The sequence below is a fragment of the Thermococcus onnurineus NA1 genome (assembly GCF_000018365.1).
Classification (GTDB): Archaea; Methanobacteriota_B; Thermococci; order Thermococcales; family Thermococcaceae; genus Thermococcus; species Thermococcus onnurineus.
Window position 1 is genome coordinate 54,984 of the sequence record NC_011529.1, and the last position, 108,589, is coordinate 163,572.

131 protein-coding genes, 10 tRNA genes and 1 pseudogene (2 of these 142 only partly in view) are annotated in these 108,589 nt (G+C 51.5%); 108 read left to right on the top strand and 34 right to left on the bottom strand.

What is annotated here, in order from left to right; all coding sequences use genetic code 11:
• Together TON_RS00300 and TON_RS00305 are read right to left on the bottom strand one after the other, a co-directional pair.
• Nucleotides 1–609 carry the 5' portion of a hypothetical protein gene (locus tag TON_RS00300; RefSeq protein ID WP_012571017.1) on the bottom strand. It extends 153 nt beyond the left edge of the window, so the window shows 609 of its 762 coding nt (coding positions 1–609); it begins with the start codon at nucleotides 607–609; the stop codon falls past the left edge of the window.
• 30 nt (nucleotides 610–639) lie between these two features.
• Nucleotides 640–1,794 (bottom strand): pyridoxal-phosphate-dependent aminotransferase family protein, encoded by a 1,155-nt coding sequence (locus TON_RS00305; RefSeq protein WP_012571018.1) that lies wholly within the window; start codon nucleotides 1,792–1,794, stop codon nucleotides 640–642.
• Between the two features lie 164 nt (nucleotides 1,795–1,958).
• Between TON_RS00305 and TON_RS00310 the strand changes: the two genes are divergently transcribed.
• The 58 genes from TON_RS00310 (at nucleotide 1,959) to TON_RS00590 (ending at nucleotide 34,343) form a co-directional block, all read left to right on the top strand.
• A complete protein-coding gene (locus tag TON_RS00310) occupies nucleotides 1,959–3,125 on the top strand; it encodes an MFS transporter (RefSeq protein WP_012571019.1) in 1,167 nt (388 codons plus the stop codon).
• A gap of 88 nt (nucleotides 3,126–3,213) precedes the next feature.
• Nucleotides 3,214–3,762 carry a 50S ribosomal protein L16 gene (locus tag TON_RS00315; protein WP_012571020.1) on the top strand — a complete coding sequence of 183 codons (549 nt, stop codon included), beginning with the start codon at nucleotides 3,214–3,216 and terminating at the stop codon, nucleotides 3,760–3,762.
• A 217-nt stretch (nucleotides 3,763–3,979) separates the two neighbouring features.
• Nucleotides 3,980–5,122, top strand: a complete 1,143-nt coding sequence (locus tag TON_RS00320) for an RNA ligase (protein ID WP_012571021.1) — start codon at nucleotides 3,980–3,982, stop codon at nucleotides 5,120–5,122.
• Nucleotides 5,123–5,566: 444 nt separating this feature from the next.
• Nucleotides 5,567–6,337 (top strand): putative RNA uridine N3 methyltransferase, encoded by a 771-nt coding sequence (locus tag TON_RS00325; protein WP_048055009.1) that lies wholly within the window; start codon nucleotides 5,567–5,569, stop codon nucleotides 6,335–6,337.
• 1 nt (nucleotide 6,338) lies between these two features.
• A complete protein-coding gene (locus TON_RS00330; protein ID WP_012571023.1) occupies nucleotides 6,339–7,382 on the top strand; it encodes a 50S ribosomal protein L3 in 1,044 nt (347 codons plus the stop codon).
• Between the two features lie 10 nt (nucleotides 7,383–7,392).
• Nucleotides 7,393–8,160: a 50S ribosomal protein L4 gene (rpl4p, locus tag TON_RS00335; protein ID WP_012571024.1), complete on the top strand. Its 768-nt coding sequence runs from the start codon at nucleotides 7,393–7,395 to the stop codon at nucleotides 8,158–8,160.
• Between the two features lie 6 nt (nucleotides 8,161–8,166).
• Complete coding sequence (locus tag TON_RS00340) at nucleotides 8,167–8,427, top strand: 50S ribosomal protein L23 (RefSeq protein ID WP_012571025.1); 261 nt, start codon at nucleotides 8,167–8,169, stop codon at nucleotides 8,425–8,427.
• Between the two features lie 13 nt (nucleotides 8,428–8,440).
• On the top strand, nucleotides 8,441–9,160 hold the full coding sequence (locus TON_RS00345) for a 50S ribosomal protein L2 (protein ID WP_012571026.1): 720 nt from the start codon (nucleotides 8,441–8,443) through the stop codon (nucleotides 9,158–9,160).
• A gap of 2 nt (nucleotides 9,161–9,162) precedes the next feature.
• The gene (locus tag TON_RS00350; protein ID WP_012571027.1) at nucleotides 9,163–9,564 is read left to right on the top strand and encodes a 30S ribosomal protein S19; all 402 of its coding nucleotides are present in this window, start codon (nucleotides 9,163–9,165) and stop codon (nucleotides 9,562–9,564) included.
• 10 nt (nucleotides 9,565–9,574) lie between these two features.
• Nucleotides 9,575–10,045 (top strand): 50S ribosomal protein L22, encoded by a 471-nt coding sequence (gene rplV, locus TON_RS00355; protein ID WP_012571028.1) that lies wholly within the window; start codon nucleotides 9,575–9,577, stop codon nucleotides 10,043–10,045.
• 5 nt (nucleotides 10,046–10,050) lie between these two features.
• Nucleotides 10,051–10,677 (top strand): 30S ribosomal protein S3, encoded by a 627-nt coding sequence (gene rpsC / locus TON_RS00360; protein ID WP_012571029.1) that lies wholly within the window; start codon nucleotides 10,051–10,053, stop codon nucleotides 10,675–10,677.
• A complete protein-coding gene (gene rpmC, locus TON_RS00365; RefSeq protein WP_012571030.1) occupies nucleotides 10,674–10,874 on the top strand; it encodes a 50S ribosomal protein L29 in 201 nt (66 codons plus the stop codon). Before rpsC ends, rpmC begins: the two co-directional genes overlap by 4 nt.
• A 36-nt stretch (nucleotides 10,875–10,910) precedes the next feature.
• Complete coding sequence (gene yciH, locus TON_RS00370; RefSeq protein WP_206203365.1) at nucleotides 10,911–11,177, top strand: stress response translation initiation inhibitor YciH; 267 nt, start codon at nucleotides 10,911–10,913, stop codon at nucleotides 11,175–11,177.
• A complete protein-coding gene (locus TON_RS00375) occupies nucleotides 11,063–11,440 on the top strand; it encodes a ribonuclease P protein component 1 (RefSeq protein WP_012571032.1) in 378 nt (125 codons plus the stop codon). The genes yciH and TON_RS00375 overlap by 115 nt, the downstream gene beginning before the upstream one ends.
• The gene (locus TON_RS00380; protein WP_012571033.1) at nucleotides 11,437–11,772 is read left to right on the top strand and encodes a 30S ribosomal protein S17; all 336 of its coding nucleotides are present in this window, start codon (nucleotides 11,437–11,439) and stop codon (nucleotides 11,770–11,772) included. The genes TON_RS00375 and TON_RS00380 overlap by 4 nt, the downstream gene beginning before the upstream one ends.
• Nucleotides 11,773–11,777: 5 nt before the next feature.
• Nucleotides 11,778–12,203, top strand: coding sequence for a 50S ribosomal protein L14 (locus tag TON_RS00385; RefSeq protein WP_012571034.1), 426 nt, complete (start codon nucleotides 11,778–11,780; stop codon nucleotides 12,201–12,203).
• Nucleotides 12,204–12,213: 10 nt separating this feature from the next.
• Complete coding sequence (gene rplX, locus TON_RS00390) at nucleotides 12,214–12,579, top strand: 50S ribosomal protein L24 (protein WP_012571035.1); 366 nt, start codon at nucleotides 12,214–12,216, stop codon at nucleotides 12,577–12,579.
• Nucleotides 12,579–13,310 carry a 30S ribosomal protein S4e gene (locus TON_RS00395; protein ID WP_012571036.1) on the top strand — a complete coding sequence of 244 codons (732 nt, stop codon included), beginning with the start codon at nucleotides 12,579–12,581 and terminating at the stop codon, nucleotides 13,308–13,310. The genes rplX and TON_RS00395 overlap by 1 nt, the downstream gene beginning before the upstream one ends.
• An 11-nt stretch (nucleotides 13,311–13,321) precedes the next feature.
• Nucleotides 13,322–13,873 (top strand): 50S ribosomal protein L5, encoded by a 552-nt coding sequence (locus tag TON_RS00400; RefSeq protein ID WP_012571037.1) that lies wholly within the window; start codon nucleotides 13,322–13,324, stop codon nucleotides 13,871–13,873.
• Nucleotide 13,874: 1 nt separating this feature from the next.
• Nucleotides 13,875–14,045 (top strand): 30S ribosomal protein S14, encoded by a 171-nt coding sequence (locus tag TON_RS00405; RefSeq protein WP_012571038.1) that lies wholly within the window; start codon nucleotides 13,875–13,877, stop codon nucleotides 14,043–14,045.
• Between the two features lie 11 nt (nucleotides 14,046–14,056).
• Nucleotides 14,057–14,449 carry a 30S ribosomal protein S8 gene (locus tag TON_RS00410; RefSeq protein ID WP_012571039.1) on the top strand — a complete coding sequence of 131 codons (393 nt, stop codon included), beginning with the start codon at nucleotides 14,057–14,059 and terminating at the stop codon, nucleotides 14,447–14,449.
• Between the two features lie 10 nt (nucleotides 14,450–14,459).
• A complete protein-coding gene (locus TON_RS00415) occupies nucleotides 14,460–15,014 on the top strand; it encodes a 50S ribosomal protein L6 (RefSeq protein WP_012571040.1) in 555 nt (184 codons plus the stop codon).
• A 10-nt stretch (nucleotides 15,015–15,024) separates the two neighbouring features.
• Nucleotides 15,025–15,405, top strand: coding sequence for a 50S ribosomal protein L32e (locus TON_RS00420; protein WP_012571041.1), 381 nt, complete (start codon nucleotides 15,025–15,027; stop codon nucleotides 15,403–15,405).
• Between the two features lie 10 nt (nucleotides 15,406–15,415).
• Nucleotides 15,416–15,862, top strand: a complete 447-nt coding sequence (locus TON_RS00425) for a 50S ribosomal protein L19e (RefSeq protein WP_012571042.1) — start codon at nucleotides 15,416–15,418, stop codon at nucleotides 15,860–15,862.
• Nucleotides 15,863–15,872: 10 nt separating this feature from the next.
• Complete coding sequence (locus TON_RS00430) at nucleotides 15,873–16,478, top strand: 50S ribosomal protein L18 (protein ID WP_012571043.1); 606 nt, start codon at nucleotides 15,873–15,875, stop codon at nucleotides 16,476–16,478.
• Entirely contained in the window at nucleotides 16,475–17,182 is a 708-nt protein-coding gene (rpsE, locus tag TON_RS00435) for a 30S ribosomal protein S5 (RefSeq protein WP_012571044.1), read from the top strand. Before TON_RS00430 ends, rpsE begins: the two co-directional genes overlap by 4 nt.
• Nucleotides 17,183–17,193: 11 nt before the next feature.
• Nucleotides 17,194–17,661 carry a 50S ribosomal protein L30 gene (locus TON_RS00440; protein ID WP_012571045.1) on the top strand — a complete coding sequence of 156 codons (468 nt, stop codon included), beginning with the start codon at nucleotides 17,194–17,196 and terminating at the stop codon, nucleotides 17,659–17,661.
• Between the two features lie 11 nt (nucleotides 17,662–17,672).
• Entirely contained in the window at nucleotides 17,673–18,119 is a 447-nt protein-coding gene (locus TON_RS00445; RefSeq protein ID WP_012571046.1) for an uL15 family ribosomal protein, read from the top strand.
• A 35-nt stretch (nucleotides 18,120–18,154) separates the two neighbouring features.
• The gene (secY, locus tag TON_RS00450; RefSeq protein WP_012571047.1) at nucleotides 18,155–19,600 is read left to right on the top strand and encodes a preprotein translocase subunit SecY; all 1,446 of its coding nucleotides are present in this window, start codon (nucleotides 18,155–18,157) and stop codon (nucleotides 19,598–19,600) included.
• 75 nt (nucleotides 19,601–19,675) lie between these two features.
• The gene (locus TON_RS00455) at nucleotides 19,676–20,266 is read left to right on the top strand and encodes an adenylate kinase (RefSeq protein WP_012571048.1); all 591 of its coding nucleotides are present in this window, start codon (nucleotides 19,676–19,678) and stop codon (nucleotides 20,264–20,266) included.
• Complete coding sequence (locus TON_RS00460) at nucleotides 20,259–20,786, top strand: DUF106 domain-containing protein (RefSeq protein ID WP_012571049.1); 528 nt, start codon at nucleotides 20,259–20,261, stop codon at nucleotides 20,784–20,786. The genes TON_RS00455 and TON_RS00460 overlap by 8 nt, the downstream gene beginning before the upstream one ends.
• 42 nt (nucleotides 20,787–20,828) lie before the next feature.
• Nucleotides 20,829–21,101: a 50S ribosomal protein L34e gene (locus TON_RS00465; protein ID WP_012571050.1), complete on the top strand. Its 273-nt coding sequence runs from the start codon at nucleotides 20,829–20,831 to the stop codon at nucleotides 21,099–21,101.
• Nucleotides 21,102–21,110: 9 nt separating this feature from the next.
• Nucleotides 21,111–21,704: a (d)CMP kinase gene (gene cmk / locus TON_RS00470; protein ID WP_012571051.1), complete on the top strand. Its 594-nt coding sequence runs from the start codon at nucleotides 21,111–21,113 to the stop codon at nucleotides 21,702–21,704.
• Complete coding sequence (locus TON_RS00475; protein WP_012571052.1) at nucleotides 21,705–21,956, top strand: 50S ribosomal protein L14e; 252 nt, start codon at nucleotides 21,705–21,707, stop codon at nucleotides 21,954–21,956. It abuts the gene before it with no gap.
• Between the two features lie 80 nt (nucleotides 21,957–22,036).
• Complete coding sequence (locus TON_RS00480) at nucleotides 22,037–22,744, top strand: SDR family NAD(P)-dependent oxidoreductase (RefSeq protein WP_012571053.1); 708 nt, start codon at nucleotides 22,037–22,039, stop codon at nucleotides 22,742–22,744.
• Nucleotides 22,745–22,804: 60 nt separating this feature from the next.
• A complete protein-coding gene (locus TON_RS00485) occupies nucleotides 22,805–23,809 on the top strand; it encodes an RNA-guided pseudouridylation complex pseudouridine synthase subunit Cbf5 (RefSeq protein WP_012571054.1) in 1,005 nt (334 codons plus the stop codon).
• A gap of 245 nt (nucleotides 23,810–24,054) precedes the next feature.
• Nucleotides 24,055–24,885: a hypothetical protein gene (locus TON_RS00490; RefSeq protein ID WP_012571055.1), complete on the top strand. Its 831-nt coding sequence runs from the start codon at nucleotides 24,055–24,057 to the stop codon at nucleotides 24,883–24,885.
• Entirely contained in the window at nucleotides 24,882–25,856 is a 975-nt protein-coding gene (locus tag TON_RS00495) for a hypothetical protein (protein ID WP_012571056.1), read from the top strand. Before TON_RS00490 ends, TON_RS00495 begins: the two co-directional genes overlap by 4 nt.
• Nucleotides 25,857–26,397: 541 nt before the next feature.
• On the top strand, nucleotides 26,398–26,700 hold the full coding sequence (locus tag TON_RS00500; protein WP_012571057.1) for a hypothetical protein: 303 nt from the start codon (nucleotides 26,398–26,400) through the stop codon (nucleotides 26,698–26,700).
• A gap of 215 nt (nucleotides 26,701–26,915) precedes the next feature.
• Nucleotides 26,916–27,218: a hypothetical protein gene (locus tag TON_RS00505; protein ID WP_012571058.1), complete on the top strand. Its 303-nt coding sequence runs from the start codon at nucleotides 26,916–26,918 to the stop codon at nucleotides 27,216–27,218.
• 4 nt (nucleotides 27,219–27,222) lie between these two features.
• The gene (locus TON_RS00510) at nucleotides 27,223–27,423 is read left to right on the top strand and encodes a hypothetical protein (RefSeq protein ID WP_048055010.1); all 201 of its coding nucleotides are present in this window, start codon (nucleotides 27,223–27,225) and stop codon (nucleotides 27,421–27,423) included.
• 115 nt (nucleotides 27,424–27,538) lie between these two features.
• A complete protein-coding gene (locus TON_RS10225; protein ID WP_083757813.1) occupies nucleotides 27,539–28,126 on the top strand; it encodes a class I SAM-dependent methyltransferase in 588 nt (195 codons plus the stop codon).
• Nucleotides 28,112–28,198: transfer RNA gene (locus TON_RS00515), tRNA-Ser, on the top strand. The genes TON_RS10225 and TON_RS00515 overlap by 15 nt, the downstream gene beginning before the upstream one ends.
• Before the next feature lie 39 nt (nucleotides 28,199–28,237).
• Nucleotides 28,238–28,687, top strand: coding sequence for a 30S ribosomal protein S13 (locus TON_RS00520; protein ID WP_012571060.1), 450 nt, complete (start codon nucleotides 28,238–28,240; stop codon nucleotides 28,685–28,687).
• A gap of 10 nt (nucleotides 28,688–28,697) precedes the next feature.
• Nucleotides 28,698–29,240 (top strand): 30S ribosomal protein S4, encoded by a 543-nt coding sequence (locus TON_RS00525; RefSeq protein ID WP_012571061.1) that lies wholly within the window; start codon nucleotides 28,698–28,700, stop codon nucleotides 29,238–29,240.
• The gene (locus TON_RS00530) at nucleotides 29,237–29,656 is read left to right on the top strand and encodes a 30S ribosomal protein S11 (RefSeq protein ID WP_012571062.1); all 420 of its coding nucleotides are present in this window, start codon (nucleotides 29,237–29,239) and stop codon (nucleotides 29,654–29,656) included. Before TON_RS00525 ends, TON_RS00530 begins: the two co-directional genes overlap by 4 nt.
• Before the next feature lie 28 nt (nucleotides 29,657–29,684).
• The gene (locus tag TON_RS00535; protein WP_012571063.1) at nucleotides 29,685–30,467 is read left to right on the top strand and encodes a DNA-directed RNA polymerase subunit D; all 783 of its coding nucleotides are present in this window, start codon (nucleotides 29,685–29,687) and stop codon (nucleotides 30,465–30,467) included.
• A gap of 1 nt (nucleotide 30,468) precedes the next feature.
• Nucleotides 30,469–30,556, top strand: a tRNA-Leu gene (locus tag TON_RS00540).
• A 53-nt stretch (nucleotides 30,557–30,609) separates the two neighbouring features.
• Nucleotides 30,610–30,972 (top strand): 50S ribosomal protein L18e, encoded by a 363-nt coding sequence (locus TON_RS00545; protein WP_012571064.1) that lies wholly within the window; start codon nucleotides 30,610–30,612, stop codon nucleotides 30,970–30,972.
• A gap of 6 nt (nucleotides 30,973–30,978) precedes the next feature.
• Nucleotides 30,979–31,407, top strand: coding sequence for a 50S ribosomal protein L13 (gene rplM, locus TON_RS00550; RefSeq protein WP_012571065.1), 429 nt, complete (start codon nucleotides 30,979–30,981; stop codon nucleotides 31,405–31,407).
• Nucleotides 31,408–31,418: 11 nt separating this feature from the next.
• Nucleotides 31,419–31,826, top strand: coding sequence for a 30S ribosomal protein S9 (locus tag TON_RS00555; protein ID WP_012571066.1), 408 nt, complete (start codon nucleotides 31,419–31,421; stop codon nucleotides 31,824–31,826).
• A 33-nt stretch (nucleotides 31,827–31,859) separates the two neighbouring features.
• The gene (locus TON_RS00560; RefSeq protein WP_012571067.1) at nucleotides 31,860–32,057 is read left to right on the top strand and encodes a DNA-directed RNA polymerase subunit N; all 198 of its coding nucleotides are present in this window, start codon (nucleotides 31,860–31,862) and stop codon (nucleotides 32,055–32,057) included.
• A gap of 16 nt (nucleotides 32,058–32,073) precedes the next feature.
• Nucleotides 32,074–32,151 (top strand) — tRNA-Pro (locus TON_RS00565).
• 21 nt (nucleotides 32,152–32,172) lie between these two features.
• A complete protein-coding gene (locus tag TON_RS00570; protein ID WP_012571068.1) occupies nucleotides 32,173–32,346 on the top strand; it encodes a DNA-directed RNA polymerase subunit K in 174 nt (57 codons plus the stop codon).
• 6 nt (nucleotides 32,347–32,352) lie between these two features.
• Nucleotides 32,353–33,378 carry a hypothetical protein gene (locus tag TON_RS00575; protein ID WP_012571069.1) on the top strand — a complete coding sequence of 342 codons (1,026 nt, stop codon included), beginning with the start codon at nucleotides 32,353–32,355 and terminating at the stop codon, nucleotides 33,376–33,378.
• 14 nt (nucleotides 33,379–33,392) lie between these two features.
• A complete protein-coding gene (gene rpsB / locus TON_RS00580; RefSeq protein WP_012571070.1) occupies nucleotides 33,393–33,998 on the top strand; it encodes a 30S ribosomal protein S2 in 606 nt (201 codons plus the stop codon).
• 40 nt (nucleotides 33,999–34,038) lie between these two features.
• Nucleotides 34,039–34,126: transfer RNA gene (locus tag TON_RS00585), tRNA-Leu, on the top strand.
• A 58-nt stretch (nucleotides 34,127–34,184) separates the two neighbouring features.
• The gene (locus TON_RS00590) at nucleotides 34,185–34,343 is read left to right on the top strand and encodes a 50S ribosomal protein L40e (protein WP_012571071.1); all 159 of its coding nucleotides are present in this window, start codon (nucleotides 34,185–34,187) and stop codon (nucleotides 34,341–34,343) included.
• A 98-nt stretch (nucleotides 34,344–34,441) separates the two neighbouring features.
• Here TON_RS00590 and TON_RS00595 read toward each other — a convergent pair whose 3' ends face one another.
• Nucleotides 34,442–34,768 (bottom strand): PadR family transcriptional regulator, encoded by a 327-nt coding sequence (locus TON_RS00595; RefSeq protein ID WP_012571072.1) that lies wholly within the window; start codon nucleotides 34,766–34,768, stop codon nucleotides 34,442–34,444.
• A 124-nt stretch (nucleotides 34,769–34,892) separates the two neighbouring features.
• Between TON_RS00595 and TON_RS00600 the strand changes: the two genes are divergently transcribed.
• Together TON_RS00600 and TON_RS00605 are read left to right on the top strand one after the other, a co-directional pair.
• The gene (locus TON_RS00600; RefSeq protein WP_012571073.1) at nucleotides 34,893–35,192 is read left to right on the top strand and encodes an FUN14 domain-containing protein; all 300 of its coding nucleotides are present in this window, start codon (nucleotides 34,893–34,895) and stop codon (nucleotides 35,190–35,192) included.
• Between the two features lie 24 nt (nucleotides 35,193–35,216).
• On the top strand, nucleotides 35,217–36,539 hold the full coding sequence (locus TON_RS00605) for a lipopolysaccharide biosynthesis protein (RefSeq protein ID WP_012571074.1): 1,323 nt from the start codon (nucleotides 35,217–35,219) through the stop codon (nucleotides 36,537–36,539).
• Here TON_RS00605 and TON_RS00610 read toward each other — a convergent pair.
• Together TON_RS00610 and TON_RS00615 are read right to left on the bottom strand one after the other, a co-directional pair.
• Complete coding sequence (locus TON_RS00610; RefSeq protein ID WP_048055011.1) at nucleotides 36,511–37,266, bottom strand: metallophosphoesterase family protein; 756 nt, start codon at nucleotides 37,264–37,266, stop codon at nucleotides 36,511–36,513. The genes TON_RS00605 and TON_RS00610 overlap by 29 nt on opposite strands.
• 416 nt (nucleotides 37,267–37,682) lie before the next feature.
• Nucleotides 37,683–37,760 (bottom strand) — tRNA-Arg (locus TON_RS00615).
• A 67-nt stretch (nucleotides 37,761–37,827) separates the two neighbouring features.
• Here TON_RS00615 and TON_RS00620 point away from each other — a divergent pair.
• Complete coding sequence (locus tag TON_RS00620; RefSeq protein ID WP_012571076.1) at nucleotides 37,828–38,280, top strand: Lrp/AsnC family transcriptional regulator; 453 nt, start codon at nucleotides 37,828–37,830, stop codon at nucleotides 38,278–38,280.
• Here the strand turns inward: TON_RS00620 and TON_RS00625 are convergent.
• Genes TON_RS00625 through TON_RS00645 form a run of 5 tightly spaced genes read right to left on the bottom strand, consistent with a single transcriptional unit; the run spans nucleotide 38,266 to nucleotide 41,456 of the window.
• Entirely contained in the window at nucleotides 38,266–38,592 is a 327-nt protein-coding gene (locus TON_RS00625) for a hypothetical protein (protein ID WP_012571077.1), read from the bottom strand. The two genes, TON_RS00620 and TON_RS00625, sit on opposite strands and share 15 nt — an antisense overlap.
• Nucleotides 38,593–38,597: 5 nt before the next feature.
• The gene (locus tag TON_RS00630) at nucleotides 38,598–39,314 is read right to left on the bottom strand and encodes a phosphoribosyltransferase family protein (protein ID WP_012571078.1); all 717 of its coding nucleotides are present in this window, start codon (nucleotides 39,312–39,314) and stop codon (nucleotides 38,598–38,600) included.
• A gap of 54 nt (nucleotides 39,315–39,368) precedes the next feature.
• Nucleotides 39,369–39,869, bottom strand: coding sequence for a YkgJ family cysteine cluster protein (locus TON_RS00635; RefSeq protein WP_012571079.1), 501 nt, complete (start codon nucleotides 39,867–39,869; stop codon nucleotides 39,369–39,371).
• Nucleotides 39,870–39,873: 4 nt separating this feature from the next.
• On the bottom strand, nucleotides 39,874–40,113 hold the full coding sequence (locus tag TON_RS00640; protein ID WP_012571080.1) for an Lrp/AsnC ligand binding domain-containing protein: 240 nt from the start codon (nucleotides 40,111–40,113) through the stop codon (nucleotides 39,874–39,876).
• Nucleotides 40,110–41,456 (bottom strand): signal recognition particle protein Srp54, encoded by a 1,347-nt coding sequence (locus TON_RS00645; protein WP_012571081.1) that lies wholly within the window; start codon nucleotides 41,454–41,456, stop codon nucleotides 40,110–40,112. Before TON_RS00645 ends, TON_RS00640 begins: the two co-directional genes overlap by 4 nt.
• Before the next feature lie 419 nt (nucleotides 41,457–41,875).
• Between TON_RS00645 and TON_RS00650 the strand changes: the two genes are divergently transcribed.
• From TON_RS00650 to TON_RS00670, 5 genes are all read left to right on the top strand, one after another.
• Nucleotides 41,876–42,727 (top strand): damage-control phosphatase, encoded by an 852-nt coding sequence (locus TON_RS00650; RefSeq protein WP_012571083.1) that lies wholly within the window; start codon nucleotides 41,876–41,878, stop codon nucleotides 42,725–42,727.
• A gap of 85 nt (nucleotides 42,728–42,812) precedes the next feature.
• A complete protein-coding gene (locus TON_RS00655) occupies nucleotides 42,813–43,022 on the top strand; it encodes a hypothetical protein (protein ID WP_012571084.1) in 210 nt (69 codons plus the stop codon).
• Between the two features lie 92 nt (nucleotides 43,023–43,114).
• Complete coding sequence (locus TON_RS00660; RefSeq protein WP_012571085.1) at nucleotides 43,115–44,416, top strand: hypothetical protein; 1,302 nt, start codon at nucleotides 43,115–43,117, stop codon at nucleotides 44,414–44,416.
• A 40-nt stretch (nucleotides 44,417–44,456) separates the two neighbouring features.
• A complete protein-coding gene (mtnP, locus tag TON_RS00665; protein ID WP_012571086.1) occupies nucleotides 44,457–45,260 on the top strand; it encodes an S-methyl-5'-thioadenosine phosphorylase in 804 nt (267 codons plus the stop codon).
• Between the two features lie 123 nt (nucleotides 45,261–45,383).
• A complete protein-coding gene (locus TON_RS00670; protein WP_012571087.1) occupies nucleotides 45,384–46,721 on the top strand; it encodes an NAD(P)/FAD-dependent oxidoreductase in 1,338 nt (445 codons plus the stop codon).
• A 153-nt stretch (nucleotides 46,722–46,874) separates the two neighbouring features.
• Here TON_RS00670 and TON_RS00675 read toward each other — a convergent pair.
• Nucleotides 46,875–46,952: transfer RNA gene (locus TON_RS00675), tRNA-Gly, on the bottom strand.
• Nucleotides 46,953–47,057: 105 nt separating this feature from the next.
• On the opposite strand from TON_RS00675, the gene TON_RS00680 reads away from it, so the two are divergent.
• A tRNA-Arg gene (locus tag TON_RS00680) sits at nucleotides 47,058–47,135 on the top strand.
• Between the two features lie 33 nt (nucleotides 47,136–47,168).
• Here TON_RS00680 and TON_RS00685 read toward each other — a convergent pair.
• Nucleotides 47,169–47,894 carry a hypothetical protein gene (locus TON_RS00685; protein ID WP_012571088.1) on the bottom strand — a complete coding sequence of 242 codons (726 nt, stop codon included), beginning with the start codon at nucleotides 47,892–47,894 and terminating at the stop codon, nucleotides 47,169–47,171.
• A 228-nt stretch (nucleotides 47,895–48,122) separates the two neighbouring features.
• Nucleotides 48,123–48,956, bottom strand: a complete 834-nt coding sequence (gene udp, locus TON_RS00690; protein ID WP_012571089.1) for a uridine phosphorylase — start codon at nucleotides 48,954–48,956, stop codon at nucleotides 48,123–48,125.
• 110 nt (nucleotides 48,957–49,066) lie between these two features.
• Between udp and TON_RS00695 the strand changes: the two genes are divergently transcribed.
• The 8 genes from TON_RS00695 to TON_RS10070 all read left to right on the top strand — a co-directional run bounded on the left by TON_RS00695 (nucleotide 49,067) and on the right by TON_RS10070 (nucleotide 56,138).
• A complete protein-coding gene (locus TON_RS00695; RefSeq protein ID WP_012571090.1) occupies nucleotides 49,067–49,942 on the top strand; it encodes an MEMO1 family protein in 876 nt (291 codons plus the stop codon).
• 60 nt (nucleotides 49,943–50,002) lie between these two features.
• A complete protein-coding gene (locus tag TON_RS00700; RefSeq protein WP_012571091.1) occupies nucleotides 50,003–51,007 on the top strand; it encodes a mevalonate kinase in 1,005 nt (334 codons plus the stop codon).
• Complete coding sequence (locus TON_RS00705) at nucleotides 51,004–51,780, top strand: isopentenyl phosphate kinase (protein WP_012571092.1); 777 nt, start codon at nucleotides 51,004–51,006, stop codon at nucleotides 51,778–51,780. Before TON_RS00700 ends, TON_RS00705 begins: the two co-directional genes overlap by 4 nt.
• Before the next feature lie 57 nt (nucleotides 51,781–51,837).
• Entirely contained in the window at nucleotides 51,838–52,962 is a 1,125-nt protein-coding gene (fni, locus tag TON_RS00710; protein WP_012571093.1) for a type 2 isopentenyl-diphosphate Delta-isomerase, read from the top strand.
• A gap of 147 nt (nucleotides 52,963–53,109) precedes the next feature.
• Nucleotides 53,110–54,432 (top strand): RNase J family beta-CASP ribonuclease, encoded by a 1,323-nt coding sequence (locus TON_RS00715; RefSeq protein ID WP_012571094.1) that lies wholly within the window; start codon nucleotides 53,110–53,112, stop codon nucleotides 54,430–54,432.
• A 69-nt stretch (nucleotides 54,433–54,501) separates the two neighbouring features.
• Nucleotides 54,502–55,530, top strand: a complete 1,029-nt coding sequence (locus tag TON_RS00720; protein WP_012571095.1) for a polyprenyl synthetase family protein — start codon at nucleotides 54,502–54,504, stop codon at nucleotides 55,528–55,530.
• Nucleotides 55,530–55,823, top strand: coding sequence for a hypothetical protein (locus tag TON_RS10065; protein WP_012571096.1), 294 nt, complete (start codon nucleotides 55,530–55,532; stop codon nucleotides 55,821–55,823). Before TON_RS00720 ends, TON_RS10065 begins: the two co-directional genes overlap by 1 nt.
• Entirely contained in the window at nucleotides 55,824–56,138 is a 315-nt protein-coding gene (locus TON_RS10070) for a metalloprotease family protein (RefSeq protein ID WP_148202349.1), read from the top strand.
• 20 nt (nucleotides 56,139–56,158) lie between these two features.
• Here the strand turns inward: TON_RS10070 and TON_RS00730 are convergent, their stop codons facing one another.
• A complete protein-coding gene (locus tag TON_RS00730) occupies nucleotides 56,159–56,968 on the bottom strand; it encodes a class I SAM-dependent methyltransferase (RefSeq protein WP_012571098.1) in 810 nt (269 codons plus the stop codon).
• A gap of 325 nt (nucleotides 56,969–57,293) precedes the next feature.
• Between TON_RS00730 and TON_RS00735 the strand changes: the two genes are divergently transcribed.
• Nucleotides 57,294–57,719 (top strand): hypothetical protein, encoded by a 426-nt coding sequence (locus tag TON_RS00735; protein WP_048055012.1) that lies wholly within the window; start codon nucleotides 57,294–57,296, stop codon nucleotides 57,717–57,719.
• Nucleotides 57,716–58,219 (top strand): hypothetical protein, encoded by a 504-nt coding sequence (locus tag TON_RS00740; protein WP_148202350.1) that lies wholly within the window; start codon nucleotides 57,716–57,718, stop codon nucleotides 58,217–58,219. Before TON_RS00735 ends, TON_RS00740 begins: the two co-directional genes overlap by 4 nt.
• Nucleotides 58,220–58,690: 471 nt before the next feature.
• On the opposite strand, the gene leuS is transcribed toward TON_RS00740, so the two are convergent.
• The gene (gene leuS, locus TON_RS00745; RefSeq protein ID WP_012571099.1) at nucleotides 58,691–61,594 is read right to left on the bottom strand and encodes a leucine--tRNA ligase; all 2,904 of its coding nucleotides are present in this window, start codon (nucleotides 61,592–61,594) and stop codon (nucleotides 58,691–58,693) included.
• 287 nt (nucleotides 61,595–61,881) lie between these two features.
• Here leuS and TON_RS00750 point away from each other — a divergent pair, with 287 nt between their 5' ends.
• Nucleotides 61,882–63,972 (top strand): NYN domain-containing protein, encoded by a 2,091-nt coding sequence (locus tag TON_RS00750; RefSeq protein ID WP_012571100.1) that lies wholly within the window; start codon nucleotides 61,882–61,884, stop codon nucleotides 63,970–63,972.
• 6 nt (nucleotides 63,973–63,978) lie between these two features.
• Here the strand turns inward: TON_RS00750 and TON_RS00755 are convergent, their stop codons facing one another.
• Nucleotides 63,979–65,049, bottom strand: a complete 1,071-nt coding sequence (locus TON_RS00755) for an aminopeptidase P family protein (protein ID WP_012571101.1) — start codon at nucleotides 65,047–65,049, stop codon at nucleotides 63,979–63,981.
• Between the two features lie 127 nt (nucleotides 65,050–65,176).
• On the opposite strand from TON_RS00755, the gene TON_RS00760 reads away from it, so the two are divergent.
• From TON_RS00760 to TON_RS00770, 3 genes are all read left to right on the top strand, one after another.
• Nucleotides 65,177–65,761: a 50S ribosomal protein L15e gene (locus TON_RS00760; protein WP_012571102.1), complete on the top strand. Its 585-nt coding sequence runs from the start codon at nucleotides 65,177–65,179 to the stop codon at nucleotides 65,759–65,761.
• Nucleotides 65,762–65,854: 93 nt separating this feature from the next.
• A complete protein-coding gene (locus TON_RS00765; protein ID WP_012571103.1) occupies nucleotides 65,855–66,310 on the top strand; it encodes an RNA-binding protein in 456 nt (151 codons plus the stop codon).
• Complete coding sequence (locus TON_RS00770; protein WP_012571104.1) at nucleotides 66,307–66,978, top strand: Ribonuclease P protein component 3; 672 nt, start codon at nucleotides 66,307–66,309, stop codon at nucleotides 66,976–66,978. The genes TON_RS00765 and TON_RS00770 overlap by 4 nt, the downstream gene beginning before the upstream one ends.
• Here TON_RS00770 and TON_RS00775 read toward each other — a convergent pair.
• Nucleotides 66,975–68,306 (bottom strand): TrpB-like pyridoxal phosphate-dependent enzyme, encoded by a 1,332-nt coding sequence (locus TON_RS00775; protein ID WP_012571105.1) that lies wholly within the window; start codon nucleotides 68,304–68,306, stop codon nucleotides 66,975–66,977. The genes TON_RS00770 and TON_RS00775 overlap by 4 nt on opposite strands.
• A gap of 571 nt (nucleotides 68,307–68,877) precedes the next feature.
• Between TON_RS00775 and TON_RS00780 the strand changes: the two genes are divergently transcribed.
• Nucleotides 68,878–69,885, top strand: coding sequence for a TIGR00341 family protein (locus TON_RS00780; RefSeq protein WP_012571106.1), 1,008 nt, complete (start codon nucleotides 68,878–68,880; stop codon nucleotides 69,883–69,885).
• Here the strand turns inward: TON_RS00780 and TON_RS00785 are convergent.
• Nucleotides 69,882–70,328 carry a hypothetical protein gene (locus tag TON_RS00785; protein WP_012571107.1) on the bottom strand — a complete coding sequence of 149 codons (447 nt, stop codon included), beginning with the start codon at nucleotides 70,326–70,328 and terminating at the stop codon, nucleotides 69,882–69,884. The genes TON_RS00780 and TON_RS00785 overlap by 4 nt on opposite strands.
• A gap of 81 nt (nucleotides 70,329–70,409) precedes the next feature.
• On the opposite strand from TON_RS00785, the gene nikR reads away from it, so the two are divergent.
• Both nikR and TON_RS00795 read left to right on the top strand, forming a co-directional pair.
• Nucleotides 70,410–70,826 carry a nickel-responsive transcriptional regulator NikR gene (nikR, locus tag TON_RS00790; RefSeq protein WP_012571108.1) on the top strand — a complete coding sequence of 139 codons (417 nt, stop codon included), beginning with the start codon at nucleotides 70,410–70,412 and terminating at the stop codon, nucleotides 70,824–70,826.
• Nucleotides 70,827–70,842: 16 nt separating this feature from the next.
• Nucleotides 70,843–71,262 (top strand): amino acid permease, encoded by a 420-nt coding sequence (locus tag TON_RS00795; protein WP_238516326.1) that lies wholly within the window; start codon nucleotides 70,843–70,845, stop codon nucleotides 71,260–71,262.
• On the opposite strand, the gene rqcH is transcribed toward TON_RS00795, so the two are convergent.
• Nucleotides 71,259–73,208 (bottom strand): ribosome rescue protein RqcH, encoded by a 1,950-nt coding sequence (gene rqcH / locus TON_RS00800; protein ID WP_012571110.1) that lies wholly within the window; start codon nucleotides 73,206–73,208, stop codon nucleotides 71,259–71,261. The genes TON_RS00795 and rqcH overlap by 4 nt on opposite strands.
• Before the next feature lie 124 nt (nucleotides 73,209–73,332).
• Here rqcH and TON_RS00805 point away from each other — a divergent pair, with 124 nt between their 5' ends.
• Both TON_RS00805 and TON_RS00810 read left to right on the top strand, forming a co-directional pair.
• On the top strand, nucleotides 73,333–75,030 hold the full coding sequence (locus TON_RS00805; RefSeq protein WP_012571111.1) for a 1,4-alpha-glucan branching protein: 1,698 nt from the start codon (nucleotides 73,333–73,335) through the stop codon (nucleotides 75,028–75,030).
• Nucleotides 75,031–75,384: 354 nt separating this feature from the next.
• Nucleotides 75,385–75,702, top strand: a complete 318-nt coding sequence (locus TON_RS00810) for a P-II family nitrogen regulator (RefSeq protein ID WP_012571112.1) — start codon at nucleotides 75,385–75,387, stop codon at nucleotides 75,700–75,702.
• Here the strand turns inward: TON_RS00810 and TON_RS00815 are convergent.
• Together TON_RS00815 and TON_RS00820 are read right to left on the bottom strand one after the other, a co-directional pair.
• A complete protein-coding gene (locus TON_RS00815) occupies nucleotides 75,699–76,427 on the bottom strand; it encodes a hypothetical protein (RefSeq protein ID WP_012571113.1) in 729 nt (242 codons plus the stop codon). The genes TON_RS00810 and TON_RS00815 overlap by 4 nt on opposite strands.
• Before the next feature lie 156 nt (nucleotides 76,428–76,583).
• Nucleotides 76,584–78,167 (bottom strand): sodium-dependent transporter, encoded by a 1,584-nt coding sequence (locus TON_RS00820; RefSeq protein WP_012571114.1) that lies wholly within the window; start codon nucleotides 78,165–78,167, stop codon nucleotides 76,584–76,586.
• A gap of 611 nt (nucleotides 78,168–78,778) precedes the next feature.
• On the opposite strand from TON_RS00820, the gene gdhA reads away from it, so the two are divergent.
• Entirely contained in the window at nucleotides 78,779–80,038 is a 1,260-nt protein-coding gene (gene gdhA, locus TON_RS00825; RefSeq protein ID WP_012571115.1) for a glutamate dehydrogenase, read from the top strand.
• A 136-nt stretch (nucleotides 80,039–80,174) separates the two neighbouring features.
• On the opposite strand, the gene TON_RS00830 is transcribed toward gdhA, so the two are convergent.
• The 6 genes and pseudogenes from TON_RS00830 to TON_RS00855 all read right to left on the bottom strand — a co-directional run bounded on the left by TON_RS00830 (nucleotide 80,175) and on the right by TON_RS00855 (nucleotide 86,399).
• Complete coding sequence (locus TON_RS00830; RefSeq protein WP_012571116.1) at nucleotides 80,175–81,203, bottom strand: branched-chain amino acid ABC transporter permease; 1,029 nt, start codon at nucleotides 81,201–81,203, stop codon at nucleotides 80,175–80,177.
• Nucleotides 81,200–82,111 carry a branched-chain amino acid ABC transporter permease gene (locus TON_RS00835; RefSeq protein ID WP_202964949.1) on the bottom strand — a complete coding sequence of 304 codons (912 nt, stop codon included), beginning with the start codon at nucleotides 82,109–82,111 and terminating at the stop codon, nucleotides 81,200–81,202. The genes TON_RS00830 and TON_RS00835 overlap by 4 nt, the downstream gene beginning before the upstream one ends.
• A gap of 262 nt (nucleotides 82,112–82,373) precedes the next feature.
• Nucleotides 82,374–82,865, bottom strand: a pseudogene (locus TON_RS10785) (branched-chain amino acid ABC transporter ATP-binding protein); the annotation flags it as partial.
• A 2-nt stretch (nucleotides 82,866–82,867) separates the two neighbouring features.
• Nucleotides 82,868–83,635 (bottom strand): ABC transporter ATP-binding protein, encoded by a 768-nt coding sequence (locus tag TON_RS00845; protein WP_012571119.1) that lies wholly within the window; start codon nucleotides 83,633–83,635, stop codon nucleotides 82,868–82,870.
• 47 nt (nucleotides 83,636–83,682) lie between these two features.
• Nucleotides 83,683–84,969, bottom strand: a complete 1,287-nt coding sequence (locus TON_RS00850; RefSeq protein WP_012571120.1) for an ABC transporter substrate-binding protein — start codon at nucleotides 84,967–84,969, stop codon at nucleotides 83,683–83,685.
• Nucleotides 84,970–85,235: 266 nt separating this feature from the next.
• Nucleotides 85,236–86,399 (bottom strand): P-loop NTPase family protein, encoded by a 1,164-nt coding sequence (locus tag TON_RS00855; RefSeq protein ID WP_012571121.1) that lies wholly within the window; start codon nucleotides 86,397–86,399, stop codon nucleotides 85,236–85,238.
• Nucleotides 86,400–86,508: 109 nt separating this feature from the next.
• On the opposite strand from TON_RS00855, the gene psmB reads away from it, so the two are divergent.
• From psmB to rpiA, 5 genes are read left to right on the top strand one after another with little or no spacing between them, the layout of a single operon-like run.
• Nucleotides 86,509–87,120: an archaeal proteasome endopeptidase complex subunit beta gene (gene psmB, locus TON_RS00860; protein WP_012571122.1), complete on the top strand. Its 612-nt coding sequence runs from the start codon at nucleotides 86,509–86,511 to the stop codon at nucleotides 87,118–87,120.
• Nucleotides 87,121–87,130: 10 nt separating this feature from the next.
• Nucleotides 87,131–89,077, top strand: a complete 1,947-nt coding sequence (locus tag TON_RS00865) for a beta-CASP ribonuclease aCPSF1 (RefSeq protein WP_012571123.1) — start codon at nucleotides 87,131–87,133, stop codon at nucleotides 89,075–89,077.
• 5 nt (nucleotides 89,078–89,082) lie between these two features.
• Nucleotides 89,083–90,417, top strand: coding sequence for a pyridoxal-phosphate dependent enzyme (locus TON_RS00870; protein ID WP_012571124.1), 1,335 nt, complete (start codon nucleotides 89,083–89,085; stop codon nucleotides 90,415–90,417).
• Nucleotides 90,418–90,456: 39 nt separating this feature from the next.
• Nucleotides 90,457–90,810 carry a hypothetical protein gene (locus TON_RS00875; protein ID WP_337998363.1) on the top strand — a complete coding sequence of 118 codons (354 nt, stop codon included), beginning with the start codon at nucleotides 90,457–90,459 and terminating at the stop codon, nucleotides 90,808–90,810.
• Between the two features lie 4 nt (nucleotides 90,811–90,814).
• Nucleotides 90,815–91,498, top strand: a complete 684-nt coding sequence (rpiA, locus tag TON_RS00880; protein WP_012571126.1) for a ribose-5-phosphate isomerase RpiA — start codon at nucleotides 90,815–90,817, stop codon at nucleotides 91,496–91,498.
• A gap of 147 nt (nucleotides 91,499–91,645) precedes the next feature.
• Here rpiA and TON_RS00885 read toward each other — a convergent pair.
• From TON_RS00885 to TON_RS00895, 3 genes are all read right to left on the bottom strand, one after another.
• Nucleotides 91,646–91,723: transfer RNA gene (locus TON_RS00885), tRNA-Pro, on the bottom strand.
• A 27-nt stretch (nucleotides 91,724–91,750) separates the two neighbouring features.
• Nucleotides 91,751–91,827, bottom strand: a tRNA-Thr gene (locus tag TON_RS00890).
• Nucleotides 91,828–91,853: 26 nt separating this feature from the next.
• Nucleotides 91,854–92,453, bottom strand: a complete 600-nt coding sequence (locus TON_RS00895) for an RNA ligase partner protein (protein WP_012571127.1) — start codon at nucleotides 92,451–92,453, stop codon at nucleotides 91,854–91,856.
• A gap of 53 nt (nucleotides 92,454–92,506) precedes the next feature.
• Here TON_RS00895 and TON_RS00900 point away from each other — a divergent pair, with 53 nt between their 5' ends.
• On the top strand, nucleotides 92,507–93,715 hold the full coding sequence (locus TON_RS00900) for a hypothetical protein (protein WP_012571128.1): 1,209 nt from the start codon (nucleotides 92,507–92,509) through the stop codon (nucleotides 93,713–93,715).
• Nucleotides 93,716–93,822: 107 nt separating this feature from the next.
• Entirely contained in the window at nucleotides 93,823–93,993 is a 171-nt protein-coding gene (locus TON_RS10325) for a hypothetical protein (RefSeq protein WP_012571129.1), read from the top strand.
• 5 nt (nucleotides 93,994–93,998) lie between these two features.
• On the opposite strand, the gene TON_RS00905 is transcribed toward TON_RS10325, so the two are convergent.
• From TON_RS00905 to TON_RS00915, 3 genes are read right to left on the bottom strand one after another with little or no spacing between them, the layout of a single operon-like run.
• Nucleotides 93,999–96,320, bottom strand: a complete 2,322-nt coding sequence (locus TON_RS00905; protein WP_012571130.1) for a TRAP transporter permease — start codon at nucleotides 96,318–96,320, stop codon at nucleotides 93,999–94,001.
• Nucleotide 96,321: 1 nt separating this feature from the next.
• On the bottom strand, nucleotides 96,322–96,771 hold the full coding sequence (locus tag TON_RS00910) for a DUF1850 domain-containing protein (protein ID WP_012571131.1): 450 nt from the start codon (nucleotides 96,769–96,771) through the stop codon (nucleotides 96,322–96,324).
• A gap of 14 nt (nucleotides 96,772–96,785) precedes the next feature.
• Nucleotides 96,786–97,775 (bottom strand): TAXI family TRAP transporter solute-binding subunit, encoded by a 990-nt coding sequence (locus TON_RS00915; protein ID WP_012571132.1) that lies wholly within the window; start codon nucleotides 97,773–97,775, stop codon nucleotides 96,786–96,788.
• A gap of 224 nt (nucleotides 97,776–97,999) precedes the next feature.
• Between TON_RS00915 and TON_RS00920 the strand changes: the two genes are divergently transcribed.
• The 8 genes from TON_RS00920 (at nucleotide 98,000) to rpl12p (ending at nucleotide 103,426) form a co-directional block, all read left to right on the top strand.
• Nucleotides 98,000–98,818: a D-aminoacyl-tRNA deacylase gene (locus TON_RS00920; protein WP_012571133.1), complete on the top strand. Its 819-nt coding sequence runs from the start codon at nucleotides 98,000–98,002 to the stop codon at nucleotides 98,816–98,818.
• Between the two features lie 120 nt (nucleotides 98,819–98,938).
• Nucleotides 98,939–100,060: a cell division protein FtsZ gene (gene ftsZ, locus TON_RS00925; RefSeq protein WP_048055014.1), complete on the top strand. Its 1,122-nt coding sequence runs from the start codon at nucleotides 98,939–98,941 to the stop codon at nucleotides 100,058–100,060.
• Between the two features lie 38 nt (nucleotides 100,061–100,098).
• The gene (locus tag TON_RS00930; RefSeq protein WP_012571135.1) at nucleotides 100,099–100,284 is read left to right on the top strand and encodes a protein translocase SEC61 complex subunit gamma; all 186 of its coding nucleotides are present in this window, start codon (nucleotides 100,099–100,101) and stop codon (nucleotides 100,282–100,284) included.
• 20 nt (nucleotides 100,285–100,304) lie between these two features.
• Nucleotides 100,305–100,763 (top strand): transcription elongation factor Spt5, encoded by a 459-nt coding sequence (locus TON_RS00935; protein WP_012571136.1) that lies wholly within the window; start codon nucleotides 100,305–100,307, stop codon nucleotides 100,761–100,763.
• Between the two features lie 29 nt (nucleotides 100,764–100,792).
• Nucleotides 100,793–101,284, top strand: coding sequence for a 50S ribosomal protein L11 (locus TON_RS00940; protein WP_012571137.1), 492 nt, complete (start codon nucleotides 100,793–100,795; stop codon nucleotides 101,282–101,284).
• A 79-nt stretch (nucleotides 101,285–101,363) separates the two neighbouring features.
• The gene (locus tag TON_RS00945; protein ID WP_012571138.1) at nucleotides 101,364–102,014 is read left to right on the top strand and encodes a 50S ribosomal protein L1; all 651 of its coding nucleotides are present in this window, start codon (nucleotides 101,364–101,366) and stop codon (nucleotides 102,012–102,014) included.
• Between the two features lie 5 nt (nucleotides 102,015–102,019).
• Nucleotides 102,020–103,039 (top strand): 50S ribosomal protein L10, encoded by a 1,020-nt coding sequence (locus tag TON_RS00950; protein WP_012571139.1) that lies wholly within the window; start codon nucleotides 102,020–102,022, stop codon nucleotides 103,037–103,039.
• Nucleotides 103,040–103,108: 69 nt separating this feature from the next.
• Complete coding sequence (rpl12p, locus tag TON_RS00955) at nucleotides 103,109–103,426, top strand: 50S ribosomal protein P1 (RefSeq protein WP_012571140.1); 318 nt, start codon at nucleotides 103,109–103,111, stop codon at nucleotides 103,424–103,426.
• A gap of 37 nt (nucleotides 103,427–103,463) precedes the next feature.
• On the opposite strand, the gene TON_RS00960 is transcribed toward rpl12p, so the two are convergent.
• Entirely contained in the window at nucleotides 103,464–103,904 is a 441-nt protein-coding gene (locus tag TON_RS00960) for a hypothetical protein (protein WP_148202395.1), read from the bottom strand.
• Nucleotides 103,905–103,997: 93 nt separating this feature from the next.
• On the opposite strand from TON_RS00960, the gene TON_RS00965 reads away from it, so the two are divergent.
• The 6 genes from TON_RS00965 to dnaG all read left to right on the top strand — a co-directional run.
• Nucleotides 103,998–104,073 (top strand) — tRNA-Arg (locus TON_RS00965).
• Nucleotides 104,074–104,687: 614 nt separating this feature from the next.
• A complete protein-coding gene (gene dcd, locus TON_RS00970) occupies nucleotides 104,688–105,158 on the top strand; it encodes a dCTP deaminase (protein ID WP_048055015.1) in 471 nt (156 codons plus the stop codon).
• Between the two features lie 350 nt (nucleotides 105,159–105,508).
• Nucleotides 105,509–105,712 (top strand): archaeal histone HpkA, encoded by a 204-nt coding sequence (gene hpkA / locus TON_RS00975; RefSeq protein WP_012571143.1) that lies wholly within the window; start codon nucleotides 105,509–105,511, stop codon nucleotides 105,710–105,712.
• Between the two features lie 66 nt (nucleotides 105,713–105,778).
• On the top strand, nucleotides 105,779–107,053 hold the full coding sequence (locus TON_RS00980; RefSeq protein ID WP_012571144.1) for a TIGR04013 family B12-binding domain/radical SAM domain-containing protein: 1,275 nt from the start codon (nucleotides 105,779–105,781) through the stop codon (nucleotides 107,051–107,053).
• A 74-nt stretch (nucleotides 107,054–107,127) separates the two neighbouring features.
• Nucleotides 107,128–107,529, top strand: a complete 402-nt coding sequence (locus tag TON_RS00985) for a toprim domain-containing protein (protein ID WP_012571145.1) — start codon at nucleotides 107,128–107,130, stop codon at nucleotides 107,527–107,529.
• Nucleotides 107,526–108,589, top strand: the 5' portion of a protein-coding gene (gene dnaG / locus TON_RS00990; RefSeq protein WP_012571146.1) for a DNA primase DnaG. It continues 331 nt past the right edge of the window; only the first 1,064 of its 1,395 coding nucleotides appear in the window; the start codon lies at nucleotides 107,526–107,528; its stop codon lies off the right edge, out of view. The genes TON_RS00985 and dnaG overlap by 4 nt, the downstream gene beginning before the upstream one ends.

The window sequence follows — 108,589 nt, forward strand, 5'->3', positions numbered from 1 at the left end:
ACCACCGATAGTCTTCTGGGTTCTTCGGAACATGCCGAGGGAAACATAGTCGTCCACCGTCATTTGTCTCATAGGGAGGTTCTCAACCCTGATGGTGCCGTTCTCCGGAGTCAGCGAGAGCATGTGGTTCCAAGTCACGACGTAGACCTTCACGTGGGTTCCCTTCTCGGTGCAGTCTGGGATGGTCTGCCCGTTCCAGAGGCAGCTCCCGTCGGGCTGTATCGTTGCCCATACATCGGTGTGCTCGTAGGTTTGGAGGTATACACTGTTATTGTCTGGGTAGATCTTCACGACCTCTATATCGTAAGTGTTCCCGTTGTAGACCAAGGAACGGAAGAAGTGGTAGAGCCTGTCGATTATCGTGTTGTGAAAATACTCGTCCTCCCATACGATGTAGTAGTAGATGTTACCCTTTATGTCCACCATGTATAGAATTCCGTAAGGTTCATCTCCGGGGAAGGTGTGGATGATGGGGGTATACTCTTGAATCTTGGCGCTTTCCCATGGGAGGTAGCCCTCGAGGGAATATCCGCTAGTGTAGAGTCCAACACTCCAAAATATCAGAAGATTGATGAAAAGCCACAGTGCAATCCATATTTTCTTTGCCATTACTTTCACTGGAGAAATATAAAGGGAGCATCAGGCCTTAAGCTTTTCTATGACCACCCTCAGGTTGTCGAGCATCTCCCTTATGTCGTCGAATGTCATGTAGCCCATGTTTCCAATCCTGAATGTCTTTTCAGCGACGCTTCCATAGCCCTTGGCGAGCTCAAAGCCCCTCTCGCGCATGGCGTTGTAGACGTCAACGCCCTTCATTCCCTCAGGAACGACGACGGCAGTGATGGTTGGGCTCTCGTAGCCTGGCTCGGCGAGGATTCCGAGGCCCATCTCCTTGACGCCCTCGCGTATCATCTCACTCCTCTTCCTGTACATATCGAGCCAGGCACCTTTGCCGCCCATCTTCTCGATTATCCTGAGGACGACGTTGAGGCCAAATATCTGTGGGAGTGGTGGAGTTGAGGGTGTTCCCTTCTTCTTCTCGTTGAACTTCTTGTAGAGCGGCAGGTCGAAGTACCAGCCGCGCTCGGGCATCCTCTCGGCGATCTCAAAGACTCTCTCACTAACGGCGGCAACCGCTAATCCTGGTGGAACACCGAAGGCTTTCTGGCTGCTCGCGAAGACCAAATCGATGCCCCACTTGTCGAACTTGATGTCCGCTCCGCCCATGGCAGAGACGGCATCGACGAAGAGGAGTTTGTCGTGCTCCTTGACGACCTTAGCAAGCTCCGGAAGCGGGTTAAGAACACCAGTGCTCGTCTCGTTGTAGGTTATGGTGACTGCGTGAACGTCAGGGTTCTTCTTGAGGACTTCATCAAGCTCCTCTGGCTTGATGGCCTTTCCAGGCTCCTTTTCAAATACAATGGCTTCCCTTCCGTTAGCATTGACGACGTCAGCAAAGCGCTTTCCAAACGCGCCAATGATCGTGACGAGAACTTTTCCACCGCGCGGGATGGTGTTTCTCACAGCGGCCTCCATGAAGCCAGTTCCAGAGCTCGGGAAGAGGATTATCTCGCCTTTATCGGCCTCGAGGAAGGCCTTGAGCCTGTTGAGTGTATCAACGTGAGCCTCCTTTGCCTCAGCCGAGCGGTGGCTGAACATCTGGACGCTCATTATCGCGAGAACCTCCGGGAAACAAGCAACAGGACCTGCTGTGAAGAGCTTGTACTTCGGCCTGACTATTTCATAAAGCTCCCTGTAAGCTTCCTCATACTCCATGTCGAACCTGAGCTCCATCAGCATCACCTCGGCGGGGGTTGGAAGGGAAATATAAAAATGGTTCGTTAGTCCCTTCACGTGGCTTATCGAAGCTATGTTCGTTTCGCCGGCAATAAAATGAAGAATTTTCGACCTAGCCAAGACTTTTAAAAGTTCCACCCTAACGTTTAGAAGGGGGTTTGATGGAACGCAAACGCCTGGCTGGAATAATCCTGCTCATCATCTCTGCCTTCACAGGAACGATAGCTTTCCGCCTCGCGACTCCGGCGATAGCCTTCTATACAAGGAACATTCTCCAGGCCTCAATGCTTTCGGTCTCCATTGTTTCCATGTCATTTGTCCTGGCAAGGGCATTTTCGTCTGTTCTTGGTGGTCTCGCCCTTGAGAGAGGCAGGAAGCTCGTTTACATAGGAGCACTGGCTATGATTGGTAACGCTCTGGCGGTCCATCTCTACCCCATCACAAGCACCTGGGTTCAGGTGGCCGGAATAAAGCTTCTCAACGGCTTCCTCAATGGATTGAGCTGGCCAATGGCTCAATTCGTCATAGCAGTAACTACACCAAACGAGATAAGGGCAAGGGTCACATCAATTTACTTCCTCTTTGGCAGTATAGCTTCACTCCTCGGCAACTATGTTTACGCCTACACCATTAACCTTGGCTTGTCCGGTCAAATGTGGATTGCCTCTGTATTCTTTGTATTCACCGGCGTGATAATGATCCTTGCCTACTTCCTACTCTACGGCTGGATAGTGCCCAAGAGAAAGAAAACGCCCGATGGGGAGAAGCCGAGCCTCAACCCAAAAAGGATTCTCATAATCGCGTCGTTGATGGCGATCATAGTTGCCTTTACATCTGGCGAGATAACCTATATCTATGTTTCCGAGGCTTTGGGTATGGACAAAGCTAGGACAGCGATGCTTATTGGATGGGCAGGCTTTTTATCGGCACTCCTCAGCTACGTCATTTCCTGGCTCGCCGACGTCAGGAGCGAGAGAAGGATGGTTGTTCTGACGTCAGTTATGGCAGCGATCTCCCCAATCCTCGCTGCCGTAAAGACTGCTCCGACAGTTTTTCTCGGCATATTTATGGCTCTCTTAGCCTTCCAGAGCTTCAGACCGGTTTCGAGGAAAGTCTTGGCTTCGTACTACCGCTCTTCGTTGGCTATAGGGGGTGTGAACGGAATTCAGAACCTCTCGACCTTCGCTGGGGGAATGCTCTTCGGCCTGGCCTACTCTCTCGGGGAGATAAGTGTTGGCGTAACGTTGAACCTCGCCCTGCTTTCCTTCCTGCCGTTTTCACTGGCACTCCTTCGGGAGTCCGTTAAGCTTAAAGGGACTGGAGAGTAAGATGGGGTGACGGGCTTTCCAAAACTTTTATAAGCCACTCCACTCGCCTAAGTTTAGGCTTAGCTTACGCTCATTTGGAGGTGAGAGTATGGGACTGAGACCAGCCAAGATTGATAGGGACGTTGACAAGCCCGCTTACACAAGGAGGGAATACATACGTGGTGCCCCTGGACCGAAGATAACCATCTTCGACATGGGCAATCTTTCCGCCGAGTTCCAGTATGAGGTGAGCCTTCACGCTGAGCAGGCCATGCAGATAAGGCAGAACGCCCTTGAGGCCATCCGTATACAAGTCAACAGGTACCTCCAGAAGAACGTCGGTAGGAGCAACTACCACTTCAAGATAAGGGTCTACCCGTTCCAGGTCCTCCGTGAGAACCCGATGGCTACCGGGAGGAAGGCAGACCGTTACGGTAACGGTATGCGCAGGCCCTTCGGAAAGCCCATCGGACTTGCCGCTCGCGTCAAGAAGGACCAGAAGATACTCACCGTCTGGGTCAACGAGGGCCACCTCAAGTTCGCCCTCGAGGCAATGCGCAGGGCTGCCATGAAGCTCCCATACAGCGCCTACTACAGGATCTACGACAAGGAAGGCAACGACATTACCAGCAAGGTTCTCTCGACCATGAAACGCTGACGCACAACGCTAAAGCGCAGCGCTGGAGCGCTTCTTCCTTGCTCCTTTTTCTGTTCGAGTTTTGCAGTATATTCATAGATGATTATTAACGATGTCGCTCTAATTTTGTGCATAGTGATGATTCCTCACGTGCAAGGGGTGTTGATTTCATTTAACTTTAAGTTCGATAAGTCCAAATAATTATTAATACCAACGTCTAAACTTCTTTGGTGGGATGATGGTAAGCTCTCACTTCAGGAACATTCTGCTCAAGCTTGGCATCCCTGAGGAGCGATTATCGGTCCTCGAGGGTAAGGGGGGCCTCGTCGAAGACGAATTCGAGGGCATCAGATACGTCCGCTTCCGCGATTCTGCCAAAGGCTTCAGGCGTGGAACTGTCGCCTTCGAGAACGGTGATGTTGTTCTTGGCTTCCCCCACATAAAGCGCATCGTCCAGCTTGAGAATGGGATAAGACGTGTCTTCAGGAACAAGCCCTTCTATGTGGAGGAGAAGGTCGATGGATACAACGTTAGGGTCGTTAAAGTGAGAGATAAGGTTCTCGCCATCACAAGAGGAGGTTTCGTCTGCCCATTCACGACGGAGAGGGTTGAGGACTTCATAAATTTCGACTTCTTCAGGGACTACCCGAACCTCGTTCTGGCTGGGGAGATGGCTGGACCTGAAAGTCCTTACCTCGTTGAAGGTCCGCCCTACGTGAAGGAGGATATTCAGTTCTTCCTCTTTGACATCCAGGAGAAAGGGGGTGGGAAGAGCCTTTCCGTAGAGGAAAGGCTGAAGCTCGCTGAAGAATACGGAATTCCCCATGTTGAAGTGTTCGGAGTTTATGATCGACGCCGCATCGACGACCTCTACGACCTCATTGAGATGCTCCACAGCGAGAGAAGGGAAGGAATCGTCATGAAGAGCCCCAACATGAAGAGAATCGCGAAGTACGTAACGCCCTACGCCAACATCAACGATATCAGGATAGGCTCGCATATCTTCTTCGACCTGCCGCATGGCTACTTCATGCAGAGGATTAAACGTCTCGCATTCTACCTCGCGGAGAAGCACGTAAAGGGCGAGGAGTTCGACGAGTACGCCAAGGCCCTTGGAAAAGCTCTTCTGAGGCCTTTTGTGGAGAGCATCCATGAGGTTGCCAACAGCGGCGAGGTCGAGGAGGTCTTCACGGTGAGGGTCAAGAACATAACGACCGCCCATAAAATGATGACCCACTTTGAGGGGCTAGGGGTCAAGATCCACATCGAGGACATCGAGGACTTGAAGAACGGCTACTGGCGGATAACCTTCAAGAGGGTTTATCCTGACGCCACGAGGGAGATAAGGGAGCTGTGGAACGGGCTGGCGTTTGTGGATTAATTACTCCTTCTTTTTTGCCAGCGCTGAAGCTTTTGGAGAAAGCTTCACCAAAAGTTGGTAGCTCTCCGACCTTATAATGCTAAGGGGGTTTCTCTTTTGTGTTTTCGTTGGATTGAAGAGAACAACGATTAAGTACCAGCTTATCCATGGGTTTGCATCTTTTCGACGCCCGAAGGGCGTCCTCTTGAGATAAACCTCTTTTTATGAGGGAGTTCCCAGGGCTTCTCTATAATATTGCTCTTGGAATAATAAACCCAAGAAAAAGATTGGCTATGCTTTAATGAGCTACGAACTTTGATGAAACTTTGTCCTGCAAAGTTTCTTTGCAAAAAATTTGTACACCTCCAAATCCAAAAAAGGGTGGAAGGGTTCGAAAGCCTTTTAAATAGTCTCCATAGACCCCACTTCAGCGTTGAAGTTACCATAGCGAAGGATGACGGAAAAATGGCCTGGCACATCTTCATTCCGGATTCGCTACTAGAAGAGACCGATGACCCGAAAATCAGGACGTACAAGGTTGGGCAGATAGCAAGGGCAGCAGCAATATTCGGTATCGAGCACATCTGGATTTACAGGGCCGGCGGGAAGGACGGAAGGTTCATCAAGCTCATCCTCGAGTATGCGGAAACGCCCCAGTACCTCAGGAAGAGGCTCTTTCCCCTCATGCCTGAACTCAAGTACGTTGGCGTGATTCCCCCGCTCAGAACGCCCCACCACAAGCTCAAAGGCAAGCCCAAGGTTGGAGAAATCCGTGAGGGCTTCGCCTTCAGGAGGGGGCGGAGGGTCTACGCCGACATCGGTCTCGACGAGCTCGCTTTGGTAGGGGGGGACGTTGAGGGGCGTGCAACGTTCAGAATTGTCTCAACGAGACCGCTCAGGGTCATACCAGCGAAGCCAGAAGAGTACTGGGGATACAGGGTGCACCTCACGAAAAAGTCCTTAGCAAAAACACTTAAAAAGGCCGGGCTTGACTTGGCAATCGCCACCTCCAGGAAGGGGCAAGACATTCGAGAGGTGAAGCTTCCCCCGCTCGAGGGGGAGGTCGGATTCATCTTCGGCTCACCGAGGAAGGGTGTGATGGAGCTCCTCGGCGAGGAGGATTATTCCTTTGATCTAATCCTCAACACCATTCCAAATCAGCGGACAGCTACCGTCCGCACCGAGGAGGCCGTGCTGGCCACCCTCGCGGTGTTTAATCTCATAAGGAGGGATTGAGATGGGAAAAATACACAGGCCAAGGAGAGGTTCACTGGCTTACTCCCCGAGAAAGAGGGCTAAGAGCATAGTTCCGAGAATCAGGAAGTGGCCGAAGGACAGTGAGGTCAGGATGCTCGGTTTCGCCGGCTACAAGGCTGGCATGACCCACATCCTCATGATAGACGACAGGCCAGGGCTCACCAAGGGCAAGGAAATATTCATGCCGGTCACGGTAGTCGAGGTCCCGCCGCTCTTCGTCTACGGCATCAGGGCCTACAGGCAGGGCTACCTCGGACTTGAGACAGCCACCGAGGTCTGGTTCCACGAGCTCAACGACTACGTCAAGAGGAGGATAAAGACCCTGCCGAAGGACTACAACGAGGAGGCCTTCCAGGCCAAGCTTGGCCAGCTCGAGGACCTCGTTAACGACGGCGAGATAGTTGACGTTAGGCTTCTCGTCCACACTCAGCCGTGGCTCATCAAGCTCAAGAAGAAGCCCGAGGTCATGGAGTACGCCATCGGCGGTGACGACGTCAAGGCCAAGTTTGACTACGCCAAGGAGAAGATAGGCAAGGAGCTCCGCGCGAGCGAGGTTCTCCACGAGGGAGAGCTTCTCGACGTCATAGCAGTCACCAAGGGCAAGGGAACCCAGGGTCCAGTCAAGAGGTGGGGAATAAAGATCCAGTTCCACAAGGCCCAGAGGGCTGGAAAGGGTAGGCACGTCGGCAACCTTGGTCCATGGCACCCGACCAGGGTCATGTGGACCGTCCCGCAGGCTGGACAGATGGGCTTCCACCACAGGACTGAGTTCAACAAGAGGCTCATCGCCATAGGCGAGAACGGCAAGCTCAAGCTCGACGAGAAGAACGAGATAGAGATTACCCCGAAGGGAGGCTTCCCGCACTACGGCATCATAAGGAGCGACTTCCTCATGATACAGGGTACTATACCGGGTTCCTTCAAGAGGATAATCAGGGTCAGGCCGGCTATAAGGCCGCCGAAGAAGAAGCCGCCCGTTGAGAGGCCGCAGATAACCTACATCAGTAGGGAATCCAAGCAGTGAGGTGAGATAGATGAAGGTTAAGGTTTTCAATCTCGAAGGCGAGCCAGTCGAGGAGATAGAGCTTCCAAATGTCTTCGCCACTCCCTTCAGGCCCGACCTCATCAGGAGGGCTGTCATTGCCTCATGGACCCACAGAATTCAGCCCCAGGGTAGGGACCCGCTCGCTGGAAAGAGAAGGGTCACCGAGAACATCGGAAAGGGCCACGGAATGGCAAGGGTTGAGAGGATAAAGACCTCTCCGAGGTTTGCCGCCTTCGTCCCATTCGCGAGGGGTGGAAGGAGGACCCACCCGCCAAAGGTCGAGAAGATAATCTGGGAGGACATCAACAAGAAGGAGCGCAGGCTCGCCATCATGAGCGCCATAGCTGCCACCGCCAACTACGACCTTGTTAGGGCTAGAGGTCACATCGTTGACAACGTCCCGCAGGTTCCGCTCGTTGTCGTTAACGACCTCGAGAAGGTCTTCAAGACCGCCCAGACTAGGGAGATCTTCAAGAAGCTCGGCGTCTGGGATGACATAGAGAGAGCCAAGAAGAATACCAAGATAAGGGCCGGTAAGGGTAAGATGCGCGGAAGGCGCTACAAGAAGGCCAAGGGCCCGCTCATCGTTGTCGCCAAGAACGAGGGAATCGTCCAGGGAGCCAGGAACCACCCGGGTGTTGACGTCGTCACCGTCGAGAACCTCGGCGTCGAGCTGCTCGCTCCGGGTACCCACCCGGGAAGGCTCACCATCTGGACCAAGGGCGCTATAGAGAGGCTTAGGGAGATTTACGGGTGATGAGAGATGGACCCATACAAGGTTATTATCAGGCCGGTCGTCACCGAGAAGGCCGTTGCCATGATCGAGAACGAGAACAAGCTCACCTTCATAGTTGACAGGCGCGCCACCAAGCAGGACATCAAGAGGGCCGTGGAAGCGATGTTCGACGTCAAGGTCGAGAAGGTCAACACCCTCATCACCATGAGGGGAGAGAAGAAGGCCTATGTGAAGCTCAAGCCTGAGTACAGTGCAAGTGAGATTGCTGCCAGGATAGGATTGTTCTGACGGGGTGAGTGAGATGGGAAAGAGTTTGATTCAGCAGAGGAGAGGTAAGGGAACCACGACCTTTAGGGCCCCCTCCCACAGGTACAGGGGTGCCGTCAGGTACGTTCCGCTCAACCTGACAAAGGAGAAGACCCTCGTCGGTAAGGTCGTTGAGATACTCCACGACCCTGGAAGGACCGCTCCAGTGGCTCGCGTCAAGTTCGAGAACGGCATGGAGAAGCTCATTATCGCTCCCGAGGGAATCCTCGTCGGTGAGGAGATTGCCATAGGGCCGAACGCTCCAATCAAGATAGGCAACACCCTCCCGCTTGCCATGATACCAGAGGGAAGCTATGTCTATGACATAGAGGGAACCCCTGGAGACGGCGGTAAGTACGTTCGCGCTGGCGGTGTCTACGCCCTCGTCGTCAGCAGGGAGAAGGACAAGGTCATCGTCCAGCTCCCGAGCGGCGAGCTCAAGCAGTTCAACCCAATGTGCAGGGCCACCATTGGTGTCGTTGCAGGTGGTGGTAGGCTCGAGAAGCCTATCGTCAAGGCAGGAAAGGCATACTACATCGCCAAGGCGAGGAACAGGTTCTGGCCGAAGCCGAGGGGTGTCAAGATGAACGCCGTCAACCACCCACACGGTGGTAAGGAGCACCACATCGGAAGGCCAAGCACCGTTTCGAGGCGCGCTCCGCCTGGAAGGAAGGTCGGTCACATAGCCGCGAGAAGAACTGGTAGGAGGAAGTGAAGATGGCGAGAAAGAAGGAGTTTAGGTATAGGGGTTACACCTTCGAGGAACTGCTCAACATGTCACTTGAGGACTTTGCTAAGCTCCTCCCTGCGAGGCAGAGGAGGAGCCTTAAGAGGGGTCTCAGCCCCGAGCAGAAGAAGCTCCTCAGGAAGATCAGGCTTGCTAAGAAGGGCAAGTACAACAAGCCCATCAGGACCCACAGCAGGGACATGGTCATCCTTCCAGAGATGGTCGGCATGACCATTCACGTCTACAACGGAAAGGAATTCGTTCCAGTCGAGATTAAGGAGGAGATGATAGGCCACTACCTCGGTGAGTTTGCCCTCACGAGGAAGATCGTCCAGCACGGCTCGCCTGGTGTCGGTGCAACCAGGTCATCGATGTTCGTGGCCATCAAGTGAGGTGGTTTAGATGAGCAGGGGCAGGTTTTCCTACTCATTCCAAAATTTTGACCCCGAGAGGATGGCTCGTGCGAGCGGAAGGGACCTCAGGATTTCCCCGAAGCACAGCGTTGAGCTCCTGAGGGAGATAAAGGGCATGATGCTCAACGATGCACTCAAGTACCTTGACGACGTTATTGCCCTCAAGAGGCCGGTTCCAATGAGGCGCTTCAACGACAGCCAGGGTCACAAGCCGGGCAAGGGCTTCGGTCCAGGTCGCTACCCGGTCAAGGTCGCCAAGGCCGTTAAGAAAGTCCTCCTCAACGCCAAGAACAACGCAGAGCAGAAGGGTCTTGACCCGGACAGGCTCAAGATAATCCACGCTGCTGCCCACAGGGGACCAGTGCTCCGCGGATACATCCCGAGGGCCTTCGGAAGGGCCACACCGTTCAACGAGCAGACCACCCATATCGAGATAGTCGTTGAGGAGATTAGGAGGTGAGACGTTTGGCGATCGAGAGATACTTCATCAAGGAAGGCGTTAGGGAGATGCTCATCGACGAGTACCTTGAGAAGGAGCTTAGGCGCGCCGGTTATGGTGGTATAGACATCAAGAAGACCCCGCTCGGAACTAAGGTCATCATCTTCGCCGCCAACCCCGGTTATGTCATCGGAAGGGGCGGCAGGCGCATTAGGGAGCTCACCAGGATCCTTGAGAGGCAGTTTGGCCTCGAGAACCCGCAGATCGAGGTCGAGGAGATCAAGAACCCCTACCTCAACGCCAAGGTTCAGGCAGTCAGGCTCGCCCAGGCCCTTGAGAGGGGCGTCCACTTCAGGAGGGCAGCCTACGCTGCTATAAGGGCCATTATGAGAAACGGCGCTAGGGGCGTCGAGATAAGGATCAGCGGCAAACTCACCGGAGAGAGGGCCAAGAGTGTCAGGTTCTATCAGGGTTACCTTGCTAAGGTCGGAAACCCTGCCGAGACCCTCGTCAGCAAGGGTTATGCCCAGGCCCTGCTCAAGCTCGGCGTCATAGGTGTCAAGGTCTCCATCATGCCGCCCGACGCCAAGCTCCCGGACGAGATTGAGGTCATCGAGAAGCCCATCCAGGAAGAAGAGGTGAGTGAAGAATGAAGCCGAGCGAGATTAGAGAGATGAGCATTGAGGAGATCGACAAGAAGATTAGGGAGCTCCGCCTCGAGCTTGCCAAGGAGAGGGCTGTGCTCACCATGGGGGCCTCTCTTGAGAACCCCATGGTCATCCGCAACATCAGGCGCGATATCGCGCGCCTGCTTACCATAAAGAAAGAGAAGCTTAGGGAGAAAAGGTGATGGTTAGTGCCTAGGATTGTTAACCCTCTGGATGAGATGCTCTTTAAGGAGGTCCTGAAAGAGCAGCAGAGGATTAGAGTTTACATAGAGAAGGCCCGCTACGGAAAGCTTAAAACCATAATCGAGGGCATAGACGAGAAGGAGTTTGACCTCGAGGATATAGCCAAAAAGCTGAAGGCGAAGCTGGCATGCGGCGGAACGGTAAAGAAGGGAAGGATAGAGCTCCAGGGAGACCACAGAGAAAAGGTCAAGAAGTTGCTAGCAGACCTTGGATTTTCAGAGGACTTGATAGAAATCGAGTAACGGCGAAAAACATCCTCTGGCACGAGCTCATAGGGCTAAAAGCAAAAATTATAAGGGCATCTCATCCAGAGCTGGTTGGCATTGAGGGCTATGTCCTTGATGAGACGAGGAACACCCTCACCATATGCGGTGAGAGGGTCTGGGTTATCCCGAAGGATGTGGTGGAGCTCGAGTTTGAGGTTGGCGATAAAAGAATCCGGATCAACGGAAGGGAATTGATTGGAAGACCCGAGATGAGATTGAAGAAGAGGTGGAGACGATGAGAGAGATTGGATTGAAGATTCAGCCTCCCGCTGAGAAGTGTGATGACCCGCACTGCCCCTGGCACGGGAACCTCAAGATACACGGCAGATACTTTGAGGGCATCGTCATCAGCGACAAGCCCAAGAGGACCGTTACCGTTGAGAGGCAGCACTACCACTACCTCAAGAAGTACGAGAGGTATGAGCTAAGGAGGAGCAGGATACACGCACACAACCCACCGTGCATCAACGCCAAGCCCGGCGACAAGGTCCTCATTGCTGAGACCAGGCCGCTTAGCAAGACCAAGAGCTTCGTAGTCGTTGGCATACTTCAGAGGGCAGAGGAGAGGTGATAACAATGGCTAAGAAGGGTGCAGGTGCTACGAGAGGTATTAGTCCCGTCAGGCCGACCCGCGCTCTGCCAATCGGCGCCTACCTCAAGGTCGCCGACAACAGCGGCGCCAAGCTCATCCAGATAATTGGTGTTGTTGGTTACAAGGGAACCAGGAGGAGGCTTGCCAGTGCCGGCGTCGGCGACATGGTCGTCGCCACCGTCAAGAAGGGAAGGCCGGACATAAGGCACCAGGTCGTTAGGGCAGTTGTTGTCAGGCAGAGAAAGGAGTACAGAAGGCTCGATGGCATGCGCGTTAAGTTTGAGGACAACGCTGCTGCGATAGTCACCCCCGAGGGTGTTCCGAGGGGAACCGAGATCAGGGGTGCCATAGCTAGGGAGGCCGCCGAGAGGTGGGTTAGGCTCGGTAGCATAGCGAGCATTGTGTTGTGAGGTGAGAAGGATGAAGTTGGATACCAGGCAGCCGAGGAAGCAGAGGAAGTTCCTTTACAACGCTCCCCTTCACCTTAGGAGCAAGATAATGAGCGCCACCCTGAGCAAGGAGCTCAGGCAGAAGTACGGCGTGAGGAGCCTTCCGATAAGGGAGGGCGACAAGGTCAAAATCATGCGCGGCGACTACAAGGGCAAGGAAGGAAAGGTCGTTGAGGTTAACCTCAAGAGGTACAGGATCTATGTCGAGGGCGTTACCCAAAAGAAGGTCGACGGTACCGAGGTCTTCTACCCGGTTCACCCGTCGAACGTTATGATAGTCGAGCTCAACCTCAAGGACGAGGAGAGGGAGAAGATAATTGAGAGGAGGGCTGGTTGATGGCGAGGAAAGGCGCTAAGAGGCACCTTAAGAGGCTTGCCGCTCCAAATCAGTGGTATATTGAGAGGAAGGCCTACAAGTGGGCTGTCAGGCCAAGGCCCGGTCCGCACAGCATGAAGACCTCCATTCCGCTGCTTTATATCGTCAGGGACTACCTTGGCTATGCCAAGACCGCTCGTGAGGCTAGGAAGATACTCAACGAGGGCAAGATACTCGTTGACGGCCGTGTTAGGAAGGACTACAAGTTCCCGGTCGGTATAATGGACGTCGTTTCCATCCCCGAGACTGGTGAGCACTACAGGGTTCTTCCGAACAGGATTGGCAAGCTCATACTCCACCCAATAACTGAGAAGGAGGCCAACATAAAGCCTCTTAGGATCAGCAACAAGAGAATGGTTAAGGGAGCCAAGGTTCAGCTCAACCTTCACGACGGAAGCAACCACCTCGTTGCCTTCAGCGAGAAGGACAGGTTCATGACCGCCTACACTGTTCTCATGAAGGTTCCGGAGAGGGAGATAATCGAGGTCATCCCCTTCGAGGTCGGTGCCTACGTCTTCGTTACCCAGGGTAAGAACGTCGCAAGGAAAGGTAAGGTCGTCGAGGTCAGGCAGTTCCCAATGGGATGGCCGGATGTCGTCACCATCGAGGACGAGAACGGCGAGCTCTTTGACACCCTGAAGGAGTACGCCTTCGTGGTTGGAAAGGACAAGCCGGAGATTTCCCTTCCGTGAGGTGAGATGAGATGCAGATCAACAGAGAGGCCATACTTGCTGACTGGGAAGCTCACCCCATGAGGAAGCCCAGGATTGCGAAGGTCACCATAAACATTGGAGTTGGCGAGAGCGGTGAGAGGCTTACCAAGGCCGAGACCATGCTCGAGCAGCTCGTCGGCCAGAAGCCGATAAGGAGGCACGCGAAGCAGACCAACAAGGACTTCGGAATTAGACGCGGCGAGCCTATCGCTGTGAAGGTCACCCTCAGGGGTAAGAAGGCTGAAGAGATGCTCAGGAGGCTCCTCGCTGCGGTCGACAACAAGCTCAAGGCGAGCAACTTTGACGAGCATGGCAACTTCTGCTTCGGTATAGATGAGCACATCAACATCCCGGGCGTCGAGTACGACCCTGAGATAGGCATCTTTGGTATGGACGTCTGCGTTACTCTTGAGAGGCCTGGATTCAGGGTTGCCAAGAGGAAGAGGCAGAGGAAGAAGATACCGAACAGGCACAAGCTGACCAAGGAAGAGGGTATCGTCTTCGCTATGGAAGAGTTTAACGTCCAGGTGGAGGGATTGTGAGATGGCGAAGGCTGACTACAACAAGAGGAAGCCGAGGAAGTTTGGGAAGGGCGCCAGGAGATGCGTCCGCTGCGGACAGTACGGCCCAATCATCAGGATCCACGGCTTGATGCTCTGCAGGCACTGCTTTAGAGAGATAGCCCCCAAGCTGGGCTTTAAGAAGTACGAGTGAGGTGAGAGGAGATGACTTTGCTTGACCCGCTGGCTAACGCTCTCTCCCACATAACCAACAGCGAGAGGGTCGGAAAAAAGGAGGTTTACATAAAGCCAGCCTCCAAGCTCATTGGAGAGGTCCTCAGGGTTATGCAGGAGAACGGCTACATAGGTGAGTTCGAGTTCATCGACGACGGAAGGGCCGGTATCTACAGGGTGCAGCTCATAGGCAAGATAAACAAGGCCGGTGCGATAAAGCCAAGGTTCCCGGTCAAGGCGAGGGAGTACGAGGCCTGGGAGAAGAGGTTCCTTCCGGCTTTCGAGTTCGGTATCCTCATCGTCTCGACCTCCCAGGGCGTCATGACCCACAAAGAGGCCATAGAGAAGGGAATCGGCGGAAGGCTGATAGCCTACGTCTACTGAGGTGAGAGAGATGCCGATAGACGCGTGGGTAAGGGAAGAGGTTGAGATTCCAGAGGGAGTCGAGGTCACCATCGAGAGGAACGTCGTTAAGGTCAGGGGCCCGAAGGGCGAGCTCGAGAGGGAGCTCAAGTACCCGGGCGTTCAGATATTCACCGAGGACGGCAAGGTTGTCATTTACAAGGAGTTCCCGAGAAAGAAGGACATTGCCATAGCGAGAACCTTCAAGGCCCATATAGCCAACATGATCAAGGGCGTCACTGAAGGCTTCACTTACAAGCTCAAAGTCGTTTACAGCCACTTCCCCATGACTGTCAAGGTTCAGGGCGACGAGGTCGTCATCGAGAACTTCCTCGGTGAGAAGAATCCGAGGAGGGCCAAGATACTGCCCGGTGTTACCGTCAAGGTCATGGGTTCAGAGGTCATCGTCGAGGGCATTGATAAGGAAGCAGTTGGCCAGACTGCCGCAAACATCGAGCAGGCCACCAGGATAACCAAGTGGGATAGGAGAGTCTTCCAGGACGGTATCTACATAGTTGAGAAGGCGGGTAAGCCGATAAAGTTCTGAGGTGTGAGAAATGAACGAGAAAGCGAGACTCCTTAGGATTAGGGCCAGGCTCAAGAGGAAGAAGCCCAGGTTCCTCAGGCAGGAGTGGTGGCGCTATCCGAAGTTCAAGAACGACCCCAAGTGGCGCAGGCCTAAGGGTATTGACAGCAAGATGAGGCTCAAGAAGAAGGGTAAGGCCCGCTCACCGAGCATAGGCTGGAGCTCACCGAGGCTCGTCCGCGGGCTCCACCCGAGCGGCTACGAGGAAGTCCTTGTCCACAACGTCAAGGAGCTTGAAGCAATTGACCCTGCCAGGCAGGCTGCCAGGATAGCGAGGACCGTCGGCGCGAGGAAGAGAGAGATGATACTTGCCAGGGCCAAGGAGCTTGGTGTGAAGGTACTCAACCCGTGAGGTGAGACTGATGCTCAAGATGCAGAGAAGGATTGCCGCTGACATTTTGAAGTGCGGTGAGAACAGGGTCTGGATCGACCCTGAGAGGATTGATGACGTCGCCGCTGCCATCACGAGGGAGGACATCAAGAGGCTCATCAACGATGGCGTCATAAAGAAGAAGCCCATCAAGGGCCAGAGCAGGGCTAGGGCAAGGGCCTACCAGGAGGCCAGGAAGAAGGGCCGCCACAGGGGCCCGGGAAGCAGGAAGGGTAAGAAGACCGCCAGGATGGGCAAGAAGGAGCGCTGGATGATGACCATCCGCGCCCTCAGGAAGGAACTCAGGAAGCTTAAGGCCGAGGGCAAGATAGACGAACACACCTACAGGAGGCTGTACATCAGGGCCAAGGGTGGCCAGTTCAAGAACAAGAGGCAGCTTTACCTGTTCATGCAGGAGCACGGCATACTGAAGGAGTGAGGTGAGAGAGATGGCGCACGGACCGAGGTATAGGGTTCCGTTCAGGAGAAGGAGAGAGGGTAAGACTAACTATCACAAGAGGCTTGCCCTCCTCAAGTCGGGCAAGCCAAGGCTCGTCGTTAGGAAGAGCCTTAACCACCACATAGCTCAGATCGTCGTTTACGACCCTAAGGGTGACAAGACTATCGTCTCTGCTCACACGAGGGAACTCATGAGGGACTTTGGTTGGAAGGGCCATGGAGGAAACACCCCGAGTGCCTACCTTCTCGGCCTGCTTATAGGCTACAAGGCCAAGAAGGCTGGCATTGATGAGGCAATCCTTGACATAGGCCTGCACCCACCGACCAGGGGTTCGAGCGTCTTTGCCGTCCTCAAGGGTGCTGTTGACGCTGGCCTCAACGTCCCACACAGCGAGGAGATATATCCAGAGGACTACAGGATAACTGGCGAGCACATCGCCAACTACGCCAAGGCCCTCAAGGAAGAGGATGAGGGGAAGTACAGGAAGCAGTTCAGCAGCTACCTTGTCAAGGGCCTCGAGCCCGAGAAGCTTCCCGAGCACTTTGAGGAAGTCAAGGCGAGAATAATCGAAAAGTTTGAGGAGGCGAGAGAATGAGCGACCCGAGGGAGATCGCCCAGAGGGTTTTGGAGGAGTGGCAGCCGAGGACCAAGCTCGGCATGCTCGTCAAGGAGGGTCAGATAACTGACATTCACGAGATCTTTAGGAGGGGCTACCAGATCAAGGAGCCCGAGATCGTTGACGTCCTCCTTCCAGAGGTCAACCTCAGGGAGAACCAGGAAGTGCTCGACATAGCCCTTACCGTCAGGATGACTGACAGTGGCAGGAGGATCCGCTTCAGGGTTCTTGCTGCGGTGGGCAACAGGGACGGCTACGTTGGCCTTGGAATTGGGCATGGCAAGGAGGTTGGAATAGCCATCAGAAAGGCCATCAACTATGCCAAGATGAACATCATCGAAATCAAGCGCGGTTGCGGTTCCTGGGAGTGCAGGTGTAGGAGGCCGCACTCAATCCCGTTCGCCGTCGAGGGCAAGGAAGGAAGCGTCCGCGTCAAGCTCATGCCCGGACCGCGTGGCCTTGGACTGGTCATTGGTGACGTTGGCAAGAAGATACTCAGTCTCGCTGGTGTTCAGGACGTCTGGTCCCAGACCCTCGGTGAGACTAGGACTACCGTTAACTTCGCCAAGGCAGTCTTCAACGCGCTCTACAACACCAACAGGGTTGCCATCAAGCCCGGCATGATTGAGAAGTACGGTATCGTCGTCGGAAGGGAGATGGCGACGAGCTTCGAGCTGGAGTGAGGTGAGAGAGAATGGCAAAGCTCGCACTCATCAGGCTTAGGAGCGGAATCAGGGCGAGGGGAGAGGTTAGGGACACCCTCGCCATGCTCCGCCTCCACAGGATAAACCACCTCGTCCTCATCGACGACACCCCGAGCTACAAGGGAATGGTTCAGAAGGTTAAGGACTACATAACCTGGGGCGAGATTGATGCAGAGACCCTCGCCAAGCTCATCAGGAAGAGGGGCAGGCTCATCGGCAACAAGCCGGTTACTGACGACTACGTCAAGGAGAAGCTTGGAATGACCATTGAGGAGTTTGCCCAGAAGGTCGTCAGTGGAGAGATGAAGCTCACCGACCTGCCGAACATCAAGCCGGTCTTCAGGCTCCACCCGCCGAGGGGCGGCCTCAAGGGTAGCAAGAAGCGCTCCTTCAAGGAGGGCGGAGCACTCGGCTACCGCGGCGAGAAGATAAACGAGCTCATTGAGAGAATGCTCTGAGGTGGCGAGAGATGATAAGGAGGAAGAAGAAGGTTAGGAAGCTCCGCGGAAGTCACACTCATGGATGGGGCTGCAAGAAGAAGCACAGAGGTGGAGGAAGCAAGGGCGGTAGAGGAATGGCAGGCACCGGTAAGAGGAAGAACACCAAGTGGACTTGGACCATTAAGTATGCTCCTGATCACCTCGGCAAGAGGGGCTTCCACAGGCCTAAGGCTGTTCAGTACACTCCCAAGACCATAAACCTCAACGAGATCGACGAGAACCTCCCGCTCTTCCTCGATATAGGCGTTGCCTACGAGGAGGAGGGGAAGATCATCGTCGACACCACCCAGCTCGGCGTCGACAAGGTTCTTGGAACTGGAAAGCTCACCAGGCCCCTTGTCATCAAGGCCTACTACGTCACCCCCAAAGCCGAGGACAAGATTAAGGCCGCTGGCGGCGAGGTTCTCCTCGCCTGATTTCCATTTAATTTAACTTTTGGCGGGTGTTACTCATGGGGCTCAGAAACGTAGTGTTCGCGATTGAGAGGTACTTCCCAGAGGTTGAGCGGCCTAAAAGACACATTCCGCTCAAGGAGAAGTTCATGTGGACCGCCATTGTTCTGCTGCTGTACTTCGTTCTCGCGGAAATTCCGCTCTACGGAATCCCGCAGCAGATCCAGGACTACTTCGCCACGCTCAGGTTCGTCCTTGCCGGTAGAAGCGGTTCTCTTTTGACGCTGGGTATAGGCCCAATCGTCACCGCGAGCATAATCATGCAGCTTCTCGTCGGTTCCGAGATAATTCACCTTGATCTCTCAAATCATGAGGATAGGAGGTTTTACCAGGCAGCTCAAAAGCTGTTCGCTGTATTCATGAGCTTCTTCGAGTCGGCAATATACGTCTTTGCCGGCGCTTTCGGTAAGGTTGACACCAGCCTTGGTGCCTTCCAGACAGTCCAGACTCCGGGAGGCGCGGCTTACATAGGAATAGGGCTCGCCATACTGATACTTCTCCAGCTGGGATTTGCCTCGGTGATGCTCATCCTCCTCGATGAGCTTGTCAGTAAGTGGGGTATAGGTAGCGGTATCAGCCTCTTCATCGCCGCGGGAGTTTCACAGACAGTTATCGTCAAGGCTCTCAACCCTATGACTACTGCTGAATACATTGATCCAGTAACTGGCGGGCCGGCCATAGTTGGTGCTGTGCCTGCGTTTATCCAGCACTTGTTCTACGGTGATGTTACCGGAGCCCTATACAGGGGAACGCTACCAGACATGATGGACCTGCTGGCAACCATAGTTGTATTCCTAGTCGTCGTCTATCTAGAGAGCATGCGCGTTGAGATCCCGCTCAGCTATGGAAGGGTTACCGTTCGTGGAAGGTATCCGATAAGGTTCATGTACGTCAGCAACATTCCGATAATCCTGACGTTTGCTCTCTACGCTAACATACAGCTCTGGGCCAGGCTCCTCAACAACTTTGGCTACACTTGGCTTGGAACCTTCGATGCCAATGGGTATCCCATAAGCGGATTTGTCACATATCTCTACCCACCAAGGGACATCTACCACGTCATAGCAGATCCAACGAGGGCACTAGTTTACGCCCTAATGACAATATTCTGGTCGATAATCTTTGGTTTCTTGTGGGTAGAGCTCACCGGCCTAGACGCCAAGAGCATAGCTAGACAGCTTCAGAGCGCTGGACTTCAGATTCCAGGATTCAGAAGGGATCCGAGGATACTCGAGAGGGTTCTCAACAGGTACATACCCTACGTTACCTTCTTGGGTTCATTCACCCTAGCACTTGTCGCAGTGCTGGCAGACTTCCTTGGAGCTCTCGGAACTGGAACAGGAATCCTCCTTACCGTCGGTATCCTCTACAGGTTCTATGAGGAGATAGCCAGAGAGCAGGCCACCGAGATGTTCCCCGCTTTGAGAAAGTTCTTTGCCAAGTGAACTCTTTCCTTTCTTTACAAAACCTTTTAAACCCGGTTCGATTACTTCTTCCAGAAACCTCCTTGGGTGAGCATGATGCCGTTTGTGGTCATGATAACAGGAATCCCTGGCGTGGGGAAGAGTACCATAACCCGGCTGGCTCTCAGAAAAGCCCGAGCTAAGTTCAGACTGGTAAATTTCGGGGATCTAATGTTCGAGGAGGCAGTTAGGGCTGGCCTGGTGGAGCACAGGGACGAGATGAGAAAGCTCAATCCGAACGTCCAGAAGGAACTCCAGATGAAAGCGGCAAGGAGAATCGTTGAGATGGCAAAAACTGAACCAATACTCATTGATACTCACGCCACCATACGAACCCCTGTCGGTTACTTGCTCGGTTTCCCCAAGGAGGTTATAGAAGTCATAAACCCTAACTTCATAGTCATAATTGAGGCCACGCCAAGCGAGATACTCGGTAGAAGGCTTAGGGATCTTAAGCGCGATAGGGACGTTGAAACTGAAGAGCAGATACAGAGGCATCAGGATCTGAACCGTGCCGCGGCGGTTAGCTACGCGATGCACTCCAACGCGCTTATAAAGATAATCGAGAACCATGAGGATAAGGGCCTTGAGGAGGCTGTCCACGAGCTTGTTGAAGTACTGGATTTGGCGGTGGGAGAGTATGATTGAGGGAATATATACATTCCTTGACAACCTGTTCGGACCAATGATAACCTCGTACCACCCGATATGGGTAGTTACCGTGTCGGGAATAATACTCGGTGCGTTCTTCACCTTAATCAACTACGTTCTGGTTGATCAGGAGAAGGTTAAACTGCTCCAGAAGAAGAGCAAGGAGTTTCAGAAGAAGTACAAAGAGGCTCAGGCCTCCAGGGATGAGAAGAAGCTCAAGAAGCTCCAGCAGGAGCAGATGGAGCTCATGAAGCTCCAAAGTGAGGTCATGAAGGACACAATGTTCAAGGTCACCCTGCTGACGATGCCTATATTCTGGATATTCTTCACTTGGCTTAGGAGATGGTACTTTGAGGTAGGCATAGCAAAGGCTCCCTTTGACTTTTTCCTCTTCGACTGGTTCCATGGCCTGTATCACTCTGGCCTTCCTCCCAGTGAGCTGGGATACATAGGTTGGTATATCATGACCTCCATGATAACGGGTTACATCCTTAGGAAGCTCCTTGATATGGGTTAAATTTAAAAACGCTTGACAAAAAGGCATTGCGAGGTGAGAGAAATGAAGCCAATGTACAGGTCAAGGTCATGGAGAAGGAAGTACGTCAGGACTCCGGGCGGAAGGACGGTCATACACTTTGAGAGGAAGAAGCCAAAGATTGCCCACTGTGCCATGTGCGGCAGGCCGCTCAACGGTGTCCCGCGCGGCAGGCCGAGCGAGCTCAGAAAGCTCCCGAAGACCAAGAAGAGACCTGAGAGGCCCTATCCGAACCTCTGCCCGAGCTGCATGAGGAAGGTTATAAAGGCCCAGATTAGGGCCGGGATTTCCCTTTGAGGTGCGAACATGCCCAAGGGCTGCCTCGTCATAACCGTCAGCGGCCTAGCCGGTTCGGGAACGACCACTCTGTGCAGGAATCTCGCCAAGCACTACGGCTTCAAGCACATCTATGCCGGCTTAATCTTTCGCCAGATGGCCAAGGAGATGGGGATGACCCTTCAGGAGTTCCAGGAGTATGCCGAGCTTCATCCCGAGATCGACAGGGAGGTTGACAGGAGGCAGGTTGAGGCAGCCAAGGAGTGCAACGTCATTATTGAAGGCCGCCTTGCAGGCTGGATGGTTAAGGACGCTGACCTTAAGATATGGCTCGACGCTCCGATAATGGAGCGCGCTAGGCGTGTCGCTCTCAGGGAGGGCATAACCGTAGAGGAGGCCTTCGTGCAGATAGCCGAGCGCGAGAAGGGCAACAGGAAAAGGTATTTAAACCTCTACGGTATTGACATCGACGACAAGTCGATTTATGACTTGATAATCAACACCGCTAAATGGGGTCCCGATGGGGTCTTCGCGATTGTGAAGGCCGCCATCGACCACCTTTACCCCGACGGTGACGCGGGGTCGGGCGTTAGCCCGGGCAACAAAAAGAAGGAGGTGGGATGAATGCCAGCCATTGAGGTTGGAAGAATAGCCGTTATCATTGCAGGGAGGAGGGCTGGCCAGAAGGTCGTCGTCGTTGACGTCATCGACAAGAATTTCGTCCTCGTTACCGGCGCTGGCCTTAACAAGGTCAAGCGCAGGAGGATGAACGTCAAGCACCTCGAGCCCCTCCCAGAGAGGGTCAACATCGAGAGGGGTGCTGACGACGAGGCCGTTAAGGCCGCCCTTGAGCAGGCTGGAATCAGCCTCGAGTGAAATCCCTGGAGGCCATTTGGCCTCTTTTTAACTTCTCAACACTTTTAAGGTCCTTCTCTGGAGACTCTTTTGGTGATGGCATGAAAACTGCACTTATAACAGGTGCGACCGGCGGCATTGGGAGGCTTCTGGTGGAGGCTCTCGTTGGGAGGGACTACCGGGTTATAGGCGTTGCGAGAAACGAGGAGAGACTGAAGGAACTCCAATCGTTGGGCAACTTTGACTATATCGTGGCAGATCTGCGGGAGAGAAACGTCCCCAAAGTTATTAGAAGTGAGTTGAGAAACCTCGGTGTTGAGAGGCTCGACGTTCTCATAAACAACGCAGGCTTTGGTATACTGAAGCCCCTGGTAGAGCAGAGCGAAGAGGAGCTGGAAGAGATTTTCAGGGTGAACACGATAGCCCCGGTGGCTCTCACACGTGAGCTCTTGGACTTAATCCCTTTGGGTGGCAAGGTTGTGATGGTTTTGAGCGGTGTGGTTTTCGTGAACGTGAGGGACCTTCCCTCCTACGGTGCCTCAAAGGCGGCCCTCCACTATCTCTCAGTTAATCTAGAGCACGAGCTTGAGAAGAAGGGAATAACGCTCATCCGGGTTTATCCCAAGCAGGTCTCCACACCCTTTTGGAACGACAGGGTTCCACAGGGGGCACTACACCCTAAGGATGTCGTCAGTGCAATTATCACCGCCATCGAAAAGAACAAGCGCGAGGTCTTCATTCCGAGTTATCTTAAGCTCGTGAAGTACCTCCCCCGTTGGCCTGTCTTCAACTACCGCTTCAAGTTCTGAGGGCAGGTTTATAAAGCGCGAACTCGAGGTTACCACGATAACGCTCATCGGGTGATGCTCATGGCGAGGGACGAAGTGAGGAGAATCCTTCCAGCCGATATAAAGCGCGAGGTTCTGATAAAGGACGAGAAGGCTGAGACAAACCCCAAGTGGGGCTTTCCGCCCGAGAAGAGGCCTATGGAGATGCACATGCAGTTCGGCATAATCAACCTCGACAAGCCTCCAGGCCCTACAAGCCACGAGGTAGTTGCTTGGGTTAAGAAGCTCTTCAACCTTAACAAAGCCGGTCACGGTGGAACCCTCGACCCCAAGGTGAGCGGCGTTCTTCCAGTTGCCCTCGAGAGAGCTACAAGGGTGGTTCAGGCGCTGCTTCCAGCGGGTAAGGAGTACGTTGCTCTGATGCACCTCCACGGCGAGGTTCCGGAGGACAAAATCTACGCCGTCATGAAAGAGTTTGAGGGGGAGATAATCCAGAGGCCGCCCCTGAGGAGCGCGGTCAAGAGAAGGCTGAGGACGAGGAAGGTGTACTACATTGAGATACTCGAAATAGACGGCAAGGACGTGCTCTTCAGGGTTGGTGTTGAGGCGGGAACCTACATCCGTTCACTGATCCACCACATCGGCCTTGCCTTGGGTGTTGGGGCCCACATGGCCGAGCTTCGCCGTACCAGAAGCGGCCCATTCAAGGAGGATGAAACCCTGGTAACCCTCCATGACCTTGTTGATTACTATCACTTCTGGAAGGAGGATGGCATTGAGGAATACTTCAGGAAGGCGATACAGCCGATGGAGAAGGCCGTTGAGCACCTGCCGAAGGTGTGGATTAGGGACTCTGCGGTTGCGGCGGTTACTCATGGCGCTGATCTTGCAGTTCCGGGAATAGTCAAGGTTCACAAGGGTATCAAGAAGGGCGATTTAGTTGCTGTGATGACCCTCAAGGACGAGCTCGTCGCACTAGGTAAGGCCACCATGACGAGCGGTGAGATGCTCCAGAAGAGCAAGGGAATAGCGGTTGACGTCGACAAGGTCTTCATGCCGAGGGACTGGTATCCCAAGCTCTGGTGAGGGACTTGTCTCGGTCTCTCACTTTCTTGATACCTTTCTCTCTCCGGTTGAGGCATTCTATAATGAACGTTTGTCTTCTCCGGTCTACTCTCTTACTCTTGCTTTTTTCGTCTCATTCTCTTCTTGATGCTACGGTTGGAAATTGGAAATCCTACGAAAAAACAGAACTAATTTTAACTTGTAATTGGAAAAGCTTTTAAGGATTTTGACATTGGATCTGGTGATAATCTCCGAAGGTGTCCTCCGTGGAAGGCCGGGTCAAGAAGGTTGGTGCTGTCTTCTTGCTTGCCCTGCTGTTGAGTCTTCAATTGATTGCCGCACCACAAGCTGCGGCAATGACCGCCAACAACTCAAGCGTGACCTTCCGTAGGGCCGTGGTTGCCTGGTATGATGAGAAGGGTAGGCTTCAGATGAACGTGACCTGGGTGAACAGGACCATAGACTTCGCGAACTTGACTAACACTTCCTGCCCCTGCCACAACTCAAGTTCCTGCACTTCCAACTTGACCACCAATGTAAACGTCTCGGTGGTCACGCTTTACAGAATGACGGAAAAGCACGAGCAGTTGTTGTTCTTTGGGATAACCATTTACAACGAGACTTTCAACTACACCATGTATGTCCTCGTTTACAAGGCTGAGAGGAGTCAGTACAACCTAGGTGTTATTACAAGAATAATACACATAAACGGCACTAACTTGTTCACAACAATGGTGAATATCGGACCGAGGGATAGTAAGGCCCAACCTGTAGCGGATATAGTGTTCTTCGCGAACAAAACCCCTCTTGCTGACCACTATAGATTTGTTGGCAAAGTGCTGAATGAAATCAGGAAGAACGATACCACAAGCTGGATCTGGAATAAAGTCAGGATTGAGCTTAACGATTTAGCTAAGAAAACTGAGAGGGATTTAGGAGACTATAATATAGTAGGACACAGCACTTTCATAATAATGGATGATACATGTACATCAAGTTGTGGGCTCATATGTTCATTGCCTACAACCCCTTTCTTCTGTGAAGAATATGTGTGCGCTCCAGCTTGTACCGGAGCTTGTGAGGTGGTATGTGGATGAGAGGGAAGAAACATTTTCTCCTTCTAAACTTTTTTATTGGGGCAGTTTTTCTGGCAATCCTGTTCCACTACGCCCTTTCGCTTTCATTGGGGGAAAGCTTCTTATTTGCAGTCATCTTGTCACTTCTCTACACCTCTGCGCATATTTTCTGGAAAAGACCGGATAAACAGCAGAGAGAGTCTCAATTTTTAAAATCTCCAAGTATCGGACTTATACTCTTTGTTCTGATTTCGTTTGGGTTCGGAGTGCTTTTATTTGAGCTTATCCACGCGGCGTTTGCAAAACCGGGCACCTCTTTCATCCCTCTCGCCAAAGTGCTCGGCGTTTTGTTCATAATCGGCGCGTCTGTGCTGTTCCTCGTGGCAATGCTACATGAGAGAGGTAAGAAAACACCCGAAAAAGTCGTCTATTCCTGGCGAAACTTCCTCAAGGAACTTTCAACGTCCCTCCTCGTGTTCACAATTGCATACTCCTCCGGGGTGAGTTTGGAAAAGAGCGTCTCGATGGCGCTTTACGTTTTTGTTTTGGCCAGCTGGTACTATTCCATGATGGCTCACAAGTATGTGATATCCGAGCGGATACTTAAAATCAGGGCCGTTGTAATTTTTGTGGCGGTCACTTCCGGGCTGTACCTGTTCGTAATTGACAACATAGTCCTAAGTGGGCTGATTGGGGCACTTTTCGCGGTTGTGTCTGAAAAAGACTACAAGATAACCAGGAAACTTGTGGCAGAGGAGTTGCTGGGGAAGAAATACGCCGAAAGCGGAGCCTGGCGCCTGTTTTACGGCATCTTTTATGGATTTGGGGCGATGGTAGCTTTGATGATAGTCACTGGGGATTACAGTGCCTCGTTTATCAGGGAATCTTTGTTAACGGTGTTCAGGCTCCTGTACATATTTACGACGATTTTCCTCCCCTTCGGGACGCTTGGCGGGTGGTTAAGGTTGAAGATTCATGGTGGAAAAACTTAATGAACCAATAAATGTTGGGAAAAACTCTCTATTTGTCGCGTTCACTTGTCCACTAGGTTACTTTGATTTTGGCTTGTTCTCGTCGTTTTGATTTGTTTGGAATTGATAAATACTACAAAAAGCGTTGCCAAATACGACTCGTAAAAGAAAAATCTTATATATGGTGAAGGCTTAATTTTTATTAGCCAAAGTGAGGTGATCCCGCGAGTGTTCGGGGGTTAATTGCTCTGGTGGCATTTGATAATCATGGCAGTCGAGGGCATCCTTGGGGGTATCAGGAAAAGTTGCAATAGAACGGCACAAACATGTTATTCGGCCGGTTATCTGAGTGTGATGGCTATAACAATGCTCGGGGCATTATTAGCTTGGGAATCGTTAGTAACGACTCTCACTGGGTTTGGTTAGCACCGGTATTTGCGAAGTCCGCGTTATTTGCGGCTATATGCGGAACTTTAATGGATAGGAAGTCTGTGCATATCGCGAGTAATTAGGGATTGATTAAGGCTTATTCACAAACGCCGACATCCGTAAGGTGATACCCATGCCTACTATAGAGGGGTATCTCTTGGGAGCGGTGCTCGGAATTTCCCTCTGGTTGCTGGTCTCAGGACTGGTTGAGTACTTTAGGAGGCCTAAGACGTTCTCATTCGTGCTCAGGAAGAGCGACCTCAAGACTGTTTCGGAGGATGAGCTCCCCGAGGATGTGGAGAAATACCGGCGAGAACTTGAGGAGAAGTTGGTTTCAAAAATCATGGAGGAAAGAAGGAAACGCGCATTGTTAAAGCTCAAGCTTTCCGTGGTTGGGATCATAATCGTTATGTCGGCGTTGCTCATAATAGGGTGAAAAGACCTGGGGGTGGTTACATAGACAAAATACTCGAGGGGGAGCTTTTGAGGACGTTCCTAATATTCGTCTTTTTGTTTTTGGCTATGGATAATGGTGGATGAACTCGAACTCTGACCTTCCGGCCGGTCAAGATGATTATATTCCCTCGTCCTGAGCCTGCTAACACTACCACCAAGGCTGTGGATTAGGAGGAAACTTGGGGATGAGCTTTCATGAAAGCGGTGTGGATGGTTCCCGTACCCTTCATGGTTGTTGTAGTGGTCTATGGTCTGTATGGGGGCAAAGCATTGCCGCTGGTCATTGGATTAGTGTCATTATTTCTCTACGTGCTCAGCCTTAGGGGAGAAGGGGAATCAATAAAGCTGACGGGCCTCGTTGCGATGTTCTCATCGATATTCGCACTGTGGGAGAACGTGCTTAAGTATCTGGCAATAATCGGCGTTGCCCTGTTGATTCTCCTTGAACTCTTCGTAGAAATGAGGAAAAAAGAAAACAGAGCTCGTTTGAGGAGGTGATCCCATGGTTAACTCCAAAGGAGGGTTTGTGCTATGGATATTGCTAGGAGCAATTGGTGGAGCTATTGGATTATTGGCATTATCAAAGGGCATGGAACAAGAATTTCCTATGGTGGTCTATCTAGGATTCATTGTGGGGTGGAGTGTCGTGGGGTTTGGGCTATCTAGGGCTGGAAAGCTATTCGGCTCTTCATCGAGGTCATGACATTGGTTAGTAGTGGTGTTTAGTGAACTTTTATGGAAGAATCCTTCTCGGGGAGACAGGACATTGAGTTCGTGTGCATCCCCATCTTTATAAACCCCTTTTCTTATCCCTGCACATGAGCCACTACTACTCCAAAGAGCCAAACGTTCCCCTCAAGACAAAGACCATTGAGGTCTGCCTTAGGGGTCACTGCTTTAAATTCATAACGGCCAGTGGAGTCTTCTCCTTCGGGAAACTCGACAGAGGAACGGAACTGCTCATAGAGAGTATGATACTTGACGGGAACTGGCGTGTCCTCGACCTCGGCTGCGGCTACGGTGCGATAGGGATCGTTGCCTCTCGTTTTGTTGAATACGTCGTCATGACCGACGTGAACAGACGGGCGGTAAGCATAGCGAGGAAAAATTTAAAAATCAACAACGTTAGAAACGCCGAGGTTAGGTGGGGAAGCCTCTATGAGCCCGTCAGGGGCGAAAAGTTCGACACAATCATCACTAACCCCCCGGTGCACGCGGGAAAGGAAATCCTGAGGGAAATAGTTATAAATGCTCCCCGGCATCTCAACGATGGAGGCCTCCTGCAACTTGTTATCAAGACAAAGCAGGGGGCAAAATATATTAAGGGTTTAATGGAGGAGCACTTCACCGAAGTGAGAGAGCTGGCAAAGGGGAGCGGTTACCGCGTGTATGCCGGGATCGCCTAGCCTGGGATGGCGCGGGCCTTGAGAGCCCGTGTCCGTATGGACACCGGGGTTCAAATCCCCGTCCCGGCGCCAAAATCCTCTCTGAAGGATTGATATGGAGGTGTATTCGTAATGACGGACAACTTCAGACACATCGTCCGTGTAGCGGGAGTTGATTTGGACGGAAATAAGCAGCTGAGATGGGCCCTTACGGGCATCAAGGGCATAGGGATAAACTTCGCTACCATGGTGCTCAGGGTTGCAGGGATTGACCCGTACATGAAGACCGGTTACCTGACCGACGAGCAGGTCAAGAAGATTGAGGAGATCCTCGAGGATCCGGTCGCCCATGGAATCCCGACTTGGGCAGTCAACAGGCCAAAGGACTATGAGACCGGTAAGGACATGCACCTTATCACCGCCAAGCTCGTCATGGCCTGGCGTGAGGACATCAACAGGCTCAGGAGAATCAGGGCTTACCGCGGCATAAGGCACGAGCTCGGACTGCCGCTCAGGGGACAGAGAACTAGGTCGAACTTCAGGCACGGTACCACTGTCGGCGTGAGAAGGAGAAAGAAGTGAGGTGGTGTAAATGGGAGACCCTAAGAGGCAGAGGAAGAAGTACGAGACTCCCTCTCACCCGTGGATTAAGGAGAGGCTTGACAGAGAGCGTGTGCTCATGAAGAAGTACGCCCTCAAGAACAAGAAGGAGCTCTGGCGCCACGAGACCCAGCTCAAGGAGTTCAGGCGTAGAGCCAGGCGCCTCCTTGCGGCGAGGGGCAAGCAGGCTGAGATCGAGAGGGCCCAGCTCCTCCAGAGGCTCAACAGGCTCGGCCTTCTTCCGGCCGATGCCGTCCTGGATGACGTTCTCTCCCTTACCGTTGAGGATGTCCTCGACAGGCGCCTTCAGACCATTGTCTTCAAGAAGGGACTCGCCAGGACCATCAGGCAGGCCAGGCAGCTCATAGTCCACGGCCACATCGAGGTCAACGGCCAGATAATCCGCTCTCCGGGTTATCTCGTCCTTAAGGAGGAGGAAGACACCATAACCTACTCCAAGACCTCTCCTTTCGCGAAGGAGAGCCACCCCGAGAGAATGGTTATCGAACAGGCTAAGCAAGGTGAGGCCTCATGAGCGAGGAACAGCAGGTTGTTAACCTTAAGAAGAAGGAGAAGTGGGGCGTTGCCCACATCTACTCCTCCTATAACAACACCATCATCCACATTACCGACCTCACCGGGGCCGAGACCGTCTCCAGGTGGAGCGGCGGTATGGTCGTTAAGGCTGACAGGGACGAGCCCTCGCCCTACGCGGCTATGATTGCCGCCAAGAGGGCCGCCGAGGAGGCCATGGAGAAGGGCTTCGTCGGTGTTCACATCAAGGTCCGCGCTCCGGGAGGAAGCAAGAGCAAGACCCCCGGTCCGGGTGCCCAGGCAGCCATCAGGGCCCTCGCTAGGGCCGGCCTGAGGATAGGAAGGGTTGAGGACGTCACCCCGATTCCGCACGATGGCACTAGGCCGAAGGGCGGAAGAAGGGGTAGGCGTGTCTGACCCTACAACTTCTTTTTTGGTGGTGCAAATGGAGCCAAAGTTTCGCATTCTTGAGAAAAGGGAGGACTCGATTAAGTTCATCGTTGAGGGAATTGATATTCCATTCGCCAACGCCCTCAGGAGAACCATCTTAGCCGAGGTTCCGACCTTTGCGGTTGACGAGGTTGAGTTCTTCGAGAACGATTCCGCCCTGTTTGACGAGATAATTGCCCACAGGCTGGCCATGATTCCGCTCACCACTCCGGTGGAGAGGTTTTCCCTCGATGCCCTCGAGCTTGACGATTACACCGTTACCCTCTCTCTCGAGGCAGAGGGGCCGGGTATGGTCTACTCTGGTGACCTCAAGAGCGACGACGAGGGAGTTAAGCCGGCTAACCCGAACATACCGATAGTCAAGCTGGCCGAAGGCCAGAATCTCACGCTGAACGCTTATGCCAAGCTCGGTCGCGGAAAGGACCACGCCAAGTGGCAGCCGGGCTTCGTCTACTACAAGTACCTCACGAAGATCCACGTGAGCAAAGATGTTCCAGACTGGGAGGAGCTCAAGGCTTTGGCTGAGAAACGCGGTCTGCCCGTTGAGGAGACCGACGAGGAGCTCGTCATAACTACCACGAAGGCTTTCTACCTTCCGAGGAAGTTTGAGCCGTACGAGGGCGATAAGATTAGGGAAGAGGTAGTGCCCAATACGTTCGTCTTTACTGTGGAAAGCAATGGAGAGCTCCCCGTTGAGGAAATCGTCACCATAGCCCTCAAAATCCTCATGAGGAAGAGCGATAGATTTATAAGCGAACTCCATAAATTAGCGGACTGACGCGGGGGTAGCCGAGCCTGGTCAAAGGCGCGGGATTCAGGGTCCCGTCCCGTAGGGGTTCCGGGGTTCAAATCCCCGCCCCCGCACCATAATTCACGCTCACCCCGTCCCTCGGTGCGAGAATTGTGAAGGAGGAATGCTCATGAAGAGAACCGGTCCAACCGACATTAACCTGAGGAGGCTCATCCGCTACCTCAGAAAGAAGTCGAACGAGGAAGGAGTTAAGATATGGAAGGACATTGCCTGGCGTCTTGAGAGGCCTAGGAGGCAGAGGGCTGAAGTGAACGTCAGCAAGATCAACCGCTACACCAAGGAAGGCGACACTGTCATCGTCCCGGGAAGCGTTCTTGGAGCCGGAAAGCTCGAGCACAAGGTCGTCGTTGCGGCGTGGAAGTTCAGCGAGACTGCTAAGAAGAAGATAACCGAGGCCGGTGGAGAGGCCATCACGATTGAGGAGCTCATTGAGAGAAACCCGAAGGGAAGTGGAGTAATCATAATGGAGTGATGGGCCATGAGGATTATTAACGCTGAAGGACTCATACTTGGAAGGCTCGCCTCGAAGGTTGCCAAGATGCTCCTTGAGGGCGAGGAAGTGGTCATAGTTAACGCCGAGAAGGCCATCATCACCGGCAACAGAGAGGACATCTTCGCCAAGTACAAGCAGAGAACCGAGCTGAGAACCAGGACCAACCCAAGGAAGGGTCCGTTCTATCCCAAGAGGAGCGACGAGATAGTCAGGAGAACCGTCAGGGGCATGCTTCCATGGAAGACCGACCGCGGAAGGAAGGCCTTCAAGAGGCTTAAGGTCTACGTTGGAATTCCGAAGGAGTTCGAGGGCAGGGAGCTTGAGACTATAAGCGAGGCCCATATGTCGAAACTTGCCACACCCAAGTACGTTACCGTTGGCGAGGTCGCCAAGTTCCTCGGTGGAAAGTTCTGAGGTGAGAGAAGATGAGGGTCATCCAGACTGCTGGAAAGAGGAAGACGGCCGTTGCGAGGGCCACCATTAGGGAAGGAAAGGGTCGCGTCAGGATCAACCACAAGCCGGTTGAGATAATCGAGCCAGAAATTGCGCGCTTCACAATCATGGAGCCTCTCGTCCTTGCCGGCGAGGAGATCGTCAGCAAGGTTGACATCGACGTCAAGGTCGAGGGCGGCGGCTTCATGGGTCAGGCAGAGGCTGCCCGCGTTGCCATCGCCAGGGCTCTCGTGGAGTGGACAAACGACATGAACCTCAAGGAAAAGTTTATGAAGTACGACAGGACAATGCTCGTCGGAGACAGCAGAAGAACCGAGCCGCACAAGCCCAACCGCTCCACTAAGGGTCCGAGGGCCAAGAGGCAGAAGTCCTACCGCTGACCCCTTTAATATTCATTTGAGAAGGTGATACGGGTGATAGTTCCCGTCAGGTGCTTCACGTGTGGAAAGGTAATAGGCGACAAATACTATGAGTTTAAGGCCCGCGTTGAGAAGGGCGAGGATCCCGAGAAGGTCCTAGATGACCTCGGGGTCGAGAGGTACTGCTGCAGGAGAACCCTGCTGAGCCACGTCGAGCTCATCGACCAGGTAATGGTTTACAAGGTGTACTGAAAAACCGCATTTCTGGGGGGCCGTGGGGTAGCTTGGTCTATCCTCCCGGCTTGGGGTGCCGGAGACCCGGGTTCAAATCCCGGCGGCCCCACCAAAATTTGCACGGGTGGTTGGAATGTTTAAGTACACGAGGTTTGAAAGGGCGAGGATTGTGGGGGCGAGGGCCCTCCAGATAGCGATGGGTGCGCCCATACTCATAGACGTTCCGGAAGGAATCACGCCGCTCGATGCCGCGTTGCTCGAGTTCGAGAAGGGCATAATACCGCTCACCGTAATAAGGCCGAGCTGATGAGAGATGACGGTGATAGAGAACGTAATCGGCAGGGTCGCGGTGCTCAAGGGCGGGAAGTACTCCGTTGAGGTAGACGTTATTACAAGCTCGGGCTTCGGCCGCTTCGCGGCTCCGATAGACGAGAACCCGAGCCTCTATATAGCTGAGGCCCATCGGGCTGTCAGCGAGGTCGACGAGATAATAGGGCCCGAGCTGATAGGCTTCGACGCGAGCGAACAGGAGCTCATAGACAGCTACCTGTGGGAGATAGACGGCACCGAGGACTTCAGCCACATTGGTGCCAACACAGCTCTGGCCGTCTCGATAGCAGTTGCCAAAGCTGCGGCGAGTGTCAAGAGGATGCCCCTCTACAGCTACATCGGTGGAACTTTCACCACTGAACTGCCCGTTCCAATCCTCGAGATAGCCAACGGTGAGGACTTCGACTACTACGTTATGGTCCGTGACCTCATGGAGATAACCGACGTGGTCGATGCGGCTACAAAAGTGCTTGAGAACGCCGAGGGCAGCACTGTTGAGGCTCTGTCAAAAGCCACTGAAAAAGCTGGTGATGAGCTTGGCCTTGAGGTGGCGCTCGGTCTCGTCCAGAAGAGGCCAATGGAGACCGAAGAAGTGCTCTCAATCGTCGAGGACAATAACATAGCTTACATAAAGCCTATCGGCGACGAAGAGCTGTTCCTCGAGCTAATAGCTGGCACTCACGAGGTGTTCGTGGACGGCGAGCACCTCTTCCGCGAGAAGGACATACTCGACAGGCGCTACTATAATGCGTTGTCCATAAAGCCTATCAATCTGGGCACGCTCACCGACTTATACAACCTTGTGAACGACGCGAAGTCGGAGAGAATTACTCCAATCCTCGCGGAGGCTCTCTACGAGTCCTCCGACGAGGCACTGGCCCACCTTGCGGTGGGTTTGAGATGCCCGGCGATGGTCCTGAGGAAGGATTCCATCGCCAAGCTGAACGAGCTGATAAGAATCGCCGAAGATTTGGGCGAAAGAGGTAGGATAATAACCTTTGAAGGATGAAGGAGGTGTGAAGAATGGAGGAATACCTCGTTCCACTCGACCAGTACCTTGCTGCCGGTGTCCACATCGGAACCCAGCAGAAGACCCAGGACATGAAAAAGTTCATCTACCGCGTTAGGCAGGACGGCCTCTATGTCCTCGACGTCAGGAAGACTGACGAGAGGCTTAGGATTGCCGGCAAGTTCCTCGCCAAGTTTGATCCGGAGAGTATCCTCGCTGTGAGCGTCAGGCTCTACGGCCAGAAGCCAGTCAAGAAGTTCGGCGAGGTTACCGGCGCCAGAGCCATACCGGGCCGTTTCCTTCCGGGAACCATGACCAACCCCCAGGTCAAGAACTTCTTCGAGCCAGACGTTCTCATAGTCACTGACCCGAGGGCAGACCACCAGGCCATGAAGGAGGCCATTGAGATAGGCGTTCCGATAGTTGCTCTCGTCGACACCGAGAACTTCCTTAGCTATGTCGATGTTGCCATTCCAACCAACAACAAGGGTAGGAAGGCTCTCGCGCTCATCTACTGGATCCTCGCTAGGGAGATACTCTACAACAGGAAGGAGATAGAGAGCAGGGAGGACTTCAAGGTTCCGGTTGAGGACTTCGAGATGCGCATAGTCAGAACCTGAGGGCAAAGCTTTTTAATTTCCCCAATTTACTCTCCCTCGCGCGGGGGTGCCCGAGCCTGGCCAAAGGGGGCGGACTTAAGATCCGCTGCCGTAGGGCTGCGCGGGTTCGAATCCCGTCCCCCGCACCAAAGCTTTAAAAGTGAGAAGGAATAGGTGTGTTGGATTCAAGATCATGGGGTGATTACGATGGCGAGATTCCCGGAGGCTGAGGCCAGGATATTTAGGAAGTACATCTGCATGCGCTGCGGTGCCACTAACCCGTGGAAGGCAAAGAAGTGCAGGAAGTGCGGCTACAAGGGCCTTCGCCCGAAGGCTAGGGAGCCGCGCGGTGGAATGGGACGCTGAGGGCTTTAGCCCTCTTGTATTTCTCCATTTGGAGCTTTTCTTCGATATTTCATTGGCACTAGATGCCAGGGAGATTTGAGAAATTTTGAGAAAAGCATTTATTCCTTGAGTTTCAAGAGCATCTGCTCGAGAAAAGCTATCCCCTCTTTAAGGAGCTTCTCCCCCTCAGGCGTGAGCCTGTAGTACTTCCTTGAGGGCTTCCCGGTTTCGCTCTCTTGCCATTCCGCTGTTACGTAGCCGTCCTTCTCCAGCTTGTAGAGGACAACGTATGAGCTAACGGTTGCTGGTTCGAAATTAAACGCCTCTTTTATCCTTTCCTTCAGCTCGTAGGCGTACATTGGCCTCTCTCTGAGCAGGCGGAGGATGTAGAGCCACAGAACCTCTTTGGTAATCTTATTTTTGAGTCTCTCCATGGGGCTCGTCATGCTCCCACTCCCAAACTTTTATGAAAACTTTTATGATCTACAAATATTTTGAAGTCGTTTAATTTAAACGTTTTGGGCAAAAACGTTTTATCTTCTATTGATGTAGGTGTCAGTGGTGGTGTGAATGGATTTGAACCTAAATGCCATGATTGGGGATATGGGTGTCGGTGGAATAGCAGGATTTCTGACAGGATTTGCTGTCAAAAAAGTCATGAAGTTGGCGATGGCCTTAATAGGCGCCTACCTGCTCAGCCTCTTCTGGCTTCAGCAGAAGGGAGTGATAACAATAAACACCGACAAACTCTTCAACCTCACTGGGGACCTAACGGCCCAGATAGCGTCCCTTGGCCAGAAAGTCCTTGGGATTCTGCCTGGAACCGGTGCATTCATAGCTGGCTTTTACCTAGGCTTCAGTAAAGGTTAAATTCTTCACTCCTATCTTTTATCCATGAGCTACGAGCGCCGCGTTCTCCTGAGACATTCACTGGCATCGATAATTGCCCTGGGACTGACGGGAATCAGCAGATTTCTTTACAATGTAATCGTCTCCAGGAGGTTTGGTGTTGAAGAGCTCGGTCGGGCAAACTCCCTGATTTCGCAGGCCTTTTTTCTGGCGATTCCCCTGAGCTTCTTTGCGGTTGCCCTCGGGAAGTATGCATCGGAGTTCCTTGGAAGTAACAGGGAGGAGGCCGTTCGTTCAATCACGCTTCCCTCTTTTCTCCTCCCGTTGGCTGGTCTTCTGTTGCTTCCGTTTAACGTTTACCTCTCCCTTTTGGCGGTCTTTAGAGGGATACAGCTTACTATAAGGAACTTCCTCTATGGCATCCACCGCGGTGAGCACTACGCCTATTTAATAACACTCGCCTTTTTGGGCTTCCTGACAGGCTTTTTGGTGCATGATGTCTTTGCTCCCTACTTGCTCTTTCTTGGGTTCATCTCTGCTTTTGCCCTTGTCTACTTGGTGAAATTTAACCTCATAGGAAGGCCCAGAAAGCGTGAACTTAAGCTTCTCCTATCCTACTCATCCTTTGCATTTCTCGGCACGCTTTCGGGTGTGTTTCTCATTCAGGGACCTTACTTCATGAGCGAATACCTCGCAGGGGCTGAAGTAGCAGGAAAAGTCTCTGCGGTTCTCTCGGCTGCATTCCTGCTCACTTATCTTCCCCAGGTGCTTCAGTCTGCTATAATGCCTCTCTTTTCCTATAAGTATGGAAAGAATGAGAATGAGTACATCAAGTTTTTAGCTGAGAAGACAACAAGGCTTTTAATTCTAGTAACTGGTGCGGCAATATTTGTTCTCATGCTCCTTGGTAGGGAGGTTCTGTCCTTCTTTTTCAGCTTTGATGTTGGTCCGGCTTTTTACATTGCCCTGATGGCGATGGAAGTTTACATTTCTTACAACCCGAGCATAGTTGCCCTCAATTCGACGGCCTACGTGAGAAACGGGACGATTGTTGCACTTCTTGGTGCGGTTATTTCTTTCCTTTCGTGGCTTTATCTTATACCTCTCTCCGGTTCGATCGGCGTTATGCTTGGCCTTCTTTTGGGATACTGGGTTATACTTATTGGCTCCGCCCACTACTCTCGCAAACTGCTTGGAATTTCTTGGGGGATATACAGTCCCCTCATCGTTGCCCTTGCCCTCCAGTCGCTGATCTTTCTGTCAAAAATTGCACTCCTAATTGGATTCCTCACTTTTTTAGCCTATGGGAGAAAAGATGTTAAAGAGATCCTGGGTCTGCTCAAATTTTTCCGTGGTAGAGAATCCTAATGAGCTCTTCTGGGAGGCCTTCCCTCTTTATCCTCTCCTCGACGAGCTTCTTGTCATAGTCTACTTCTATGAACTTGGTGTGAAGTGTATCGACGTCAACAAGGGCGAAGGTTGCCTTGTGCTCCCTTCCAGGTGGGAAGCCCACACTTCCTGGGCAGATAACCCTGCCGTATCTTGTCATAGCATTCACTGGGTACTTCGGTGAGGCGACGAGCAATATCTCGTAGTCCTTGACGGGCCTCATTATAGATTCATAATAGCTCGTCGGCTGGTCTGGAAGAACGACCCCTTCGAACGGGTTCAGGGGACTTCCATAGACTCCGAAGACGTCGTTCTTGCCGATCCTGTCCACAAGGTATACCGGCAGGTCGCGGATGAATTCCCTCCCCTCGTGATCGAGTACTTCCCATGTGTGCTTGAGGGCCACTTTTATATGCATGGGAATGTCGAGCCTATTGATGTAGTCCGGACCTTCCGCGTGGGGATCGCTTGCCGCAATTATTTGGTCGAACTCGCCGCGGATGACCTTGACGGTGTCCTTCTTTATGAGGTCATCCAGAGTGTCGAGGACTTCCCTTGGATATGGGAAGAGTCCAATGATGTTCCCAAGGATGTAGTACTTCTCAATCTTATATCCTTCCTCTTTGAGCTCTTCAATCCTCTCAAGAGCCTTGGCGAGTGCTGGAAGGTTACCATTGATGTTTGCCAGAACAGCTACGTAGACCATGGCCATCACCCCCCAACTTTTTTCTTACTCAAATTAACTAAAAATCGGAAAAATATTTAAAGGTTTCGGAAGGGTTCAGATTAGGAAGCGCTTTTTCTTCTTACGTCTTTTCTCAGAGTTTATACTTGCTATGTAGAGCAGGAGGGCGTCCTCCACCATGCTCTCACCTCCTCTAGCTTTTTGTCTCGCAAAGTTTGATCAGGTGTTAGCCAGTAAAAGCGGACTGAATTGAGTTTGCACGTCTTTGTAAGTCTGGAGTTTAATGTGGATTTAACTCCAAATTGAGTGAGTGGGAGGTTTCTATGAGTGAAACACTATAAGACTTGCAATTGGGGAGTAAATCCACTGAAAGACGGTCATTCTAAAAGCGATATGAAAACCCTGATAAAACTCTGATCGGCAGAATTTTAGTGTGCTGGCGGACCGGCGGGGATTTGAACCCCGGACCTGCGGCTTAGGAGGCCGCCGCCCTATCCTAGCTAGGCTACCGGTCCACTGCCCGCTATTCCCTCAAGGGGAAGGGTATTTAAAGTTTACGGTCTATTCTCTCCGGTGGTGAGGATGGTGGATGAACTCGACCTCAGGATACTTTCCCTGCTCCAGCAAAATGCTCGTCTCTCCTACCGTGAGATAGCGCGCGAACTTAAAATTGCCGTTGGCACTGTCTACAATCGGATTAAGCGTATGGAGGAAGAGGGAATAATAAAAGGATTTGCACCAATCCTCGATTACGAGAAGCTTGGCTTCGGCCTTACGACCGTCATCGGGGTGAAAGCTCAGGGACGGAAAATCACCGAAATTGAACGGCAGATTGCCGAAAACGACAGGGTGATAATGGTCTACGACATAACCGGTGAGTTCGATATTGTGGTTATCGCCAAGTTCAAAGACAGGGCTGATATGAATCGCTTTGTTAAGTGGCTCCTCTCGCTGGACGGTGTGGAAAAAACGAACACGAGCGTCGCCATGCAGGTGGTGAAAGAAGACCTAAGGCTCAAACTAACGGAGGACTAAGATCTCCTCCATGAAGCGCTTTGCGAAGTCATCGAGGCTTTCCACCGGAAGTCTAACCTCTTTTCCGTTTACAGCCCCCTCGAATATCAGGTTTCTAGCCGTTATCTCCCTTATTCTCTCAAAATCAGAGTTTTCGGCTATCGTGTTTTCGAGAACCCTGTTGAATTCATCCTCGTTGACGGTTTTCACGACTCCCTCAATGACTATCTCTTTTCCGCACTCCTCGATGCTGCAGTGGAATGTGAAGGGGAGGCCGGGCTCGACCTCCACGGGAATCGTTAGGCCATCGACGTTGTAGATTAAAACCTTCATTTGGATCACTCCAGCCTTATGAGGCTCTCCACTGGAATGTTGTACTCCTCCTTCAGGCGATCTATGATGTCCCCGACACTTATGAGGAAAAACATGCCGACTGGTTTCGCCCCTGCCTGTCTGCACATTCCTAGGAGTGCCTTCTGAGTCTCACCGCTCCTAATGACGTCATCAACTATGAGGACATTTTCACCCTTTTTGAGTGCCCACTGTGGCAGATAGAGTGTCGTAACGCTTCCCGAAGCGCTTGGGACGTAACTGACCTCGTAGAACTTCTCGACGCCGACTTCTTTCTTCTTCTTGGCATATACAACATCGACGTTGAGCTCCCTCGCGATGTGAACACCAAGTGCTATTCCATCGGTTGCAGCAGTGAGAACCTTGTCAACGTTTTTGTCCATGTATCTGCTTGCAACGTCCTCCGCTATAAGGCTCATCAATGCCGTGTCGCTAAGAACTGGCATGTTGTCGAAAAAGCCGTACTCATCGAATTTTATCCTTCTTCTAACTTCCTCCTCGATGTTTATATAAGGGAGCAGTAGCTCCAGGAGCTCTCTTGTTCTTTCAGTGCTCGGAAGGACCTTTCCCCTGACGTATCTGTTGAGGACTGTAATGGGGAGGCCCGTTATCTTAGAGAGCTCCTCGTAAGTGTAATTTTTCTTAAGCAGTCTGAGCACCCTGACAAGCCTGAGCTTTTCCTGAACCGACTTTAGCTGACTCATTCTCTCACCTCCGGTGGCCAAAAATTAACAAGAAAATGTATAAATATGTTTCGGTTACTCGCCTGTGTTCACAACTTTCCTGCGGTAATCTTCTATGACGTCTCCATATTCTCTGAGGAGGAATTCCTTTGTTACAGGCTCTCCGTCTGGATGGTTAATACCCGGGCAGAAGGAGTCTTTCTTGACGTAGACTTCCATTTTATTCCCATGTTTCACGAAGACAAAAGGGTAGAGTCTGCACGCTAGAGGCCTGTGGTTATAGATTTTACACTTCAGGGTCCCTGGATCGAGAAAAACGCAGCCTCCGTCAAAGGGACGCTTTTTGAGGGCGTAGCTTAAGAACTTGTCCCCACGGTAGAACATCTTCTCATAATCAACGAATTCCCATGCGTTGTAGCCGAGTTCCTCTATCTGGGCTATATCTTCATCCCGAATCGGAATCTCCAGCTCGTAGCAGCATTTTCCACAGTTCTCAACACACTTAAATTTAAAGGTGGGATCGTACTCCACCTTCAGCGTGTCGAGGTGGATGGTCGCGACCCACCTCTTCTCCAAGCCTTCACCCCCTGTAGGAGCTTGCTATGAGGGTCTCGGTCATCTCGATGTTGCTTATTCTTCTGAGTATTTCGTCGTGGAACCTGTCAAGCTCCCCTATGTTCTCGACCTCCACACGGAGGATTATGTCGTACTCGCCGTAGACGCGGTATATTTCCTTAATGTGTTTTTCCCCCGCCAGGGCGTTGTAGACCTTTTCCTCAGTCCCGGGCTTAACAACAACTAGCACGAAGGCTTCTATCATAGCCCAAACCCCCCGAGGTTAAACTTGCGGGCCATCTTGGAGAGTTTCCTTTTATCCATGCTCTTAAACATCTTCTTCATTTGATTGTACTGGTGAAGGAGCTCTCTTACCTCTTGGATGCTCGTTCCTGAACCGCGGGCAATCCTCTTTATCCTTGAGTAGTTGATTATCTCAGGATGCTCGAGTTCTTCCTCGGTCATTGAGTCCATTATGACCTTGAACTTCTTCAACCTTTCCTCTCCAACCCTGACAGCATCGTCCGGCAGGGAGTAGCCCATTCCCGGAATCATCTGGAGTATCTGCTTCAGCGGGCCCATCTTCTGCATAGCCTCAAGCTGGGCGTACATGTCCTTGAGGTTGAACTTGCCCTTAAGGAACTTCTCTAAGTCTTCCTCCCTGAATTCCTGCTGCTTCTGGAGTTCCTCAAATTTTTCGAGAAGGCCCTGAATGTCACCCAGACCAAGGAGCCTTGAGACGAACCTCTTGGGGTCGAAGGGCTCTAAATCATCAATTCTCTCGCCCACACCGATGAACTTTATGGGTGCCCCAGTTGCTGCAACCGCCGAGAGCGCTCCACCACCCTTGGCGGAACCATCGAGCTTTGTAACAATTATTGAGCCTATTGGAGTGGCCTCTTTAAAGGCCAGCGCTTGATTGTAAGCCTGCTGACCGATGGTTCCGTCTATGACAAGGATTACCTCGTGGGGCTTTATGGCTGCGCTTATCTGTTTCATCTCCTCTATGAGGCTTTTCTCCTCCTTGTGCCTTCCTGCTGAATCCACGATGATTATGTCGACGCCCTTCTCTCTGAAGTGCTCGACGCCTTCCTTTGCGAGCTTTATTGCATCTTTCTCCTCGGGATCACCGAAAACCTCTATGCCGAAGGGTTCAACAAGCTGTTTGAGTTGCTGGTAAGCTCCTGGACGCCAGGTATCTGAACATACGAGACCGACTTTATAGCCCCTCTTCTGGAAGTATCTGGCGAGTTTTGCGATGCTGGTCGTTTTACCGGAACCCTGGATACCCACAGTCAGCAGAACCGTCGGCTTCTCCTTTATCTCGATGGGCTTAGCTTCCGTGCCAAGGAACTTCGTCAGTTCCTCGTAGACTATTTTAATTATGTGCTCCTTCTTTGAAACTCCCGTGGGAGGCTCTTCCTCCAGAGCCCTTTTTTCTATCCTCTTGGTTAAGTCGAGAACGAGTCTAACGTTAACGTCGGCCTGAATGAGTGCCCTTTGAATGTCTCGCACTACTTCCTTAATCGTCGCCTCATCAACGGTGCTTGAACGGGCGAGCTTTCTCAGGGCATTGTTGAGTGCCTTTCCAAGCTTTTCTAGGGCCATCTTCTCCCACCGTAGTGATGGGGTTTCCAAAGTTTATAAACGGTTGGGTTGCTTTTCCCCGTTCTGATGTATTCTTTTGGCAAAAACGACCCGGTTAAATCCCTTTAAACTGTCCAATCTTGTTCATTTAATATCAAAAACCGTCATCATTGCTTTTTTGGGAGAATAGAGACATTCTAAGGGCATTTATGGAGTTTCAAGGTCTCATAAGGCTTTTAAACCTGAAATTTAGTTAGTATAAACTAGAGAGACCAAAAGGGGGTGAGAGAGATGATATGGATGACCGCACTCTACGAGTACATGCTCGAGAGGGAGATGAAGAGGAAAAGGAAGCCCATCCCAGAGGAGCTCGAGTACGTTGAGAGACTCATGGAGTGATCTTATAAGTTCAAACCTTTTCTATTTCCCTTGGTGATGGTATGAAGATTCACTACGAGTGCATTGCATGTGCTGTAAATCAGGCCCAGAAAATAGTTGAGATGAGCACTCCGGATTTAAAAAAGCGCAGAGAAGCAATGGTCTTTTTCGGCAGGAGAATTGGTGAGTTTTTTGAGGAAAGCTCTGTGCCGGCAACTGATGGCGGGAGGTTGTTCCTTGAACTTTACAGCTTTCTGGGAGATGATGATCCGTTCAGGGACTACAAACGTCGTTCTACTGAACTCGCAGCAAAGGTTGCCACTGATATTGGGGACGTAGAAGATTTTGGCAGGGCTCTGAAGCTGGCTATAGCTGGTAACGTGATTGACTTCGCGGTCGGCTACGACCCCGAAAAGATAGGGGAGGACATCCTCCGTATGACTGAAGAAGAGCTCTACGTGGATGAGAGCAATGAGCTGTTTGAAGAGCTAGGGAGGGCAAAGAGCCTGCTGTACCTCCTCGATAACTGTGGGGAAATTTACTTTGACAAACTGTTCCTTGAGCTCATAAGAAAACTGTTCCCCGGGCTCACTATATACGTTGCGGCCAAAGAGGGACCGATAATCAACGATGCAACCGTTGAAGACTTGAGAGAAGCTGGCTTTGAAGAGCTGGCTAATGTGGTCTCCACGGGCTCATGCCTTCCGGGGGCTCCCATGGAATATGTATCCAAGGAATTCAAGGAGATTTTCAGAAAGGTTGATGTCGTCATCGCGAAGGGGCAGGCAAACTTTGAGACGCTGAGCGATTTAAAGGACTCGAGAATATTCTTCCTGCTTAAGGCGAAGTGCAGGCCAATTTCCAGAGAGTTGAATGTTCCTCAGGGTTCATTGGTGTGCATAAGGGGCGCGTAATAGACAATTGTCGATATTAACTTTAACGAATGTCTATAGAAAACCTTTTTATACTTTTAAGTGGTATATATAAACGGTGATACCAGTGACAACGGTAATTAGACGTGATGCGGATAGATTTTTGAAGGAACTCAGGGCCCATTACGGTGATGTCTGGAAGATGCCTGCCAGTAAGTACCTTTCAAAGCCGGATTTTGTTGTTGTGGATCCTAAGAGCGGTAAGAAGACAAAGGTAAGCTTCGTGTCCCTCGACGATGGTGAAGTAGTGGGTGTCGTTTACGACGAACTTGGCTGATCTTTCGTTTTTTGACTAGATATATCCCATTGTGTTCTACATGCTGGAAATAATTAAATACTCCGATATCATAAATCTCTCTGGTGGAAATTATGCCAGTGGATGTTTATCGTGAGGCCCTTAGATTAGCTTCTGATATTAGGGACAAGTATCTTCGTGCGGTCACTTACGCTAAAATAGGGTACTATATGCACAGGGCCAAGAACCCAGGATATAAAACTGCTTTTAAGTACGCATTCACTGCTACGGCTTCTATTGAAAACCCTGTTCTGATGGTTAAAGCATTGATGGAGATAGGGACGTACCTCGAGAGGACCGGTTCAAAAACAGCTCGGAAGGTGTTTCATCAGGCTTACGAATCTATAATGGCCTTTCCTCTGCCACTGCGGGACGATCTTCTAGAGGAACTGGCGATCAAGCTTCTAGAGCTGGACATGACTGATGATGCCCTCTTCTACGTCACGGACATTGATGACACTGTAAAGCGCAACGACCTCCTTCTGAAAATACTTCGCGTCTACCTCAAGAAAGGCAATATGCGTAAGGCCAAGCTCATTATAGAACAAATTGATGACGAGCCTTGGCATTCGATAGGTGCAATTGAAGCCATAAAGGAGCATCTCAAGAGGGAGGAGTTTGGAAGTGCAATCAGGATTCTCTCCGAGCTGAAGAGCGAGTACTGGCTAGGGGAAGCCATGAAGGAAGTAGCAGTTTACCTGAAAACCTCAGACGTTCCCAAGGCCACCTACGAAAAGTTCGTTGAGATAGCCCTCAGCATGTCGTCTGAGACAGGCTTTGACGTTCTGAAATCGCTCCTCGTTGGACTAGGCAACCAGGGGGAGCTCGAGTTCGTGGCGAGGATACTCGAGAGACTTTCCCTTAGTGCTAGACTGTCTATCCTCAGGGGAATCGTTGAGACATCCTTGGATAGGGCGGAGATACTTTCTCACCTTATCGACTCCCTGGAAGGTTCGGAGTTTGAGGAAATCACCGGCTTTATTCTTGATCAACTCCTCAGTAAACCTGTGGATGAAAAGTACGAGCCTCTCATAAAGAAGATAGGCAATCGCACAAACGATGATGCTCTCCTCGTTAAGGTCACTACATACCTGGCAAAACTCGGAAAGTTCGATGATTCACTAAGCTTTGCTCAGCGTGTCCGGGGTCATTATCTCCGTTCCCTTGCCTTCGGTAGCATTGCTGTGGCGAAACTCAAAGTTGGGGACATAGACGGAGCCATCGATGCTGCCCTTGAAGTTAAGGATTCCAAATGGGGCTCCTGGTTGCTTAGCGAGATACTCACCAAAATCCTCGAGCTCCAGACCGAAGGCAGGCTTGAGGAGAACATCGAGGAGAAAGCTATACACCAGAAGATCATCTGGGAAAAACACTAATGTTTTAAGGCCTCTCCCGTTTCTTTCTTCAGGTGATACCATGCCGAGGATAGCCATTATTGGAGGTTCTGGAGTCTATGATCCGAAGCTTTTGCAGAACGTCAGAGAGGAATGGGTCAGCACCCCATACGGGAAGGTCAGGGTGAAGATAGGGGAGTACAACGGAGAGGAGATAGCTTTCCTGGCAAGGCACGGTGAAGGCCACAGCGTTCCACCGCACAAGATAAACTACCGTGCGAACATTTGGGCCCTCCACGAACTCGGTGTTGAAAGGATTCTCTCGACTTCGGCAGTTGGTTCGCTCAACGAGACCATGAAACCTGGTGACTTTGTCATCCTCGACCAGCTCATGGACTTCACAAAGACTAGGCATTACACTTTCTATGACGGAGACGAGAGTCCCCATGACAGGAAGTTCGTCGCCCACGTCGATTTCACTGATCCATACTGCCCTGAGCTGAGGAAAGCTCTCATCACTGCCGCTAGAGAACTTGGCTTCAAATACCACCCAACGGGAACCTACGCCTGCATGGAGGGCCCACGCTTCGAGACGAGGGCCGAAATAAGGGCACTCAAAATACTCGGTGCGGATGTTGTCGGCATGACTCAGTGCCCCGAAGCGGCATTAGCCAGGGAGCTTGAGATGTGCTACGCCAGCGTGGCGATAGTCACCAACTTCGCGGCAGGAATAAGCAGAGAGAAGCTCACCCACACCGAGGTTGTCGAGCTTATGGCCCAGAAGAGCGAGGAGATAAAGTACCTCCTCATGAAGTCCATCAAGTATATTCCTGAGGAGAGGCGCTGTGGATGTAAGGATGCCCTTAAGGGTGCCACCGGAGAGTGACTCTTCTGTTCTCTTTTCTTCATTGATCAAATCTTCCGTGCTTGCATTTTAAATCCAAGGTTGACGAAAGGTTAAAAATCCTTTGGTGGTAACCCTTACTGAAAAGCTTTAGGAGGGCCTAATATGAAGTACGATGTTGTTGTTATAGGCGCGAGCGCGGGGGGATTAACCGCCGCGATCTCCGCCAAGAGATTTTATCCTGACAAGAGTGTTCTTGTAATTAAGAAGGAGCAAACAGGCATGATTCCATGCGGTATTCCTTACATCTTTGGAACTTTCAAGAGTGTTGACGATGATATCCTTCCAGCCGAAAAGTTTCTCGAGCCCCTCGGTGTGGAGACACTCGTCGATGAGGTCGTCGAGATAGATCCGAAAGCCAAGATTGTGAGGACTAAGAGCGGAAAAGAAATTGCCTGGGAGAAACTCGTCATAGCAACTGGCTCGAAGCCAGTCTTTCCGGAGCTACCCGGGGCTGAGCTTGAGGATGTTTATACCGTTCCTAAGGACTACCACTACCTGAAAGCTCTCCGCGAGAGGCTTGAGAGCGCCGAAAAAGTCGTTATCGTGGGTGGAGGTTTTATAGCCCTCGAAGTTGGCGACGAGATAAGAAAGCTCGGCAAGGACGTAACCCTTCTCGTTAGGAGCAGGCTCCTGAGGAGCTCCTTCGACCCCGAGTTCAGCGAGATGGTCGAAGGGAGACTTAAGGAGGCTGGCATAAATATCGTCTACGGCCAGGTTGAGAGACTCCTGGGAAGCGAAAAGGTCGAGAAGGTTAAGCTGGTCGACGGTAATGAGCTCGACGCTGATCTGGTGATATTCTCCATTGGCTACCGCCCGAATGTTGACCTAGCCATCAAAGCCGGCCTGAAGGTTACTCGCTACGGCATCTGGACGGACGAGTATATGAGAACTTCTCACCCGGACATCTTTGCAGTCGGTGACTGTGTCGAGCACAGGGACTTCTTCACGGGCAAGCCCTATGGCTTAATGCTCGCATCAACCGCAACCTTCGAGGCGAGAATCGCTGGGGCCAACCTCTTTAGGCTCCAGATAGTCAGGGAAAACAGGAGGACAATAGGCGTTTACTCCACCCACGTTGCCGGTCTGACCTTGGCTGCAGCAGGTCTAACTGAGGAGGCGGCCAGGAGGGAGGGCTTCGAGGTCATAGTCGGCTACGGAAAAGGACCGGACAGGCATCCGGCGAAGTTCCCCGACACTTCAATGGTCACGGTCAAGCTAATATTCTCAAGGGATAGGGGAGCGATTCTTGGTGCCCAGATAGCCGGCGGAAAGAGTGTTGGCGAGATGATAAACATACTCGCCCTAGCGATACAGAAGCGCCTTACCGCGAGCGAACTCTACACGCTGCAGATAGCCACTCATCCCCTGCTTACCGCCTCACCCGTCGGCTATCAGATAGTCAAGGCTGCCGAAGATGCCCTCGCGAAGCTGAGGACTTGAGGCTTTCTTTTCTTGTGTTTTATCCTGTTTTCATTTTATTTAACGAGAAATCCTCACAAAACAGCAATTCTAACATGAACATGAATATGCACTTAAAAAAGCATTTTAGAACATCCAGAAACTTTTGATCAAACTTTGCACAAGCAAAATTTGTGGTGCGGTGGCCGGGATTTGAACCCGGGCCAGCGGCGTGGCAGGCCGCTGTCCTAGACCAGGCTAGACTACCACCGCACTGCGCGGCCCGTTAGATACTCACCTCTGGGCGCTTTATAAATCTTTCGGTGGTAGAAAAAGGTTAAATTTATAAAGCGTCCCTAAGAAGGTTTAGCGGGCAGTGCCCCGGTGGCCTAGTCTGGATAGGGCGCGAGGCTGCGGACCTCGAGGTCCGGGGTTCAAATCCCCGCCGGGGCGCCATAATTGTTCTTTTCTGACATGAACACTGGGCGCTTAAATGTGGATCCTTTCTCGGGATGTTAGTACCGCAGGAGTTTTCATCTGAAGTACCACCGGTCTGAATTCTCTGGATAGTCCTTTTAGCACTGCAATATTCTCAACAAACTCATTTTCCTTTAGTATACCTTGTGTGAATATTACATAATCACTAATGCTGACCATCCAAGAGTGGAGCTCTTTGGGTACAACGTCCCTATTGACAATAAGAATATCCCAAAACCAATATCCATTTTCCACCAGTTTTTCACCAGCAAACAAACGTGTTTGGAATAGTTTCTTCACAGTGGACGCCTCAAACCGCTCGTATAATGTGTCTAAAGTTACAAACGCATGAACTACCTTCCTTTCTTTTAAATTGTATTTTTTAATTATCTGCCTTTTGACTTCGACATATTTCGAAATGAAGGTTCCCCCATCGACATTGCCCACCTTGTAAACGAAATCGTAGTGAGTTTCTCCTTCAAAAACATTTATTATCGCTAGATTGCCATTTTTACCCTCCTGAATCACATCTAATCCCGCGGCCTCTATTCTTGCACAGAACTTTCTAAAAGGAACTGCAACATTGGTCAAAAGTGCAAAATTCCCTTTCTCTATCTCTTCTTTCACAAGTCTAACTCCGATTTTCCAACCTAGAGAGTACTGGTCATATGATAATAGCAAAATCCCTCCAGGGGTGATTTCTCTTAAATATTCCCTTACAGTTTTTACCTTGGTCATATTGGAATCACCATTATTTATCTTTCGAATATTTTGATTATAAGACTTGTGGCATATTTTAGCATAATCAAAACAATGAGTTTCCAAATATTAGATTATTGATATTAAATGTTACAAACAATGCTATTTTTTGGATGCTTCATGAAATTGTGAAAATTGGGCAAAAATTCAAAGAATTCCGTGTGACGCAGGTTAATTCCACAGAAAATTAAAGGTCAAACAGAACAGCTAAAGCCTTCTCAATCCCGGGAACCACACCTTCTTGCCTTTCTGCTCCTTCTCTTCGTCCCATTCGGCGAGTATCTTTACGGCCTCAGTGGCGACCATTGCGGCTTCCTTCTCTCCAGCTTTGCCGAACTCGTTGGTTACCCTGTTAGCAAAGACTGCACAGACACAGCCAGCCCTGAGGCCGTAGATGTTCGCCAGCGTGAAGAGGGTCGCCGCTTCCATCTCAAAGTTGGTGACCCTGGCCTGCCTGAGGTCGTCGAGGATGTTCTTGGCGAAGCTCGGGAAGTAACCGTTTAAGCCTGGCCTTCCTTGGCCGAGGTAGAAGCTGTCGGTCGAGGCGGTTATGCCGATATGATAGCGCACTCCGAGGGTCTCGGCGGCCTCGATTAGTGCGAGGGTAACCTCCAAGTCGGCAACGGCTGGATATTCAATCCTCACGTACTGCTTTGAAGTGCCCTCGAGCCTAACCGCTGCCTTCGCTATGATGAGGTCGCCTATTTCCATTCCACGCTGGATAGCGCCGGTGGAGCCTACTCTTATGAAGGTATCTGCTCCAATGGCTGCGAGCTCTTCAATCGCTATCGCCGTTGAGGGCCCACCTATCCCGGTTGAAGTAACGCTTATTGGAACCCCCTTGTATTTGCCCGTGTGAGTTCTGTATTCCCTGTGGAAGGCTATCTCCTTTGCCTCATCCCACAGAGAGCTTATCTTTGGAACCCTCTCTGGGTCGCCGGGCAGGAGAACATATCTTGAAACATCCCCCGGCTTGCATGCTATGTGGTACTGATAGCCTTCCTCAGTTTGGGGCCTGTCTGCAGATAGGAACTTTGTCATGGCAATCACCCATCGCTTTTGTGAGAATACCTTGTAGAATTGTGGATAAAAAGTCTTCCCTAACTAAAAGTCTATAAAATATGGAGCAGAAGCCTCTTTGGGGTGAGACTATGGTGAGGTATCCTGCCGTGGCCGGGAGCTTTTACCCTGGAGATGAAACGCTCATCGAGATGCTTGAGAAGTTCTTCAGAGACTTGGGTGAGCACGGAAGCGAGAGGAAGATAACAGCTGGTGTTGTGCCTCATGCAGGCTATGTATTCTCTGGCTACACAGCCTCAAGAACATTTAAGGCCATCTACGAGGACGGTCTGCCGGAGACATTTGTAATTCTCGGGCCGAACCACACTGGCATCGGCTCGCCGATAGCGGTCTATCCATCCGGCTCTTGGCTGACCCCGCTGGGGGAAATCGAGGTCGATTCAGAGATGGCCAAGACCATAGCGAAGCTCTCTGGGATAGCAGACCTCGACGAGCTGGCCCACAAGTACGAGCACTCCATTGAGGTTCAGTTGCCATTCATCCAGTACCTGGCCGAGAAAGCTAGAACGGACGTCAGGATAGTCCCAATAACCCTCGGCATCCAGGACGAGGAGGTTGTGGAGGATCTTGGCAAAGCAATCTACGAGGCTGCTAACGAGCTCGACAGAGACGTTGTGATCATAGCGAGCACAGATTTCATGCACTATGGCCCAGCCTATGGCTACGTGCCCTTCAGGGCTAGAGCAGACGAGCTCCCACACCGCGTCAAGGAGTGGGACTTTCGCGTTATTCAGAAAATCCTCGACTTTGACGTCAAAGGAATGTTCGGCGAGCTGAGGAAGATGGACCACACCATGTGTGGACCGGGAGGAGTTGGAACTGCCATCGTTTACTCCCGCTTGGCTGGAGCTCTTGAGGCTGAGCTTTTACACTACACGACGAGCTTTGAGGTGAGCAGGAGCACGGACGCGATAGTTGGCTATGCCTCTATAGTCTTCAGGAAGTGAGCTTGATTTGACCAAAACTCACATAAACTTTCTTCCCTTTTCTTGTTTGGAGGGTCAGAGATGAGGGTTCTCGCATCAGCTCCTGCTAAAATTATCCTCTTCGGTGAGCACAGCGTCGTCTATGGAAAGCCTGCCATAGCGGCTGCGATAGATCTAAGAACCTATGTCTGGGCAGAGTTTAACAACAAAGGGGCGATAAAGATAGAGGCCAAGGACATCAAGGTGCCCGGATTGACAGTCTCCTTCTCAGAGGACGAGATATACTTCGAGAGTGACTACGGTAAGGCCGCCGAGGTTTTAAGCTACGTCAGACAGGCGATTGAGCTTGTTCGCGAAGAGGCCGACAAGAACGGAAATGGGGTCACAGTCTCGATAACCTCACAGATTCCCGTTGGAGCTGGTTTGGGCTCCTCAGCGGCCGTTGCGGTTGCCACCATTGGTGCGGTCTCAAGGCTTCTCGGCCTGGAGCTGAGCAACGAGGAAATCGCCAAACTTGGCCACAAAGTCGAGCTCCTCGTCCAGGGCGCTTCGAGCGGGATAGACCCCACCGTCTCGGCCATAGGTGGCTTCTTACACTACGAGAAGGGCAACTTCGAGCACCTCCCCTTCATGGAGCTGCCAATAGTTGTTGGCTACACCGGTTCGAGCGGCTCGACTAAGGAGCTCGTTGCAATGGTCAGAAGGAACTACGAGGAAATGCCTGAAGTTATAGAGCCGATTCTCGTTTCCATGGGCAAGATAGTTGAGAAAGCCAAGGACGTTCTCCTCTCCGAACTCGACAATGAAGTCCGCTTTGTCCAACTTGGCAGGCTCATGAACATCAACCACGGCCTGCTTGATGCACTGGGCGTTTCTACCAAGAAGCTCAGCGAGCTTGTTTACGCTGCCAGAACAGCCGGAGCGCTAGGAGCGAAGATAACCGGCGCTGGAGGAGGCGGATGCATGTACGCTCTCGCCCCTGAGAAGCAGAGTGAGGTGGCAACTGCAATAACCATCGCCGGAGGAACGCCGATGATAACTAAAATCAGTGACGAAGGGTTGAGGATAGAGGAGGTTCTGCCATGATAATTGTCAAGCTTGGTGGAAGTGTTATAAGTGACAAGAATGTGGAGAAGTCCTTCCACGAGGACGTTGTGAGTCAGATAGCAAGTGAGATAGCCCAGTTTTATCCCAAGGAAGATTTCGTAATCGTTCACGGTGGCGGTAGCTACGGTCATCCACTCGCGAAGGAGTACAACCTCAGGGAGGGCATCGAGCCGAATCCAGATAGTAAGCGCATTGGCTTCTCAAAAACTCATCAGGTGATGCTGGAGCTTAATGAAAAGATAATCGACCTTTTCCTAGAGAAAAACCTTCCGGCCTTCTCGGTCTCTACTTCCTCAGTCTTCATAACTGAGGGTGGCTCAGTCGCCTATGGTGATGTGAAGGTCATCAAAAGACTGGTGGAGCTGAAGTTCATCCCAGTCCTTTTTGGCGACGTGGCGATTGACCTTGAAAAGGGCATTGACGTACTCTCTGGCGACCAGATAATTACATACCTGACCAAAATGCTGAAGCCAAGGAAGGTTGTCTTCCTCATGGATGTGGACGGCATCTACGATGGCAAACCTGGCGAGGGAAGCCTCATATGGGAGCTCAAGGTCAGGGAGATTGACAGTCTAATCGAGAGGCTCTCCGGTGCAGCCGGGACAGATGTCACCGGTGGTATAGTCAACAAGCTCAGGGAGGCCAAAGAAATAGCCCAGTTCTCAGAGGTCTGGTTCGTGAACGGCAAAATAGCTGGAAGGCTAAGCGGAGCGATAATGGGAGACGGCTTCGGGACGAGGATTAAGGGGTAGTTCCCGGCGACCCAAAATCTCTTAACCTCCCCCGCCTTTTCTCTTCTGGTGGTTGAGATGAAGGCCTTCGATAAGGAAGAGCTCACGATCATCAGGAAGTTTGAACATATCGAACACTGCCTCAAGAGGAACGTTCAGGCTCATGTCAGCAATGGTTTTGAGGACGTGCACTTTGTCCACATGAGCCTGCCTGAAATTGACAAGGATGAAATCGACCTCAGTGTTGAGTTTCTCGGGAGGAAGTTCGATTACCCGATAATGATAGCCGGCATGACCGGCGGAACGAAGGGCTCTCAGCTCGCCGGAAAGATAAACAAGACCCTCGCAAAAGCCGCCCAGGAGCTGAACATCCCGATGGGCGTCGGAAGTCAGAGGGCCATGATAAGGAAGCCAGAAACGTGGGAGAGCTACTACGTTAGAGACGTTGCCCCCGACGTTTTCCTCGTCGGCAACCTTGGCGCACCGCAGTTCGCCGAGACGATGCCCGACAGATACGGGATTGAGGAAGCACTGAAGGCAGTCGAGACAATTCAGGCCGATGCTCTTGCCATACATATGAACCCCCTCCAAGAGAGCGTCCAGCCGGAGGGCGACACACAGTACCGCGGAGTGCTGAAGGCCCTGGCCGAGCTCAAGGCCGAGTTCCCCTACCCGATAATTGCTAAAGAAACCGGCGCGGGAGTTTCAATGGAGGTCGCGATACGGCTCGAGAGCATTGGAATAGACGCGATTGACGTCGGCGGCCTCGGTGGGACGAGCTGGAGCGGCGTTGAGTACTACCGAGCTAAGGACGAGCTTGGTAGGAACCTCGCTCTGAAGTTCTGGGATTGGGGTATAAAGACTGCCATAAGCGTGGCTGAAGTCAGATACGCCACCGAGCTGCCTATTATAGCCACTGGGGGAATGCGCGACGGAATAGCGATGGCGAAGGCGCTAGCGATGGGAGCCACCTTCGCCGGCGTTGCCCTGCCTCTTCTCAGACCCGCGGTCAAGGGCGACGTCGAGGGCGTCATCAAGGTACTGGAGCGCTACATCGAGGAGATAAGGAACACTATGTTCCTCGTCGGTGCCAGAAACGTTGAGGAACTTAGGAAAGTTCCGCTCGTAATCACTGGCTTTACCCGCGAATGGCTCGAGCAAAGGATTGACCTGCCTGTTTACCTACGGGACAGGCGAATTTAACCTTCTATTTTCACGTTTTGGGTTATGCCTGTGTATACGTTCTTGATGCACTCTTTCTCAATGCACACCTTTTTAAACTCTCAAAAACAACTATGACCAACGGGGCCTTATGCTCTTATGAGCTTAGAGGCCGAAGGAGGAAAGAGCATGATAAAGATTTACACGCTCAGCGGTTACGAGGAAGTCGGTAAAAACATGACCGCCGTCGAGTACAATGGAGAAGTCGTTATAATCGACATGGGAATAAGGCTTGACAGGGTTCTCATCCACGAGGATGTAAATATTCAGCAGTTCCCCGCGAAGGAGCTCCAGAAGCTTGGGGCTATTCCTGACGATTCACCAATCAGAAACAAAAAAGTTGTCGCCATTGCTTTTACCCATGGCCACCTTGACCACATAGGTGCCGTCGGCAAGCTCGCTCCCCATTATCCCGACGTGCCGATATATGGAACTCCCTACACCATAAAGCTCGCCAAGAGCGAGGTCAAAAGCGAGCAGTACTTCGAGGTCAAGAACCCCATGTACGAGACCGAATATGGAGAGATAGTTCAAGTTAGCGAGAACTTAGCAATCGAGTTCGTTCAGATTACCCACTCCGTCCCTCAAGCTGCCATTGTTGTAGTTCACACGCCCGAAGGCGCCGTTGTCCACACTGGGGATTTCAAGTTCGACAACAACAACCCTCTCGGCGAAAGGCCCGATTACGACAGGCTTAAAGAGCTAGGGAAGGAGGGTGTCAAGGTTCTCATTCCAGAATCGACGCGCGTTGCTGAACCTACCAAAACGCCGAGCGAGGCAGTTGCTCAGATGCTCCTCGAGGACTTCTTCCTCTATGAGGGTATGGAATCTGATGGACTGATAGCCACAACCTTCGCCAGCCATATAGCACGCCTTCAGGAGCTCATCTGGATAGCCAACAGGATGGGCAGGCAGGCTGTCTTAGTTGGTCGCTCCCTGGCTAAGTACACTGGGATAGCCAAGCAGCTTGGTCTCATCAAAATGAAAGGAGCCAAGGCCGTGAGGAGCCCAAATGCCGTCAGAAAAGTCCTTAAAGAAGTTTCCCAGGCAAGGGAGAACTACCTGCTGATAGTCACCGGCCATCAGGGTGAACCCGGTGCCATTTTAACCCGGATGGCAAATGGGGAGCTCTACGACATAGGCAAGCGCGATACCGTCGTTTTCTCCGCCGGCACCATTCCCAACCCACTCAACAGGGCCCAGCGCTACGTTCTCGAAACCAAGCTCAGGATGAGGGGCGTTAGGATGATAAAGGACCTCCACGTTTCAGGCCACGCCAGCAGGGAGGACCACCGCTACCTGCTGAGAATTCTCAATCCAGAGAACATCGTCCCTGGCCACGGCGACTTCAGGATGCTCACCCACTACGCCGAGCTGGCTGAGGAGGAGGGCTACCTCATAGGTAGGGACGTCTTCGTCTCGCGCAACGGCTACACTGTGGAGATTAAGTAGGGGTAAAACTGATAAAGAGTTACCCCTTTTTCCCTTTGACATTGCTCTCATCGCTCACGAGGTGATAGAATGACGAAGTACGATGAGCTGTTTGCAAGGGTTAAGAAGATGGCAAAGAGCGTTGATGATGTGCTCTTCAAGCTCATTCCGGAGAGAGAACCGAGGAAGCTCTACGATGCTGCCAGACATTATCCGCTCGCCGGCGGCAAGAGGGTTCGCCCGTTCGTCGTTCTGAGGGCGGCTGAAGCCGTTGGCGGTGATCCAAGCAAAGCACTCTATCCTGCGGCCGCGGTCGAGCTTATACATAATTACTCCCTCGTCCACGACGACATAATGGACATGGACGAGCTCAGGCGCGGAAGACCGACCGTCCATAAGGTCTGGGGCATCAACATGGCAATCCTCGCCGGCGACCTGCTCTTCAGCAAGGCTTTCGAGGCTGTTGCCAGGGCCGAGATCAGTCCCGAGAAGAAAGCGAGGATTTTAGAAGTCCTCGTCCAGACCTCCAACGAGCTGTGTGAGGGACAGGCTCTCGACATCGAGTTCGAGACGAGGGAAGAGGTCACCGTTGATGAATATCTCCAGATGATAAGCGGCAAGACCGGAGCACTCTTTGACGGCTCCGCAACGATAGGTGCTATCGTTGGAACGGACAACGAGGAGTACATTCAGGCGCTCTCTAAGTGGGGCAGGAACGTTGGAATAGCCTTCCAGATATGGGACGACGTTCTCGACCTTATCGCCGATGAGGAAAAGCTCGGCAAGCCCGTCGGCAGCGACATAAGAAAGGGCAAGAAGACCCTCATAGTCAGCCACTTCTTCCAGAACGCCAGCGAAGAGGACAAGGCTCAGTTTATGAGAGTCTTTGGAAAGTACGCAGGCGACGCCAAGGACGACGCACTGATTCACGAGGACGTTAAGGGGGAAGTGGCTAAGGCCATCGAGCTCCTCAGGAAGTATGGCAGCATAGACTATGCCGCAGAATACGCTAAGAACCTCGTCAGGGAGGCCAACGATGCCCTGAAGATCCTTCCCGAGAGTGAAGCACGCAGGGATTTGGAGCTTCTCGCCGAGTTCCTTGTAGAGAGGGAGTTCTGATGGGGGAGCTGCGGCTCTCCGATTATTCCTCTGATATCGTTATCCTCTCTCTTCTCCTTCTCATTGTCTCGGCTCTGGCAGTTCCCTGGGTGGAGGTTTCAATAAGTTCCTTCCGGGATTTCTTCTATCTGCTGGTTCTGCCGTTTGTAGTAATAATTCCCCTCCACGAGGGCCTGCATGCGCTAACCGCGAGGCTTTTGGGGGCGAAAGTTCGGTTCGGCGTGACGGTCATTGATAGGGTTATCATCGCTCCCTACGTGGCCATTGAGACGCCTTTGTCCGTTAGAAGGTAGATTCTATTTTCCCTTGCTCCCCTCCTTCTGTCGGCTGTTTCTTTCTCCTTTGCCTGGTTACTCCGCTCCAACCTCTGGGCGCTGGTTTACGTCTTCAACACCGCCGGAATGGCAGGGGATTTCCTCACGGCTCTTGCCCTCCTCAGAATGCCCCCGGATGCAGCCGTCTTCGACGACGGGACTGTCCTCCGCTCCGATGAAGAAATACCCAGACCCTACCCGCGCTGGGTTTCGTCCGCCATAAAGGTCGTGATAGCATTGGCCTTCTTAGTTATCCTCATTTTCGGTCGGATTGAGGTGGTGATTGAGAAGTGAAACGAGGGTTGTGTAACCGGTTACCCCATTACCTCTGCGATGAGCCAGCCGACCGGCGGATGCTCCGCACCAGATTTCCATTTCTCGTAGGCCCTGTCCCACCGCTCCAGAAGTTCGGCGCGCTTTTTCCCATCTTTTATCTGCTCCACATATTCCCGTGGGATGTAGGCTAAGTAGTGCGGCAGGCTCGGCTCAAAGGTTCCGCTTTCGATTATCTCTCCACCGGCCGTTTCCACCAGCTTCTTCAGCCTTTCCAGCGGGGGATAGTGCAGGTCGTCCTTCCCGCCAAACAGAGCTTCAAAAATTCCCTCACGCAGGTTGTAGAGCTCAAGGTGTGCCCTTTGCCTCTCGTTGTTCGCTATAGGAAGACTCTCCGCTATGAAAACCATGTTTGCCACGCGGAGCATCTCGGAGAAGACCCTAACCATCGTTTCCTCATTTTTCAGGCTTCTAACTCCATGAACGAGAACGGCTAAATCGAAGGCCTTAAACGGAAAAGGCAGTTCCTTCGCGTCCACCTTGAAGGGGATTATCCTATGCTTTAGGCCAGCTACGGAGGATATCTCCTCAAAGAAGCGCCACCTGCTCAGATCAACGGCAACGACCCTGCCGGTCTCGCCGACGAAGTAAGCCAGGGGGACTGTTGTTAATGCGTGCGCACCACACCCGATTTCAAGGACGTTCATTCCCCTCCTCAGCGGTGCGTGCTGGAGGACGCGGAAGCGTTCGAGTATCTCGATATGGAGCCAGTCTGGAGGGAGTGGGTACTCGTCCCGGGGCGGAATTTTTGAGAGGACGTTTTCTTTAAATGCTTCCTCAGTAAGAGCCATGGAAAACACCGAAAATGGTTAAAGCTCTTTTCTTTAAGGCGTTTTCGGAGAAAAAGTTTTATAAGTTAGGGTCGAGTTTATAATAGGTCGAAATCCGCTAGGTGTCTTTTTGCTTTTCCAGTAAAGCTCTATGAGGATGCATTTTTGTTTGTGTGTATAATCATGCAACTCCTTTACTCCGACTCTATTTCTCTCAGAAAGTCCAAATTTAAGTGGTATTAATTAAATTACTTTGCTAATTTTTCTATTTACTTTTACTAATAATAAAACTTATAAAGGAGTTCGCTCTAAAAATGAGTGCAAAACTACAGAGGAAGTGAACCATATGAAGTGGAAGCTGTTGTTTGCAGTCCTACTGGGACTGCTGATGGTCGGAACGACTGTGGGGAGTGCTCTGTCCGCTAAAGTAACGGGATCTTGCTTCGACTCAGTTGACATTGCTAGTTATGAAAACCAGAGATCGATAGCAAAGTTACATGACTTTCTCAATAACAATCTAAGCGTGCCTGTGAGTTATCTGGATCTTCTTACGATTCAGAGAATAACACCTGAAGACATCAAACAAGTCAAGGAACTAAAAACTCTGGGGTTAGCAACCTCAGAATCTAGCATACTAAGATTTATAAAAAAGATACAATTGATGGAGTTTGTAGCCTCAAGGAGTGGGGGCAATCCGGAAGTTATCATAAAACTAGCCCAATTCTTAGGAGATCGTGTAGTTCCAATTAAAAACCTCCTATCCAGCCAATGAGCGGAGATTACAACGATTTACTGTTGGATGTTGGAGGTGCTCACTTTTACCAAAACGATCCGGAGATGCCGTATTACGTTATGATATGGGGAAATTATTTATGGAAAGAACTCGAGGGTACTCTTTATAGAGGATCTGATGATGTAGTCTACTACAAATGGGACGAGGCGGATGATTTAATATTGTTTAAAGACGTGTATGCCTCCCCAGAAATGAGAAGAGCAGGATCCGATCTCGGAACAATAGCATATTATACACCAGATAGTCTCCACTCTGGATACGTAAGACTATATTTTGTACCAAAAACTCCATCAGTGTCTGGAAGATGGACAAGAGTGTCAATGACCTATGTTCATACCTACGGAATAGGGGGAGATCTTAGCGTTACTGTTGGATATAAGTATGTTAGTGTTAGTTATCAAACACATTTGGGAGATGAATGGGAAAAATCTGATTACGTATCGTTTAAAATAGACCCAGACGGAGTTCTAAAGGGGTGACTTGGAAATGAAAAAATCATTGTCTCCCTTTTTGTTCTTATCTTTCTTTTTATAACTTCTCAATGGATTACTGTTGAAAATCCCATCGAGACAAAAGTTCTTATCAACGGTAACTCCCCGTATGATACAGTTTATGTAACTCCCTCCCAAAATGAGTTTGAGGTCAATATAATTTCAAAGCTCAGCGGAACTTGTGAAATATGTGTAAACCCAATGAATGCCAGTATATCGCCTTCTTGTCTTAGGAAACAGGTTACACAAGGTAAAAATACTTTTAGATTTCTTCTCTCTCCTGAACAGAACATCACGAGACTGTTTATAGAGTACCAAGTCTCCTGTAATCTTACTAACTACCTGACAGAGATATCAATTCTTCAAGATGAGCTATTGACCCCCGGTGTTAGATGGGAAAAAGATAGGTGACCTCTTCTCCGCCCTGAAGGGTAAAGGTTTCAGAAGAAAAATAAAATTTCACTCCACGAACACCGCCGGCTTCATTGGCATCGCGGCCTTTTTCTTTCCGCCCTTGTCCTCCTCTGGGTTGATGATTATCTCCAAGCCAAGCTCCTTCTCGATGAAGTCCTTGGCTTCTCTCAGGGCCTTTTCCTCGTCGATGCGCTTGATCTCAAAGGCTCTGTCCTTTATCAGGCGCTGTATCATCTTGCTTATCTCCTTGCCGTGCTTCCTCATCTCAGGGTCTTTCATGAGCTCGGACATGGCTGCCTTGAAGTCCCTCTTTTCAGCGACGGCCTCAGCAACGCGCCACTTCCACTCTGGAGCCGTGTAGATGTATGCCCTCTTTGCGTCCTCTATCTTTGCCACGCGGATTATCTCCTTGATGTCCTCGATGAGGTTCTTGACGTACTCCTCCTCCAGTTCGATGGTCTCGTTCCACCAGGCCGGGTTCGGCTCAGGCCACTTCGCCAGGCTGACAAATCCCTCTCCTCCGAGCTTCTCCCAGAGCTCCTCGCTGATGTGCGGTGTGAACGGGGCCATGAGCCTGACCCATACGTCGGCGAGGGTTCTCAGCACGTAGCGCTTTGCCTCGTCGTCCCTTCCCTCGGTTCTCCTTAGATACCAGCGCAGGTCGTTCAGGACTGAATAAAACGCCCACTGCACGGCCGTTCTCGTTCTGAACTCCTCCAGGCCCTTGGTGGCTCCTTCAATGGCCTTGTTCAGGCGGTGCAGCATCCACCTGTCGATGTCCTTCAGCTCGACGCCCTCTTTGGCCTCATAGCTCGCGAACTCGCTCACTAGCTCGTAGAACCTCTCGACCTGCTTCCTGAGCTTGCCGACCTCCTTCCTGCGCCAGTCGAAGTCGCTGTCGTGTTCAGCCAAACCCATTATGTAGAGTCTCACAACGTCTGCGCCGTTCTCCTCGATGGCGTCGATGAAGTTCAGCACGTTGCCCTTGCTCTTGCTCATCTTCTGGCCCTCAAGCGTTCCGAAGCCGTTTACGGCTATGCCCCTCGGCCAGTGCCCCTTCCTGAATATCGCCACGTGGTTGAAGATGAAGAACGTCAGGTGGTTCGGGATTAAGTCTTTCGCCGAGCAGCGCCAGTCAAGCGGATACCAGTACTCGAACTCCTCCTTCATCTCGTGGATTATCTCTGCCGGAATGCCCGTTTTCTCAGCCAGCTCCTTCTCCCTCTCTTCGCTGAACTCCTCCCTGAACAGGTAGTCGAAGAACTCCCTGTCGAGCTTCTCAGGGTCGAGCCTGCCCTCTTCTCTCAGCTTGTTGATGTGCCTGCTTATGGTGTAGTAGGCCATGTAGATGGTCGAGTCGCTCAGGCTCTCGATTACCCACTCCGGATCCCATGGAAGTGGTGTTCCAAGACCAACTTTCCTCGCGCAGGCCTTCTTGTCGAGCCAGTCTATTACCGCCTCGAACTGTGTGCGCCTGCTCTCTGGGTAAATCGTCATGTTGGCTAGAGCTTCCCTCGCCTTTTCCTTCCACTCGGGGTTTCCGTAGTCGATGAACCACTGGTCGTGGATTATCTTGATGACCGCCTGGTTGCCGAACCTTGAAATGACCGGCTTCTCGGCGAACTCGTACATTATCTCGGCGATGCCCTTCTCCTGGAGCTCCTTCGCTATTAGGTCCTTAACCTCCTGAACGGGCTTGCCTGCGTAGGGCTCAATCTTGAAGACTCCCTTGTGGTACTCTGCCTTGTAGATGTTCTTGGTGGCTTCCTCGAGCTTTTCCTCGTCCTTCTGGCTCTTTACACCGAGCTTCTCAACTTCCTCAACCGCCGGGAACTCGCCGTAGCCCTCAAGCTTTATCAGCGAGATGTAGCTTATCTCCTCAACCACACGCGGGTCGATGTCGTACTTCAGCAGTATCTCGGTTTCCTTCTTTAAATCCTCTAAAGCCACGTGGTCGAAGGGAGCATGAGCAGGAACGCTCATAACAACTCCGGTCGCGTTGTCAGGGTCAACGAACTCAGCCGGCAGGATTATGACCTCGTCGCCCGTTACGGGGTTCTTCACGTACTTACCAATGAGTCTCTCGCCCTTGAACTCCTCGATGACCTCAATTTCCCTGTCCTGGAAGGAGAGCTTGTAAGCTGCCTCCTTGCTGATTATCCAGGTCTCTTCCCTATCGCCGCGCCTGACCTTTGCTTTGACGTAGATCGCCTCTGGATTCAGCCACATGTTGGTTACGCCATAGACCGTCTCCGGCCTCAGCGTAGCGGCCGGCATGTATATTTCCTCGCCGTTCTCCTCCAGGATAAACTTGATGATGACGTACTCAAGTATCTGAACGTCCTCGCCCTCCATTATGTCGTGGTCGCCGAGCGGGGTGCCAACAACAGGGTCCCATCTAACCCTGTGGGCGCCCTTAACGACCAGCCCCATGTCTTTGAGCGTCCAGAACTGCCACTCTATGAATTTGCTGAAGGGCGGGAAGAGTGAAGTCGTGTGGAACTCCCTGCTCCAGTCAACGGAGAAGCCGGCCCTTATGAAGGTCTCCCTCGCGGCCTTCATGAAGTACTTGACTATCTCCTTTGGGTCCTCGAACTTCCACAGTATCTCCTCGGGCACCTTGTAGACGTCGCGGTAGATGTGGATGGTCTTTGGATCGCGGTTCTTTATGCGCTCAGCGATTCCGACTATCGGGGCTCCCGTGATGTGCCATGCCATGGGGAACAGCACGTTGTAGCCCTGCATTCTCTTAAAGCGCGCTATGACGTCGGGAATCGTATATGTTCTCGCGTGGCCAACGTGAAGATGGCCTGAGAGGTATGGAAAAGCGACTGTTATGTAGAACTTCTTCTCCTTGGGTTTGGCATTTCTATCGGGTTCAAAGACCCTATCTTCCATCCAGCGCTTCTGCCACTTCTCCTCAATGGCCTTGAAGTTAAGCTCAGCCATGCTCATACCTCCTCAAAGTTTTTCCAAAAGAGCTTGAACGGTAGTCCAGAATAGGGGGGTTATCGGGGAAATCAGTTATCGATGCGATTTGAACGGTGGAGAAGACACTCCCCCCTCATAGGCATCGCACCGAATAACGGTTTTGAGTATTTAAGGTTTTTGGACATTCAAAAGCGGACAGACTTTTTGTCCACTTTCAGCTCGGCATGGTAAATTATTTAAGCAAGTTGTAGCAAAGTATCCGCAGATTTTAGTTTCCCATCTAAACTTGTTTGGGTGATTGAGATATGCTGGGGAATCCTGAGTTAGTTTATGTTGATGACATTGAGGGTGGTCCCGTCATCGTGGTCAGAAAGTATGAGGATTATAAGTCCCTCTTAAATAAATACAAACCGGACGTTATGTATGCATCTGACAGATATTTCTACTTCTGGGACGGCAACAAGTTTTATGCACTCAGAAGGAGAGGATACAAGACGTTTAGGGATTTGGAGCTGTCGGTGAAGCTCGGGTTTTGGGATGCATCGGAAAATCTAAAATCTATTGAGTCCATTGGGGAGAAAGTTGATATCGACTATGGGAAGATAATAATACGCGGATATAACAAAGAGGGGAAACAGGTGACTCTGAAGTTTAACTCCGAAGGTGAATTGTTCTATTATGCAATGGACAGCGGATTTGAAGATTTTAATGAATTCGTGGACGCCCTGAAGCTTGGTTTCCTTGATGGTGAATCATTCAGAAAAGCCTTATCGGGAGGATTCGCAGGCGCATCCGAATATTTTGATGCAATTGAGGGAGGGTTCACTAGATTTGATGAGTACGACGAAGCTAGGCGGCTTAATATTCCCTCCAAGTGGGAATACGACCTATTTAAGGAACTCAGCCTGATAAAGGAAAAGTACTCTTTGAAAACGATAGAAGAGGCTCATCTCATTAAAATTATATGCGACATGCCTGTTGGTGAGAGGGCTTCACTTCTGTCTCTTTGGAATCGTCTGCATTCTGAAAGGACAAAGGTATTGAGGAGATACAACATATGGAATCGGAATACGAACTGGTATGGAGAACCGGAAATCCTGATCAGCCCAAAATCACTTGAGGAGTATCTGGTCTCGTCGAAGATTATACGGAAGTTTGGAAAGTACGATGAGAAAGCCAAGTTGTTTGTGCGTATTCTGCCGGGAGGATTTTTAAGTGAAGACGAATACAAAGATGCAACTTCTAGAGGGTACAGGAATAGGCGTGAATACTTAGATGCCCAGAAAAGAGGTTTCATTGGTTCCCTTAATAAGTTACGGTCTATCGAGCCCTTCACCATATTTGAAACAACCTACAAAGTTTCAGGAACTCCCAATTTAAACCTTGGTGAAGAGTGCAAGATAAAATCGGGGAGAATTGGTGAGTGGAAGAAGCTGACGCTTAAGGATCTAGGGATCTCAACCGAGGCTGAGCTTTATAGATATGCCGTTGATAACGGCTTTGAGTCATTTGGAGAGTTTTTTGAGTCCCTTAAACTTGGAACCCTGAAACGGGAGGAGTACCTTGCTGCTAAGAAGGGCAAGTTCAAGAGCATACTGGAGTTCTGGATTTCCAAAGGATTGGGTCATTCCAGGAGACAGGAATTGATACGGGAGATTTATGCTGATTATGAGGAGCTTAAGAAACTCAAGGAAACCTACAAACTTAGGACCTACGGAGATGCCTTGGTCTTTAGGTTGCTCCGTACGCTCCAGCAGAAGAAACGGAAGATTGACTTGGACAGCCTGTGGAGATGGCTAAAGGAGTGCGAGTACACATATTTTAGCAGGGAATCACTGTGGTATCACCTTGGTAGAAAAAGCAGGAATTACAGAACCTTCACCAGTAAGGAAGAGCTGGAAAAATACCTCATCACTCTGTTAAAGAGGCACGATGAACTCGGAACCTACGATCCTGAGAGCAAGTTGTTCGTACCGAAACTGCCCCCTGTCATTGTTGATGGAAGCAACGTGGCATGGGAAGGCAGGGATAAAAGGGGCGGGGAAAGGGCATTAGCAAAGAACATTGAACTCGTCGTCGAGAAGCTGAAGGAACTTGGGTACTCAGAAATATACGTCTTTGTGGATGCCAGTCTAAAGTATCAAGTGGAGGACAGGGGATTACTGGAGAAGCTGATTGTATCCAAGATTGTGAAGTTAATGCCTGCCGAAGTGCAGGCAGATGAGTACATAATAAAATACGCCCTTGACATTGACGCGTATATAATCTCCAACGATAGATACAAAGAATGGAGAAAGAAGAACCCGGACCTCGAAGAGTTCATCAAAACACATAGAGTTACTTTCACGATACACAAGGGAATCGTGCACTTTGACGGAAAGATTGAGGGTTTATGAGGGAGCTCACACGATTATCAGCTCCCTCGGTGCCTTCGTCAACCTTCTTCCCTTTCCGCCCTCAACGACCACATCGTCCTCTATTCTAACTCCCCCCAGGCCCGGCACGTAGATGCCCGGCTCTATCGTGAAGGTCATGCCGTTCTTGAGGATTACCTCGCCGTCCGGCCCGATGTATGGCTCCTCGTGGACGTCTAAGCCAAGTCCATGGCCAGTTCTGTGAGTGAAGTACTCGCCATAGCCCGCTTCCGCTATGTAGTTCCTTGCCGCTTTGTCAACCTCCTTCGCCTTTAGGCCCTCGCGGACGGTCTGGAAGGCGCCCTCCTGGGCGTTTTTGACGACCTCATAAATCTCCAGAAGCTTCTTGTCTGGCTTTCCTAACGCAATGGTCCTCGTTATGTCTGAGCAGTAGCCTTCCCACTTTGCGCCGTAGTCGAGGATAACGAGGTCTCCTTCCCCCAGTTTCCTCTCGCCGGGCGCGTGGTGGGGATTTGCCCCATTCTCACCGCTGGCAACTATTGGCTCGAAGGATATCCCGTCGGAGCGCTCCCTTATGAGGAGCTCAATTTTCAGGGCAAGGTCTTTCTCGCGCATTCCGATTAAGTCCATGCCGATTATCTCCTCGAAGACCTCATCGACGATCTTTGCCGCCTTCTCCATGAGCCTAATTTCCTCAGCGTCTTTTCTCATTCTAAGCTCGCGCATCAGAATGCTTAACGGATGGAACTCGAAGCTTCCAAGCTTGAGAATACCTATCAGCCAGTCTGCCCTCATCGTGTTCTCCACAAGGATCCTGCCAGATGATAGGTCGAGTTCCTTTAGGATTTCGGCGAGCTTCCCGTAGGGATTCTCTCCATCACGCCAGAAGGTAGCAGGGAAATCCCTGATGACGTTCTCGTAGAGGCTTGGCGCTAAAAGGTGGTACTCACCGTTCGAATTGACGGCTAGAACCGTTAGTCTCTCTCCCGCTTCGTGGATGTGCAGGCTCGTTAGGTAGTAGAGGTTCGTCCCCGGGCTTATCAGCGCTCCGTCGAAGGCTTTTTCCTTGAGCAGAGAAGTGAGCTTGTTGAGGCGCATGGTTTTCACCGCTTCGACTACTCCGCAACTTTTAAAAACCTAATCTCGAACTTCGCCCGACTAGGCGGGGCAAACCCGCGGGATGTTCCCGTAAGGGAGAACCACAAACGAGGAAGGAGGGAGCAAGATGGGAATGTACAAGTACATTAGGGAAGCCTGGAAGAGCCCGAAGAAGAGCTACGTCGGGCAGCTTCTCAAAAAGAGGATGATAAAGTGGCGCCGCGAGCCGGTCGTCGTTCGCGTTGAGAGGCCGACCAGGCTCGACAGGGCCAGGAGCCTCGGCTATCAGGCCAAGCAGGGCTACGTCATTGTTCGCGTTCGCGTCAGGCGCGGCGGAAGGAAGAGGCCCAGGTGGAAGGGTGGTAGGAAGCCCTCCAAGATGGGTATGGTCAAGTACTCACCCAAGAAGAGCCTTCAGTGGATTGCCGAGGAGAAGGCCGCTCGCAAGTTCCCGAACCTTGAGGTCCTCAACAGCTACTGGGTCGGCGAGGACGGAATGTACAAGTGGTTTGAGGTCATCATGGTCGACCCGCACCACCCGGTTATAAAGAGCGATCCGAAGATCGCCTGGATCGCCGGCAAGGCCCACAAGGGCAGGGTCTTCCGTGGCCTCACCAGCGCCGGCAGGAAGAGCCGCGGCCTGAGGAACAAGGGCAAGGGCGCCGAGAAGGTCAGGCCCAGTGTGAGGGCCAACAAGGGCAAGACCAAGTGATTCTGCCCTTTTGTTTCTATTCCTTCAGCTTTTTGTCCCCAGTCCAGGCGAACTTTTTAAACCCTTCATCGTTTCTCTTCTCTGGTGAGAAAAATGGCAAAGATAAAGGCACATCACGTCAGGCTGACCACCTTCATCCACGCGACTGAGGATGAGGACAAGGTTCTTGAGGCTATAGGCACCTTCATCCCGGAGGAGATTGACGACGATGACGTTCTCTTTGACATAGTGGAAACGCGGGGCTTCTTCGGCAACCCTATTAAAGTCGTGAACGTCGAGATAAAGCGGAGCAAGGCGGTTAGAAAGTTCATTGACTACTTCAAGGAGCTCCTGAGCGATCGGGATAAAACCTACCTCCTTGACCACCTTGACGAGAAGATTGACGAGGAAGGGACGCTCTATGTCCGCTTTAACAAGCAGAGGGCCTACCTCGGCGACGCGGAGGTTGATGAGGGAGAAGACGTCATCCAGGTCAGGATAAAGGTCAAAGCATTCCCGATGAGAAAGGACGCGGTGGTGAAAGCCGTCAAGGAGTGGCTGGAGGAATGACCCCCAAGCCTGAGGAAGCTTCCTTCTCCCGCGAGCACTGGGTTGAGATGGACGTAAGGAGTGAGGATGCCTACAAGCTGGCCAGTGGGTGGTTTGACGAGGTAGTTTTCACCAAAAGGCTCGTCCTGGAAAAGAGCCTCGACTTCGACGCTCTGAAGGCGGAAATCAAGGAGCTAAAAGAGAGGTACGGGAAGGTTGCCCTCCTCATCGTCACGAAAAAGCCGAGCCTAATAAGGGAAGTGAAGAGCCGCAACCTCAAGGTTCTCCTCTACGTCCAGGGCGGCGACATGAGGATCAACCGCTTCGCTCTAGAGGCCGGCGTTGATGCCCTTATAAGCCCGTGGCTCGGAAGGAAAGACCCCGGCTTCGACCACGTTCTAGCCAGGATAGCGGCCAAAAGGGATGTCGCCATAGGCTTTTCCCTATCACCCCTTCTCAGCGCTTCTCCCTACGAGAGGGCCCATACTCTGCGTTTCATGATGAAGGTCTGGCAGCTGGTGAACAAGTACGACGTCCCGCGCTTCCTCACAAGTTCAGCCGAGAATAGATGGGAAGTCCGCGGGCCGAGGGACTTAATGAGCCTCGGAATAGCGCTTGGCATGGAAATTCCCCAGGCCAAGGCAAGCTTGAACTTCTATCCAAGGATGATTTTGGGGAGGAAAAGCTAAACCTCCCCCCTCAAAGCTGGAAGCTCTTCTGGCTCGTAGTCCTCGAGCTTTCCGTCGAGGAAATCCTCGTAGCCCTTGAGGTCGAGCAGGCCGTGGCCGCTGAGGTTGAAGAGGATGACTTCTTCCTTACCTTCTTCCTTCGCCTTGAGGGCCCTGTCTATTGCAGCCTTGACCGCGTGGGCGCTCTCGGGTGCTGGGACTATGCCTTCCGTCTTGGCAAAGAGCCGGGCCGCCTCGAAGACCTCCGTCTGATGGTAGGCTACTGGCCTAACTATCCCGTGGTTTATCAGAATACTGAGCGTTGGAGCCAGGCCGTGGTACCTCAGGCCGCCAGCGTGTATCGGCGGGACGTAGTAGGTGTGGCCGAGGGTGTGCATCTTCATCTTCGGCGTTAGCCCTCCAGAGTCGCCGTAGTCGTAGGTGTAAACGCCGCGCGTCATGCTCGGTGCCGCCCTTGGCTCAACCGCTATGAACTCGTAGTCAGCTTTGCCGTCTAGTCTATCCTTGACGAAGGGATATGCCAGGCCTGCGAAGTTGCTTCCTCCCCCAACGCAGCCAATTATGACATCTGGATCCTCAAACTCCTTCATCTGCTCTTTGGCTTCTAGGCCTATGACCGTCTGGTGCATTAAAACGTGGTTGAGCACGCTTCCGAGGGCGTAGCGCGCTTTTTCGTCCCTTAGAACGTCCTCGATAGCTTCGCTTATCGCTATTCCCAAGCCACCTGGGTGGTTTGGGTCTTCGCTCAGGAACTTCCTTCCTATCTCGGTCCTGTCGCTTGGACTGGGATAGATTTCGGCACCGTAGAGACGCATTATAGTCTTCCTGTAGGGCTTCTGGTAAAAGCTGGCCCTAGCCATGTAAACACGAACGTTTATCCCCATTAGTGCCCCTGCCAGAGACAGGGCAGTTCCCCACTGGCCTGCACCTGTCTCTGTTACGAGCCTCTCGATGCCCTGCTTCTTCGCGTAGTATGCCTGGGCCAATGCGGTGTTTATCTTGTGGCTGCCCGTTACGGTAGCCCCTTCGTATTTGAAGTATATCCTCGCCGGCGTTTCGAGGGCCTTTTCGAGATTCGTCGCCCTGAAGAGGGGCGTTGGACGGCCTATTTTAGCGTAGAGCTCACGAACTTTCTTTGGAATATCGATGTATCGCTCCATGCTCATTTCCTGCTTCACCAACTCAGATGCGAAGATGCGGAGCAGCTTCTCTGACTCCATGGGCTCGTCCGTCTCCGGGTCGAGGGGCGGTGCCAAAGGCTCCGGTAGGTCTGGCAGGATGTTGTACCACCTCTTTGGCATTTTGGAATCTGGCAGAACGGCTTTCATTCAAACCACCTCCTGATTTTTGGAAGAAGTCCCAAAGGTGAGGGAATAATGAGCGTGAGGACTAACCCAGAGCAGAAAGTTCCAGCTGGGTAGGAGTATAAGCTCAATCTTCTAGAACCTCCAAAAACGAGCCCCCCTATCAGTCAGGCCAAAAACGATCCCGCCCTTGAGCTGTTAGGCTAACCCGAACATTCAGGGGGACCTCAGAGACGCCAAAAACAATCACTCCTAGTCATCATGGTGCATCGGAGTTCAAAAGATTGTAATCCTTAAATGTTTTTCTTCAAATTGACTGGAGAAATGACGATTATTTCCATGAATATGTTGGGATTTTTGACATTTTTGCAAGCTCTGGGCTGCGAAGGGATGTTCTAGATACATGCCTGCCAAAACTTTTCGCCCGGGTTTGGATAGGATTGCCCCGTTTGGTATTGAGGCCAAATACATCTTGAAAGACCGTTCCATGGACGGGATGCATTTTCGCGTGAGGATCCAACCGCACTGATTGCGGCAAGGGCAATCGTAGCGGAAACTGTTATTAACCTCCCCTTACAATATCATATGATGCCTAATGCTCCGGCTTGAGGTCTACTGTGATGAAACCGAGGAAGAGCAAGTTTCCGCGGTTCTCGGTAAGTGGAACGTCCAGTTCTACGTGGAAGAGGTTAGGGGCAACGATAACCGCGTCCTCAAGTTCGTGGCCTTTGTCCCGGATTTCATCATAAACGACCTTGCAGACGAGCTCATGAAGGTCATCGACCTTAGAAAAGGGCACTCGGCGATAACGTGGTCACAGGTGAGTGGCAAGTCCGTCAAGTACGCCAACTCCCTCAAGTCGCTCAGGAAGTTCAAGCGCCGCTGGAGCCTTGCGGCTATAGAGAATCTCATAGAAGACGCCAATAACCAGGCAACGGTTGATCCGATCCAGCTCACCCTCGGCGCGGTCGCTTCCATAATAGCCCTCTTCGGATTGATAAACGACAGCATCGTGATGATAATCTCTGCCATGCTCCTTTCTCCTATCCTTGGCCCTCTCTACGGATTCTCTCTCAACGTCGTCATGGGTAGAGGGAGAGATGCCTTAGATGCCGTCTATTCCATCCTTAAGCTCTTGGTAGTAATATTTCTCTCTGCCGCCATCGTGACGCTCCTTCTCAAGCTGGCTGGAACTATGCCTCCTCAGCCAACCTATGAGATAGCGATTCGCGGAAATTCTGGCCTCGTTTACATCCTGCTGGCCGTTATACTCGGCTACGCGGGTATCGTGGCTATAGTCAGCAAGATACCCGAGATACTGGCTGGCGTTTCCATTGCTGCCGCCCTCGTCCCCCCAACGACGGTCATTGGAATATCCCTCGTCATGGGCTGGTGGGATGTTTTCAGCGGCTCGCTGATCCTAACTCTTGAGAATATCCTTGGCCTGCTGACCGGCTCGTTGCTCGGGCTGTATATCCTCAACGTCTCGCCGAGGAGCTACTATGAGAGGAGAGCGGCGAGACTCTACACAAAGAGGACCATGCTCGTCCTAGCGTTGATGATAACCCTGATAGTTCTCCTTGAACTTATGGTTCCGGGCTAAGCAACCTCGGTCTGCTCATAGACAGGTTCACCCTTCCTGTGCTTGACAAGCAGGCTGTAGAAGAACTCCTTCATTTCGGGACTCATGTCGTCATCGAGCAGCAAGTCTGCTCTGCCTCTGTAATCCTTCTCTGCCCTCGTTATGAGGAGAGCTATCTGCGGTGTGAGATGTTCGAGCAGGATTCTAACGAGCTCGGAATAGGCTTCCTCCTCCAGTTCCTCGTCGGCCTCTATGCCAAGGTAAACGGTGAAGCCCTTCATCTGGACAGCAAGGACAAACTCATTCTCACTCAACTCGAAGAACGAAAAGTTGTAGCTCTTGGATTCGACTCTCGCAAGCAGGACTCCCCGTATTGAGAGCGTAACAGGCTCATCCTCTATCTCGAACACAAGGTCCTTCGCAAGCTCCCTCTGCGCTATTGTGTAAAGCTTCTCTATCCTCATGATTTTCCATCATTATCTGGGGATAAAAGGGTTTCGCGTCACGTTTTTAACGATGAACTTCAAAAATATCACGGTGGTGTTATGAAGATCACGCGCTTCGGTGTCTCTGTTCCGGACGAGTTGCTCGAGAAGTTTGACAGAATCATAGAAGAGAAAGGCTACGTCAACAGGAGCGAGGCGATCAGGGATTTAATGAGGGACTTTATAGTTAGGCACGAGTGGGAGGAAGGGGACAGGGAAGTTGCTGGTACAATAACCATCGTATATAACCACGACGAAGCGGATGTTGTTAAAGAGCTTCTCGAACTCCAGCACGACTACGTTGATGAAATCGTTTCAAGCCTTCACGTTCACATGGATGAACACAACTGCCTCGAGGTTGTGGTCGTCAAGGGTAAGGCAGGAAGGATAAAGGAGATCGCCGAGAGGCTCATAAGTCTGAAAGGCGTTAAACACGGAAAGCTTGTGATGACGACCACTGGGAGGGAACTGGTGTGATTGAATCCCGGAGGGAATGGGTATGAGGCTGCTCGGTTTCCTGTCCTCAATCGTCGCTGCTCTATCCTTTGTTCTCCCATGGTTCCGGTTGCCCTGGGATGGACAAATAACGTTTCTTGGCATCCTCCGTGAGATCCTGGCAGGTTCCAATGGATTTGAAGGTGCATTCTGGTGGCTCAACCCTAACACTACGGGCACTATCTTTCTCTTCATAGCGTTCTTCGCGGGTATATTCATGATACTCATCGGGATACTCTTCGGGCTTCTCGGCGGCAGGCTTGGGCCGGGCATTGGAGTGGTTGGAATGCTTGTGTTTACCCTCACCGCGTGGCACATATACGGGCAGGGCTTCTTTGGAACGCTCGCTGAGGGATACGTAATAGCGCTACTGAGCTTCATCGTCGGCTTTGTCGCTGGTGGGGGGAGGAGTCTCTAGCCGATGACCTCGACTATATCGCCGTTCCCGGGGGGCAGGGTAGCCATGATGTCCTCTTCCTTAACTTTGTAGCCCCACTTCTCGAGGATGCGCCTGATCCTCTTCACGAGCTCGCTCTTCTTCAGTGAACCAGGTCTTATGATGATGTACTTATCCGTGTGGGCTTTTATTGCCTCCACCGGCGCACAGACAACGTAATTTTCGCCCTCGTGCTCGATGACACCAACGGCCAGCTTAAGTGGTAGACCGCGGAGCCAGTTCCTCTTTCCGTAGACCATGAATGCACCTTTGCCGAGATACTCTCCGCTAGGCGCCTGCTTTGTCACCTGGTTTGGATACGCCCAGTATGCATCGGCGCTGTAGAGCCCCTGGCTCCAGGCTTTGCTCATCGAAACGGCGAACTGACAGGCCTCGAAGATAGTCTTCTCTCCAGCCTTCTGACCATCTTTTATAACGACGTGCGGCGCTCCGTAAACGTCCGCGTGGCAGTAGAGATCGTTCTCGTCCATGTGTTTCTTTATCAGATTCTCGTTGGTACTCGCGTCCTTTCCTGCCAGAACGAGGAAGCCCTCACTCGACACGAACCAGCGGAACTTCTCGAACCACTTCTTCTTTCTGCGCTCTATTCTCTTTACCGCAAGTTCCTTTTTCATCTCCTCTTCTATGAGCTTCTCGATTTCATCCAGCTTTCTCTTAGTATCCTCGTAGGCCTTAAGTGCGCCTTCAAGTTTGTGCTTGGCCTTCTTGGCCTTCTCGTAGTAGAGCTCCGCGTTTTCGCCTATGCTCTTGTTGAGGTAGAGCCTGACCTTTTTCCCCTCGAGCTCTATCGTCACGGCCTTCTCCTTAGGGTCAATGGACTTTACCATAAGCGCCGCCTTGTTCCCTGCCTTCTTGCCTTCATCTATTCTCTTCTTGAATTCTTCCCAGCCGAGCCTTTCGGTTGCCTTCCTGAACTCATCCAGAAGCCTTTCGACCATCGTGAAGTTGGCGTATATCAAGTCGCCTATCTCCTGGTTGGCCTTCGCCTGCTCTTCGAAGCCCTTCAGCAGCTCCTCCTGCTTCTTAAGCGTCATGAGGAGCTGCCTCTTCTTGGCCTCGAGCTTCTTTGTCTGTTCAATCTTTGCCTTCTCGAGGGTTACCTTCCCGAAGTATTCATCCAGGGCCTCGCTGAAGGTGCTGAAATAGCGCTTTTCGAAGTTTTCATAAACCTTCAACTCTACCGGTACTACATCGTGCATGTTGCCGTCTTTGTAGACGATGTTTGGCTTCGGATCCTCGGTGAAGAGGGCCTTCATAGTCTCGAAAATCAGCTTGAGCTCCTCCTCGCTCAGCTCGCTCGCTTTTTTCTTCTTGTCCACCTCTGCCCGAAGAAGAATTTCCTCCGCGTATAGGCCGCCCATGTTGAGCTTTCTAGCCAATGCCCTGACGACTTCAACTTCTTCCTCCAGGATTAACTCCTTAAAGCGCTCCCACTCAACATCGAGCGGGTTCTCCCTTGCTGGCGGGAACTTGTATTCTGCCTTCGGCTTTATCGCCCTGTCCTTGAACTCTTCATAGCGTAAAGCGGCGACAATCCTGTTCTCTCCGTCAACGAGTATGATGTTTCCCCTCCTGAAGAGCTCGCCTATGAGCGTGTAATCGCCAACCCGTATCTTTACAATCCTATCGAAGTCGTGCTGCTCTATGGCATCGATGAAGCCGCCGCTGAGGTGCTTTCTCAGAAGCATCGTGAAGCTTGACGGCATTTTGGGGGCTTCCTTTACGTAAGTCGTGACGTGGAATCGCTTCCCTGCCTGAAGGATGAGATCTTGCCTGCCCTCCTTAGTGCGGAGCTTTATTCTTATCTCGTCGCCGTCGTGATATATCTTATCAACGCGAGAGCCGACCAACGATTGGAGCTCTCTCACGACATAGCGTATATCAACGCTGCTCATCTCCTCCTTCATTCTCTCACCCGTTGAGATTTCTCAGAGAAGTTTAAAGGGTTGCTGGCTGATTTCGTTTTCCAAACGAAAAATTAAAGGTTAAGGTTAAATAGTTGGCCGTACATAACACTCTAGGTGATATATAGTGAAAGGATATCTAACCTTTGTTCTCCACACCCACATCCCCTACGTGAGGAAGCACGGAAAATGGCCGTTCGGTGAGGAGTGGCTCTACGAGACTATGAGCGAGACCTATCTGCCCCTGCTTATGGAGTTTGAGAGGCTGAAGGCTAAAGGCGTGAAGTTCAGTCTGGTCATAAACGTCACACCGGTTCTCGCCGAGCAGCTGACCGATGACTATATCAAACATAGCTTTGAGGGGTACTTGACACACAAACTGAAAGCAACGGAGAAAGACCTGAGGAGTGGAAAGTACGACGAGAAAGCTGTAAGCTTCATGCTCGACCACTTCAGAAAAGTCCACTACTACTGGAAAGCTATCAATGGTGACATCATAGGGAAGCTCCGCGAGCTTCAAAAGGAGGGCTACATCGAGGTGATAACTTCAGCCGCGACCCACGGTTACTTGCCCCTGCTTGGCAGGGACGAGACCATACGTTCTCAGCTCGCCAACGGCATTTTAACCTATGAGAAGCACTTCGGCAGGAAGCCTAGGGGGATATGGTTGCCCGAATGCGCCTACAGGCCAGGGGGAGAATGGCCACTGCCCGGCGGAAAGAACGTGTGGAGACGGGGAATCGAGAAGTTTCTCGAGGAGTTAGGTCTGGAATACTTCTTCGTGGAGAGCAGCCTAATTGATGAGGGGCCCGTAACGAGGGAGTACGGTGAGGTGCCTCTGGCCGAGACGGAGAAGAGCACACTCCGGCCTTACTGGATCAAAGGAAGCAACATTGCGATCTTCGCCAGAAACCGCGAGGCTGGCCACCGGGTCTGGAGTGCCCACTTCGGCTACCCCGGTGACTTCTGGTACAGGGAGTTCCACAAGAAGGCCGAGGAGAGTGGCGGCCAATACTGGCGGGTAACGGGTAGGGACGTTGGCCTCGATGATAAGGAGTCCTACGACCCTGACAAGGCTATGGAGCGTGTTGAGGAACATGCGAGACACTTCGTTTCGCTGATTGAGCGCCTCCTGGCGGAGCATGAGGAGAATTTCGGTGAGAAGGGGATAATCGTCTCGCCGTATGACACTGAGCTCTTCGGCCACTGGTGGTTTGAGGGGGTTAAATGGCTTGGAAGGGTTCTTGAGCTCATGGCAGAGTGCGAGATAAGGACGACGACGCTTTCAGAGTTTCTCGATAGCTACTCCGGTGAGAGGCACGAGATAGAACTCCCCGAGGGTTCCTGGGGCAAAAATGCGGATCACTCGATATGGTGGAACGAGGAGACGGAATGGACCTGGGAGTACGTGTATTCAGCGGAGGACAGGATGGTGGAGCTGGCGACTAAATACTATGGTAAAGACCGGCTAGCTGACAGAATTCTGGAGCAACTCGCAAGGGAACTCCTCATCTTGGAGGCGAGCGACTGGCAGTTCCTCATCACTACGGGTCAGGCGAAGGAGTACGGTAAGAGAAGGATCCTCCTCCACGTAAGTGACTTCCACAGGCTAGCCAATGAGCTTGAGATGTACATGGAGACCAGACAGTTTAACTTCAAGCTTCTCGAGGAGCTCGAAGAGCGCGACAATCTATTCAGATCCATTATCGTTGCTCACTACTTGAGCGGGAATCCTCCTGGGGTTCCGGAATACGTTGAGCCACCTGAGGTTCCGCCTGAGAAGATGGAGGAAAAACCCGAAAAACTCGTCAAGATGGAAGAGTAAAGTGCCTATGCGACGGAGGTTGCCGAAACCTTCGCCCGGAAGCCCAAAAGAGGGACTGAGAGCCGCAGTGCTATCCGGGAAAGAGGGAAAAGCTGTCCTCAAAAGGCGAAGCAGATCCGCGAGAGAACAAGAAAACTATCAGAAAGCCCAAAAGTAACCTGCTTAAGATAATGAATATCTGCCAAAAGCATGGCTAAGATACTGCCTCGAGGAGCTGGCGAAGAAAACCCTCATCCCCATCAAGCGCCTGAAGGAGTTCGTGGATCAGATTGAGTAAAACCAGCTTTTTGCTCTTATTCTTTGCTCTTCCAAAAGGCTTTTTTGGAGTTTCTTCGAAGTACTATTGTGATAGCCATGAAAAAAATCGAAGCAATTATCCGGAATGAAGATTTTGAGAACGTCAAGAAGGCCCTGAAGAGTGCCGGTATTATCCCGATGACGGTCTACCCCGTCCAGGGCAGGGGCGTTCAGGGTGGTGTTCCCCCATATGATCTTCTGCCCAAGGTGAAGATCGAGCTCGTCGTGAAGGACGAGGACGTTGAGCGAGTCATAGAGATTGTTGCTAGAAACGCTAGGCGGGGCATTCCCGGAGACGGAAAGATATTTGTTCTGCCCGTTTATGATGCCATTAGGATAAGAACAGGGGAGAGGGGCAACGAGGCCCTATATTAAAGGAACGCGTGCCTGTGCTTGTAGAGGGCGTAGCTCGCGTAGCCAAGCAGAATCAAGCTGGCCGCTCCCGCGAGCAATATTATGGCTGCTATAGCCTGAGCGAAGGCAAGGCTCTTGCCGAGCTCTTGAGCTATCCTCATGAGCTCTTCCTGGTTAGTCAGTGCGTATATCCCATACCTTATCGAAAACGCTCCCATGACCATTGGTATGGGCATAACAGCAAAGGCGAGCATGAGTCCGAGATTTCCTCTCTTCCTCATACTAAGCATTGCTAAGAGTGTTGGAATTATCAATATAAGGGCTGTCACGGCGTAAACCGGTCCAAAAATTCCTGAGACAATGTAGAACGGGATCATCCCAAATAAGAACGCCCGATAGGCTCTGTGGAGAACCTTAACTTCCCCAGCGAAGTCGTAGGGAGCGGCCTTTGAGTACTTGTTGAGGACCACAATGTCTTTCATGTATTCCTTTTCCCCCATCTTTTCGAGGTATCTGTCGGTGGTGTTGTTCTTGATCTTGACAGCCCTTTTGAGGAAGAAGTTGGCAAGCTCCTGATTGTCCACGGCAACGTTCTCCGACAGTTCCATGAAGTTTCTCCTCGCCTCTTCGAGGAGCTTTAGGGCTTTCTGCTTATTCTTATCTGAGAGCTTGGTAAGGGAGTTAATTTTTTTCTCAATATCCTCAATGGTCTGCGCTACATCTCGCAGAATCTCTTGGCTTTTCATAAAAGCACCTCCAAAAGATAAAATAAAAGGGAGCTTTAAGCCTTTTGCTCCTTTTCGGCACGAAGTAGCTTTGTAATGCTCCAGTACATCAGGGTAAATATTGAACCCCACGCAAATATTAGGAATACCAGAGCGCCTGTGTCCATTTTCATCACCTCAGAGTTTTATGAGCACCTCGTTCTTTGCGAGCTCTTCGCCGTACTTCTTCTTGATGGCCAGGTAAGCCTCGATAGCACCGATGACGAGGATTATGATGATAACTATCCTAGCCCTAATGATGAGGCTGATGATTTCTGGGGTGTAGTCGTAGCCGAGAACCTGAGTGACGTAGGCCTCTGAGACGCTGAAGGCTCCTTTCTTGATGTAGTCAAGGGTGTTGCCACCGAGGAGGAACAGCATGAACAGCGGCGCTATTATGGTCATTATTGGCCTGTACCACTCTGGAACTTTAATGTAAGCACCCTTGTGGAGCTCCTCCCAGAAGTTGTCGGGCTTGAAGAGCCAAACTGCAACTATGATGTCGAAGAGACCAAGCAGCACGAGGAAGTAGGAACCAACCCACATGTCGAGCTCGCTGAGGTACGCTAGGGTGCTGTCAAGGGCAACTGGCAGTCCAAGCAGGAACAGGAATATGAACACTAGCCAGGTGCCAACCTTCCTCTCAATGTGAATGTCCTCCTCGAGCATGGCGACGAGGTAGTTGTAGGTGGCTATAGCTGAAGTGAATCCCGCGAACCAGAGCAGGAGGAACCACATGGCACCGAATATCTGACCTGCCGGCATGTTGGCGAAGACGTTCGGAAGGGCCATGTATGCGAGACCGACACCACCCTTGACGGCCTGCTCTGGACCGAGGTAGGCGAAGGCTATCGGGATGGCGAGAGAACCACCGAGGATGACCTCTGCGAACTCGTTGAGTGAAACTGTGGCGAGACCTGAGAGGGCAACGTCGTCCTCAGGACCGAGGTAGCTTGCGTAGTTGTGTATGATACCCATACCGAGGGACAGTGTGAAGAATATCTGTCCCGCCGCTGCCAGGCTTATCCTGAAGAAGTTCTGGCTGAGTGTCTGAAAGTCAGGCTTCCAGATGTACTCGAGACCCTTGATGGCGCTCCACTCTGGCTTTACGGGTGAGCCAAGGGTCAGTGCCCTGAGAACCAGGAGTACAGCGAACACGTACAGGAGGGGCATCATGACTTTAACCCAGCGCTCGATACCTTTGCTAACTCCCTGCCCAACTGCTATTCCAAGGAAGAGCATCGTCAGTCCCCAGAAGAATATCACTGCCTTGGTGTTGGCGACATAGTCAAGGAAGAACTGCACTGTATCCTTGCCGAAGTAGGCTCCGGTTAGGCTGTAGTAGGTGTAAGCCGCGGACCAGCCTATGACCTGATAGTAGTATGAGCTGAGCAGGGAAGCGACCGAGAAGGCCAGCATTCCACCGATGATACCGAAGATCATGGCTGTCCTTGGCTTGAGGCTCTCCCTGGCCATGAGGTAGAACATTGGTCCGATTGTACCGTGTCCGTATTTACCACCGTAGCGACCGGTGGTCCACTCAATCCACATCACAGGGATTCCCAGGAACACCAACGCTATGAAGTACGGTATCATGAATGCGCCGCCACCGTTGCTAGCGAGCTGGTATGGGAACCTCCAGAAGTTTCCAAGACCTATGGCATTTCCGGCCATGGCTAAAATTAAACCAATCTTGGTTGCCCACTGATCCCTCTGTTCCACATTATTCACCCCCGTTCTTAAATGCGTGGGTAACGAAACCCCGTGTACTATAACGGGGCATTATGTATGGGCTCTTGCATTCTATAAAAAGCTTTCTAATGCCTCTTTTCGATAAAAGACGATTTACTTGGCCACAAAATGGTTGAAATTCTTTTCTTGTCATTTTGTTAGTACGTCAAAATAACGTAAGTAGATATCTGACATTATGACAATAGTTCCCCAATTTAAGGATGCTAATGACAAAGAATATCCCAAGACCTAAGGCAAAGATTTAACTTGTGGTCAACAATAAATAGGGAGGGGTCGATGATTGGAACGAGAGTGAGCTGAGGCATGATGACCGACTTCTCGCTGAGACCCCCTCAGTTTAACCTCATTTCATTCGTTTTTATTCAGCGCTGCTTTATTATGTTCGTTAATGTATAAAAAATCTTGGATGTACAGCCCTGTTTTTGCCTTAAAATTTCGGTAGATTTTTTCTTTTGGCCGAAAATTTCCGTATATAACTTTTTGTTTGAAATTAACCGTTCTCCTGCCTCCTTTAGCGAAAGGTTTATATATGCAAACGTCTAACTGGGTATCGCAAATTACCGAAACCCGAGGTGGGAAAAATGGTCGAGATTGACCCATTTGAGATGGCCGTTAAGCAGCTTGAGAGGGCTGCCCAGTTTATGGACATAAGTGAAGAGGCTCTTGAGTTCCTTAAGAGGCCCCAGAGGATTCTTGAGGTCAGCATCCCCGTCGAGATGGATGATGGTTCTGTTAAGGTTTTCACCGGTTTCCGTGTCCAGTACAACTGGGCACGCGGCCCGACTAAGGGTGGTATAAGGTGGCACCCTGAGGAGACCCTCAGCACCGTCAAGGCCCTTGCCGCCTGGATGACCTGGAAGACCGCCGTTATGGACCTCCCGTACGGCGGCGGTAAGGGTGGTATCATCTGCAACCCGAAGGAGCTCTCTGACAGAGAGAAGGAGAGGCTCGCCAGGGGATACATAAGGGCTATCTACGACATTATCAGCCCGTACACTGACGTTCCTGCCCCTGACGTTTACACCAACCCACAGATTATGGCCTGGATGATGGACGAGTACGAGGCTATCAGCAGGAGGAAGGTTCCAAGCTTTGGTATCATCACCGGTAAGCCGCCTGGAGTCGGTGGTATTGTTGCCAGGATGGATGCCACCGCCAGGGGCGCTGCCTTTACCGTCAGGGAAGCAGCTAAGGCCCTCGGCATGGATCTCAAGGACAAGACCATCGCCATCCAGGGCTACGGTAACGCCGGTTACTACATGGCCAAGATTATGAGCGAGGAGTTCGGTATGAAGGTCGTCGCCGTCAGCGACAGCAGGGGTGGCATTTACAACCCGGACGGACTCAACGCCGACGAGGTTCTCGAGTGGAAGAAGAAGAACGGCAGCGTTAAGGACTTCCCAGGTGCCCAGAACATCACCAACGAGGAGCTCCTCGAGCTCGAGGTCGATGTCCTCGCCCCGAGCGCCATCGAGGGCGTTATCACCAAGGACAACGCCGACAAGATCAAGGCCAAGATCATTGCTGAGCTCGCCAACGGCCCGACCACCCCGGAGGCCGACGAGATCCTCCACGAGAAGGGTGTCCTTGTCATACCGGACTTCCTCTGTAACGCCGGTGGTGTCACTGTCAGCTACTTCGAGTGGGTCCAGAACATAACTGGAGACTACTGGGACCTTGAGACCACCAGGGCTAAGCTCGACAAGAAGATGACCAAGGCATTCTGGGACGTTTACAACACCCACAAGGAGAAGAACATCAACATGCGTGACGCCGCCTACGTCGTCGCTGTCCAGAGGGTCTACGACGCCATGAAGTGGCGCGGATGGGTGAAGAAGTGATCCTTCTCTCTTTTCTTACACCTTTACCAGCTTCTGGCCTTCTTTCCATCACGTAAACCTGCTGGCATTTTTCGCTAATGATAAAAAGAGGAGATTGTCCCCGAGGCAGCTAGGGACAGAAATGGGGACTATGGGTTTACCTTCCGTCTCTTAACCGCTTTATTGGCCCTGTCAGTATCTGACCCTCTCTTATTAACCCCTCCGGCCTGTAGTAGATTATCAATAGGGCTAAAACACCAAATAGAATGTATTCTAGCCATACTGGCTCAAAGGGTATGTGTAGTAGCTGTACCAGCTGGAACTTGTAAGTCTCTATTAGAACTTTCAGCGTCACAAAGATAGCTGTTCCAAGGAGAACTCCTCTGTTATTGCCCCTTCCCCCTAGGAGTATCATGATGAATGGGTAGAACGCCCACTCAATCCTAGTGAATGCGCTACTTATCAGGTTAAGAGCATGGAAGCCATAGAGGACTCCGCCGAGAGCTGCTATTCCCGAGCCAATAATTGAGGCTTTAATCCTAATCCTCATAACGTCCCGACCGAAAGCCTTCACAACTTCCTCGTTCTCCCTGTGGGCCTTCAACAGTCTTCCAAAGGGTGTGTTGAGAAGTTTCTCAGCGAATATGAATACCAGTACCATTACCAGGAGAACAAGCCCTATGAATACCCACTCCCTGTTGCTTCCCGACAAAAAGGCTAGTGGGTCTGGAACCGCTGTTCCATAGTACCCGCCCATTAAAGATGGAGTGTAGTAGGCCAGCAGAAACGTTACCTCACCTATGGCCAAGAGCGTCATTCCGAGGTAATCCCCCTTGAGCCTAGCGCTCGGTAGTATGAAGAGGGCACCCAAGAGGGCCCCGAACAGGAAAGCCAATGTTAGAGAGCCAAAGAAATAAACCAGTCCATAGATGGGGTGGACTGCGAAGAGGCTGTTGGCTTTGAAGACGAGATCGGTGGTTCCAGTTATAAGATCGCCGTCGATTCTGAGCATAGCCATGAGGATACGATTTACAGCTCCACCAAGCATAATCGCCCCTATAAGGACGGCGAAGTGCCTTCCGAAGTTTGGTATTCCTGTGTAACCGTACTCAATGTTCAGGCTTATGTTTACTACCGCATATATCCCAATCCAGACGAGTATGAGCTGGAGCAGTTCCATGATCATCTCATCAACCTCCTCCAGACCTTTGTGCCGGTAATCCCCTCGGGCATCAGAAGTAGTACGGCTATCATTATCATGAGAGAAACCACCTTTCCGTAGACGAGAATCCCAGTCCCGAGAACGTCTGAGAGACCGAAGGTAACAAGTGACTCGGAAAGGCCTATTATGTACCCGCCAATGAGACCACCGCTGATGTTCTTTAGTCCACCGACTATACTGGCCGCGAAGACTGACACTATTATAAAGCCTCCAGTTCCGGGTACTGTCTCCTGAAGGAAGGGCAAGACTGCACCAACCATGCCCGCCAGTGCCGCCGCCAGAAACCAGGAAAACAGCCTCGTCCTCTCGACGTCTATCCCCATTGCTTCGGCTAGGGCAGGGTTTTCCATCGACGCCCTTAGAGCGGTTCCGAACTTGGTGCGGTACAGCAGGATGTAGAGTGCGACGAGCGTCGCAACTACAAGGAGGCTGGAAACGACTAACCTGCCGGGAATTCCTGACACAGCAAAGTCAGCGTTCGTAAAGACAAATTTGCTAGCGTTTCTCTTGAATGCAGAACTTATGACGTCTGAATAGGCACCGAGTAGGCCGTATAGGATAATGTCCACCGCCAGTGTGGCCATCATCAGCATATCAACCGAAGCACCTTTTCGGATTAAGGGCTTCAGCGTGAGCAGGTAGACAGCTATACCAAATAGACCTCCTGTAATAGGAGCCGGAATGAGAGCCAAGTAGGGGTTGAGCCCGAGCCCTACGTAGAGCGTGTACGCTAGATACGAACCTATCACCGCGAAGGAACCGTGGGCAAAGTTTGGAACTCCAGTGGTTATGTAGGTGAGCGTGAGCCCTAGGGCCAAGAGGGCCAACAGGTTGGCGTAGGTCAGCGCACCTTCAAGAACACCCATCGACATCACCCGCCTCAAGCTTTTCCGTCTTTTCCCCAACGATTTCAACGTCCTCAATTATGCCGAGGAAGTGTCTCTGGAATTTATCATCCGTTATAAGCCTAACTGGGTCTCCCTCGTAGAAGACCCTACCACTAACGAGCATGTACCCCTTGTCACTTATCTCCAGGGCCTTCTTTGCGTTCTGCTCTACGAGAAGGACCGTAAGCCCGTGATCGTCCCTCATCTCCACTATCTTTCCGAATATTACGTCGGCAAGCTTGGGAGCGAGCTGGGCAGTCGGTTCGTCGAGGAGTAAAAGTTCACTGTTTCTAATTAATGCAGTCGCCATGGCCAGGAATTGCCTCTGACCACCACTTAGGTTCCCGGCCTTTCTCTTCAACAGGTTTTTTATCTCCGGAAACACCGAGAGAGCAAGCTCTAGCCTGTCTTTGAATTCTTCTTCAGAGAGTATGTAGCCGGCCATCCTGAGGTTCTCCATGACGGTTAGATTAGCGAACACGTTGTTGGTCTGGGGCAGGTATGCCATTCCCATCCTTGTTCTTTTAAAGGGGGGTAGTTTCGTGACGTCGGTGCCTTTAAACAGTATCCTCCCAGAGTAGACCGTCGTCAGCCCGAAGACCGTTTTCAGGAATGTTGACTTTCCGGAGCCATTGGGGCCAACTATCGTGGTGATCTTTCCCTTTTCTGCCTCGATACTCACGTCAAAGAGTATCTGGAGCTTTCCATAGCCGGCGTTAACTTTTTCTGTCTTCAGCATGTCTAACCCCCCATGTATATCTCGGCCACGCGAGGATCGTTCACAACCCTTTCAATACCCACTCTGCCCTTGCCCTCGGTGAGAACCTTGCCGTTGAACATTACATAGAGGTGGTCTACGTATCCTAGGACTATGTCGAGCCTGTGCTCTATGAGGAGCACGGTTATCCCTTGCTCCTTTAAGCTGACAAGCTTCTGGAGTATGTCGTGGGCAAGGGACGGTGCAACTCCTGCAACGGGCTCGTCCATGACTATCAACTCGGGCTCAGTCATCAAGGCCCTCCCGATCTCGAGGAGCTTCATTTGACCACCACTTAGGCTCCCTGCTGGTCTGTCCCAGAGATGGTCAAGCTTAAGGAACTTCAAGAGCTCCCACGCACGTTCTACGTACTCCTCTTCCGTCTCTAACCACTGACTTTTTCTGAGGGCTGAGATGACTCCCTCACCAGGGTGGACATTGGCTATGAGCATGTTCTCGAGGACAGTGAGTGATTTAAGTAGCTGGGGAGTCTGAAAAGTCCTGACGATACCTTGGCGATACACTTCGTTGGGAGGCATGTTGGTTATGTCTTCTCCTTTGAAGAGAACCCTGCCACTATCAGCCTTCAAAAAGCCCGTTATCACGTTTATCAGCGTGGATTTCCCTGAACCGTTGGGACCTATTATGAGTGTCAGGGTTCTCTCATCCACCTTAATACTCACTCCATCAACGGCCCTTAACCCACCAAACGTTTTGACAAGATTTTCAGTTCTCAGTATAGTTCCACCCATCTAGACCCCCCGATGGACTTCGATAAAACAAAACAGAGGGAGAGGCTTTAGTGCCACTCAACCTCTCCGGTCGAGGACTTCCAGAGCCCGACCATCTCCCAGCTTCCATCCTTAACAGCCCATATGGCATAGTCGCCACTAGCCCTGTCGTTCCATTCGTCGAGCTCTATGTCGCCGGTTACTGATGAAACGCTAAGTTCTCCAGAGCTGTATTTTGACAGTATTTCCTTTATTTTCTCGACCATCAAGTCAGGATCGTAGGTTCCATTCTCTTTCAAGACCTCGGCATAGGAGAGAGCAGCAACCCAGGCCGCGTCGTAGGCTATGAGGGCATACTCACTGGGCTCTATTCCGAACTTCTCTTTGAACCTCTCGATAAGCTTCTTTCCTGCATCGCTCTGGGCGTAGAACTGGGTGGAGAACAAGGCAACCTTTGAGGCCTTGTCTCCTGCCTCCTCAACTATCTTGTCGCTGAGCACGTTTCCGTCCGAGCCAAACCACTTGACGCTAAGCAGTTCTGAATCGTCAGGAATCTGGGAGAGAAGCGTCGCTATCTCGTCAAACCCGATGACCCACACTGCCACTTGGTCAGCCGAGTACTTAGATAATAGAGAATTAATTCCATCCTCTGCCTTTGAGATGTACGGTGACCAGTCTGTTGGTTCTGGATTGCTGGGATAGCTTATGTCCTCGGCGATCTCGATATCACCCTTAATCTGTTCGATCGTCGCATCGTGCAGTCCTTTACCCCAAGCGTCTCCACGGTAGAGGATCACGAGCCCCTTGATTCCCTTGCTTTTCAGCTCTGCCGCTATAGCCTCGCTCTGGAATAAGTCTGTTGGAACGAAGCGGAACACGTACTTTTTCTCCTCGGGACTTGCGAATCCAATGAACTTTGGTGGCGCGGTCGATGCCTCGGAGATAACCACAATCTTGTGGGCAGCCACGTAGCTCCTCATGTTCTTAAGCTCACCGCTTGATGTGGGTCCAATTATCACCTTAATACCCTGGGCATCGAGAGTCTGGACTTTTTCCAATGCAACTTTGGGATCAGTCCTCGTGTCTTCAAAGTAAATTTCGACCTTAAAATTCATATTGTTCTCGGAAAAGTACCTGTTTATGTCCTCCTGAGCCAGCTCAAGGGCGTTCTTTATCTTCTTTCCGTCCGATGCTATCGGTCCTGACAAGTCAAGCAGGGCACCGAGTTTGATTATCTGAACCGAAGAGCTGCTAGACTGTTGGCTGGACTGGCTTAGAGACTGGGAAGATCCTCCTATACAGCCCGCTGCAATTACCAGCAGGCTCACCAAGAGGAGTGCTGCCAACTTCTTCATGGTGATCCCTCCTGAATTTTTCTCCGCCTATCAAGTTTACCAAGGTTAAATGTTTATCGAAGGTTTTTTTGAATCTATGACAAAATTCCTAATATTTTGCGACCATGCATATTAGGATCGTGCACATTCCTTAAAAAATGATTGACATTCTGTCAACATGTATAATTATAATTTGACTATAAATCAGAATAAATTAAATGTCGTTGTCCAAATGGGTGCACACTGTCGGCATAATCAGAAAAACATGGGGGATGGAATACTTGTATTCATGCCTTAGCCCAGTATTCTTTCTCTTCGACCATTGCCCTTATCATCTCGTCTTCGTCCTTGAACATGGTTCTTCTCGATGGATTCTGCATGCCGTAGAACTCCATGAAGGGGCTTGGCCTCCTCTCGAACGGGTAGTAAAGGTATATTGCAGCAAGCGTCCGATAGGCCTCTGCCATTTCACTGATTACTCCCGCTGAGACACCTTCAGCGTAATGATAGACGGCTATAGCTTTGCTGACATCGACCAAGTTGAAGTCCCTCTCCACAAGCTGTCTTCTTAGGATGTCGGTAGCCTGCTCTATGTCTTCCCTGTCAAGCTCCTCAACCTCTTCGCCGTCGAGTAGGTGTTTGATTTTGATCCTCTTAATCGAGGGATCTTTGTTCACCTGGTTATCATACTCGGCAACGACCCACCAGTCGTCGAGGGCGCCAGGGTCAAGGACTGTGAAGTGCTCGCTCAGCTTGTCGTAGAAGTCCCTGACGCGGTGGTAGTACTCATCCTCGTGGCCCGTCATCGGGTAACTGAGATAGATTATGGGCTTCTCGTTCTCCCTGAAAATCAAGTTGAGGAAGACCTCATGTGGATGCCTTATGCCGAACTGGAGGACGTAGCGGACTTCAAGGCCTTCTTTCTTCAGCTCGTGGACGAGGGTCTTCACGTGGTTTATGGCATCCTCACGCCACATGACGAGAGTCGTGAGCTTTATGTTCTCGGGGTCTTTGCCGAAGCGCTCGAACCACTCAGGGTCGTTTATTATCCTCCTCCTGACGGAGAGAACGTCGTCGAGGACTATTATAACGCGGTTCGGCTTCAGGAGCTTGAGGTTGCTGGTAGTAAAGCCTATAACACTTCCGCTTCCCCATCGGAAGAGGCTAGGAGTTGAGACAAGGTGGTACTTCTTATCGCTCTCATCTATCTCCTTTCTTATTCTATTGAATGCCTCGTCCCTTATCTCGTTCATCAGATCTTGGTGACTTATTGCGAAATCCAAAACGTTCTTCCGGGTTATTTTAACGCCCAGTTCTTTACCGACTTCCCTTATGTAGTCGAAGACGTGGTAGTATGTGTAGCTCTCTCCGTTTGCAATCTTGAGGGCCTCGGTTATATACTCGTCTCTGCCGTTGAGAGGGGGGCCTGTTAAGAGTATTACCTCCTTCATTCTACCACCCTAGAAGTCCCCTTAGGACGAAACCTTTAAATACTATTCCCCTAAACCGCACTTGTAGAAGTTCTTCTATTCTAAAAGCATACCAGCAGGGGTGTTGTAATTGGCTGAAAAGCTAAAGGGAACGACTACGGTCGGCATTGTATGTAAGGACGGTGTTGTCCTAGCGGCGGACAGGAGAGCATCGCTCGGCAACATGGTGCTGTCAAAGGAAGTCACTAAGGTGTTTCAGATAGACGACCATCTGGCTCTAGCTGGAGCTGGGAGCGTCGGGGACATTCTCTCGCTCGTTAGACTTCTGAGGGCTGAGGTTAAGCTCTACAGGGCCAAGGTCGGGAGAGAGATAAGCGTTAAGGCCCTCGCAACGCTTACTTCTAACATTCTCCACGGGAGCAGATTCATGCCATACTTTGGGTGGTTTCTCATAGCCGGTTATGATGAGAAGCCCGCACTGTATTCCCTCGATATGGCGGGCGGCGTTACAGAGGATAAGTTCACCGCAGCCGGCTCTGGAATGGAGCTAGCCTTCGCAGTTCTTGAAGATGGGTATAAGGACGACATTAATGTTGAAGAGGGCGTTAAGCTTGCCCTCAAGGCTATAAAAATTGCCACGAGGCGTGATGTTTTCACAGGCGATGGAATAACACTCGTAACCGTGACGGAGGAGGGCTACAGGGAGCTGAACAGAGAGGAAATAGAGGCTCTTCTGAAGTGAGGTGGTGACTTTGATAAGGAGAGAGACGTTCGTTGACGACATTCTACGTGATATAAAAGCGGTAATCTCGCAGATGGTTCCGAGGGAGGCTAGAATAACAGACATCGAGTTCGAGGGACCGGAGCTCGTCATCTACGTCAAGAACCCCGAGGCAATAATGCAGGATGGAGAGCTCATCAAGAACCTCGCCAAGGTTCTCAAGAAAAGGATAAGTGTCAGGCCTGATCCGGAAGTTCTTCTCCCGCCGGAGAAGGCCGAAGAAATGATAAAGGAGATAGTTCCGCCGGAGGCAGAGATAACCAGCATCAGCTTTGATCCGTCCGTGGGTGAGGTCCTCATAGAAGCCAAGAAGCCGGGTCTAGTGATAGGTAAGAACGGTGAAACGCTCCGCTCAATAACCCAGAAGGTTCACTGGGCTCCCAAGGTGATACGAACTCCTCCGCTCCAGAGCCAGACGATATACTCCATCAGGCAGATACTCCAGACCGAGAGCAAGGACAGGAGGAAGTTCCTCCGTCAGGTCGGCAGGAACATCTACCGCAAGCCCGAACTCAAGAGCGAGTGGATAAGGATAACCGGTCTAGGAGGCTTCAGGGAAGTCGGTAGGAGTGCCCTTCTCGTCCAGACCAACGAGAGTTATGTTTTGGTTGACTTCGGTGTTAACATAGCTGCCCTCCGTGACCCCAAGAAGGCCTTTCCCCACTTCGATGCTCCGGAGTTCCGTTACGTCCTGGATGCAGGCCTTCTCGATGCGATAATCATAACTCATGCTCACCTCGACCACAGCGGTATGCTTCCATATCTCTTCCGCTACAAGCTCTTCGACGGGCCAATATACACGACTCCACCTACCAGGGACCTTATGGTTCTCCTCCAGCAGGACTTCATCGAGATTCAGCAGATGAACGGTGTCGAGCCGCTTTACAGACCTAGGGACATCAAAGAGGTCATCAAGCACACCATAACCCTGGATTACGGCGAGGTCAGGGACATAGCGCCAGACATGCGTTTAACGCTCCACAACGCCGGCCACATCCTTGGTTCTTCTATAGTTCACCTCCACATAGGAAACGGACTTCACAACATAGCAATTACCGGAGACTTCAAGTTCATCCCAACGAGGCTTTTCGAACCGGCCGTTTCAAGGTTCCCAAGGCTTGAGACCCTCGTCATGGAGTCTACCTACGGTGGAAGCAACGACCATCAGATGCCGCGTGAGGAAGCTGAGAAGCGCCTGATTGAGGTCATTCACCAGACAATAAGGAGGAAGGGCAAGGTTCTCATTCCGGCCATGGCCGTCGGTAGGGCCCAGGAGATAATGATGGTTCTCGAGGAGTACGCGAGGGTTGGTGGCATAGAGGTGCCGATTTACCTCGACGGAATGATTTGGGAGGCCACCGCCATACATACGGCCTATCCAGAATACCTCAGCAGACACCTCCGCGAGCAGATATTCCACGAGGGCTACAACCCATTCCTCAATCCGATATTCAAGCCCGTCGCCAACTCCAGGGAGAGGCAGGACATCATAGACAGCGGTGAGCCGGCGATAATCATAGCTACTTCAGGCATGCTTGTCGGCGGACCAAGCGTGGAGTACTTCAAGCAGCTCGCTCCGGATCCAAAGAACAGCATGATATTTGTCAGCTACCAGGCAGAGGGAACCCTCGGAAGACAGGTGCAGAGGGGACTCAGAGAAATCCCGCTCGTCGGCGAGGGGGGCAAGACCGAGGTCGTCAAGGTCAACATGGAGGTTCACACCATCGACGGATTCTCAGGTCACGCTGACAGGAGGGAGCTCATAAGCTACATAGCAAGGCTGAGACCCAGGCCCGAGAGGATCATAACAGTCCACGGAGAGCCTCACAAATGTCTTGACCTCTCAACAAGCATCCACAAGAAGTTCGGCATCAGCACGAGGGCCCCAAACAACCTCGACGCAATCCGGCTGAAGTGATGGGTATGTTCGTTAGGTGTCCCTCCTGCTGGAGGCTCTATTCTTCTCTTATTCCCCCCACGTGCTCCTGCGGCGAGCCACTTAGGATAGCCTACGACTACGAGAATGTTGATGTGTCAAGATGGCGAAACAGGGATAAGGGCGTCTGGCGCTACAGGGAGCTTCTGCCAGACGTTAATGAGATTATCAGCCTCCACGAGGGTGGAACGCCTCTTCTGAGAGCCAAACTTGGTGAGGAACTCGGACTAAACGTCTTCATCAAGGATGAAACGAGGAACCCGACCGGCTCCTTCAGGGACAGGCTCATCACTGTTGCCGTTTCCTATGGCCTACCCCATGCTGAGAACGGTTTCGTCGTTGCCAGCAACGGGAACGCGGCGGCTTCCCTCGCGGCCTATGCAGCCAGAGCTGGCAAAGAGGCCTACACGGTAGTCCCCAAGCTCATAGAGAAGTGCAAGCTAACTCAGATTGTTGCCTTTGGGGCCAAAATCATACGCTACGGCGAGAGCGTTGACGAGGGCATAAGCTACGCTGAGGGGCTGGCCGAAGGTAAGGGCCTGTACAACATCACCCCCGAGAGCAACCTGATTGGTCTTGAGGGCCAGAAAACGGTGGCTTTCGAGCTCTGGGAGGAGCTCAACCCTACCCATGTGATAGTGCCTACTGGAAGCGGCAGCAACCTTTACAGCATCTACAAAGGTTTTAGGGAACTCCTAGAGATTGGCGTAATCGAGGAGATGCCCAAGCTCATAGCAGTTCAAACTGAGAGATGCTCCCCTATAGCGAGCGAGGTTCTCGGCGTTGAGCCTAAGGCCGAGCCGACCAAAGCTCTGGCTCTCTACGTCAAGAACCCCCTCACGAAAGAGCTCGCCCTTGAGGCTATACGGGAGACGGACGGAACTGCAGTCCTCGTTGGGGAAGACGAGCTTGATTTGGGCGAGAGGCTCCTCGCGAAGGAGGGTATCTTTGCCGAGTACGCTTCGGTGGTAATAGTTCCGGCACTCCTCAAGCTCGCCGAGGAGGGCTATTTTGAGAGGGACGACAGAATAGCCCTAATCGTGACGAGCTCCGGATTAAAAGGCCACTATTCGGAGGGCAGGGAAAAGTTCACCCTTGGGGGAACCAAGCTCGAAATCCTAAAGCTGCTCAGCGAAAGGAGCATGTATGGCTACGAGATATGGGAAGCACTGGAGAAGCCCCTCAAGTATCAGGCCGTCTATCAGCACCTGCGCGAGCTCGAAAGCCTCGGTCTCATAGAGGAATCTCACAAGAAGGGACGGCGCGTGTACTACGGGCTCACGGAGAAGGGTAGGAAGTTCCTCGAGACGCTCTCTGCCTAACGGAAAGGTTTTAAAACATCTTTTAAAAGCTAACCGTAGGTGAAGAATGTGAAGCTGACGATTGAGCATAAGTTTTCACTGTCCGTGTATCTATGGGGACTGATCACCGGATTAATCAGCGGAATAGCTGCAGCTAAGGTTCAGTACGGCTGGCTGCTCGGCATCGCGCTATACTTCGTCATCGACAAGTTCGTGCTCGCTCTAATAAAAGAGCTGCCACCAGAGATAGAGGACGAGCGCATGATTCTGAAGAAGGCCTTCTGGAGCTGGTTCCTGTTCTGGCTCTACTTCACCATGCTCAGCTACACGCTAGTGATAAACTTCCAGCCCCAGTTCTACTCAAACCAGAGCCTGCTGTATCAACTCACGCAGAACGGAGCGGTGGCGGGGTGAGCGTATGGAAGAACTGAAAAGAGCCGTCGCAAAGGAGGCCCTGAAGTTCATCGAGGATGATATGGTAGTGGGCCTCGGTACCGGCTCAACAACCGCCTATTTCATCGAGTACCTTGGCAAGCTCATCATGGAGGAGGAGCTTGAGGACGTCTACGGTGTTCCAACCTCTTATCAGGCACGGCTTCTCGCTCTCGAGTACGGCGTTCCGGTGGTCAACCTTGATGAAGTTGATGCTATAGACATAGCCGTCGACGGCGCTGATGAGGTTGACCCGTACCTCAATCTCATAAAGGGGCGCGGTGCGGCTTTGACCATGGAGAAAATCATCGAGTACCGCGCCGGAACCTTCCTCGTCCTCGTTGATGAGAGCAAGCTCGTGGAGAGGCTCGGCCAGAAGATGCCGGTTCCCATAGAGGTTATTCCTGCCGCTTGGCGCGCAATAGCAGAGGAGCTCGAGGTCTTCAACGCCACGGCTGAGCTCAGGATGGCGAGCAAGAAGGACGGTCCGGTCGTTACAGAGAACGGTAACTTCATCCTCGACGCGAGGTTCCACAGGATAGACGACCCGCTCGACCTCGAGATAGAGCTAAACAACATCCCCGGCGTCGTCGAGAACGGCATCTTTGCTGACATAGCTGACATTGTCCTCGTCGGTACGAGGGAAGGAGTTAAGAGGATGGAGCGCTGAATTCTTCGATTTTGTCTTTTCTATGCGTCTCTTCTATGTTGGCCTTCTGTGAATGATCTGGGACTGTTAAGTGCACAAAACCCTGGGTTCAGCATTTCAGAAGCAGTTAGAATCCTTCCGCCAGCGCTTGCTCTGCAAGTGCTGTACTGGTGGGGCCGCCGGGATTTGAACCCGGGTCACGGGCTCCCAAAGCCCGCAGGATGGACCAAGCTACCCCACGGCCCCCTGCCCAGAATAGCCCTTCAAGAAGTTTGGAGCCCCGGGCGGGGTTTGAACCCGCGACCTGCCGCTTACCAAGCGGCCGCTCCACCAGGCTGAGCCACCGGGGCGTCGATGATACCATGCAGGTGAGCATTTATAAATTTTTCCCTTCGCCCATTTTTGCCACGAGGCCCTCAAGAACCTCACGAAAGTTGGCCGCGTCGATCCACTTGATGCCCATCTTCTGAGCCCAGGTGAGTATCCCGACATCAGCAGAAACTATCGTCGCATCGAGCTCTTTTGCTAGTAAGATAAGCTCAAAATCTTCCTTGCTATCAACGATGCCCTCACGGAGGGCTTTGCGGTAGTTCCGCCTCAGCTTCTGGATTATTCTATCGACGTTGTCAGTTTCGATTACACTCTCGCGGACGGCTTTCTCAGCGACGCGGAGGCCCTTGTCTATGCGCCTCCTTATGTCGTCAATCAGTTCGTAGACTACAAAGGCGGGAATCTTAATGTCGTGGACGTTGGGGGGCTTCTTTATGATGTAGAGCTCGATTTCAGGCAGGAGTTCGTCTTCATCGACGAAATGCATAACCTCGCGGTAGATACCGGGGGGCATGTAGAACTCCACCCTACCGAAGAGCATCTCAGCATATCCAAGAAATGTTCTCATAGCCTCGGTCGGGTTGTCCCCAAACTTTCGCCTTATTTCTGGATTGACAAAGATGCTCGTATCGAGCACGAACCTCATGACCACCACAAGCTTATTTAAGCGGGGAAGTTTAAAACAGTTAGGTGGAAAGTATGAGAGTCGGAGTCGTTTTTGGAGTAAGCGAGCTGGCAAGTCCAAAGACCTTTGAGAAGAAAGCATCTAAGTTCATAACCGAGCTCGCGAAGGAGTTCGACGTCGTTGGGGGCTTCTTTATTTCCACCAAGAGGGACTTCAAGGAAGCCAAGGAAGAGGTAAACTTCAATGAGGTTGATGCGATAGTCCTTTATCCTCTGACTGGTGGAACCGAAGGAGCCTTAAAGGAGTTCGCGGTTTACAGAAGGCCGATAATAATCTACGGCGACACATTCAATAACTCCCTCGCGGCGGGAATAGAGCTGCGCGAATACTTCAGGGACAGACTAGTTCCCTCAACCCTCGTCAAGGACTTTAACGGACTCAAAGCGGCCCTTCTCGGTTACGAGGACATGAAAGAGACCCTCGACAAGTTCCTGAGGATGCGCCTTGGCATAATAGGCCGTGTCTCGCCGTGGCTCATAAACGAGAAGTTCGAGCTACCCTACACCAGCATAAGCCTCAAGAAGTTCTACGAGTACTATGAGGCAACGACCGACGCTGAGGGCTGGAAGGTTGTCGAGGAGATAGTGGCAAAGGCCAGAGAGATAAAAGAACCCAAGCGGGAGGATCTGGTCAAAGCCGGGAGGATTTATCTAGCCATCAAGCGCATCCTTGAGGACTATCACCTGGATGGTTTCACAATAGGCTGCTTTGACCTCATAATGAAGATAAAGGCCACACCCTGCTTGGCCCTTGCGATGTTCAATGCGGAGGGAATTCCAGCGGCATGCGAGGGAGAGCTGAACGCACTCCTAGGGATGGCGATAGTGAAGCGTTTCTTCGACAAGCCAGCATTCATGGGCAACATAGCTGACTACGGCGACGACTACATCATCCTTGCCCATTGTACCGCTCCCCTCATCAGTGGATACATCATAAGGTCACACTTTGAGAGCGGAATGGGAGTTGGCGTTGAGGTCGAGCTGCCAAAGGGCAAAGCCTCACTCCTCAAAATACGCGGCAGAAAAGCCGTCGTTGCCGGTGTTGAAGTCGTTGGAAGGGAGCGCAGCGAGCACCGCTGCAGAACCCAGATGAAGCTCCGGATAGAAGAAGCTAGGGACTTCATAGACGGCACCCTGGGCAACCACCATCTGCTGGTTTATGTGGATAGCGAGGAGCTGGCGGATCTCCTCAGCGAACTTGGCTTTGAAGTCATGCTGTACTGATGTCCATAATGTATTTTTTTCTACCTCTTTTTGGACAGTTACCCACCCAAAATTTTATTAACCAAAAGTTACTTAATATATATTGAGAGGTGAAAGGGGGTGATAGCATGAGGCGAGCCCAGGCTGTGGTAGAATACCTCATGATGACGGCACTTGCCTTAGTGATGGCCATGTTCACCATTAGGATAGCCCAAAGAACGGCCAGCGATGCCGCCACTCAGATTACGAGAACCTCCGAGGAAATAATAAAAACAATGAACGAAATGATAGAGGATTGAGGGGGCTATGCCCCCGCAGAAACTCTGACTCCGTAGAACTTCAGGCCAAGCCAAGCAGCGACTCCTGTCCCAATGATTATTGGGTTCAGTGTCACTCCTGCTAGCCCAATGACCACTAGTATTATTCTAACCCACTTCTTCAGGTGTGTCTTATAGAATCCAGTCAGTGCTATCGCCAGCAGGTACATTATGAACAGAGTCGCCAGGAGGTAATAGAGCACCCTGATTGCCGTTGCAATGTTCCATTCTGGAACCGTTATCAGGAACATCTCCGGGTGAGTGAAATAGATGTAGGGTCCTATGTAGCCAGCTAAGGCGTACTTGACCGCGTTCATGGCAGTCTTCCAAAAGTCTCCACCAGCTAAAGCTGAACCTGCGTAGCTTGCTAGGGCAACCGGTGGAGTGACGTCTGCTAGTATACCAAAGTAGAAGACGAAGAAGTGCGCCGCGAGAAGAGCTATCGCAGTGGCGAAGCCTGGAACTGGCTGGTCGTACGGGGCAACACTTTGAACCGCATTGAAAATAGCAGGTGCCGCAACTAGAGAGGTGATAATGTAGTTGGCGGTCGTAGGAACTCCCATTCCTAGGATGAGGCTGAATACCATAGTAAGGATCAGCAGCAGTAATAGGTTCCCGGCAGTCAAATCAACGAGGCGATATCCAATGCGGGTAACGAGGCCGGTCATTGTTAGAACTCCCTGAATCAAGCCTGCAGAAGCTGCTGCTAGCATGACGCTGGTACTGGTTTTGCCTGCGTCAATGACTGACTCATAAGTCGCCGAGTACATCCGCCTGCCCTCTTCACTATTGGATATGTATCCCACGATGAGAGAGAAGGCAATTCCCATGACACCGCTCATCAGCAGTATCTGCTCCTTGGTCATTCCGAGATGCTTGGTGAGGGCTATGAAAAGTATGAACATCAGGCTGATATAGAGTTTTTCGTTGAAGTCTACTAGGTCCGTCATAAACGCTAGGCCCACCAGTACAAGCGAGAGAACCACTAAAAGACCCGCAACAAGTCCTGTCATTGACTTTCCTGTAAACATCATGAGAGTCGTTAGGAGGACAATGCCGACATAGAACCCTTCGTGACCATTTATCTCGTCCCTAGCGATCCAGGCTACCCAAATGGCAATTCCAAGGGATGAGATGGCAGATATGTGGGGTGGGATTCCCCAGACGAGAGCGACTGTAATGACTGCTACGGGCAAGAGGATATAGAGCTTTCTGAGGAAATACCCGAGCTTCTTTGACTCTTCAACTGCCATGCTCTTGAGTCCAAGCCTTTTAGTCTCGAGGTCTATGAAGATGTAGACGCCGGAATAATACACGAGAGCGGGGATGACGGCAGCTATTATCAACTTGTTGTATGGTATTCCAAGGAACTCGGCCATTATGAATGCTGCTGCACCCATTATTGGAGGCATCAGCTGTCCGCCTGTTGATGCAACCGGCTCAACGGCACCGGCTATCTCGGGGGGATATCCAGCTTTTTTCATGAGGGGTATCGTGAAAGTTCCAGTTGTGAGGACGTTTGCAACACTAGATCCGCTGACGGTTCCCATGAGGCCACTTGAAACAACGGCGGCCTTTGCAGGTCCACCCGGACGGGAACCGAAAAGCGCTATCATGAATTCGGTAATGTAGTCGCTGATGCCTATCCTGAGAAGGAATGCTCCAAAGAACACGAAAGCAAATACGTATATTGTCATGACGAAGAACGGAATTCCAAAGATTCCTTCATCAAAGTAGAGTTGCTGGGTAAATCGTATCCAGTTGAAGCCTATGTTGTTGATTCCGTATAGCAGAAATACTGTGACAACGAGTGGCAGAACCCATCCGAGGACTCTACGTGTCGCTTCAAGGACGAGAATTATTGCCATAATGCCAAATATGACATCGGTCTGTGTTACTTCGGCGAACTCAGCGTAGCGTTGGTAAACTGCAAACAGGTATAGTGATGAGATAACTCCGAGAGCTGCCAGTACATAGTCATAAATTGGTACCTTTTTCAGGTATTTCTCTTTCTTACGAATTGGGTAGAGCATAAACGTAATAAAGAGTATCATGGCCAAAACAAATGCTTCTCCCTGTTTTGTTTGGAACGTCGTCTTCAGAAAACTTATTTCGATACCCATACGGGAAAACATGTCGTATAGTGTGTAATTGAAGTTGAATATAAACAGTATTTCGTAGATGCCTATAAGAATCGCTGCTATGGTTACGAGGCGTTCGAGCGAAGGAGGCAGTACCCGGATCTTTTCGAGCACAACCCCCTCGACTTCTTCCGCTTTCTTTTTAGGCTTTTTATCCTCCACGGCCATTTTAACACCTCCCAATCGCTATCTCGAACAGACTGCATTCCTTAACCTCAAATTCAACAAGGGTTTCTCGTCTGGGTGAAAAAACTAACTTCCCATTTACCCAGATTTCAGCGCTATTCAAGGGGATGAACCAGAAGTCCAAGCTCTCCCCAAGGGGAATGTTGATTTTCTTGACGTAGTAACCGTTTTCTGTGGATTGAATATCTTCCGGGAGACCCGCACCGAAATCCCTCCATCGCATTTCCTCCGCGTAGATGCCACTCCTATTCACTTTCAGGACTTCGATGACTTCACTTCTTTGGACACTGTGGACGTATTTTATGGTTACGTTAACATCCCCCAAAAGGAAGACGCTCTTTGAGACTCCATCGCTTATCATGAAAACCTTCAGGGGATAGGAGAGTAGAATTAAAGATAGCAGGAAAGTCAAAAAAATAAAAGACTTCCTCAAGGATGCTCACCCATTCAAGGTTTGAGCTCTGACGGGATAGTCATGCCATTCTCTTCGTAGTATTTAGCGGCTCCAGGATGGAGCGGGATGCTCATGCCATCGAGTGCAGTCTCGAGGCTTATGTACTGGGTCTTGGCGTGGACTTTCTGGAGCTCGGCAACGTTGTCAAAGAGTATCTTGGTCATCTGATACACGACGTCCTCTGGGAGATCGGCACTGACGACGAGAACAGCTTTAACTGCAACTGTCGGAGTGTCTTCAGTCATTCCGTTGTACGTGTCCTTGGGGAGAACCTGCCTCACATAGAAGATGTATCCCTCATCTTTAAGCTTGTTTAGAATGTCGTCTGGAATCGGGAGAATCCTGACGGGAGTCTGAACGGCAATCTGATTGACTGCAGGTGTTGGAGCACCCGAGACTATGACTGCAGCATCAACCTGACCAAGCTTGAGACTCTGAGAAGCTTCGCTAAAGGCCTGGTTAACTTTCTGGATGCTGTCCCATACCCCTGCAGCTTTGAGTATCTGCTCCGCGGCAACAGCAGTACCGCTTCCGGGGGCGCCGATTGCGACCTTTTTGCCTGCAAGGTCTTGGAGGCTCTTTATGTCACTGTCCGCCCTCACGACAAATTGGACGGTTTCAGGATACAGCGCTGCAACACCACGGAGCTTCTCAATCTTGTTGCCCTCAAACATGTATAGACCGTGATATGCATAATATGCAACATCATTCTGCATTATAGCAGCTTGGGCAGTTCCATCACCAATGGCTTTAGCATTGGCAACACTCGCACCGCTGGTAACAGCCTTAGCATTGACACCGTTCTTGCTGAGTATCTCTGCGTATTTTGAGCCCAGTGGGAAGTAAACTCCGCTGGTTCCACCGGTGTAGATAGTTATCTCCTGGGTCTGCGTCGTCTGACCTCCTTCACTGCCAATACAACCAGCTATAACCACTGCAAGAACCAAAACGGCAACGAGCCCGATTGACATCACTTTTTTCATCTTTTGTGCACCCCCAAACCTTAATGTGCATACATGGTCAAACGACCACATTAGGATATTGGAGTATATTTCGGGTTATATAGTTTGCGTTACTTTTTCGTAAATCTTCCTTATGAAATTTTGGGCACGAAACGTCGTACCCTCGGTATCCACTAGACAAAAGTAAAGGTTCGGACCGGGTAAAGCCTTTTAATTCCCGAGCCGAGCATCAAGGGGGTTGCAAGATGAAGGTAATAATGACGACGAAGACAGACCTAGCTTCAATGAACATAATGGAAAAACTGGTGGAGAACTTCGGCTTTAAAGAAACTGACAGGCTCTTCGATGGAAATCCCGTCTATTCAAAGGGCGATACGCTCATTCTGACCACCAACGACGAGATGATTTACTACGACAACCTCGACAAGGCCATCGAGCACCAGCTCGGTCTCGTCCCTGAAATCATAGTCTTCGCCTCGAGGCACTCCAGCAAACAGAAGCTGCCTGCACTTACCACTCATATAACCGGTAACTGGGGCAACGCAATGTATGGTGGAAAGGACGAGAGCCTGGCCATAGCCCAACCGAGCGCAATGAAGCTTGCGCTCCTCAAGATGAATGAGCTCAATGATCTGAACTGGATCATCTGCTATGAGGCCACACACCACGGCCCGAGTGAGCTGAACGTCCCGAGTCTGTTCATCGAAATAGGCTCGAGCGAGGAGGAGTGGGTGAACGACAGGGCAGGAGATATACTAGCAGAGACAATAACATATGTGCTGGATAAATACAGAGAGACCAAGTTCCCAGTTGCCATAGGGATAGGTGGCGGTCACTACGCCCCAAAGCAGACAAAAAGGGCGCTAGAGACAGACCTGGCATTCAGCCACATAGCACCAAAGTATGTCCATCCGCTCAAGAAAGAACTCATTCTCAAGGCCATCGAGAGAACCGCCGAAAAAGTGGATGCCATATACGTTGATTGGAAGGGCAGCAAAGGTGAAACGAGGCAGATGGCGAAAGCTTTGGCTGAGGAGCTCGGCTTGGAGTTCATACGGGACTGATAATCGAAATCTTTAAAGATGTTAAGCGGGATTTTAAAATCAGCACTCGACTTTAGCTAAATTTATATACTACCTGCCTACAAAGTGAAACAGATGTTAAATTGCCCGGAGGGTGAAAAGATGCTGAAGCTGATTGAGGACGCTATCGAAAGAACCTCCTCCGACCTTAACAAGGTTCCGGAGGCCCAGGCTCCGCAGACCGACATCGACGAGGAGCTTAGGAGGATTCTGGAGCAGATACAAGCTAAGATTTATGTTATTGGTGTTGGGGGTGCCGGCTGTAACACTATAAACAGAATGATGCAGGTCGGCATCCAGGGTGCGAAGGTTATCGCTATCAACACTGATGCTCAGGATCTCCTCAAGGTTAGAGCTCACAAGAAGATACTCATAGGTAAAGAACTTACCCGTGGTCTCGGTGCAGGAAACAACCCCAAGATGGGAGAGGAAGCTGCCAAGGAGAGCGAGAGAGAAATTCGCGACGCCCTTGAAGGTGCCGACATGGTCTTCATCACCTGTGGTCTCGGTGGCGGAACCGGTACTGGGGCCGCTCCAGTTGTTGCCGAAATAGCCAAGAAGATGGGCGCTCTCACCGTCTCAGTCGTTACCCTTCCATTCACCGTCGAGGGCATCAGGAGGATAAAGAACGCCGAGTACGGTCTCGAGAGGCTCAGGAAGAACAGCGACACCGTTATTGTCATCCCGAACGACAAGCTCATGGAGGTCGCTCCTAACCTGCCGATACACATGGCCTTCAAGGTCGCCGACGAGATACTCGTCCAGGCCGTCAAGGGCATTACTGAGCTCATCACCAAGCCAGGACTTGTTAACCTCGACTTCAACGACGTCAGGGCTGTCATGAAGGACGGCGGCGTTGCGATGATAGGTATTGGCGAGAGCGACAGCGAGAAGAGGGCCCTCGAAGCTGCCCAGCAGGCACTCAACAGCCCGCTTCTCGACGTTGACATAAGCGGTGCCAAGGGAGCGCTCATAAGCATAAGCGGAAGCGACGTCAAGCTCGAGGAGGCCCAGCAGATAATAGAGCTGGTCACGAGTAAACTCGACCCAGAGGCTCAGGTCATCTGGGGAATACAGCTTGACGAAGAACTCGGAAAGATGATAAGGATCCTCATCGTGGTTACTGGAGTCAGCTCCCCATACGCTGTCGCCGAGGAGGAGCCCACTTACTACGGTGAGGAGCCCGAGAGAAAAGTTATTAAACTCGACCTTGAGGAGCTTTGATAACCATTTCATTTTCAAAATTTAGAGGGGTGACGAGTGTGGCAACAACTACGGAAAAGCTTAAAAACTTCTTCGCGGAGTTGCGGAGGGTTTTACTGGTCACAAAAAAACCGGGCTGGAAAGAGTTTAAGATGGCTGCAAAGATTACCGGCATCGGAATGATTTTAATTGGCCTCATAGGCCTCGTAATCCGTATGATCGGCTACCTTATTACTGGCGCCTGAGCCAGCAACGGGTGATAGAGATGAGCGACGGCAGGATATTCACAGTGCGTGTCACAGTTGGTCAAGAAGAAACTACTGCCAAGCTGATATACAGCAAGATTAAAACATACAATCTCCCGGTCTATGCCATATTGGCTCCGTCAAAGGTGAAGGGATACATATTCGTCGAGGCCCCCAGCAAGAGCGCAGTCGATGAAGCCATCAAGGGTATAAGGCATGCTAAGGGTACCCTTCCGGGCGAGGTCAGGTTCGAGGAGATTGAGCACTTCCTCGAGGAGAAGCCAGCCGTTAGCGGCTTCGAGCCTGGCGACATAGTTGAGCTCATCGCTGGCCCGTTCAAGGGTGAAAAGGCTAAGGTTGTCAGGGTTGACGAAGCCAAGGACGAAATAGTCGTCGAGCTTATTGGTTCAATCGTCCCGATTCCGGTTACGGTGAGGGGCGAATACGTTAGACTTATAAGCAAACGCCAGAAGGAGTGAACGGACTCAGATAACTAGAGGTGAGAAAGATGCCGCAGGTTGTTGAGGTGCTCGTTGAGGGAGGAAAGGCTTCACCAGGTCCGCCACTCGGTCCCGCTATTGGTCCGCTCGGACTTAATGTTAAGCAGGTTGTTGACGAGATAAACAAGGCCACCAAGGACTTCGAGGGGATGCAGGTTCCAGTCAAGATCATCGTGGAGGATCCCAAGAAGAAGACCTTCCGCATTGAGGTTGGTGTTCCTCCAGTCAGCCAGCTAATCAAGAAGGAGCTTGGCATACCAAAGGGCTCCAGCGAGGCCGGTCACAGCCCAGTCGGAAACCTGACCATGGAGCAGGTCATCAGGATAGCTAAGGCCAAGATGGACCAGATGCTTGCCGCTGACCTCAAGGCTGCAGCCAAGGAGGTCATCGGTACAGCGCTCAGTATGGGTGTTACCGTCGAGGGCAAGGACCCTAGGGAAGTCCAGAAGGAGATTGACGAAGGCGTTTACGACGAGATTTTTGCGAACGCCGAAGAGTGAGGGAAAAGTTTAAAAATCCCTCTTTTTACGCATTTTTGACTTTTCGGTGCTTAAATCAAAAATGAAGGGAGGGCTGTAAATGGCCTTTGACAGGCAGAAATTCGTGGAAGCGGTGAAGGAGGCGAAGGCCCGGGCTAAGCCGCGTAACTTCACACAGACCGTCGAAGTGGCAGTCAACCTCAGGGATATAGACCTCCGCAAGCCGGAGAACAGGTTTAAGCTTGAGGTTGTGCTGCCCCACGGTCGTGGGAAGGAGCCCAAGATCGCGGTCATCGCTGATGGTGCCGTTGCCGAGGCGGCTAAAAAGCTCGGGCTGGATGTAATTAGTGGAGAGCAGCTTGAGGAACTTGCCAAGAGCCCGAGGCAGGCAAGGAAACTGGCAAAGAGCTACGACTTCTTCATTGCGGCAGCTCCGCTGATGCCGAAGATCGGTAGGTACCTCGGTAGGTACCTCGGTCCAAGGAACAAGATGCCGCAGGTCGTTCCACCGACCATGACCAACTTGGAGCCCATAGTTGCAAGGCTCAAGAAGACCGTCAGGATACAGCTCAAGAACAATCCGGTTGTGCACGCTCCGATAGGAACCGAGGACATGGACGATGAGAAGCTCGCTGAGAACGCTGAAGCAGTGCTCAATGCCATCATCAACAAGCTCGAGCGCGGAGAGAACCAAGTGAAGTCAGTGTACGTTAAGACCACCATGGGACCGGCCGTTAAGGTGGAGAGGTGAGGGAGATGGCCCACGTCGCTGAGTGGAAGAAGAAGGAAGTTGAAGAGCTCACCAACATCATCAAGAGCTATCCAGTGATAGCACTCGTTGACGTTGCCAATGTCCCAGCTTACCCGCTCTCAAAGATGCGTGAGAAGCTCAGGGGCAAGGCACTCCTCAGAGTCTCAAGGAACACACTCATTGAACTCGCCATAAAGAGGGCCGCCCAGGAGCTTGGAAAGCCAGAGCTTGAGAAGCTCATTGACCACATCCAGGGTGGAGCTGGAATCCTCGCCACCGAGATGAACCCGTTCAAGCTCTACAAGCTCCTTGAGGAGAGCAAGACTCCTGCTCCGGCCAAGCCAGGTGTGCCGGTTCCAAGGGACGTCGTTATACCAGCCGGTCCGACCTCGATCTCACCGGGTCCGCTCGTCGGTGAGATGCAGGCTCTTGGTATACCCGCGAGAATCGAGAAGGGTAAGGTCAGCATCCAGAAGGACTACACCGTGCTCAAGGCTGGTGAGGTCATAACCGAGCAGCTCGCGAGGATCCTTAACGCTCTTGGCATCGAGCCCCTTGAGGTTGGTCTCAACCTGCTCGCTGCCTACGAGGACGGAATTGTCTACACTCCGGAAGTCCTCGCTATCGACGAGGAAGAGTACATCAACCTGCTCCAGCAGGCTTACATGCACGCATTCAACCTGTCCGTCAACACTGCCTACCCGACCAGCCAGACCATCGAGGCCATCATCCAGAAGGCCTACCTTGGAGCCAAGAACGTTGCAGTCGAGGCTGGCTATATTACCCCAGAGACCGTCGAGGACATCTTTGGCAGAGCTCTGCGCGCTGTCCTGCTCATAGCCCAGAACCTGCCTGAGGAGCTACTCGACGAGAAGACCAAAGAGCTTTTAAACCAACAGGCACAAATAGCCGTTGCAACTCAGCCTCAGCAGGAGGAGAAGGTTGAGGAGGCTGAGGAAGAGGAGGAAGAAGAGGAAGCCTCCGAGGAGGACGCGCTCGCTGGACTGGGCGCGCTCTTCGGCTGAACTTTCCATTTCCCTCGTATCCCTGAATAAAACCGTGTGAAAAAATGAAGATGATTGGAGGTGCGAAAAATGGAGTACGTGTATGCCGCTCTGCTGCTCCACGCCGCTGGTAAGGAGATAACTGAGGAGAACCTCAAGGCCGTCCTTGAGGCTGCTGGAGTCAGCCCGGATGAGGCCAGGATAAAGGCTCTCGTTGCCGCCCTTGAGGGCGTCAACATCGACGAGGTCATCGAGAAGGCCGCCATGCCGGTTGCCGCCCCGGTCGCCGTTGCCGCTGCTCCAGCTGCTGGCGCCGAGGCCGCTCCGGCTGAGGAGGAAGAGGAGGAAGAAGAGGAGGAGGCCAGCGAGGAGGAGGCCCTCGCTGGACTCGGTGCCCTCTTCGGCTGAACTCCCTTCCTCTTTTGTCCGCCCTCGGGCGGACATCTCAAAACTTTTCTTCGCGATTCTTAATGATCCAGAACGCAGTCCATATCCGTTTGTATCTACCTGGGTCGAGCTTTCTCCTGAGCATCTCAAGGAACGCCACCAAGGCCAGGAAAAACACGATCGTGACGAGGGCCTTTTCGGTGAAACCATTAAGGCTTGTAACGACGTTTATCCACACCACCCCACCGAACCACATCGTCAGGAACTCGATAATCTCATAAATGGCAACTTTTCTGGGTAGGGTCTCCATCTTCCAGAGGGCGATGCCAGCCATCAGGGAAAAGAGTCCTACAATGCCGAGTATCACCGTCACCGCGTCAATTGTCTCTGCCCCATACCTGCCCGCGAGAACTGGATAAAGCGAAAACGCCGGAGCGAGGGCAAAGAACCCCACTATCGCCAGGGCGCTTACCGCGAGCGGTGCTACGCTCTTCCTCATGTCCTCCACCAGATTAACATCGGGCATGGTAACCTAAAAGATTTTCGAAAAAGACCGCAAGGTTTATCTTTGGCCGTTATGAACCACCATCGTGGGCCCGTGGCCTAGGGGATATGGCGCCGGCCTTCGGAGCCGGTAGTCGCGGGTTCAAATCCCGCCGGGCCCGCCATAGCAACCCTTTGCTTCGCAAAGCGTTGACGGAAAAATTGCGTGCGATTCTGACGTGCTTGATTCTCGAGGGGGTTTGCTCTTCAATTGTTGGTTTTACAGTGTTTCACTGCGAGAATAACGCCCAAAGGGCGTTAAGAAAAAAAGTAAAACCTTACCCACTCATGTTTTTGCAGTTAAACCCTCATTTGAGGGCGAGTTTTAGAGTGCACGCTTTTTCCAAGAGCCTGCTCGCTTGCCCGACGTCGAACTCTGCTCGACGCAGGGAACAACAGTCCCGCGGAGTTTGATCAAGGTCGTGGCTCCTTGCGTGAACTCCAGTTTGTCAAATTTTCCTAGTGCCAACCCCTATTTAATGGGGAGAATCTATTATATGGCCGTTTCCCGGGGGTTTACACTTTCTCGACGCACTCGGGCACCTAACTCCAAAGTTAAACCCTATCTCAAAAGCTAAACTCCCGTGATTCTCCCTTACTAAACCGCAAGATTCAATTGGAAAACACTGCGAATTGGACAGGCTAGCAAAGAGCCACGAACTTTGATGAAACTTTGTCCCGCAAAGTCTCTGTGGTCAGCTTTTTAAGCACTTCCTCGTTTAACCTTGGGGTGATTAATGTGATGCTCCCGGACTGGAAAATTAGAAAGGAGATTCTAATCGAGCCCTTCAACGAGAAATCCCTTCAGCCGGCCGGCTACGACTTAAGGGTTGGAAAGGAGGCAATGGTGAACGGAGAGTTCATAGACGTTGAGAGGGAAGGGAAGGTTGTAATCCCTCCCAAGAACTATGCTCTCATTCTAACGCTTGAGAGGATAAAGCTCCCCGATGACGTCATGGGTGACATGAAGCTCAGGAGCAGTCTCGCAAGAGAAGGACTGATGGGCTCCTTCGCCTGGGTAGATCCCGGCTGGGATGGCAACCTCACCCTCGGAATCTTTAACGCCTCTGACGAACCGGTTGAGCTGGCTTACGGAGAACGCTTTGTTCAGATAGCGTTCATCCGGCTTGAAGGGTCTGCAAAGAACCCGTACAGGGGCAACTATCAGGGAAGCCAGCATTTAGCGCTGTCGAAGAGGAGGAAAAAGTGAGACTTATGAAATCAGGCTCAACACTTTGCCCTATTCTATTTCTTGTGCCATTCAAGCACAACTAATGAACAAATAAATTTTTCCCGAGAACTTTAGGGCCATTAAAAAGTGTACTGGGGAACTATAGCTTCTCAAAGGCATCATCTGGGTAATGCCTCCTATTGAGCACTGTGCTTTTAACTGGTTATCTATCTTCCTCAAGGTTCACGAGAAAATCAATCTCGTCAAGTTGGTTGCGTCTAAGGGCGCAGTAGGCATCTAATCGACGTAGATGGCCCCGTTTACCGAAAGGTTTATATATCTCCAATCGCCTAGAAAATAGTGAAAAACCTTTCCTGGAGGTGTTGTGGATGGCTGAGTTGCCGATTGCCCCGATTGACAGGCTGATTAGAAAGGCCGGTGCTGAGAGGGTCAGCGAGGAGGCTGCCAAGGTCCTCGCCGAGTACCTCGAGGAGTACGCTATGGATCTTGCTAAGAGAGCCGCCGAGTTCGCCAGGCACGCTGGCAGGAAGACCGTCAAGGCCGAGGACATCAAGCTCGCTATCAAGACCTGAAGGTCTTTCTCTCTTCTTGCTTTTGTAACTCATCAGCTTTTTAAACCGCTCTTCTGATTGTTCATCATGCAGGAGATAGCCGTTAGAATGACCAGGCGCAACCACAATGCCTTTGTTCACCTCCTCGGAGCCCTAGAGAGTCAAGGTTTTGATCTCGGAGAAATGTTAATAACGAAGGACTTCAACGAAATTTTGAAGGCCAGACCAAAGGTCGTTCTCTACTCGTTCTTCACGGAGGAAATATGGGGGAGTCTTCCTCAGGAGGTCCGGCTTCTCAAGGAAAGGGGTGTGCTGTTAATAGCCGGTGGATACCATGCTATAGCCATGCCTAAACATACCCTAGATCAGCTTGGTTTCGATATAGCAGTCATTGGCGAGGGGGAGGAGGTTCTGTATCATCTTCTGAAGACGCTCAAAAGAACGAACTACAAAATCACCAGGGAGCTCCTCAACATTACTGGTCTTGCTTTCTACCTCAATGGCGAGTTCGTCTTTACCGGATTCTCCAAGGTTGAGGACTTCTGGCGATTTCCACCGTATCCAGAAAGCGTTCGTCTTATCTCGCCGATAGAAATAACCCGTGGCTGCCCCTTCGGCTGCTATTACTGTCAGACCCCATACATAAAAGGCCTCCGCATGAGGCACAGGCCGATAGACCAGATAGTGAAGTACTCTCGCCGGATGAAGGACATGCGCTACATAACGCCAAACGCATTCGCCTACGGAAGTCCTGGGGCAATACTCAAAATCAATAAGCTTGAGGCCCTTCTCAAGGCCCTTCAGCCCCTAAGGAAGGAAGGCCGGAGGCTTTTCTACGGCACGTTTCCCAGTGAGGTCAGGCCGGAGTTCGTCCTCCCAGAGACTTTGGAACTCCTGATTGATTATGCTGATAATAGACGCTTGGCTATCGGCGCTCAGAGCGGTGACGACGCAATGCTGAGAGCCATGCACAGGATCCACAAAGTGGAGCACGTCCAAAAGGCCGTTGAGTATATGCTGGAGTACGGCTTCGAGCCTGTGGTTGATTTCATCGTTGGCCTGCCGAACGAGACGCCTGAAAGCCAGAGGAAGAGCATCGAGCTTATGGAGTGGATCATTAAGAAGGGCGGCAAGGTCAGAGCACACTACTTCATGCCCCTTCCAGGAACCCCGTGGGCACGGTGCAAGCCTTCACCTCTGAGTGAGGAGATGAAGAAATTTCTGGGCAGGATGGCAGCAAAGGGCAAGATAGAGGGGTCGTGGGGCAAGCAGATTGAGCTCTCAAGAAAGCTCCAGAATCTTATGGATGAGTTTTACGAGGAACCTATGAGCTACATTGGAACCGTGCGGAAGGTTTGCTGAAATAGACAGAAAAGCGTCAAAAATTATCCAATAAACTTATAACCCCATTCGTTCGTTATCAGCACGACGGCAACATGTACGCCGAAAACTATAAAAGATTCGAGGAGCTTATAGACAAACTGCGAGAGTTTGAAGGGGCCATCATAGTTGAGGGCCCGCGAGACGAGGTGGCTCTGAGAAATTTGGGGGTCAGGGCGGAGATAATAAGACTTTCACGCCTCCCACTATCAGAAATCGCGCTCATCGCGTCATCATATGGAGAGGTCATGATACTTACAGACTTCGACAGAAAGGGCGAAGAGCTTGCAAGGAAGCTCCTCCGCTATCTGGAGGGGTATCCCTGCAGAGTCGATTCAGAGACGCGGAAGGAGCTCAAAAGGATAGCAAAGAAGGACATTAAGGGGATTGAGGACCTCTATGGCCTCTATCTTAAGGTCATCTCCGTTTCTGACCCCCACTTGGAGGGAATTCGATGAAGAGGAAAAAGACAGTGCTTCACCACATTTTAGCTGAAAAGCAGAAGTTTGAAAAACGGAAAGAGGGTGGTAGTATGTCAGCCAAAGATGAATTTGGAACGACCAAATATGTAATCTATGCCGAGTTTGAAGCAAACGGAATTGTTGAAAGGCCCGACGTTGTTGGTGCTATTTTTGGTCAGACTGAAGGTCTTCTTGGTGACGATCTGGACTTAAGGGAGCTTCAAAAGACCGGAAGGATCGGAAGGATAAGGGTTGAGGTTCACGCAAAGGCTGGAAAGACCTACGGAACGATAACCGTTCCTTCGAGCCTTGATAGGGTTGAGACGGCCATTTTGGCGGCTGCTCTTGAGACGATAGACAGGGTCGGTCCAGCCGAGGCCAAGATAAAGGTTCTCCGCATAGAGGACGTCAGGGCAACCAAGAGGAAATATATTATCGAGAGGGCCAAGGAGATCCTCGAGACCCTGATGGAGCAGGAAATCCCAGAGACCCAGGAGCTCACAGAGGAAGTCAAGAAGGCCGTAAGGGCTAAGGAGCTCATAGAGTATGGGCCGGAGAAGCTTCCCGCCGGACCGCATGTACCGTTCTCTGATTCAATCATTGTCGTTGAGGGAAGGGCAGATGTACTAAACCTGCTCAAGCACGGCATAAAGAACGCCATAGCCGTCGAAGGCACCTCAGTTCCGGAGACCATAATAAAGCTCAGCAAGGAGCGCATCGTTACCGCCTTCACCGACGGCGATCGCGGTGGAGAGCTCATCCTTAAGGAGCTCCTTCAGGTCGCAGATGTTGACTACGTCGCCAGAGCACCAGAGGGCAAAGAAGTCGAGGAGCTCACCAAGAAGGAGATAGTGAAAGCACTTAGGAGCAAGGTGCCTGCTGAGCAGGTCATAACCGAGATATTCTACAAGGGTAGAAACTTCTACGAAGTCATAAAGGAGAAGGAAAGGGCCAAGAACGGCAGGGAGGAGAAGGTAAGGGAGGTCAAACCGCCAGCACCTGCACCAGCTCCAGCACCTGCACCAAAGCCAATAGAAAAGCCTGAGCCTAAGGAGAG

Coding starts and splice junctions, on each gene's coding strand:
- TON_RS00305 (WP_012571018.1), bottom strand. CDS start 1,794: ATGGAGCTCAGGTTCGACATGGAGTATGAGGAAGCTTACAGGGAGCTT.
- TON_RS00310 (WP_012571019.1), top strand. CDS start 1,959: ATGGAACGCAAACGCCTGGCTGGAATAATCCTGCTCATCATCTCTGCC.
- TON_RS00315 (WP_012571020.1), top strand. CDS start 3,214: ATGGGACTGAGACCAGCCAAGATTGATAGGGACGTTGACAAGCCCGCT.
- TON_RS00320 (WP_012571021.1), top strand. CDS start 3,980: ATGGTAAGCTCTCACTTCAGGAACATTCTGCTCAAGCTTGGCATCCCT.
- TON_RS00325 (WP_048055009.1), top strand. CDS start 5,567: ATGGCCTGGCACATCTTCATTCCGGATTCGCTACTAGAAGAGACCGAT.
- TON_RS00330 (WP_012571023.1), top strand. CDS start 6,339: ATGGGAAAAATACACAGGCCAAGGAGAGGTTCACTGGCTTACTCCCCG.
- rpl4p (WP_012571024.1), top strand. CDS start 7,393: ATGAAGGTTAAGGTTTTCAATCTCGAAGGCGAGCCAGTCGAGGAGATA.
- TON_RS00340 (WP_012571025.1), top strand. CDS start 8,167: ATGGACCCATACAAGGTTATTATCAGGCCGGTCGTCACCGAGAAGGCC.
- TON_RS00345 (WP_012571026.1), top strand. CDS start 8,441: ATGGGAAAGAGTTTGATTCAGCAGAGGAGAGGTAAGGGAACCACGACC.
- TON_RS00350 (WP_012571027.1), top strand. CDS start 9,163: ATGGCGAGAAAGAAGGAGTTTAGGTATAGGGGTTACACCTTCGAGGAA.
- rplV (WP_012571028.1), top strand. CDS start 9,575: ATGAGCAGGGGCAGGTTTTCCTACTCATTCCAAAATTTTGACCCCGAG.
- rpmC (WP_012571030.1), top strand. CDS start 10,674: ATGAAGCCGAGCGAGATTAGAGAGATGAGCATTGAGGAGATCGACAAG.
- yciH (WP_206203365.1), top strand. CDS start 10,911: ATGCTCTTTAAGGAGGTCCTGAAAGAGCAGCAGAGGATTAGAGTTTAC.
- TON_RS00375 (WP_012571032.1), top strand. CDS start 11,063: ATGCGGCGGAACGGTAAAGAAGGGAAGGATAGAGCTCCAGGGAGACCA.
- TON_RS00380 (WP_012571033.1), top strand. CDS start 11,437: ATGAGAGAGATTGGATTGAAGATTCAGCCTCCCGCTGAGAAGTGTGAT.
- TON_RS00385 (WP_012571034.1), top strand. CDS start 11,778: ATGGCTAAGAAGGGTGCAGGTGCTACGAGAGGTATTAGTCCCGTCAGG.
- rplX (WP_012571035.1), top strand. CDS start 12,214: ATGAAGTTGGATACCAGGCAGCCGAGGAAGCAGAGGAAGTTCCTTTAC.
- TON_RS00395 (WP_012571036.1), top strand. CDS start 12,579: ATGGCGAGGAAAGGCGCTAAGAGGCACCTTAAGAGGCTTGCCGCTCCA.
- TON_RS00400 (WP_012571037.1), top strand. CDS start 13,322: ATGCAGATCAACAGAGAGGCCATACTTGCTGACTGGGAAGCTCACCCC.
- TON_RS00405 (WP_012571038.1), top strand. CDS start 13,875: ATGGCGAAGGCTGACTACAACAAGAGGAAGCCGAGGAAGTTTGGGAAG.
- TON_RS00410 (WP_012571039.1), top strand. CDS start 14,057: ATGACTTTGCTTGACCCGCTGGCTAACGCTCTCTCCCACATAACCAAC.
- TON_RS00415 (WP_012571040.1), top strand. CDS start 14,460: ATGCCGATAGACGCGTGGGTAAGGGAAGAGGTTGAGATTCCAGAGGGA.
- TON_RS00420 (WP_012571041.1), top strand. CDS start 15,025: ATGAACGAGAAAGCGAGACTCCTTAGGATTAGGGCCAGGCTCAAGAGG.
- TON_RS00425 (WP_012571042.1), top strand. CDS start 15,416: ATGCTCAAGATGCAGAGAAGGATTGCCGCTGACATTTTGAAGTGCGGT.
- TON_RS00430 (WP_012571043.1), top strand. CDS start 15,873: ATGGCGCACGGACCGAGGTATAGGGTTCCGTTCAGGAGAAGGAGAGAG.
- rpsE (WP_012571044.1), top strand. CDS start 16,475: ATGAGCGACCCGAGGGAGATCGCCCAGAGGGTTTTGGAGGAGTGGCAG.
- TON_RS00440 (WP_012571045.1), top strand. CDS start 17,194: ATGGCAAAGCTCGCACTCATCAGGCTTAGGAGCGGAATCAGGGCGAGG.
- TON_RS00445 (WP_012571046.1), top strand. CDS start 17,673: ATGATAAGGAGGAAGAAGAAGGTTAGGAAGCTCCGCGGAAGTCACACT.
- secY (WP_012571047.1), top strand. CDS start 18,155: ATGGGGCTCAGAAACGTAGTGTTCGCGATTGAGAGGTACTTCCCAGAG.
- TON_RS00455 (WP_012571048.1), top strand. CDS start 19,676: ATGCCGTTTGTGGTCATGATAACAGGAATCCCTGGCGTGGGGAAGAGT.
- TON_RS00460 (WP_012571049.1), top strand. CDS start 20,259: ATGATTGAGGGAATATATACATTCCTTGACAACCTGTTCGGACCAATG.
- TON_RS00465 (WP_012571050.1), top strand. CDS start 20,829: ATGAAGCCAATGTACAGGTCAAGGTCATGGAGAAGGAAGTACGTCAGG.
- cmk (WP_012571051.1), top strand. CDS start 21,111: ATGCCCAAGGGCTGCCTCGTCATAACCGTCAGCGGCCTAGCCGGTTCG.
- TON_RS00475 (WP_012571052.1), top strand. CDS start 21,705: ATGCCAGCCATTGAGGTTGGAAGAATAGCCGTTATCATTGCAGGGAGG.
- TON_RS00480 (WP_012571053.1), top strand. CDS start 22,037: ATGAAAACTGCACTTATAACAGGTGCGACCGGCGGCATTGGGAGGCTT.
- TON_RS00485 (WP_012571054.1), top strand. CDS start 22,805: ATGGCGAGGGACGAAGTGAGGAGAATCCTTCCAGCCGATATAAAGCGC.
- TON_RS00495 (WP_012571056.1), top strand. CDS start 24,882: ATGAGAGGGAAGAAACATTTTCTCCTTCTAAACTTTTTTATTGGGGCA.
- TON_RS00500 (WP_012571057.1), top strand. CDS start 26,398: ATGCCTACTATAGAGGGGTATCTCTTGGGAGCGGTGCTCGGAATTTCC.
- TON_RS00505 (WP_012571058.1), top strand. CDS start 26,916: ATGAAAGCGGTGTGGATGGTTCCCGTACCCTTCATGGTTGTTGTAGTG.
- TON_RS00510 (WP_048055010.1), top strand. CDS start 27,223: ATGGTTAACTCCAAAGGAGGGTTTGTGCTATGGATATTGCTAGGAGCA.
- TON_RS10225 (WP_083757813.1), top strand. CDS start 27,539: ATGAGCCACTACTACTCCAAAGAGCCAAACGTTCCCCTCAAGACAAAG.
- TON_RS00520 (WP_012571060.1), top strand. CDS start 28,238: ATGACGGACAACTTCAGACACATCGTCCGTGTAGCGGGAGTTGATTTG.
- TON_RS00525 (WP_012571061.1), top strand. CDS start 28,698: ATGGGAGACCCTAAGAGGCAGAGGAAGAAGTACGAGACTCCCTCTCAC.
- TON_RS00530 (WP_012571062.1), top strand. CDS start 29,237: ATGAGCGAGGAACAGCAGGTTGTTAACCTTAAGAAGAAGGAGAAGTGG.
- TON_RS00535 (WP_012571063.1), top strand. CDS start 29,685: ATGGAGCCAAAGTTTCGCATTCTTGAGAAAAGGGAGGACTCGATTAAG.
- TON_RS00545 (WP_012571064.1), top strand. CDS start 30,610: ATGAAGAGAACCGGTCCAACCGACATTAACCTGAGGAGGCTCATCCGC.
- rplM (WP_012571065.1), top strand. CDS start 30,979: ATGAGGATTATTAACGCTGAAGGACTCATACTTGGAAGGCTCGCCTCG.
- TON_RS00555 (WP_012571066.1), top strand. CDS start 31,419: ATGAGGGTCATCCAGACTGCTGGAAAGAGGAAGACGGCCGTTGCGAGG.
- TON_RS00570 (WP_012571068.1), top strand. CDS start 32,173: ATGTTTAAGTACACGAGGTTTGAAAGGGCGAGGATTGTGGGGGCGAGG.
- TON_RS00575 (WP_012571069.1), top strand. CDS start 32,353: ATGACGGTGATAGAGAACGTAATCGGCAGGGTCGCGGTGCTCAAGGGC.
- rpsB (WP_012571070.1), top strand. CDS start 33,393: ATGGAGGAATACCTCGTTCCACTCGACCAGTACCTTGCTGCCGGTGTC.
- TON_RS00590 (WP_012571071.1), top strand. CDS start 34,185: ATGGCGAGATTCCCGGAGGCTGAGGCCAGGATATTTAGGAAGTACATC.
- TON_RS00595 (WP_012571072.1), bottom strand. CDS start 34,768: ATGACGAGCCCCATGGAGAGACTCAAAAATAAGATTACCAAAGAGGTT.
- TON_RS00600 (WP_012571073.1), top strand. CDS start 34,893: ATGGATTTGAACCTAAATGCCATGATTGGGGATATGGGTGTCGGTGGA.
- TON_RS00605 (WP_012571074.1), top strand. CDS start 35,217: ATGAGCTACGAGCGCCGCGTTCTCCTGAGACATTCACTGGCATCGATA.
- TON_RS00610 (WP_048055011.1), bottom strand. CDS start 37,266: ATGGTCTACGTAGCTGTTCTGGCAAACATCAATGGTAACCTTCCAGCA.
- TON_RS00620 (WP_012571076.1), top strand. CDS start 37,828: ATGGTGGATGAACTCGACCTCAGGATACTTTCCCTGCTCCAGCAAAAT.
- TON_RS00625 (WP_012571077.1), bottom strand. CDS start 38,592: ATGAAGGTTTTAATCTACAACGTCGATGGCCTAACGATTCCCGTGGAG.
- TON_RS00630 (WP_012571078.1), bottom strand. CDS start 39,314: ATGAGTCAGCTAAAGTCGGTTCAGGAAAAGCTCAGGCTTGTCAGGGTG.
- TON_RS00640 (WP_012571080.1), bottom strand. CDS start 40,113: ATGATAGAAGCCTTCGTGCTAGTTGTTGTTAAGCCCGGGACTGAGGAA.
- TON_RS00645 (WP_012571081.1), bottom strand. CDS start 41,456: ATGGCCCTAGAAAAGCTTGGAAAGGCACTCAACAATGCCCTGAGAAAG.
- TON_RS00650 (WP_012571083.1), top strand. CDS start 41,876: ATGAAGATTCACTACGAGTGCATTGCATGTGCTGTAAATCAGGCCCAG.
- TON_RS00660 (WP_012571085.1), top strand. CDS start 43,115: ATGCCAGTGGATGTTTATCGTGAGGCCCTTAGATTAGCTTCTGATATT.
- mtnP (WP_012571086.1), top strand. CDS start 44,457: ATGCCGAGGATAGCCATTATTGGAGGTTCTGGAGTCTATGATCCGAAG.
- TON_RS00670 (WP_012571087.1), top strand. CDS start 45,384: ATGAAGTACGATGTTGTTGTTATAGGCGCGAGCGCGGGGGGATTAACC.
- TON_RS00685 (WP_012571088.1), bottom strand. CDS start 47,894: ATGACCAAGGTAAAAACTGTAAGGGAATATTTAAGAGAAATCACCCCT.
- udp (WP_012571089.1), bottom strand. CDS start 48,956: ATGACAAAGTTCCTATCTGCAGACAGGCCCCAAACTGAGGAAGGCTAT.
- TON_RS00695 (WP_012571090.1), top strand. CDS start 49,067: ATGGTGAGGTATCCTGCCGTGGCCGGGAGCTTTTACCCTGGAGATGAA.
- TON_RS00700 (WP_012571091.1), top strand. CDS start 50,003: ATGAGGGTTCTCGCATCAGCTCCTGCTAAAATTATCCTCTTCGGTGAG.
- TON_RS00705 (WP_012571092.1), top strand. CDS start 51,004: ATGATAATTGTCAAGCTTGGTGGAAGTGTTATAAGTGACAAGAATGTG.
- fni (WP_012571093.1), top strand. CDS start 51,838: ATGAAGGCCTTCGATAAGGAAGAGCTCACGATCATCAGGAAGTTTGAA.
- TON_RS00715 (WP_012571094.1), top strand. CDS start 53,110: ATGATAAAGATTTACACGCTCAGCGGTTACGAGGAAGTCGGTAAAAAC.
- TON_RS00720 (WP_012571095.1), top strand. CDS start 54,502: ATGACGAAGTACGATGAGCTGTTTGCAAGGGTTAAGAAGATGGCAAAG.
- TON_RS10065 (WP_012571096.1), top strand. CDS start 55,530: ATGGGGGAGCTGCGGCTCTCCGATTATTCCTCTGATATCGTTATCCTC.
- TON_RS00730 (WP_012571098.1), bottom strand. CDS start 56,968: ATGGCTCTTACTGAGGAAGCATTTAAAGAAAACGTCCTCTCAAAAATT.
- TON_RS00735 (WP_048055012.1), top strand. CDS start 57,294: ATGAAGTGGAAGCTGTTGTTTGCAGTCCTACTGGGACTGCTGATGGTC.
- TON_RS00740 (WP_148202350.1), top strand. CDS start 57,716: ATGAGCGGAGATTACAACGATTTACTGTTGGATGTTGGAGGTGCTCAC.
- leuS (WP_012571099.1), bottom strand. CDS start 61,594: ATGGCTGAGCTTAACTTCAAGGCCATTGAGGAGAAGTGGCAGAAGCGC.
- TON_RS00750 (WP_012571100.1), top strand. CDS start 61,882: ATGCTGGGGAATCCTGAGTTAGTTTATGTTGATGACATTGAGGGTGGT.
- TON_RS00755 (WP_012571101.1), bottom strand. CDS start 65,049: ATGCGCCTCAACAAGCTCACTTCTCTGCTCAAGGAAAAAGCCTTCGAC.
- TON_RS00760 (WP_012571102.1), top strand. CDS start 65,177: ATGGGAATGTACAAGTACATTAGGGAAGCCTGGAAGAGCCCGAAGAAG.
- TON_RS00765 (WP_012571103.1), top strand. CDS start 65,855: ATGGCAAAGATAAAGGCACATCACGTCAGGCTGACCACCTTCATCCAC.
- TON_RS00770 (WP_012571104.1), top strand. CDS start 66,307: ATGACCCCCAAGCCTGAGGAAGCTTCCTTCTCCCGCGAGCACTGGGTT.
- TON_RS00775 (WP_012571105.1), bottom strand. CDS start 68,306: ATGAAAGCCGTTCTGCCAGATTCCAAAATGCCAAAGAGGTGGTACAAC.
- TON_RS00780 (WP_012571106.1), top strand. CDS start 68,878: ATGCTCCGGCTTGAGGTCTACTGTGATGAAACCGAGGAAGAGCAAGTT.
- TON_RS00785 (WP_012571107.1), bottom strand. CDS start 70,328: ATGAGGATAGAGAAGCTTTACACAATAGCGCAGAGGGAGCTTGCGAAG.
- nikR (WP_012571108.1), top strand. CDS start 70,410: ATGAAGATCACGCGCTTCGGTGTCTCTGTTCCGGACGAGTTGCTCGAG.
- TON_RS00795 (WP_238516326.1), top strand. CDS start 70,843: ATGGGTATGAGGCTGCTCGGTTTCCTGTCCTCAATCGTCGCTGCTCTA.
- rqcH (WP_012571110.1), bottom strand. CDS start 73,208: ATGAAGGAGGAGATGAGCAGCGTTGATATACGCTATGTCGTGAGAGAG.
- TON_RS00810 (WP_012571112.1), top strand. CDS start 75,385: ATGAAAAAAATCGAAGCAATTATCCGGAATGAAGATTTTGAGAACGTC.
- TON_RS00815 (WP_012571113.1), bottom strand. CDS start 76,427: ATGAAAAGCCAAGAGATTCTGCGAGATGTAGCGCAGACCATTGAGGAT.
- gdhA (WP_012571115.1), top strand. CDS start 78,779: ATGGTCGAGATTGACCCATTTGAGATGGCCGTTAAGCAGCTTGAGAGG.
- TON_RS00830 (WP_012571116.1), bottom strand. CDS start 81,203: ATGATCATGGAACTGCTCCAGCTCATACTCGTCTGGATTGGGATATAT.
- TON_RS00835 (WP_202964949.1), bottom strand. CDS start 82,111: ATGTCGATGGGTGTTCTTGAAGGTGCGCTGACCTACGCCAACCTGTTG.
- TON_RS00845 (WP_012571119.1), bottom strand. CDS start 83,635: ATGGGTGGAACTATACTGAGAACTGAAAATCTTGTCAAAACGTTTGGT.
- TON_RS00850 (WP_012571120.1), bottom strand. CDS start 84,969: ATGAAGAAGTTGGCAGCACTCCTCTTGGTGAGCCTGCTGGTAATTGCA.
- TON_RS00855 (WP_012571121.1), bottom strand. CDS start 86,399: ATGAAGGAGGTAATACTCTTAACAGGCCCCCCTCTCAACGGCAGAGAC.
- TON_RS00870 (WP_012571124.1), top strand. CDS start 89,083: ATGTTCGTTAGGTGTCCCTCCTGCTGGAGGCTCTATTCTTCTCTTATT.
- rpiA (WP_012571126.1), top strand. CDS start 90,815: ATGGAAGAACTGAAAAGAGCCGTCGCAAAGGAGGCCCTGAAGTTCATC.
- TON_RS00895 (WP_012571127.1), bottom strand. CDS start 92,453: ATGAGGTTCGTGCTCGATACGAGCATCTTTGTCAATCCAGAAATAAGG.
- TON_RS00900 (WP_012571128.1), top strand. CDS start 92,507: ATGAGAGTCGGAGTCGTTTTTGGAGTAAGCGAGCTGGCAAGTCCAAAG.
- TON_RS10325 (WP_012571129.1), top strand. CDS start 93,823: ATGAGGCGAGCCCAGGCTGTGGTAGAATACCTCATGATGACGGCACTT.
- TON_RS00905 (WP_012571130.1), bottom strand. CDS start 96,320: ATGGCCGTGGAGGATAAAAAGCCTAAAAAGAAAGCGGAAGAAGTCGAG.
- TON_RS00915 (WP_012571132.1), bottom strand. CDS start 97,775: ATGAAAAAAGTGATGTCAATCGGGCTCGTTGCCGTTTTGGTTCTTGCA.
- TON_RS00920 (WP_012571133.1), top strand. CDS start 98,000: ATGAAGGTAATAATGACGACGAAGACAGACCTAGCTTCAATGAACATA.
- ftsZ (WP_048055014.1), top strand. CDS start 98,939: ATGCTGAAGCTGATTGAGGACGCTATCGAAAGAACCTCCTCCGACCTT.
- TON_RS00935 (WP_012571136.1), top strand. CDS start 100,305: ATGAGCGACGGCAGGATATTCACAGTGCGTGTCACAGTTGGTCAAGAA.
- TON_RS00940 (WP_012571137.1), top strand. CDS start 100,793: ATGCCGCAGGTTGTTGAGGTGCTCGTTGAGGGAGGAAAGGCTTCACCA.
- TON_RS00945 (WP_012571138.1), top strand. CDS start 101,364: ATGGCCTTTGACAGGCAGAAATTCGTGGAAGCGGTGAAGGAGGCGAAG.
- TON_RS00950 (WP_012571139.1), top strand. CDS start 102,020: ATGGCCCACGTCGCTGAGTGGAAGAAGAAGGAAGTTGAAGAGCTCACC.
- rpl12p (WP_012571140.1), top strand. CDS start 103,109: ATGGAGTACGTGTATGCCGCTCTGCTGCTCCACGCCGCTGGTAAGGAG.
- TON_RS00960 (WP_148202395.1), bottom strand. CDS start 103,904: ATGAGGAAGAGCGTAGCACCGCTCGCGGTAAGCGCCCTGGCGATAGTG.
- hpkA (WP_012571143.1), top strand. CDS start 105,509: ATGGCTGAGTTGCCGATTGCCCCGATTGACAGGCTGATTAGAAAGGCC.
- TON_RS00980 (WP_012571144.1), top strand. CDS start 105,779: ATGCAGGAGATAGCCGTTAGAATGACCAGGCGCAACCACAATGCCTTT.
- TON_RS00985 (WP_012571145.1), top strand. CDS start 107,128: ATGTACGCCGAAAACTATAAAAGATTCGAGGAGCTTATAGACAAACTG.